General features: G+C 64.8%; 115 protein-coding genes, 4 tRNA genes, 1 pseudogene and 1 riboswitch (2 of these 121 running past the window's edge). Of the genes and pseudogenes, 56 read left to right on the top strand and 64 right to left on the bottom strand.

The window, feature by feature from the left end; genetic code table 11:
• The 5 genes from R3P95_RS09635 to R3P95_RS09655 form a co-directional block, all read right to left on the bottom strand.
• A protein-coding gene (locus tag R3P95_RS09635; protein WP_094686797.1) for a thiamine pyrophosphate-binding protein crosses the window boundary here: on the bottom strand, positions 1-124 show its 5' end (the start). The gene continues 1,637 nt to the left of window position 1, outside the view; the window shows 124 of its 1,761 coding nt (coding positions 1-124); it begins with the start codon at positions 122-124; the stop codon falls past the left edge of the window.
• A 62-nt stretch (positions 125-186) separates the two neighbouring features.
• Positions 187-1,587 (bottom strand): iron-containing alcohol dehydrogenase, encoded by a 1,401-nt coding sequence (locus tag R3P95_RS09640; RefSeq protein WP_317548204.1) that lies wholly within the window; start codon positions 1,585-1,587, stop codon positions 187-189.
• Positions 1,584-2,441, bottom strand: a complete 858-nt coding sequence (locus R3P95_RS09645) for an HAD-IIA family hydrolase (protein ID WP_317548205.1) — start codon at positions 2,439-2,441, stop codon at positions 1,584-1,586. Before R3P95_RS09645 ends, R3P95_RS09640 begins: the two co-directional genes overlap by 4 nt.
• Positions 2,438-3,937: a glycerol kinase GlpK gene (gene glpK / locus R3P95_RS09650; protein ID WP_094645726.1), complete on the bottom strand. Its 1,500-nt coding sequence runs from the start codon at positions 3,935-3,937 to the stop codon at positions 2,438-2,440. The genes R3P95_RS09645 and glpK overlap by 4 nt, the downstream gene beginning before the upstream one ends.
• 88 nt (positions 3,938-4,025) lie before the next feature.
• The gene (locus tag R3P95_RS09655) at positions 4,026-4,985 is read right to left on the bottom strand and encodes a hypothetical protein (protein WP_317548206.1); all 960 of its coding nucleotides are present in this window, start codon (positions 4,983-4,985) and stop codon (positions 4,026-4,028) included.
• A gap of 406 nt (positions 4,986-5,391) precedes the next feature.
• Here R3P95_RS09655 and R3P95_RS09660 point away from each other — a divergent pair, with 406 nt between their 5' ends.
• On the top strand, positions 5,392-6,960 hold the full coding sequence (locus tag R3P95_RS09660; protein WP_317548207.1) for an FGGY-family carbohydrate kinase: 1,569 nt from the start codon (positions 5,392-5,394) through the stop codon (positions 6,958-6,960).
• On the opposite strand, the gene R3P95_RS09665 is transcribed toward R3P95_RS09660, so the two are convergent.
• Positions 6,924-7,742, bottom strand: a complete 819-nt coding sequence (locus R3P95_RS09665) for a DeoR/GlpR family DNA-binding transcription regulator (protein WP_317548208.1) — start codon at positions 7,740-7,742, stop codon at positions 6,924-6,926. The genes R3P95_RS09660 and R3P95_RS09665 overlap by 37 nt on opposite strands.
• A 42-nt stretch (positions 7,743-7,784) precedes the next feature.
• On the opposite strand from R3P95_RS09665, the gene thiM reads away from it, so the two are divergent.
• Positions 7,785-8,603: a hydroxyethylthiazole kinase gene (gene thiM, locus R3P95_RS09670; RefSeq protein ID WP_317548209.1), complete on the top strand. Its 819-nt coding sequence runs from the start codon at positions 7,785-7,787 to the stop codon at positions 8,601-8,603.
• A gap of 192 nt (positions 8,604-8,795) precedes the next feature.
• Positions 8,796-9,422, top strand: a complete 627-nt coding sequence (locus R3P95_RS09675; protein WP_317548211.1) for an LppP/LprE family lipoprotein — start codon at positions 8,796-8,798, stop codon at positions 9,420-9,422.
• Here the strand turns inward: R3P95_RS09675 and R3P95_RS09680 are convergent.
• Positions 9,419-10,057 carry an MBL fold metallo-hydrolase gene (locus R3P95_RS09680; protein WP_068049930.1) on the bottom strand — a complete coding sequence of 213 codons (639 nt, stop codon included), beginning with the start codon at positions 10,055-10,057 and terminating at the stop codon, positions 9,419-9,421. The genes R3P95_RS09675 and R3P95_RS09680 overlap by 4 nt on opposite strands.
• 96 nt (positions 10,058-10,153) lie before the next feature.
• Between R3P95_RS09680 and purS the strand changes: the two genes are divergently transcribed.
• Genes purS through R3P95_RS09695 form a run of 3 tightly spaced genes read left to right on the top strand, consistent with a single transcriptional unit; the run spans position 10,154 to position 11,466 of the window.
• A complete protein-coding gene (gene purS, locus R3P95_RS09685) occupies positions 10,154-10,405 on the top strand; it encodes a phosphoribosylformylglycinamidine synthase subunit PurS (protein WP_032395924.1) in 252 nt (83 codons plus the stop codon).
• Complete coding sequence (gene purQ, locus R3P95_RS09690; RefSeq protein ID WP_068283306.1) at positions 10,402-11,079, top strand: phosphoribosylformylglycinamidine synthase subunit PurQ; 678 nt, start codon at positions 10,402-10,404, stop codon at positions 11,077-11,079. Before purS ends, purQ begins: the two co-directional genes overlap by 4 nt.
• A 36-nt stretch (positions 11,080-11,115) precedes the next feature.
• The gene (locus tag R3P95_RS09695) at positions 11,116-11,466 is read left to right on the top strand and encodes a VOC family protein (protein ID WP_149404994.1); all 351 of its coding nucleotides are present in this window, start codon (positions 11,116-11,118) and stop codon (positions 11,464-11,466) included.
• Between the two features lie 124 nt (positions 11,467-11,590).
• Here R3P95_RS09695 and R3P95_RS09700 read toward each other — a convergent pair whose 3' ends face one another.
• Entirely contained in the window at positions 11,591-12,487 is an 897-nt protein-coding gene (locus R3P95_RS09700; protein ID WP_317548212.1) for a hypothetical protein, read from the bottom strand.
• Positions 12,488-12,545: 58 nt separating this feature from the next.
• Here R3P95_RS09700 and R3P95_RS09705 point away from each other — a divergent pair, with 58 nt between their 5' ends.
• The gene (locus R3P95_RS09705) at positions 12,546-13,820 is read left to right on the top strand and encodes a M18 family aminopeptidase (RefSeq protein ID WP_317548301.1); all 1,275 of its coding nucleotides are present in this window, start codon (positions 12,546-12,548) and stop codon (positions 13,818-13,820) included.
• Between the two features lie 385 nt (positions 13,821-14,205).
• Here R3P95_RS09705 and R3P95_RS09710 read toward each other — a convergent pair whose 3' ends face one another.
• Entirely contained in the window at positions 14,206-14,970 is a 765-nt protein-coding gene (locus R3P95_RS09710) for a nucleoside phosphorylase (protein WP_262498243.1), read from the bottom strand.
• A gap of 113 nt (positions 14,971-15,083) precedes the next feature.
• Between R3P95_RS09710 and purL the strand changes: the two genes are divergently transcribed.
• The 10 genes from purL (at position 15,084) to purM (ending at position 28,610) form a co-directional block, all read left to right on the top strand.
• Positions 15,084-17,375: a phosphoribosylformylglycinamidine synthase subunit PurL gene (gene purL, locus R3P95_RS09715; protein WP_068049919.1), complete on the top strand. Its 2,292-nt coding sequence runs from the start codon at positions 15,084-15,086 to the stop codon at positions 17,373-17,375.
• Between the two features lie 83 nt (positions 17,376-17,458).
• On the top strand, positions 17,459-19,186 hold the full coding sequence (locus tag R3P95_RS09720; protein WP_317548302.1) for an alpha/beta hydrolase: 1,728 nt from the start codon (positions 17,459-17,461) through the stop codon (positions 19,184-19,186).
• Positions 19,183-19,836 carry a CPBP family intramembrane glutamic endopeptidase gene (locus tag R3P95_RS09725; protein WP_317548213.1) on the top strand — a complete coding sequence of 218 codons (654 nt, stop codon included), beginning with the start codon at positions 19,183-19,185 and terminating at the stop codon, positions 19,834-19,836. The genes R3P95_RS09720 and R3P95_RS09725 overlap by 4 nt, the downstream gene beginning before the upstream one ends.
• Positions 19,837-19,841: 5 nt before the next feature.
• A complete protein-coding gene (locus R3P95_RS09730) occupies positions 19,842-20,228 on the top strand; it encodes a sterol carrier family protein (protein ID WP_094668891.1) in 387 nt (128 codons plus the stop codon).
• 125 nt (positions 20,229-20,353) lie between these two features.
• Positions 20,354-21,916 (top strand): amidophosphoribosyltransferase, encoded by a 1,563-nt coding sequence (gene purF / locus R3P95_RS09735; RefSeq protein ID WP_149404998.1) that lies wholly within the window; start codon positions 20,354-20,356, stop codon positions 21,914-21,916.
• 116 nt (positions 21,917-22,032) lie between these two features.
• On the top strand, positions 22,033-23,718 hold the full coding sequence (locus R3P95_RS09740) for an ABC transporter substrate-binding protein (RefSeq protein WP_317548214.1): 1,686 nt from the start codon (positions 22,033-22,035) through the stop codon (positions 23,716-23,718).
• 56 nt (positions 23,719-23,774) lie between these two features.
• Positions 23,775-24,815 (top strand): ABC transporter permease, encoded by a 1,041-nt coding sequence (locus R3P95_RS09745; protein WP_176460326.1) that lies wholly within the window; start codon positions 23,775-23,777, stop codon positions 24,813-24,815.
• Positions 24,815-25,783, top strand: a complete 969-nt coding sequence (locus tag R3P95_RS09750; protein ID WP_094639295.1) for an ABC transporter permease — start codon at positions 24,815-24,817, stop codon at positions 25,781-25,783. The genes R3P95_RS09745 and R3P95_RS09750 overlap by 1 nt, the downstream gene beginning before the upstream one ends.
• Positions 25,780-27,417 carry an ABC transporter ATP-binding protein gene (locus tag R3P95_RS09755; RefSeq protein WP_317548216.1) on the top strand — a complete coding sequence of 546 codons (1,638 nt, stop codon included), beginning with the start codon at positions 25,780-25,782 and terminating at the stop codon, positions 27,415-27,417. Before R3P95_RS09750 ends, R3P95_RS09755 begins: the two co-directional genes overlap by 4 nt.
• A 92-nt stretch (positions 27,418-27,509) precedes the next feature.
• A complete protein-coding gene (purM, locus tag R3P95_RS09760) occupies positions 27,510-28,610 on the top strand; it encodes a phosphoribosylformylglycinamidine cyclo-ligase (RefSeq protein ID WP_032376541.1) in 1,101 nt (366 codons plus the stop codon).
• A gap of 72 nt (positions 28,611-28,682) precedes the next feature.
• Here the strand turns inward: purM and R3P95_RS09765 are convergent, their stop codons facing one another.
• The 3 genes from R3P95_RS09765 to ygfZ all read right to left on the bottom strand — a co-directional run bounded on the left by R3P95_RS09765 (position 28,683) and on the right by ygfZ (position 30,900).
• Positions 28,683-28,874 (bottom strand): DUF3073 domain-containing protein, encoded by a 192-nt coding sequence (locus tag R3P95_RS09765; protein ID WP_082898823.1) that lies wholly within the window; start codon positions 28,872-28,874, stop codon positions 28,683-28,685.
• A 272-nt stretch (positions 28,875-29,146) separates the two neighbouring features.
• Complete coding sequence (locus R3P95_RS09770) at positions 29,147-29,782, bottom strand: MOSC domain-containing protein (RefSeq protein WP_317548217.1); 636 nt, start codon at positions 29,780-29,782, stop codon at positions 29,147-29,149.
• The gene (ygfZ, locus tag R3P95_RS09775) at positions 29,779-30,900 is read right to left on the bottom strand and encodes a CAF17-like 4Fe-4S cluster assembly/insertion protein YgfZ (protein WP_317548218.1); all 1,122 of its coding nucleotides are present in this window, start codon (positions 30,898-30,900) and stop codon (positions 29,779-29,781) included. Before ygfZ ends, R3P95_RS09770 begins: the two co-directional genes overlap by 4 nt.
• 110 nt (positions 30,901-31,010) lie before the next feature.
• Here ygfZ and R3P95_RS09780 point away from each other — a divergent pair, with 110 nt between their 5' ends.
• From R3P95_RS09780 to R3P95_RS09805, 6 genes are all read left to right on the top strand, one after another.
• Positions 31,011-32,309 carry a dicarboxylate/amino acid:cation symporter gene (locus tag R3P95_RS09780; protein ID WP_068049893.1) on the top strand — a complete coding sequence of 433 codons (1,299 nt, stop codon included), beginning with the start codon at positions 31,011-31,013 and terminating at the stop codon, positions 32,307-32,309.
• A gap of 34 nt (positions 32,310-32,343) precedes the next feature.
• Entirely contained in the window at positions 32,344-33,210 is an 867-nt protein-coding gene (locus tag R3P95_RS09785; RefSeq protein ID WP_317548219.1) for an aminodeoxychorismate lyase, read from the top strand.
• 131 nt (positions 33,211-33,341) lie between these two features.
• A complete protein-coding gene (locus R3P95_RS09790; protein WP_317548220.1) occupies positions 33,342-34,886 on the top strand; it encodes a cytochrome ubiquinol oxidase subunit I in 1,545 nt (514 codons plus the stop codon).
• A gap of 9 nt (positions 34,887-34,895) precedes the next feature.
• Positions 34,896-35,933, top strand: coding sequence for a cytochrome d ubiquinol oxidase subunit II (gene cydB / locus R3P95_RS09795; RefSeq protein ID WP_317548222.1), 1,038 nt, complete (start codon positions 34,896-34,898; stop codon positions 35,931-35,933).
• Complete coding sequence (gene cydD, locus R3P95_RS09800) at positions 35,930-37,630, top strand: thiol reductant ABC exporter subunit CydD (protein WP_317548223.1); 1,701 nt, start codon at positions 35,930-35,932, stop codon at positions 37,628-37,630. Before cydB ends, cydD begins: the two co-directional genes overlap by 4 nt.
• On the top strand, positions 37,623-39,209 hold the full coding sequence (locus R3P95_RS09805; RefSeq protein WP_317548224.1) for an amino acid ABC transporter ATP-binding/permease protein: 1,587 nt from the start codon (positions 37,623-37,625) through the stop codon (positions 39,207-39,209). The genes cydD and R3P95_RS09805 overlap by 8 nt, the downstream gene beginning before the upstream one ends.
• A gap of 196 nt (positions 39,210-39,405) precedes the next feature.
• On the opposite strand, the gene R3P95_RS09810 is transcribed toward R3P95_RS09805, so the two are convergent.
• On the bottom strand, positions 39,406-40,026 hold the full coding sequence (locus tag R3P95_RS09810; protein WP_149405585.1) for an FABP family protein: 621 nt from the start codon (positions 40,024-40,026) through the stop codon (positions 39,406-39,408).
• A gap of 405 nt (positions 40,027-40,431) precedes the next feature.
• Between R3P95_RS09810 and R3P95_RS09815 the strand changes: the two genes are divergently transcribed.
• Entirely contained in the window at positions 40,432-41,952 is a 1,521-nt protein-coding gene (locus R3P95_RS09815; RefSeq protein ID WP_317548225.1) for a cutinase family protein, read from the top strand.
• A 79-nt stretch (positions 41,953-42,031) separates the two neighbouring features.
• Here R3P95_RS09815 and R3P95_RS09820 read toward each other — a convergent pair whose 3' ends face one another.
• From R3P95_RS09820 to R3P95_RS09840, 5 genes are all read right to left on the bottom strand, one after another.
• Entirely contained in the window at positions 42,032-42,337 is a 306-nt protein-coding gene (locus tag R3P95_RS09820; RefSeq protein ID WP_037194601.1) for a DUF1416 domain-containing protein, read from the bottom strand.
• A 1-nt stretch (position 42,338) separates the two neighbouring features.
• Positions 42,339-43,175: a sulfurtransferase gene (locus R3P95_RS09825; RefSeq protein WP_317548227.1), complete on the bottom strand. Its 837-nt coding sequence runs from the start codon at positions 43,173-43,175 to the stop codon at positions 42,339-42,341.
• 74 nt (positions 43,176-43,249) lie between these two features.
• A complete protein-coding gene (locus R3P95_RS09830; protein ID WP_317548228.1) occupies positions 43,250-43,738 on the bottom strand; it encodes a DUF4395 domain-containing protein in 489 nt (162 codons plus the stop codon).
• A 252-nt stretch (positions 43,739-43,990) separates the two neighbouring features.
• Entirely contained in the window at positions 43,991-44,410 is a 420-nt protein-coding gene (locus R3P95_RS09835; protein WP_317548229.1) for a thioredoxin family protein, read from the bottom strand.
• Positions 44,407-45,186, bottom strand: coding sequence for an LmeA family phospholipid-binding protein (locus tag R3P95_RS09840; protein ID WP_317548230.1), 780 nt, complete (start codon positions 45,184-45,186; stop codon positions 44,407-44,409). Before R3P95_RS09840 ends, R3P95_RS09835 begins: the two co-directional genes overlap by 4 nt.
• Positions 45,187-45,316: 130 nt before the next feature.
• Here R3P95_RS09840 and R3P95_RS09845 point away from each other — a divergent pair, with 130 nt between their 5' ends.
• From R3P95_RS09845 to pstB, 6 genes are all read left to right on the top strand, one after another.
• Complete coding sequence (locus R3P95_RS09845; protein ID WP_068049874.1) at positions 45,317-46,078, top strand: winged helix-turn-helix transcriptional regulator; 762 nt, start codon at positions 45,317-45,319, stop codon at positions 46,076-46,078.
• Positions 46,079-46,984, top strand: a complete 906-nt coding sequence (gene mshD, locus R3P95_RS09850; RefSeq protein ID WP_317548231.1) for a mycothiol synthase — start codon at positions 46,079-46,081, stop codon at positions 46,982-46,984. It abuts the gene before it with no gap.
• Between the two features lie 201 nt (positions 46,985-47,185).
• The gene (gene pstS / locus R3P95_RS09855) at positions 47,186-48,283 is read left to right on the top strand and encodes a phosphate ABC transporter substrate-binding protein PstS (RefSeq protein ID WP_317548232.1); all 1,098 of its coding nucleotides are present in this window, start codon (positions 47,186-47,188) and stop codon (positions 48,281-48,283) included.
• A gap of 87 nt (positions 48,284-48,370) precedes the next feature.
• On the top strand, positions 48,371-49,408 hold the full coding sequence (gene pstC / locus R3P95_RS09860) for a phosphate ABC transporter permease subunit PstC (protein WP_149405013.1): 1,038 nt from the start codon (positions 48,371-48,373) through the stop codon (positions 49,406-49,408).
• A 3-nt stretch (positions 49,409-49,411) separates the two neighbouring features.
• Positions 49,412-50,320 (top strand): phosphate ABC transporter permease PstA, encoded by a 909-nt coding sequence (gene pstA / locus R3P95_RS09865; RefSeq protein WP_149405014.1) that lies wholly within the window; start codon positions 49,412-49,414, stop codon positions 50,318-50,320.
• A 37-nt stretch (positions 50,321-50,357) separates the two neighbouring features.
• Positions 50,358-51,134, top strand: a complete 777-nt coding sequence (gene pstB, locus R3P95_RS09870; RefSeq protein WP_032395896.1) for a phosphate ABC transporter ATP-binding protein PstB — start codon at positions 50,358-50,360, stop codon at positions 51,132-51,134.
• 155 nt (positions 51,135-51,289) lie between these two features.
• Here the strand turns inward: pstB and phoU are convergent, their stop codons facing one another.
• From phoU to R3P95_RS09890, 4 genes are all read right to left on the bottom strand, one after another.
• Positions 51,290-51,964, bottom strand: a complete 675-nt coding sequence (gene phoU / locus R3P95_RS09875; RefSeq protein WP_094639310.1) for a phosphate signaling complex protein PhoU — start codon at positions 51,962-51,964, stop codon at positions 51,290-51,292.
• Between the two features lie 66 nt (positions 51,965-52,030).
• Positions 52,031-53,971 carry an LCP family protein gene (locus tag R3P95_RS09880; protein WP_149405015.1) on the bottom strand — a complete coding sequence of 647 codons (1,941 nt, stop codon included), beginning with the start codon at positions 53,969-53,971 and terminating at the stop codon, positions 52,031-52,033.
• Positions 53,972-54,089: 118 nt separating this feature from the next.
• Positions 54,090-55,229, bottom strand: coding sequence for a tRNA dihydrouridine synthase DusB (dusB, locus tag R3P95_RS09885; protein ID WP_068049864.1), 1,140 nt, complete (start codon positions 55,227-55,229; stop codon positions 54,090-54,092).
• A 136-nt stretch (positions 55,230-55,365) separates the two neighbouring features.
• A complete protein-coding gene (locus R3P95_RS09890) occupies positions 55,366-56,322 on the bottom strand; it encodes an acyl-ACP desaturase (RefSeq protein WP_068283329.1) in 957 nt (318 codons plus the stop codon).
• A 510-nt stretch (positions 56,323-56,832) separates the two neighbouring features.
• On the opposite strand from R3P95_RS09890, the gene R3P95_RS26130 reads away from it, so the two are divergent.
• The 6 genes from R3P95_RS26130 to R3P95_RS09910 all read left to right on the top strand — a co-directional run bounded on the left by R3P95_RS26130 (position 56,833) and on the right by R3P95_RS09910 (position 58,882).
• Positions 56,833-57,009 (top strand): DUF6941 family protein, encoded by a 177-nt coding sequence (locus R3P95_RS26130; RefSeq protein WP_394855399.1) that lies wholly within the window; start codon positions 56,833-56,835, stop codon positions 57,007-57,009.
• Positions 57,010-57,233: 224 nt separating this feature from the next.
• On the top strand, positions 57,234-57,455 hold the full coding sequence (locus R3P95_RS26135; RefSeq protein WP_394855400.1) for a DUF4258 domain-containing protein: 222 nt from the start codon (positions 57,234-57,236) through the stop codon (positions 57,453-57,455).
• A gap of 9 nt (positions 57,456-57,464) precedes the next feature.
• Positions 57,465-57,797, top strand: coding sequence for a DUF2283 domain-containing protein (locus R3P95_RS09895; protein ID WP_317548233.1), 333 nt, complete (start codon positions 57,465-57,467; stop codon positions 57,795-57,797).
• Between the two features lie 90 nt (positions 57,798-57,887).
• Entirely contained in the window at positions 57,888-58,178 is a 291-nt protein-coding gene (locus R3P95_RS09900) for a MerR family transcriptional regulator (RefSeq protein ID WP_317548234.1), read from the top strand.
• A gap of 91 nt (positions 58,179-58,269) precedes the next feature.
• Positions 58,270-58,578, top strand: a complete 309-nt coding sequence (locus R3P95_RS09905) for a hypothetical protein (protein WP_317548235.1) — start codon at positions 58,270-58,272, stop codon at positions 58,576-58,578.
• Positions 58,579-58,672: 94 nt separating this feature from the next.
• A complete protein-coding gene (locus tag R3P95_RS09910) occupies positions 58,673-58,882 on the top strand; it encodes a hypothetical protein (RefSeq protein WP_317548236.1) in 210 nt (69 codons plus the stop codon).
• A gap of 573 nt (positions 58,883-59,455) precedes the next feature.
• Here R3P95_RS09910 and R3P95_RS09915 read toward each other — a convergent pair.
• From R3P95_RS09915 to R3P95_RS09980, 14 genes are all read right to left on the bottom strand, one after another.
• Entirely contained in the window at positions 59,456-59,719 is a 264-nt protein-coding gene (locus R3P95_RS09915) for a hypothetical protein (RefSeq protein ID WP_317548237.1), read from the bottom strand.
• Positions 59,716-61,905, bottom strand: coding sequence for a phage minor capsid protein (locus R3P95_RS09920; protein WP_317548238.1), 2,190 nt, complete (start codon positions 61,903-61,905; stop codon positions 59,716-59,718). The genes R3P95_RS09915 and R3P95_RS09920 overlap by 4 nt, the downstream gene beginning before the upstream one ends.
• Positions 61,830-62,696 (bottom strand): hypothetical protein, encoded by an 867-nt coding sequence (locus R3P95_RS09925; protein ID WP_317548239.1) that lies wholly within the window; start codon positions 62,694-62,696, stop codon positions 61,830-61,832. The genes R3P95_RS09920 and R3P95_RS09925 overlap by 76 nt, the downstream gene beginning before the upstream one ends.
• 8 nt (positions 62,697-62,704) lie before the next feature.
• Positions 62,705-63,256, bottom strand: a complete 552-nt coding sequence (locus tag R3P95_RS09930; RefSeq protein WP_317548240.1) for a hypothetical protein — start codon at positions 63,254-63,256, stop codon at positions 62,705-62,707.
• Positions 63,257-63,288: 32 nt separating this feature from the next.
• Positions 63,289-67,011: a phage tail tape measure protein gene (locus R3P95_RS09935; protein ID WP_317548241.1), complete on the bottom strand. Its 3,723-nt coding sequence runs from the start codon at positions 67,009-67,011 to the stop codon at positions 63,289-63,291.
• Complete coding sequence (locus R3P95_RS09940) at positions 67,001-67,342, bottom strand: hypothetical protein (protein WP_317548242.1); 342 nt, start codon at positions 67,340-67,342, stop codon at positions 67,001-67,003. The genes R3P95_RS09935 and R3P95_RS09940 overlap by 11 nt, the downstream gene beginning before the upstream one ends.
• Positions 67,335-67,949 (bottom strand): hypothetical protein, encoded by a 615-nt coding sequence (locus R3P95_RS09945; protein WP_317548243.1) that lies wholly within the window; start codon positions 67,947-67,949, stop codon positions 67,335-67,337. The genes R3P95_RS09940 and R3P95_RS09945 overlap by 8 nt, the downstream gene beginning before the upstream one ends.
• Positions 67,946-68,383 carry a helix-turn-helix domain-containing protein gene (locus tag R3P95_RS09950; RefSeq protein ID WP_317548244.1) on the bottom strand — a complete coding sequence of 146 codons (438 nt, stop codon included), beginning with the start codon at positions 68,381-68,383 and terminating at the stop codon, positions 67,946-67,948. The genes R3P95_RS09945 and R3P95_RS09950 overlap by 4 nt, the downstream gene beginning before the upstream one ends.
• Positions 68,380-68,862: a WhiB family transcriptional regulator gene (locus tag R3P95_RS09955; protein WP_317548245.1), complete on the bottom strand. Its 483-nt coding sequence runs from the start codon at positions 68,860-68,862 to the stop codon at positions 68,380-68,382. The genes R3P95_RS09950 and R3P95_RS09955 overlap by 4 nt, the downstream gene beginning before the upstream one ends.
• Before the next feature lie 264 nt (positions 68,863-69,126).
• On the bottom strand, positions 69,127-69,321 hold the full coding sequence (locus R3P95_RS09960; RefSeq protein ID WP_317548246.1) for a hypothetical protein: 195 nt from the start codon (positions 69,319-69,321) through the stop codon (positions 69,127-69,129).
• Positions 69,318-70,190, bottom strand: a complete 873-nt coding sequence (locus tag R3P95_RS09965; RefSeq protein WP_317548247.1) for a helix-turn-helix domain-containing protein — start codon at positions 70,188-70,190, stop codon at positions 69,318-69,320. The genes R3P95_RS09960 and R3P95_RS09965 overlap by 4 nt, the downstream gene beginning before the upstream one ends.
• Before the next feature lie 202 nt (positions 70,191-70,392).
• Positions 70,393-70,668 (bottom strand): hypothetical protein, encoded by a 276-nt coding sequence (locus tag R3P95_RS09970; protein WP_317548248.1) that lies wholly within the window; start codon positions 70,666-70,668, stop codon positions 70,393-70,395.
• A 104-nt stretch (positions 70,669-70,772) separates the two neighbouring features.
• A complete protein-coding gene (locus R3P95_RS09975; protein WP_317548303.1) occupies positions 70,773-70,988 on the bottom strand; it encodes a DNA-binding protein in 216 nt (71 codons plus the stop codon).
• Positions 70,989-70,990: 2 nt separating this feature from the next.
• Positions 70,991-71,218: a helix-turn-helix transcriptional regulator gene (locus R3P95_RS09980; protein WP_317548249.1), complete on the bottom strand. Its 228-nt coding sequence runs from the start codon at positions 71,216-71,218 to the stop codon at positions 70,991-70,993.
• A gap of 130 nt (positions 71,219-71,348) precedes the next feature.
• Between R3P95_RS09980 and R3P95_RS09985 the strand changes: the two genes are divergently transcribed.
• Both R3P95_RS09985 and R3P95_RS09990 read left to right on the top strand, forming a co-directional pair.
• Positions 71,349-72,020, top strand: a complete 672-nt coding sequence (locus R3P95_RS09985) for a helix-turn-helix transcriptional regulator (protein ID WP_317548304.1) — start codon at positions 71,349-71,351, stop codon at positions 72,018-72,020.
• Between the two features lie 205 nt (positions 72,021-72,225).
• Positions 72,226-73,278: pseudogene (locus tag R3P95_RS09990) on the top strand (site-specific integrase); the annotation flags it as partial.
• A gap of 221 nt (positions 73,279-73,499) precedes the next feature.
• Here R3P95_RS09990 and R3P95_RS09995 read toward each other — a convergent pair.
• A tRNA-Lys gene (locus R3P95_RS09995) sits at positions 73,500-73,575 on the bottom strand.
• A gap of 69 nt (positions 73,576-73,644) precedes the next feature.
• The gene (locus R3P95_RS10000) at positions 73,645-74,898 is read right to left on the bottom strand and encodes a lipase family protein (RefSeq protein ID WP_317548250.1); all 1,254 of its coding nucleotides are present in this window, start codon (positions 74,896-74,898) and stop codon (positions 73,645-73,647) included.
• Between the two features lie 631 nt (positions 74,899-75,529).
• On the opposite strand from R3P95_RS10000, the gene R3P95_RS10005 reads away from it, so the two are divergent.
• From R3P95_RS10005 to R3P95_RS10030, 6 genes are all read left to right on the top strand, one after another.
• Positions 75,530-76,198 carry a TetR/AcrR family transcriptional regulator gene (locus tag R3P95_RS10005; protein WP_068047934.1) on the top strand — a complete coding sequence of 223 codons (669 nt, stop codon included), beginning with the start codon at positions 75,530-75,532 and terminating at the stop codon, positions 76,196-76,198.
• A 79-nt stretch (positions 76,199-76,277) separates the two neighbouring features.
• A tRNA-Glu gene (locus R3P95_RS10010) sits at positions 76,278-76,350 on the top strand.
• A 124-nt stretch (positions 76,351-76,474) separates the two neighbouring features.
• Positions 76,475-76,548, top strand: a tRNA-Asp gene (locus R3P95_RS10015).
• 56 nt (positions 76,549-76,604) lie between these two features.
• Positions 76,605-76,681, top strand: a tRNA-Phe gene (locus R3P95_RS10020).
• A 99-nt stretch (positions 76,682-76,780) separates the two neighbouring features.
• The gene (locus R3P95_RS10025; protein WP_317548251.1) at positions 76,781-77,356 is read left to right on the top strand and encodes a DUF6584 family protein; all 576 of its coding nucleotides are present in this window, start codon (positions 76,781-76,783) and stop codon (positions 77,354-77,356) included.
• An 82-nt stretch (positions 77,357-77,438) separates the two neighbouring features.
• Complete coding sequence (locus R3P95_RS10030) at positions 77,439-77,741, top strand: hypothetical protein (RefSeq protein WP_149405017.1); 303 nt, start codon at positions 77,439-77,441, stop codon at positions 77,739-77,741.
• Between the two features lie 13 nt (positions 77,742-77,754).
• Here R3P95_RS10030 and R3P95_RS10035 read toward each other — a convergent pair whose 3' ends face one another.
• Positions 77,755-78,054, bottom strand: a complete 300-nt coding sequence (locus tag R3P95_RS10035; protein WP_143536687.1) for an ANTAR domain-containing protein — start codon at positions 78,052-78,054, stop codon at positions 77,755-77,757.
• A 90-nt stretch (positions 78,055-78,144) separates the two neighbouring features.
• Complete coding sequence (locus R3P95_RS10040; RefSeq protein ID WP_149405019.1) at positions 78,145-78,729, bottom strand: helix-turn-helix domain-containing protein; 585 nt, start codon at positions 78,727-78,729, stop codon at positions 78,145-78,147.
• Between the two features lie 97 nt (positions 78,730-78,826).
• On the opposite strand from R3P95_RS10040, the gene R3P95_RS10045 reads away from it, so the two are divergent.
• Positions 78,827-79,954, top strand: a complete 1,128-nt coding sequence (locus R3P95_RS10045; protein ID WP_317548252.1) for a hypothetical protein — start codon at positions 78,827-78,829, stop codon at positions 79,952-79,954.
• Here R3P95_RS10045 and R3P95_RS10050 read toward each other — a convergent pair.
• The 5 genes from R3P95_RS10050 to R3P95_RS10070 all read right to left on the bottom strand — a co-directional run bounded on the left by R3P95_RS10050 (position 79,881) and on the right by R3P95_RS10070 (position 83,918).
• A complete protein-coding gene (locus R3P95_RS10050; protein WP_317548253.1) occupies positions 79,881-80,798 on the bottom strand; it encodes a pseudouridine synthase in 918 nt (305 codons plus the stop codon). The genes R3P95_RS10045 and R3P95_RS10050 overlap by 74 nt on opposite strands.
• A gap of 89 nt (positions 80,799-80,887) precedes the next feature.
• Complete coding sequence (locus R3P95_RS10055) at positions 80,888-81,883, bottom strand: NADP-dependent oxidoreductase (RefSeq protein ID WP_317548254.1); 996 nt, start codon at positions 81,881-81,883, stop codon at positions 80,888-80,890.
• A 12-nt stretch (positions 81,884-81,895) separates the two neighbouring features.
• On the bottom strand, positions 81,896-82,321 hold the full coding sequence (locus R3P95_RS10060; RefSeq protein ID WP_027495882.1) for an organic hydroperoxide resistance protein: 426 nt from the start codon (positions 82,319-82,321) through the stop codon (positions 81,896-81,898).
• A complete protein-coding gene (locus R3P95_RS10065) occupies positions 82,318-82,776 on the bottom strand; it encodes a MarR family winged helix-turn-helix transcriptional regulator (RefSeq protein WP_317548255.1) in 459 nt (152 codons plus the stop codon). The genes R3P95_RS10060 and R3P95_RS10065 overlap by 4 nt, the downstream gene beginning before the upstream one ends.
• 98 nt (positions 82,777-82,874) lie before the next feature.
• Positions 82,875-83,918 (bottom strand): iron-siderophore ABC transporter substrate-binding protein, encoded by a 1,044-nt coding sequence (locus tag R3P95_RS10070; protein ID WP_317548256.1) that lies wholly within the window; start codon positions 83,916-83,918, stop codon positions 82,875-82,877.
• Between the two features lie 250 nt (positions 83,919-84,168).
• Between R3P95_RS10070 and R3P95_RS10075 the strand changes: the two genes are divergently transcribed.
• A complete protein-coding gene (locus tag R3P95_RS10075; protein WP_317548257.1) occupies positions 84,169-85,251 on the top strand; it encodes a 3-deoxy-7-phosphoheptulonate synthase in 1,083 nt (360 codons plus the stop codon).
• On the opposite strand, the gene R3P95_RS10080 is transcribed toward R3P95_RS10075, so the two are convergent.
• A complete protein-coding gene (locus tag R3P95_RS10080) occupies positions 85,248-85,868 on the bottom strand; it encodes an alpha-ketoglutarate-dependent dioxygenase AlkB (RefSeq protein ID WP_317548258.1) in 621 nt (206 codons plus the stop codon). The genes R3P95_RS10075 and R3P95_RS10080 overlap by 4 nt on opposite strands.
• A gap of 59 nt (positions 85,869-85,927) precedes the next feature.
• Between R3P95_RS10080 and R3P95_RS10085 the strand changes: the two genes are divergently transcribed.
• A complete protein-coding gene (locus tag R3P95_RS10085) occupies positions 85,928-86,353 on the top strand; it encodes a VOC family protein (protein WP_317548259.1) in 426 nt (141 codons plus the stop codon).
• Here R3P95_RS10085 and R3P95_RS10090 read toward each other — a convergent pair.
• Both R3P95_RS10090 and R3P95_RS10095 read right to left on the bottom strand, forming a co-directional pair.
• Positions 86,346-87,371: an AraC family transcriptional regulator gene (locus R3P95_RS10090; RefSeq protein WP_094639371.1), complete on the bottom strand. Its 1,026-nt coding sequence runs from the start codon at positions 87,369-87,371 to the stop codon at positions 86,346-86,348. The genes R3P95_RS10085 and R3P95_RS10090 overlap by 8 nt on opposite strands.
• Positions 87,368-88,540, bottom strand: coding sequence for a pyridoxal phosphate-dependent aminotransferase (locus tag R3P95_RS10095; RefSeq protein ID WP_269594811.1), 1,173 nt, complete (start codon positions 88,538-88,540; stop codon positions 87,368-87,370). The genes R3P95_RS10090 and R3P95_RS10095 overlap by 4 nt, the downstream gene beginning before the upstream one ends.
• A gap of 62 nt (positions 88,541-88,602) precedes the next feature.
• On the opposite strand from R3P95_RS10095, the gene R3P95_RS10100 reads away from it, so the two are divergent.
• Complete coding sequence (locus R3P95_RS10100; protein ID WP_317548260.1) at positions 88,603-89,589, top strand: LLM class F420-dependent oxidoreductase; 987 nt, start codon at positions 88,603-88,605, stop codon at positions 89,587-89,589.
• 16 nt (positions 89,590-89,605) lie between these two features.
• Here the strand turns inward: R3P95_RS10100 and R3P95_RS10105 are convergent, their stop codons facing one another.
• From R3P95_RS10105 to R3P95_RS10115, 3 genes are all read right to left on the bottom strand, one after another.
• Positions 89,606-90,274, bottom strand: coding sequence for a DUF3239 domain-containing protein (locus R3P95_RS10105; protein ID WP_317548261.1), 669 nt, complete (start codon positions 90,272-90,274; stop codon positions 89,606-89,608).
• 39 nt (positions 90,275-90,313) lie between these two features.
• Positions 90,314-91,969: a DNA repair helicase XPB gene (locus R3P95_RS10110; RefSeq protein ID WP_094639782.1), complete on the bottom strand. Its 1,656-nt coding sequence runs from the start codon at positions 91,967-91,969 to the stop codon at positions 90,314-90,316.
• Positions 91,970-92,057: 88 nt separating this feature from the next.
• Complete coding sequence (locus R3P95_RS10115) at positions 92,058-94,349, bottom strand: helicase-associated domain-containing protein (protein WP_317548262.1); 2,292 nt, start codon at positions 94,347-94,349, stop codon at positions 92,058-92,060.
• Between the two features lie 61 nt (positions 94,350-94,410).
• On the opposite strand from R3P95_RS10115, the gene R3P95_RS10120 reads away from it, so the two are divergent.
• The gene (locus tag R3P95_RS10120; protein WP_008719333.1) at positions 94,411-94,599 is read left to right on the top strand and encodes a hypothetical protein; all 189 of its coding nucleotides are present in this window, start codon (positions 94,411-94,413) and stop codon (positions 94,597-94,599) included.
• A gap of 79 nt (positions 94,600-94,678) precedes the next feature.
• On the opposite strand, the gene R3P95_RS10125 is transcribed toward R3P95_RS10120, so the two are convergent.
• From R3P95_RS10125 to R3P95_RS10135, 3 genes are all read right to left on the bottom strand, one after another.
• Complete coding sequence (locus R3P95_RS10125; RefSeq protein WP_149405030.1) at positions 94,679-95,290, bottom strand: resuscitation-promoting factor Rpf1 domain-containing protein; 612 nt, start codon at positions 95,288-95,290, stop codon at positions 94,679-94,681.
• A gap of 8 nt (positions 95,291-95,298) precedes the next feature.
• A riboswitch (cyclic di-AMP (ydaO/yuaA leader) is annotated at positions 95,299-95,499 on the bottom strand.
• Positions 95,500-95,775: 276 nt separating this feature from the next.
• Positions 95,776-96,150, bottom strand: coding sequence for a YccF domain-containing protein (locus tag R3P95_RS10130; RefSeq protein ID WP_037187421.1), 375 nt, complete (start codon positions 96,148-96,150; stop codon positions 95,776-95,778).
• Between the two features lie 2 nt (positions 96,151-96,152).
• Positions 96,153-96,371 (bottom strand): hypothetical protein, encoded by a 219-nt coding sequence (locus R3P95_RS10135; protein WP_082898830.1) that lies wholly within the window; start codon positions 96,369-96,371, stop codon positions 96,153-96,155.
• A 197-nt stretch (positions 96,372-96,568) separates the two neighbouring features.
• On the opposite strand from R3P95_RS10135, the gene R3P95_RS10140 reads away from it, so the two are divergent.
• The gene (locus tag R3P95_RS10140; protein WP_008719325.1) at positions 96,569-96,985 is read left to right on the top strand and encodes a cold-shock protein; all 417 of its coding nucleotides are present in this window, start codon (positions 96,569-96,571) and stop codon (positions 96,983-96,985) included.
• Positions 96,986-96,998: 13 nt separating this feature from the next.
• Here the strand turns inward: R3P95_RS10140 and R3P95_RS10145 are convergent, their stop codons facing one another.
• The 3 genes from R3P95_RS10145 to R3P95_RS10155 are packed head-to-tail and all read right to left on the bottom strand — an operon-like array spanning position 96,999 to position 100,133.
• A complete protein-coding gene (locus R3P95_RS10145) occupies positions 96,999-97,511 on the bottom strand; it encodes a DUF2771 domain-containing protein (protein WP_317548263.1) in 513 nt (170 codons plus the stop codon).
• The gene (locus tag R3P95_RS10150; protein ID WP_317548264.1) at positions 97,508-99,298 is read right to left on the bottom strand and encodes an MFS transporter; all 1,791 of its coding nucleotides are present in this window, start codon (positions 99,296-99,298) and stop codon (positions 97,508-97,510) included. The genes R3P95_RS10145 and R3P95_RS10150 overlap by 4 nt, the downstream gene beginning before the upstream one ends.
• Before the next feature lie 4 nt (positions 99,299-99,302).
• Positions 99,303-100,133 (bottom strand): glutaminyl-peptide cyclotransferase, encoded by an 831-nt coding sequence (locus R3P95_RS10155; RefSeq protein WP_394855401.1) that lies wholly within the window; start codon positions 100,131-100,133, stop codon positions 99,303-99,305.
• A 41-nt stretch (positions 100,134-100,174) separates the two neighbouring features.
• On the opposite strand from R3P95_RS10155, the gene R3P95_RS10160 reads away from it, so the two are divergent.
• From R3P95_RS10160 to R3P95_RS10170, 3 genes are all read left to right on the top strand, one after another.
• Positions 100,175-101,167: a DUF3027 domain-containing protein gene (locus tag R3P95_RS10160; protein ID WP_317532573.1), complete on the top strand. Its 993-nt coding sequence runs from the start codon at positions 100,175-100,177 to the stop codon at positions 101,165-101,167.
• A 101-nt stretch (positions 101,168-101,268) separates the two neighbouring features.
• Entirely contained in the window at positions 101,269-103,893 is a 2,625-nt protein-coding gene (locus tag R3P95_RS10165; RefSeq protein WP_394855402.1) for a sacsin N-terminal ATP-binding-like domain-containing protein, read from the top strand.
• Positions 103,883-104,434 carry a phosphatase PAP2 family protein gene (locus R3P95_RS10170; protein ID WP_317532574.1) on the top strand — a complete coding sequence of 184 codons (552 nt, stop codon included), beginning with the start codon at positions 103,883-103,885 and terminating at the stop codon, positions 104,432-104,434. The genes R3P95_RS10165 and R3P95_RS10170 overlap by 11 nt, the downstream gene beginning before the upstream one ends.
• Here R3P95_RS10170 and R3P95_RS10175 read toward each other — a convergent pair.
• Both R3P95_RS10175 and R3P95_RS10180 read right to left on the bottom strand, forming a co-directional pair.
• Positions 104,403-104,546, bottom strand: coding sequence for a hypothetical protein (locus R3P95_RS10175; protein WP_156516107.1), 144 nt, complete (start codon positions 104,544-104,546; stop codon positions 104,403-104,405). The genes R3P95_RS10170 and R3P95_RS10175 overlap by 32 nt on opposite strands.
• 140 nt (positions 104,547-104,686) lie before the next feature.
• Positions 104,687-104,926 carry a DUF2530 domain-containing protein gene (locus tag R3P95_RS10180; RefSeq protein ID WP_082898832.1) on the bottom strand — a complete coding sequence of 80 codons (240 nt, stop codon included), beginning with the start codon at positions 104,924-104,926 and terminating at the stop codon, positions 104,687-104,689.
• Between the two features lie 84 nt (positions 104,927-105,010).
• Here R3P95_RS10180 and R3P95_RS10185 point away from each other — a divergent pair, with 84 nt between their 5' ends.
• Genes R3P95_RS10185 through R3P95_RS10195 form a run of 3 tightly spaced genes read left to right on the top strand, consistent with a single transcriptional unit; the run spans position 105,011 to position 108,272 of the window.
• Positions 105,011-106,462 (top strand): NCS2 family permease, encoded by a 1,452-nt coding sequence (locus R3P95_RS10185; protein ID WP_317548266.1) that lies wholly within the window; start codon positions 105,011-105,013, stop codon positions 106,460-106,462.
• Between the two features lie 52 nt (positions 106,463-106,514).
• On the top strand, positions 106,515-106,943 hold the full coding sequence (locus R3P95_RS10190; RefSeq protein ID WP_037188786.1) for an Rv0880 family HTH-type transcriptional regulator: 429 nt from the start codon (positions 106,515-106,517) through the stop codon (positions 106,941-106,943).
• A 57-nt stretch (positions 106,944-107,000) separates the two neighbouring features.
• Positions 107,001-108,272, top strand: a complete 1,272-nt coding sequence (locus R3P95_RS10195) for an MFS transporter (protein ID WP_317532685.1) — start codon at positions 107,001-107,003, stop codon at positions 108,270-108,272.
• Positions 108,273-108,279: 7 nt separating this feature from the next.
• On the opposite strand, the gene R3P95_RS10200 is transcribed toward R3P95_RS10195, so the two are convergent.
• The 5 genes in view from R3P95_RS10200 to R3P95_RS10220 are tightly spaced (at most 38 nt apart) and all read right to left on the bottom strand, a layout consistent with a single transcriptional unit that may run on beyond the window.
• Positions 108,280-108,885 (bottom strand): response regulator transcription factor, encoded by a 606-nt coding sequence (locus R3P95_RS10200; RefSeq protein WP_269594822.1) that lies wholly within the window; start codon positions 108,883-108,885, stop codon positions 108,280-108,282.
• A complete protein-coding gene (locus tag R3P95_RS10205) occupies positions 108,882-110,018 on the bottom strand; it encodes a sensor histidine kinase (protein WP_317548267.1) in 1,137 nt (378 codons plus the stop codon). The genes R3P95_RS10200 and R3P95_RS10205 overlap by 4 nt, the downstream gene beginning before the upstream one ends.
• A gap of 38 nt (positions 110,019-110,056) precedes the next feature.
• A complete protein-coding gene (locus tag R3P95_RS10210) occupies positions 110,057-110,830 on the bottom strand; it encodes an ABC transporter permease (protein ID WP_149405040.1) in 774 nt (257 codons plus the stop codon).
• Positions 110,827-111,762 (bottom strand): ABC transporter ATP-binding protein, encoded by a 936-nt coding sequence (locus tag R3P95_RS10215; protein ID WP_300516953.1) that lies wholly within the window; start codon positions 111,760-111,762, stop codon positions 110,827-110,829. The genes R3P95_RS10210 and R3P95_RS10215 overlap by 4 nt, the downstream gene beginning before the upstream one ends.
• Positions 111,759-111,882, bottom strand: the 3' portion of a protein-coding gene (locus R3P95_RS10220; protein WP_176460371.1) for a hypothetical protein. Its footprint extends 104 nt past the window's final position; only the last 124 of its 228 coding nucleotides appear in the window; the start codon falls outside the window, past its right edge; the stop codon is at positions 111,759-111,761. Before R3P95_RS10220 ends, R3P95_RS10215 begins: the two co-directional genes overlap by 4 nt.

A 111,882-nucleotide genomic window follows, 5' to 3' on the forward strand; every position in this document is an offset into this window, starting at 1 on the left:
ACATGTCTTTCCTGTTGGACAGACCCTGGTAGAACGCAGCCGTCTGGCCGCCGGGCTGTCCGAACACCTGTGTCACTCCGTGCTTGCGCAGAATTTCTGCGACGAGATCGCCACCGTGTGGCATGAGACACGCTCCTTGTTGTCGGGTCGAGAGTTGTTGGTGCGTCGAGGGAATGGTCTTCGGGTTCAGAGTCCGCCACCGGACTCGGCGGCCCGGTGGAGTACGCGGTCGATGAATTCGTCTGTCCAGCGGCCGGATACGAGCAGCGCGTCGCACAGCGTGAATCGATCTCGCATGAGCGGAAGTGTGCGCATGATCCACCGAACAGTCTCGCGGTCGACAGGAGGTGTCAGCTGCGAAAACCTGGTCGGTGCGCCGATGGCTGCCAGATCGGCAGCGATGTCGGCTGCGGGTCGGAGAAGGGCAACCAACGCGCGGCGGTGATCGGGCCAGTTCGCCACGAAATCGTCGAGTTCACTGCTCGCGCTCGACCATCTGTCCATCTTGGTCGCCACATTGCGGGCACAGGCGGCTCCGACCCTGCCCGAGGGGTCGATCGATTCCCATGCCCCGATGACCGAGGACTCAAGGTCCGGAATCGGTGTGACCGCGTCGTCGACGTCGATGGCGAGAGCATCGAAGGATTCGATTGCACTCTCCCACAACGCCGCTGATATCACCGCGGCGACACCCACCTGAGCGCCGTGCAGGTCGTGGTCGGTACCTCGGGCCACTGCCGCCATGTCGATCAGGTGGCTGATCAGGTGCTCGCAGCCCGACACCACGGCCGTCGTTCCGGTGACACCGATGCCGAGACCCCCGTAGGTGAGGGTATCGAGTAGTGCTTCGAGATCCAGCTCCGTCAGCGACGGTGCATCTCGAAGTCGCTCCGCCGCTGCACCGATCACGGCCAGAACGTCGGAGTCGAACTCGGTGTCCATGCCCAGAGTGCACGCCAGATACCAGTCGGCAGGTGCGCACCAGATCGCGGCCGCATCTCCGAATCCTGCTCTGGTCAGCGCGGCCGGTGCGTGGGCGACCACGTCGTGATCGATGAGCAAGGCGACGGGCCAGGCGGTGGGAACTGTGCTCTTGGTGCCGCTGCGGACCAGCACCGACAGTGGATCGGAGAAGCCGTTGACCGATGCACATGTCTGGATCACCACGAGGGGAACGCCATGCCGATGGGAGAGCACCTTGCCGAGGTCCACGATGGTGCCACCGCCGACGGCCACGATGGCCGCACACCCCGCGCTGGCGGCGGTGGAACCGTCCACCGTTGTTTCGTCGAGAACCACCGTCCCGTGCCGGTGGTTCGGGACCGACACCTTGGCCGTGAAGTGGCGGGCAACAGTGCTCTCGATCTCGGCGAGGACGTCGCGTGAACCCACCGAGATCGGTGTGCCGTCGTGCAGGATCACCGCCGTACCCGACGCGTCGAGTTCTGCCAGAACGGAGTTCAACTCCGCCAACGCCCCCGGAGCACTGACGAGCGTGCGGAGTGTCGACGCGGCGTGGTCGATGCCGATCTGCGCGAGATAATGCGCTGTGTCCGTCGTCGCGCCGACGGTCTGCGGCCGGCTCATCCTGCGCTCCGAGTCGATCGAACAGGCAGCAGATCATCGACCGATTCGACGATGTACGTGGGCCGACCCTCTGGCTCTGCCCGGTCGACATCGTCGAGAGTCGATTCGCCGGTAAGCACGAGAGCCGTCGAGGTGCCGGCGTTCACCCCCATGGCGATGTCGGTGGTGAGTCGGTCGCCGATGACGAGTGTGGTGGCCGGATCGATCCCGGTGAGCGCGCTGATGGTCTCGAACATGAACGTGCTGGGTTTGCCCATCTGCGCAACGGCGACGACTCCTGCGCTCGCCTCGATGGCCGCCGTCACGGCCGCCGCGTCCGGGTCGCCGAATCCTCCTGGGAGAGGGCAGAACCGGTCGGGGTTGGTGGAGACGAGAATTGCGCGACGGTAGACGGAGAGTGCCTCGAAGGCGATCTTGAGTTTGCGGTAGTCGAATCCGCGGTCGTAGCTCGCGACCACGACGTCGATCTCCCGTGGATCCTCGCTCAGTTCGAGGCCGGCAGCCGAGATCGAGTCCTTCAGCGGCTGTTCACCGATGACGAAGATCTTGCTTTCCGAGGCATGCTCGGCCAACCACCGCACCGTCGTCATCGACGTGGTTATCACGTCGGACACCTGCGCCGGTATGCCGAGCGAGGTGAGCTTGTCGGCGTACTGCTGCGGCGCACGGGTGGGGTTGTTGCTGCAGAACACAACTCGACGACCAAGGTCGCGGAGCGCTGCGATCAGGTGCGCTGCACCGGGCAGCAGTTCGTCGCCGAGATAGAGCGTGCCGTCGAGGTCGAAGACGTAGGACTCGAACAGGTGTGTCGGCCTGTGCAGAATCGACTGTGTGAGTGTCGACGTCGGCGTCATCGGGTCGTCACCTTGCGGGCCCAACCCTTGGAGAGTTCGACGGCCTCGATCCAGCCCGCGTACATTTCCTCGGCCTTGGTGCGGTCCATCTTGGGCTCGAAGGTGCGGTCCACCGACCACAGTGCCTCGATCTCGTCGAGGGATTCCCATACCCCGGTGCTCAATCCGGCCATCAGCGTCGCCCCCAGCGCAGTGGCTTCGGTGATGGCGGGCCGGATCACGGGGATGCCGAGGATATCGGCCTGGAGTTGGCAGAGCATGTTGTTGTTCACCGCGCCGCCGTCGACCCGCAGCTCGGGCAACGTGACCTGACCGTTCGCGGTGATCGCGTCCACGACATCGCGGGTTTGGAAGACCATGGATTCGACGGCTGCGCGGATGATGTGCAATCTGTTGGTGGAGCTGCTCATTCCGACGATGCAGGCACGGGCGTAGGGATCCCAGGTCGGTGCGGCGAGTCCGGTGAAGGCGGGAACCAGGTAGACACCGTCGGTGCTGGCCACCTGGCCTCCGTACCATTCGCAATCCGCAGCTCCGTGAATGAGTTTCATGTCGTCGCGCAGCCACTGCATGGTCTTGCCCATGCTGAACAGCACGCCCTCGTTCTCGTAGCGGACATCGTCGCCGACACCCCAGGCCACGGATGTCGTTGCGCCCTCGACCATCTGCGGGGTGTCGCCGCAGTTGATCGTCAGAACTCCTGCTGTTCCGTACGTCATCTTGGCCTGACCGGCTCGGAAGCAGACCTGCCCGAAGAGTCCGGCTTGCTGATCGCCCATGTTGGACGCGATGGGAATCGGGGCCCCGAACGTGGCACCGGCGTCGCCGACGATCGTGTCCGAGGAGACGACCTTCGCGAGCATGCAGCGCGGAATGCCGTAGGCGTCGAGCAGATCCTGATCCCATTCACGGGTGTGGATGTTGAACATCATGGTTCGCGAGGCGTTGGAGTAGTCGGTGACATGGGCGCACCGTCCGGTGAGGTTCCAGATCAGCCAGGTGTCGATGGTGCCCGCCAACAGTTCCCCCTTCTCGGCCCGCTCGTGCGCTCCCGGCACGGTCTCGAGAATCCAGGCGATCTTGGACGCGGAGTAGTAGGCGTCCGAGTTCAGGCCGGTGCGCTCGCGAATGACGGAGTCGAGTCCGCGTTCCCGCCACCGCTCGATCACGCCGTTGCTCTGGCGCGACGCCCAGACCACCGCGTTGTGGATCGGTCGCCCGGTCTCCTTGTCCCACACCACGGCCGTTTCCCGTTGGTTCGTCAGTGCGATCGCGGTGATGTCGGTCGGTTCGAGATCGGCGCTCCGCAGTGCCTCGCGCATCGTTTCCAGCTGTGCGGTGAGGATTTCGAGGGGATCGTGTTCGATCCATCCCGAGTTCGGATAGATCTGAGTGATTTCGCGTTGCGCTACCGCGCGGACCTCGCACTTCTCGTCGAAGATGAGAGTTCTTGCGCTGGTGGTGCCTTCGTCGATTCCGAGAATGTACTGAGTCATGGCTGACGCTCTTTCCGTCGTGTCGTGGCGAGATGGGGTTGGTGTTTCGGGTGAGATCGAGTTACCGCTGTGGGGCCGACGGGCCGGTTCAGATTTGTCCGAATATCAGTTGGGTGCCGACGATCAGCGATGTCGTGACGGCGATGGCGCACGCCGGAGGGTCGAAGTGGCTGTCTCCGAGCGTGTGGAAGATGCGGGAGCTGAGCTCTGCGAGAAAAGCGCTGAACAATCCCACTCCGACGGCCGCCACCAGTGCGATCGTGCTGGGCGCACCTGCGGAGAGAACGGCGACGGCGGCCAAGCCGGCGGGCAACGTGATGTGATGCGATACCGGACCGGACAGGCCGATCTGCAGCAGCAGGAGTGTCGTGGCACTGAATCCGAAGAGCAGGATGGGGCCCAGTGCTCGGGCCGACTCCGGAAGGCTGACGATCAGCCAGCCCGCGGCCAGTCCGAAGCCGACAGCGACGGTGGCAACCTGCAGCCGGTGCGATTGGAACGGTAGCCAGGCCTGCGTCGCGGTCGGGTGCCACCGGGTGGCGATCTGTGCGCCCGGGCCACCTCGGTTCGATGCCACCAGTCCGGTGCGTCCGAACGAAAGGCGCGTTGCCGCAGCAAGAATCACGACCGTGAGGGCGACAGTATCGGTGAGCACCACCGCCGAGGTAATCGTCGAGTCGATGCTCACGGCGGATTTGAGCGCCTTTTCGACTGCGAATCCGAGAACTCCGAATGCGCCGCCGACGAGCAGCACGCTGCTGCTACCCAGGCCGACCAGCGGCGAGAGAATGTTCTTGCCGTCGTCCAGCTTGCCGGTGCGTTTGGCGTATGCCGCCGCCGCAACCGCCCCGACGAACGCCACCTGGGGGCCGAGAAAGGGCCCGAATGCCAACTGCCCCAGGAAGTCGTAGTCGGAACCGGCCAGCGCAGCCACCACGCCGACGATGCAGAAGATGCCGCAGAGACTGAAGACGAACAGTCCGCCGAGGGCAGCGCCGACCAACCCACCGCCGAATGCGGCGATGTACGCGACCAGTTGAAGATCCACGGCAAGAGTCCTTTGTTCGAGACGGTGAGGTGCCCGTTCACGGGTCCTCGTGGTGGAGCCCGTCCACTCCTGGCCCGAGGTGACGGGTGGGAATGCGGGGCGAAACCTCTTCGAAAGCCATCGGCCGCACCAGGCGGGGACGGTGACCGAGGGAGCTCGTGTTCGAGCGGCGCCGGGTTGAGAGGAAACGACTTCGTGTTTATGCCGGTTTGTGCGGCTTAGTGACGAAGTTAACTCACGGTGGAGTGGCAGTCAACATCTACCGAGCGGTAATATTTACGACTTCAAACCCCATTTCACTAGGCAGCTTGGTGAAACTATGTGATCCTTGTCATCTAGTCCTGAGGCGGTAGCCCTCCGCACGGGATCGCAAGAGCTGCATTAATCCGCAGCCGGGATGGTGGTCATGGAGCAATACATCGTCGGCATCGACGCCGGCGGAACCTTCGTCAAAGCGGGGCTGTTCGACGCGAACGGGCACGAATTGGCCGCATCGAAGGAGCGAAGCCCGCACTCGACGTCCAGCGGCGGCAGGCGTGAACAAGATCCCGATGCACTGTTCGGTGCCGTGTGCTCCGCGGCGCAGGCCCTGCTTCGCTCGTCGGGCATCGGTCCGCGCGACATAGCCGCGATATCGGTCACCGGCTACGGCAGCGGGTTGTGGCTGGTCGACGAGCACGGCGCGGCGCTCGGGAACGGCATCCTCTCGACAGATGTCAGGACCGAACTCGAACCAGCATCAGCACTGGACGAGGTCACGGCGGCACGGGTTGCGCACATGGTGTCGCAACGAGGGTGGAGCGGACAGACCGCGGCGTTGTTGAGATGGTTCGACGAGCACGAGCCGTCGATGCTGCCCAGGGTGCATCGCGTCCTTGCCTGCAAGGACTACATCAGGTCTCGATTGTGCGGGGACATGTCCACCGATCACACCGATGCCGGGCTGACCGGCTTGTGCGACATCGAGCGAAGTTCATGGTCGGAGGACGCACTCGACTTGCTTGGACTCTCGCAGTGGCGCGCCGTGTTGCCGAGTATCGGGCCGGGCGCAGAGAAGGTCGGCGTAGTCACCGCCGTGGCCGCCGAACTGACCGGATTCGCGGTGGGCACCCCAGTGGTTCGGGGAGTGGTCGACGTTGCCGCGTGCGCGGTCGCCTCACGAGTGCTCGACAGAAGTCACATGTCCGTTGTCGCAGGAACATTCGGAATCGATCAAACGCTGCATCGACGCCCCAGAACCAGCAGGCCCCCGTTGCTCCAGTGCCGGTACGTCACGGGGGAGATGTATCTCGCGAGCGAAGGCGGGATCACGTCGGCGAGCAACCTCGAATGGTGTTGTCGCTCGCTGTTCGGCGGACCGGCCGACGACGCCAGGAACCGAGGGGGAGACCTCTATCGGATGTGCGACGAGGCCGTGACTCGCGCGTATGCCCGAGATCGATTGGGCGACATGATGTTCTTTCCGTATCTGTTCGGTGGACCCGGGGGTGCGCCGGCCGGCCTGCTCGGGGCTGTCGCCGAGGACGGGTTCGACGAGGCGGCGCTGGCTGTGTACGAGGGAATCGCCTACGCGCACAGAGCGGATATCGAGTCGCTCCTGGGCGGCGAGGACGCAGCTCGGCCGGGCGTCGTCCGGATGTCGGGGGGTGCCTCGCTCAGCCCGATCTGGCCGCAGATATTCGCCGACGTTCTCGGACTGCGCGTGGACGTCGCCGACCGAGGGGAAATCGGGGTCCGTGGTGCTGCGATCACAGCTGCGATGGGAATCGGGATGTTTCCGGAATTCGCCTCCGCTGCATCGGCATTCACGCCTACGCTGCGATCCTACGAACCCGATCCGCAGCAGGTGGCGGTGATGGCTGTTCGATACGCGCGCCATCGCGCAACGACCACGGCACTGGCTGCGGTCTGGAGCAGAGCAGATTCGGTCGACGATCGCTACTGCGCCCGGTCCGTCGTAGCAGCGGATGCCTGACCGCCCTGTTCGATGTCGTCGACGGAGATGCACTCGACGCCGCTGTCGCGATACTGCCGCAGAAGTGCGGGATCGAGGCCGGGCTCGACCGCAAGCGTGGTGATCGCCGAGAGCGGAGCGACCTGGAATGCGCCGGAATAGCCCAGCTTGTCGCTGGTGCACAGGACGATCGAGCGGTGGGCCCCCTCGATCATCGCCCGTTTGATCTGCGCTTCCTCGTACTCGAAATGAGTGATACCGGAGTCGACGTTGATGCCCAGAATGCCGAGGATCGCGACATCGGCATTGATCGACTCGTACGTCTTGAGAGTCTGCGCGCCCACCGTCACCATGGCGTTCTTCAGGAGGCGACCCCCGACCACGACGACCTCGCAGTGGGGATGCTCCGCGAGGTTCACCGCGGTCGACGGGCTGTGCGTGACGAACGTCGCGCGAAGTTGGGGGTCGAGCTGTTTCGTCACCTCGATTGCCGTCGTACCGCCGTCGATGAGAATCACCTGGCTGTCCTGCAGCAGGCTTGCGGCAGCACGGGCGACGAGCGACTTGGCCGACGCCTCCTGGCCCCGCCGATCCCGGTAGTCCTGGTGCAACGTGGACACCACCAGCGCTCCGCCGTGCACTCGCTTCAATTTTCCTTCCGCTCCGAGCTCGTCCAGATCCCGGCGAATGGTGTCCTCGGAGACGTCGAACGTGACGGCGAGTTCGGAAGACAGAATCTTGCCCGTCGTGCGCAGTAGCTCGAGGATTCGGAAGTGCCGCTCGGGCTTGAGGAGTGTGGCCACCAGGGCATCGTATCCGTCGACCGCGGTCGTAGACTCGGATCGATGAGTGCTTCTAGCGTGACCCTGGACGACGTCGCCCACGCACATCGACTTCTACGCGAACGTAATCCGCTGGTCCAGTGTCTGACCAACACCGTGTCGGTGCAATTCGTCGCCAACGCGCTGTTGGCTGCGGGTGCCGCTCCGGCGATGGTGGACAACCCCGAGGAAGCGGCCGGTTTCGCCGAGATCGCCGACGCGGTCCTGATCAACCTCGGAACTCCGACGGCTGCCCAGGTGGAGAGTGCTCACCTGGCGTCGGCCGCAGCGAGGGCAGCGGGGAAGCCGTGGGTACTCGATCCGGTGGGAGCCGGCGGTCTGCCGTGGCGAACCCAGGTGGCCGTCGAGCTACTTGTCAACCGGCCCAGCGTCATTCGCGCCAATGCGTCGGAGATCATGGGGCTGGCAGGTGCGGACGGCGGATCGCGCGGAGTGGATTCGTCTGCGCAGGTGGCGGATTCGGTCGATGCGGCGAGTTCATTGTTGGATCGAGCCGACGTGGTGGCGGCATCGGGGGAGACCGATCACATTCTCGGCCCGGATGTCATGGTGAAGGTCGGCGGCGGAAGTGCACTGCTGCAGCGGGTTACCGCGACCGGATGTGCCCTCGGTGCGCTGACGGCTGCCTACTGCGCGGTGTCACCGAGTGCTTTGATCGGTGCCGTCGCGGCGCACGCGCATGTCGCGGTGGCGTCGGAGATCGCTGCCCGTTCGAATACGCGGCCGGGGTCCTTCGCCGCCGCGTTCCTCGACGGACTCGACACGGTCGACGAGTCGGCACTACGTGAATTGGTTCGGCTCGACATCGGCTGGCCTGAATGACGCGCGCTCCAGTGTGCAGCTGGTGCTCCACTGTGCTGCCATATTCGCGGGAATGTCGCGAATTGTGCGCGTAGTGGCGCGAAAATTGCAGACCGCCTGGATGTAACGGCACCTTGATCGAAACGTGATGTAACGGAACATGTTTGCGAGCGGACATACCTGGCATCGGGCAAATCGAACCAGGTGGTCTTCATGAAACGACTTCTACTCCTCGTAGTCAGTGCAACAGCCCTCGTCGCCTGCGGCGGAGCGGAGCAAGGAACCCCCGCGGCAGCACCGTCCCCGGCCGTTCCGGCAACCACCCAGGCAAGTCCGGCACCGGTGACACCCGACCCGGCCACCGTGACCGAGGGAGCACAGCCGCAGCGGACGCCACCCGAGGAGGCCAGCGACCTGGTTCCGATGGGTACGTCGGAAGCCGAGCCACTGTGCCTGGATCTGACGTGGGGGCAGGTACCGCAGGCCGTGGACTCGCTGCCGCTCGTGTTCGCAGATTCACCGTGGGTCGCTACCGACATGGGCGATCCCTGTGCGTCGTTCACCTGGGTCGAAGCCATGCCGTACGGCGCGACGGTGAGCACGCCGACGCATCTGCTCTTCTTCCACGACGCCGAATATCTGGGTACGGCCACGCTCGAGCCTTACGGATTCACCTCTGTTGCTGCGCAATCCGCCGACACCGTCACAGTGAACTACCGCTGGCCGCTCGCGAACGATGCCAATGCCAATCCCACCGGCGGACCGGTGACGATCGACTATCAGTGGGACGGGACGCAGGTGACCATGATCGGCACCCTCCCGCCCGAGGTCACCGGCTAGATCGAGACGGACGATTCCTCGGGAAGCTCGCGGATTTCGGCGTCGGACATCTCCTTGAAGCGGCCGTAGTAGACGCCCCTGGCCTGCTCCGCGACGATGGCCTGGTGGATGGGGAATGCCATCCTGGGGTTCACTGCTCGCAGGAATTCGACGGTCTCGGAGAGCTTCGACCACGGTGCGGCAGCGGGGAGCGCGAGAACCTCGACCTGTTGCTCGGGGACGAACAGCGAGTCACCCGGGTGGAACAGCTGGCCCGGATTCTCCGGAGTGCCGAGCAGGTAACCGGTGTTGTCGATCTCCGGCAGTTCGGGATGGATGACGGCATGGGTGCCGCCGACGCCGGTGACCGTGATCCCGCCGACCGTGAAGGCCTGACCCGCGGGAGCCGGAGTCCACTGGCCGCCGAGTTGGCCCGCGGTCATCGGATCGGCGTGCAGTGCCGCACGCGGATTCGCCTCCACCAGAGCGGGAAGTCGCTGCAGATCGACGTGATCCGGGTGCTGATGGGTGACGAGGATCGCGTCGAGTCCGGTGATGCCCTCGAAACCGTGAGAGAACGTGCCGGGATCGAACAGCACGGTGGTGCCGTTGAGTTCGACGAGAACGCAGGAATGTCCGAAGTGTGTCAGCCGCATGGTCCCCACAGTAAGCGCGGTTTCGCGCCTCCCGCCAGGGCTGCGTAGACTCCCACCTGCCGGTAACCAGCCGTACGTATTTCAAGGAGCGCTTTCGTGGCCCGAGTCGTTGTCGATGTCATGCCCAAGGCCGAGATTCTCGATCCGCAGGGTCAGGCGATCGCCGGTGCACTGGGCCGTCTTGGCATCTCCGGTGTGTCCGACGTCCGCCAGGGCAAGCGTTTCGAACTCGAGGTCGACGACACGGTCGACGACGCCGAGCTCGAGAAGATCGCGGAATCGCTGCTGGCCAACACCGTCATCGAGGACTGGACGGTCACCCGCGTATCGGTAGAGCCCGCCGCATGAGCGCCCGCGTAGGAGTCATCACTTTCCCCGGGACTCTCGACGACGTCGACGCCTCTCGCGCGGTCACCCTCGCCGGCGGCGAAGCCGTCAGCCTCTGGCATGCCGACGCCGATCTGAAGAACGTCGACGCCATCGTGGTCCCCGGCGGATTCTCGTACGGCGACTACCTCCGCGCCGGAGCGATCGCTCGCTTCGCCCCCGTGATGGAGTCCGTCGTCAAGGCCGCCGAGGGCGGTATGCCGATCCTCGGTATCTGCAACGGCTTTCAGGTGCTCTGCGAAGTAGGCCTGCTTCCCGGCGCTCTGACCCGCAACGAAGGGCTGCACTTCGTCTGCCGCGATCAGTGGCTGGCAGTGGAGAACACCGACACCGCGTGGTCTTCGCGATACGAGCCCGGTGCCGAAATTCTGATCCCGGTCAAGAATGCCGAGGGTCGATTCCAGGCACCGCAGAACGTGCTCGACGAGCTCGAGGGCGAGGGCCGGGTGGTCTTCCGTTACAGCGGCAGCAACCCGAACGGATCGCAGCGTGGGATCGCCGGGATCTCCTCGGCCAACGGTCGAGTCGTCGGTTTGATGCCGCACCCCGAACACGCCACCGAGCCGCTCACCGGACCGAGCGACGACGGCCTCGGCATCTTCTATTCGGCACTGGACACGATCGTCAACGCCTGACTCGAACGTGTCGGTGGTCGCGGTTACTGTGCCGCCATGACACTGAACTTGGCGATGATCACGTTCGACACGACCGACCCGGGACCGCTCGCCCGCTGGTGGGCCGCGCAGGCGGACGGAACGATCGTGGAAGAGAACGACGGGTGGTTCTACGTCGTCGAACTCGCGTCGGCACCGTATCGAATGGCCTTCCAGAAGATCGACGACCCGACGCCCGGCAAGAATCGCGTCCACCTCGACATGACCACCGGTGACCTCGACGCTGAGGTCACGCGGCTCGTCGAGGCGGGTGCACGCGAAATTGCGCAGCACACGATGGGCGACTTTCGCTGGGTGACACTGATCGATCCCGACGGCAACTCGTTCTGCGTGTCCGGTTCGCACTGAGTAGCGGATGCCCGTCCAAGCGTGGGTGACGCTCGTGGTCGGCTGGGACGTCTTTGCGTCGCTGCTGCGGGACGGCCCACCACCCCGCCGCCAGAACAGCGGGTCTACCGGCACGTGACCGCGGTCAGGCCGCGGCCGCCGGCAGCTCAGCCAAGGTAGAGGCGAAAACTCCCGTGGGCCCGCCCGATACGTCGCAGTACTCGCCGTCTCGCCAGAAGAACACCGAGCGTGACAGTGGGCTCGGCGTGTCACGAGTGAACATATCTGCCAGCTCGGCGAGCTCGGCTGCTGCCGCGAGCGCCACGTCGGCGTTGCGCGGCCGGTGGAAAATGAACTCGTAGGCATTGGGAACGACGAACAATACGCCGTACAGACATTCGCCGAGGTGTGCGAAGATCAGCGTGGTCATATCGGCGACCTTCGACGCGAGGTAGATCGAATCACCGCTGAGGACCTCGATGTCGACGCTGTTCCTGCTGAGAATTCGGCCGTCCTCGAATTTCAGCGCTGCGGTGTTCCTTCGGCCGGCGGCCCAGGCGGCGCTGAGGTCTCGGCCGACGAGATGCCGATCTGCCAGTGTCACAGCGCGATTCGGAGAAGACAGGTTCAGCACCCGTCGCGGTGCGCCCGGCACGTCGAGTAGCGGGACGGAATACTCGTACTCGCACTCACCCATAGCCGCCAGGGCGGACGGAGCGATGACGCGCTCGCGCAGCCTCGAGTAGAACTCGTCGTCCGACAATCCGGTGAAGAACGTGGGATCCGCCTCGCGCATCGTCTCGATCATGAGGTCGACATAGCCGGCGATGATGCCGTCCCACGCCGATCGACTCACCCCGGAGCACCGGGCGAACACATTGTTCAGTGACATGCGAACGCCCGAGCCCACCGCCAACGTCGTCGCATCCTCGCGGTGAACCACCACCCCACGCTTGCGAAATGCTTCGATCGTCTTCATCCGCACGATGGCGAATGTGGTCGCATGAACTGCGCCGTAATCAGGCAGAGAATGAAATTTCATGAAGTTGTCCCCCCGGTCGGTGTGTGCTCTCGAGGTGTTCGACGCGGCGGCTGCCACAATGGTTCCCATGTCGACTCACGCCTCCGCAACCGGTCTCTGCAACTTCGTCGACGTCTCTCCGTCACCGTTCCACGTGTGCCGGACAGTCTCCGTCCAACTCGACGACGCAGGATTCGTGCGGCTCGACGAGACCGATACCTGGCCTACGGAAGCAGGCCGCTACTACCTGATCCGCGGCGGATCGCTGGTTGCTTGGAGTACCGAGAGTGATGGTCCGTTCCGTATCGTCGGCGGACACACCGACAGTCCCAACCTTCGCGTGAAGCAACATCCCGATCTGCAATCCGCGGGCTGGCAGATGGTGGGCCTCGAACCGTACGGCGGTGCGTGGCTCAACTCGTGGCTCGATCGCGATCTTGGCATTTCCGGCCGGCTGAGTGTGCGCGACGGAAACACGGTGCGCGAGGTTCTGGTGAAGGTCGACGAGCCCATCCTGCGAGTCCCGCAGCTCGCGATTCACCTCTCCGAGGATCGCAAGGGCGTCACCCTCGATCCGCAGCGACACGTCAATGCCATTTGGGGCGTGGGCAATTCGCCACAATCATTCATTGCATACGTCGCCGAGCGAGAAGGCGTCGACCCGCATTCGGTACTGGGTTGGGAGTTGATGACGCACGATCTGGCGCCCAGTGCCGTCGTGGGTGTCGAGTCCGAACTCGTCAGCGCGCCGCGTCTGGACAATCAGGGCACCTGCTATGCCGGGACCCAGGCTTTGCTTGCCGCAGTGGACAATCCGACCGCCGTCACGCCGGTGCTGGCCCTGTTCGACCACGAGGAAGTCGGCAGTATGTCCGACCGCGGTGCGTTCTCGGATCTGCTGAACACCGTGCTCGAGCGCATCGTGCTCGGACGCGGCGGTGGCCGTGAGGAATTCCTCCGCACGATGGCCGGATCCATCTGTGCCTCGGGCGATATGGCGCACGCGACGCATCCCAACTACCCGGACCGGCACGAGCCCGCGCATCGCATCGAACTCGGTGGGGGACCGGTGCTCAAGGTCAACCAGAACCTGCGCTACGCAACGGATTCCGCGGGTGCCGGTGCCTTCGCGCTCGCCTGCGATCAGGCTGGAGTTCCCTTGCAGCGCTACGTACATCGAGCCGATCTGCCCTGCGGCTCGACCATCGGACCCATCACTGCGTCACGCACCGGCCTGTCCACGGTGGACGTCGGAGCAGCGCAGCTGGCCATGCACTCGTCGCGAGAGTTGATGGGAGCCAGTGATGTGAAGTCCTACGCCGACGCGTTGGCGGCATTCCTGGCCCCGGCCTGAGCCCGAACGGGGGTCGCAAATGCGCGCGCATTCGTCAGGTGCTCGCGGATTCGTGACCTGTGCGGGGGCGATTTCGCGTGCGTGTGGCAAACGCGCGCGCATTTGCGGGGGGACCGGGGGCGGAGGGTGTGGGCGGAGTCTGAATGCCGCGGCGCAACACCGTTTCCCGTTCCCCGTTCCCCGTTCGGCGGTCGCAAACGCGCGCGCATTCGTCAGGTGCTCGCGGATTCGTGACCTGTGCGGGGGCGATTTCGCGCGCGTATGGCAAACGCGCGCGCATTTGCGGGGGACCGGGGACCGGGGGTGCGGGGCGGAGGGGGCGGGGCGGAGGCGAGTCAGAGACCCGGTGAACCCGAACCAGCAACCCAGTGAACCCGCGTCTCGGCTAGATCGGGCTCAGTTGCAGGCAAGCATCGGCCGCCAGCCAGAACAATTGTTCGCGCACTGTCGTGGCCTTGGTCCAGCCGCGGTGGTCCCAGTCGGCGGCGAGGGAGTCACCCGCGTACAGCAGTTGCGCGAATCGCACTCCGCGGAATCGGGCGACGGCGCAGAAGGCCGAGGCTTCCATGTCGACGGTTCGGCAGCCTTCGTCGACGCGGCGGGAAACGCGGGCTCGAGTCTCGCGATACAGCGCGTCCGTCGTCCAGGAGCGGCCGGTCACGAAATCGACTCCGGCGTCGGTCAGCACGGATTGCAGCACAGCCACGCCTGCCGGATCGGCGTCGACCACTCGTCCCGGCGGCAGGTAGTGGAACGAGGTGCCCTCGTCGCGGACGGCGCTGTCGACCACCATCACGTGTCCCATGCCCAGGTCGTCGGACAGTGCGCCCGCGCCGCCGACGGCCACGAACTGGGTGCAGCCCATCGCGATGGCCTCTTCGAGGAACAGTGCGGCCAGCGGAGCGCCGACGCCGGGGTGGAAGACGGCAAGTTTCTCCCCGTTCCGTTCGATCTCGTAGACGGGGTGTTCGCCGTGCTCGGAGCGCATGATCGAGACGACTCTGGCGTCGCCTTTCGCGCAGATGCTCTCGATCACCTCGGAGAAGAAACAGACGACGGCCTTGGGTGGTACGTCGACTCCCTTGGCCACCATCGACGGGTCGATGACGCCCGTTTCGTCCAGATCGTTCTCGGTCAGCGCGATGTCCATCAGGTGATGTTCGCACGACCGATTACAGACCCTGCACGACCGATGCCGTACATGTCGCACGGTCCCGATAGACTCTCCCTGGCATTTCGCTCCATCGAAGGGACCTATTCCTCGTGTCCGCTAGCTCTGTACCCACAGACACTGTCTCCAACGCCGTCGCAACCCCCGACGTAGCGCAGCCGTACAAGGAACTCGGACTCAAGGACGACGAATACGTCCGCATCAAGGAAATCCTCGGCCGTCGGCCCACCGACGCCGAGTTGGCGATGTATTCCGTCATGTGGAGCGAGCACTGCTCGTACAAGTCCTCGAAGGTGCACCTGAAGTACTTCGGTGAGACCACCACCGACGAGATGCGCAAGCCCATGCTCGCCGGTATCGGTGAGAACGCGGGCGTCGTCGACGTCGGCGACGGCTGGGCCGTCACGTTCAAGGTCGAGAGCCACAATCACCCGTCCTACGTCGAGCCCTACCAGGGTGCGGCGACGGGCGTCGGCGGCATCGTCCGCGACATCATGGCCATGGGCGCGCGCCCGATCGCCGTCATGGACCAGCTGCGATTCGGTGCCGCCGATGCACCCGATACGCGCCGCGTCCTGAGCGGCATCGTCGCAGGCGTCGGTGGCTACGGAAACTCCCTCGGCCTGCCGAACATCGGCGGCGAGACGGTGTTCGACGCCTCCTACGCCGGTAACCCTCTGCTGAACGCTCTGTGTGCCGGTGTCATGCGCGTCGAGGACATGCATCTCGCGTTCGCGTCGGGCCTGGGAAACAAGATCATTCTGTTCGGCGCACGCACCGGTCTCGACGGCATCGGCGGCGTGTCCGTGCTCGCGTCGGAGACCTTCGACGGCGACGAAACCGGCGGGGGCCGCAAGAAGCTTCCGGCAGTCCAGGTCGGCGATCCGTTCACCGAGAAGGTGCTCATCGAGGCCTGCCTCGAGCTGTACTCCAACAAGCTCGTCGTCGGTATCCAGGACCTCGGTGGTGCCGGGTTGTCTTGTGCCACTTCGGAACTCGCGTCAGCGGGCAGCGGTGGTATGCACATCGAGCTGGAGAAGGTGCCGATGCGCGCCACCGGCATGACGCCCGCCGAGGTGCTGTCGAGCGAATCCCAGGAACGCATGTGCGCGGTGGTGACTCCCGACAACGTCGACGCATTCATGGCCGTCTGCAAGAAGTGGGACGTTCTGGCCACGGTGATCGGTGAGGTCACCGACGGTGAACATCTCCAGATCACCTGGCACGGCGAGACGGTCGTCGACGTTCCGCCGAAGACCGTCGCGCACGAGGGACCGGTGTACAACCGTCCCGTGCAGCGTCCCGCTACCCAGGACGATCTGGTCGCGAACACCACGGCGTCGCTGCAGCGTCCGGAAACCGGGGACGAACTGAAGGCGACGTTGCTGAAGATGATCGGCTCGCCGCAGCTGTGCAGCCGACGCTTCATCACCGAGCAGTACGACCGCTACGTGCGCGGCAACACCGTCCTCGCCGAGCACGCCGACGCAGGCGTCATCCGCATCGACGAGAAGACCGGTCGCGGAATCGCTTTGGCCACCGACGCGTCGGGTCGCTACACCGCACTCGATCCGTATCGGGGTGCGCAGCTGGCGTTGGCCGAGGCGTTCCGCAACGTCGCCGTCACCGGTGCGACCCCGAAGGCCGTCACCAACTGCCTGAACTTCGGCTCACCCGAGGACCCGGGCGTCATGTGGCAGTTCCAGCAGGCCGTGCGCGGATTGGCGGACGGCTGCGTCACCCTCGGCATTCCCGTGACCGGCGGCAACGTCAGCTTCTACAACCAGACCGGTGCCGAGCCGATCCTGCCGACGCCCGTCGTCGGTGTACTCGGCGTCATCGACGACGTGCATCGCCGCATCCCCACCGGCCTCGGTCTCGAGCCCGGCGAGACGCTGATCCTGCTCGGCGAGACCTACGACGAGTTCGACGGGTCCATCTGGGCTCAGGTCGAGCACGATCACCTCGGCGGCGTGCCGCCCAAGGTCGATCTCGCCCGCGAGCAACTGCTGGCAGACATTCTGCTCTCGTCCTCGCGCGACGGATTGGTCTCGGCGGCACACGATCTGTCCGAGGGCGGCCTCGCGCAGGCCGTCGTCGAAGCCGCTCTGGCCGGTGAAACCGGTTGCCGCATCATCCTTCCCGAGGGTGCCGATCCGTTCGTGACACTGTTCTCCGAGTCCTCGGGTCGCGTACTCGTCGCGGTGCCGCGCACGGAAGAGACTCGCTTCACCGGCATGTGCACCGCCCGCGGTCTGCCGTGGGCGCGCATCGGCGTCGTCGACGAGGGCTCGGATTCGATCGAGGTGCAAGGGCAGTTCTCCGTCCCGATGACGGAGCTGCGCGAGACGTTCGAGAGCACTCTTCCCAGACTCTTCGGCTGACCGAGGTGGGGGGACGCACATCGGAGCAGCGCCACGACGAGGTCGACGCGACACTCGAGCAGGACCAGCATCATCGGTACCACCTGCCCTCGGTCGAGTTCGCCGTCCCCTCACCCGCCAAGCATCCGTTCGTCATGTGGGCCTGGGGCCTGCTGCGCCTGGACTTCACCGGAATTGCGTTCAGCGCGTTGTTCTTCTGCTGGTCGTTGACTCCGTCTCTGCTCCCTCGCGGATGGCTGTTCCAGGGCATCATCGGCGGTATCAACGCGGCCATCGGCTACGCATTCGGCGTCGCGGTGGGTTGGGCCGTCACCCGTTGGTGGCTCTCGTCGCGATCGTGGTGGCCGTTGCCGCGCAAGGCCGAGCTGGCCGTCAAGGTCGCCGTTCCCGTCCTCGCGATTGCGGCTTCGATGATCATGCTGGCGATCTCGGCGGAATGGCAGCGTGAGCTGGCCGCTCTGATGGACGCGGAAGGAACCACCACAACGGGGTATTTCCGCACCGGCGCGCTCAGTATCGCCATGGCAGCGCTGTTGATCTCGGTGTGGCGGGTGTTGCGTGACTTCGTTCGTCTGCTCGCCCGTCAGATCAACCGCATCGTGAAGATGCCGCGCGAAGTGGCCAATGCGCTCGGGGTCGTCGTCCTCGTCGTGCTGTCCGTCGCCCTGGTTCAGGGTGTCCTGCTGCGCGCGGTATCCGAGGTCACCAATTCCGTGTTCAGTCTGCAGAACGACGAAACCCGTGACGGCGCAGAACAACCCGTCGCCGACGAACGCTCCGGCAGCCCGAACTCGTTGGCGCCGTGGGACACCCTCGGCTTCGAGGGTCGCAACTTCGTCTCCAGCGGACTTCGCGCCGACGAGATGGAGCGAGCCACGGGCCGCCCCAGCCTCGAACCGATCCGGGCATATGCAGGGCTGGAAACCGCAGAGACCCAGGACGAGCGACTGAACATCGTGGTCGCCGAACTCGAACGCACCGGGGCATTCCAGCGCGCGGCTCTCGTCGTCGTCCCGACCACCGGAACCGGATGGGTCAATCCCACCGCCATCGAAGCCGAAGAGCTCATGTTCGACGGCGATGTCGCCACCGTCGCATCCCAGTACTCGTACCTGCCGAGTTGGATCTCCTTCGTCGCGGAGGGAGACAAGGCCGCGCAGGCAGGCAGAGCTCTGATCGACAAGGTGCACGACCGCTGGCTGCAGGAACCGGAGGCCACGCGCCCCAAGTTCTACGTCTACGGCGAGAGCCTCGGTACCCAGGCGGGTGAAGGCGCGTTCGACGGTCTGGCCGACATCCGGGCCACCACCGACGGCGTCCTGTGGGTGGGACCGCCGAACAACAACCGCATCTGGAGTCAGTTCGTCAGCCGACGCGACCCGGGAAGCCCGGAGGTGCGGCCGGTCTACTCCGAGGGCCTGACGGTCCGGTTCGCCGACAACTCGTCGGGCATCCCGCCGGAGGATCAGCCCTGGTACGAGCCGCGGATCCTCTACGTTCAGCACGCGTCGGATCCGGTGGTCTGGTGGTCACCCGACCTGTTGTTCGAGCGTCCCGACTGGCTGTCCGAGCCACCGGGGCCGGACCGGCTGCCGAGCATGCGATGGTTCCCGGTCGTGACCTTCTGGCAGGTGGCCGCCGATCTGACGAACGCCGCAGGCGTTCCCGACGGACACGGCCACAATTACGGAACCCTCGTGCTCGACGGCTGGGTGGCCGTTGCCGCGCCCGAGGGGTGGACCGACCGCGACACCGAACGAGTCCGCGGGGTCATGGAGCAGTTCGCCGGCCGGGACGGTCCGGAGAAGTGAGAACCGCAGTGACGGCCGGAGTGGAGCCTGCGGAACGACCCATTCTGGCCGGAGTGGAGCCTGCGGAACGACCCATTCTGACCGGACTCGCGACGACGGCGTGGAGTACCTATCTCCTTCCCGCTCTCGGTTTCGATGCCCGTGGACGGGCAGTGGCCAACGCGTCGTTCGCCGTCGGTGTGGCTGTACTGTCTCGAACGAGCGCAGCAGAGCTCGGCCTGCGCAATTTCGCTGCCGGGCTGAAGTGGGGCGCTGCGGCGTCGGCGGTGCCCGTTCTCGGATCTGCCGTCGTCGCTGCGATTCCTGCGTTGCGTCGGCGCGTCCGGCCGTCCGAGGACGAACTGGTCGAGTGGGTCCTGTTTCGCATCCCGGTGGGAACGGTACTGACCGAGGAACTGCTCTTCCGCGGTGTGCTCGACGCCGCGTCGCCTGCTCTGTCGCCGATCTTCTTCGGGCTCTGGCACATTCACCCGGCCCGCGCGGCGGGTGACACCGTGGTCGGAACGGTGGTGGCAACGGCAGCGGCCGGTGTGGTGTTCTCGTGGCTTCGAGCCCGCAGCGGCAGTGTGCTCGCCCCGGCGCTGCTGCACTACTTTCTCAACGCCAGTGGCGCTGTGCTGGCGCATCTCGCAGCGGACGACAGGAGTTAGGCGCAGTGCCACCGCACAAGGAAGTCGGCCCCGCCGAGGTACGCGAGGCCGTTCTGGCCGTCGAGCAATGGATCAAGGGTGAGGCGGACAAGCCTGCGCGGGCGCAGATAGCCGCAGCGGTACGCACCACTGCCAGAACTCTCGGCCAGAATGCGCCGGGATCCTCGGTGGAGGTGCGGGTACCGCCGTTCGTCGCGGTGCAGTGCATCGTGGGGCCGCGTCACACCCGGGGGACACCGCCGAACGTCGTCGAAACCGACGCGCTGACGTGGCTGCAGGTGGTCACCGGAATCCGCGATTTCGCCGAGGCTCTCGCCGACGGTTCGATCGATGCGTCGGGCAGTAGAGCGGCGGAAGTGGGTCGCTGGCTGCCGCTGTTGTCCATCAGGTGATCGGTGTGAATCGGACACACGTTCACCTACTGGGAATCTCCCGTCCACACGATGCGTTGACTCCGGCCGTGTGCCCGTAGACTCAGGCACGGCCCCCCGCCCCGTCCCCCAAGGGAGCAATGCCCGTGACCAACGCCGATTTGTCGGTCGACAGTCCGAATCTTCTGGTAAGCAAACCCCTCGACGAACCGGAGAACGAGCCGCGCGAGGAGTGCGGAGTGTTCGGAGTATGGGCACCGGGCGAGGATGTGGCCAAGCTCTCGTATTACGGCCTCTATGCGCTGCAGCACCGTGGCCAGGAGGCTGCCGGCATCGCAGTGTCCGACGGCTCTCAGGTGTTGGTGTTCAAGGATCTCGGTCTCGTCAGCCAGGTGTTCGACGAGCAGACGCTCGGCGCTATGCCCGGGCACGTCGCCATCGGTCACTGCCGCTACTCCACCAGTGGTTCGGTCACGTGGGAGAACGCGCAGCCCATCTTCCGTACCACCACCGCCGGGACGGGGATTGCGCTCGGCCACAACGGGAATCTGGTGAACTTCGCCGAGCTCGCCACGAAGGCGCGCGACGCAGGCCTGATCAACGACCGGCTGCAGGGCAACGGCACGTCGGATTCCGACGTGGTGACCGCGCTGCTGGCGCACAAGGCGGCCGACTGCACCATCGAGCAGGCGGCGATGGAACTGCTGCCATTGCTCGAGGGTGCCTTCTGTCTGACGTTCATGGACGAGCACACCCTCTACGCCGCGCGTGACCCGCACGGCGTTCGACCGTTGTGCCTCGGCCGCCTCGATCGCGGCTGGGTGGTTGCCAGCGAGACGGCGGCACTCGACATCGTCGGTGCCGCGTTCGTCCGCGACATCGAGCCCGGTGAACTGCTCGCGATCGACGCCGACGGTGTTCGGTCCTCGCGCTTCGCAGCTCCCGAGCCCAAGGGTTGCGTGTTCGAGTACGTGTACCTCGCTCGTCCCGACAGCGTCATCGGTGGTCGTTCGGTGCACTCGACGCGAGTCGAGATCGGACGTCGTCTCGCGAAGGAACATCCGGCCGAGGGGGACCTGGTCATCCCGGTGCCCGAGAGCGGAACTCCTGCTGCGGTCGGTTTCGCGCAGGGCTCCGGCATCCCCTACGGCCAGGGGTTGATGAAGAACGCCTACGTGGGCCGCACGTTCATTCAGCCGTCGCAGACCATTCGTCAACTCGGCATCCGGCTCAAGCTGAATCCTCTCAAAGAGGTCATACGGGGCAAAAGGCTGGTGGTGGTGGACGATTCGATCGTTCGCGGCAATACCCAGCGCGCGCTGATCAGGATGCTGCGCGAGGCCGGTGCGCTGGAGATTCACGTGCGTATCGCGTCGCCGCCGGTGCGGTGGCCCTGCTTCTACGGCATCGACTTCGCTTCTCCCGCAGAGCTGATCGCCAACGGTGTCGATTCCGAGGACGGAATTCTCGAGGGTGTCCGGCAGGCGATCGGTGCCGATTCGTTGGGGTACATCTCCATCGACGGCATGATCGCGGCCTCCGAGCAGCCCGAATCCCGGTTGTGTGCAGCATGTTTCACCGGCAAGTATCCGATCGATCTGCCGGCCGACAACGCACTCGGCAAGCACGTTCTCGAGGGTCTGCTGGCCTCGGCCGCCGGGCAGCCGGTGGACAACGACGCGAACGTGAGTGCTCTGAGTCGTCCCTGAGCAGGGCGTTCCCACGAGGGAACAGCAGGGTTTTCTCAATGCCACATATTGGAAACAGTCCGTCGGTACTGTCCTTTCAGTTACATAGGACACACCGATTGGATAGAGGCTTTCAGATGACCCTGTCGCCCGACGACGGACGCATGCAGCGCTACAGCGCGGCATCGAAGACCGCTGCACCCAGCACAGCGGGACGCAAGCACGGCAAGAAAGTTGCTGCAGTGGCAGCACTGTCGGTACTCGCATTGACTGCGGCAGCCTGCGGCTCGGGCCGCACCGACGACGCCGGTGGCTCCGGTGAGGGCGGTGGTGACACCATCACCGTCGGTACCACCGACCAGGTGACGTCACTCGACCCGGCGGGCTCGTACGACAACGGCTCGTTCATGGTCATGAACCAGACGTATCCCTTCCTGATGAATTTCGCGCCCGGTAGCTCCGAGCTCGAGCCCGATGTCGCCGAGAGCTGCGATTTCACCGAGCCGACCGTGTACACGTGCACGCTGAAGGACGACCTGACGTTCGCGAACGGCAACCCGCTGACGAGCGAGAGCGTGAAGTTCTCCTTCGATCGCATCGTCGCCATCAACGATCCCAACGGACCCGCGTCGCTGCTGACGAACCTCGACAGCATCGCGACTCCGGACGAGAAGACCGTCGAGTTCACGCTGAAGGCCGCGAACGATCAGACGTTCCCGCAGATTCTGGCGACACCGGCGGGCCCGATCGTCGACCAGACCGTGTTCCCGGCAGATTCGATTCTCGACGACGACGCCATCGTGGCGGGCACCCCGTTCGCAGGCCCGTACTCCATCTCGAGCTACGCCAAGAACTCCCTCGTCAGCTTCACCGCGAACGGCGACTACAAGGGCATCCTCGGAACCCCGAAGACCTCGTCGATCAACGCGAAGTACTACACCAGCTCCGACAACCTCAAGCTCGACGTGCAGAACAAGGCCATCGACGTCGCGTGGCGATCGCTGACCCCGACGGACGTCGAATCGCTCGGCAGCGTCGACGGTCTGACGGTGCACGAGGGACCCGGCGGCGAATCGCGCTACATGGTCTTCAACATGAACACGATGCCCGGTGACACCCCTGATCAGAAGCTGGCCGTGCGCAAGGCAATTGCGGCCTCGGTGGATCGCCAGGCGCTGTCCGACGGCGTCTACAAGGGCACCTACACCCCGCTGTACTCCGTCGTACCCACCGGCCTGGCCGGTGCGAACACCGCGTACGGCGACGTCTACGGCACCACCCCGAACCGCGACGAAGCAGCCGGATTCCTCTCTGCCGCAGGCGTTGCCACCCCGGTGCAGCTCAACCTGCAGTACAACCCGGACCACTACGGTTCGAGCTCGAGCGAGGAATACGCCGCGATCAAGAGCCAGCTCGACGCGACGGGCCTGTTCAACGTGAACCTGCAGTCCACCGAGTGGAGCACGTACACCAAGGAACGCGTCGCCGACGCCTACCCGGTGTACCAGCTGGGCTGGTTCCCGGACTACCCCGATGCGGACAACTACCTGACGCCGTTCTTCGGCCCGGACAACTTCCTGCAGTCGCACTTCGAGAGCCCGGCCATCACGTCACTGCTCGATCTCGAGCGCACGACCGCCGACGAGAATGCTCGGATGCAGATCATCGGTCAGATTCAGACCGAGCTCGCGACGAACTACCTGCCGACGCTTCCGTTGTTGGAGGGCAAGCAGATCGCCGTCGCCACCGACGAGATCAGCGGCGTGGACGAGACTCTCGACGCCTCGTTCAAGTTCCGATTCGTCACTCTCGCCAGGGGCTGACCGGCGTGCCCACTACCGACAGCACGACGGTAGAGGGCGAGAAGCAAGCACAGCAGGTGAGCGCGCCGTCACGGTACGGCGCGCTCGCCCGTTATCTCGGGGTCAGATTTCTGCTGATCATTCCGACTGCCTGGATTCTCGTCACCGTCGTGTTCTTTCTGATGCGGGTGATCGGTGATCCGATCACCGCGGCCCTCGGTGGTCGCCTACCTGCCGAACAGATCGCCCAGCGCAAGGCCGAGGCCGGCTACGACCGACCCATTCTGACGCAGTACTGGGAGTACCTGACCGGACTGTTGCGCGGCGATTTCGGCCGCTCCGCCACCGACAACCGCGCGATCAGCGACGTCCTGCTCGTCAACGGCGCTGCCACACTGGAATTGGCGTTCTGGGCACTGCTGGTCGCCTTCGCGGTCGGCATCCCGCTGGGGTTCTTCGCCGCCACCCATCGGGACCGATTCGGTGACGCCTCGCTGCGGATCTTCGCGATCCTGGCGTACGCGGCTCCGGTGTTCTTCGTCGGTATGCTGCTCAAACTGCTGTTCGCAGTCAAGCTCGGTTGGCTCCCGGTGGCCGGTCGTGCCAGCACCAATGTGGAACTGGCACTGCAGAACGTCTCGCCCAAGACCAACATTCTGATCGTCGATTCGTTCCTGTACGGCGAGCCGAGCTACATCGTGGACGTGCTCGAGCATGCCGTGCTACCTGCACTCGCCCTGGGTCTGCTGACGGCCGGAGTGTTCCTGAGGCTGGTGCGCGTCAACCTGATTCAGACGTTGCAGGCACCGTTCGTCGACGCCGCGCGCGCTCGCGGTTTGAGCGAGGGCACGGTGACGCGACGACATGCGTTCCGCAACGCCATGATTCCCATCGTCACCGTCATCGGCCTGCAGATCGCCGTGCTGCTCGGCGGTGCGGTACTGACCGAGACGACCTTCGAGTGGCAGGGCCTGGGTTACGAACTCGCCCGATACCTCCAGCAACGCGATTTCGTTGCGGTACAGGGCATCGTGACGTTCCTGGCCGTCGTGGTCGCCGTCGTCAGCTTCGTCACCGACGCGATCGTCGCACTCATCGACCCGAGAGTGAGGTTCTGATGAGCACCGAAGTCGTGCTGTCCGACGTCCCTCCCACCCGTCCGCACCGTCGAGGATTTCCCGGCGTCGCATTCGTCAAGTCCACGTCGGGGTTGCAACGTGTCACCTTGATCGTCGGGTTGGCCCTGATGGTGGCGTTCGTGATCGCCGCAGTGTTCGCCCCGCTTCTCGCGCCGTACGGGTTCTCGCAGACCAGCGACGCCGGGCAGGATTTCGCCCGACAAGCAGCCCCGTCCGCGCAGCACTGGTTCGGCACCTCGGTTCGCGGTGAGGACGTGTTCTCGCGCGTGATCTACGGTGCCCGAACGGCATTGATGGTGATCGCGTCGTCGTTGATTCTCTCGCTCATCATCGGTGTTCCGCTCGGCCTCGCCTCGGGCTACATCGGCCGTTGGTTCGACCGCGTGCTCGTGCTGTTCATGGACGCGATGTACGCATTCCCCTCTCTGCTTCTCGCGGTGGTCATCTCGATCGTCGTCGCAGGCGGCCAGTCGTCGAGCTTCGGTGGCATCGCATCCGCAGCCATCGCCATCACGGCCATCTTCGTCCCGCAGTACTTCCGCGTCGTGCGCAACGCCACGGTGGCGGTCAAGACCGAACCGTACGTCGACGCCGCCCGGGTCACCGGTGCCGGTACTCCGCGAATCCTGTTCCGCCACATCCTCGCCAACGTGGTGCAGACGCTGCCGGTCATCATCACCCTCAACGGTGCCGAGGCCATCCTGACCCTCGCCGGACTCGGATTCCTCGGATTCGGCATCGAGCCCACCTCCGCCTCGGAGTGGGGATACGACATCAACAAGGCGCTGCCCGATATCTCCAACGGCATCTGGTGGACGTCGGTGTTCCCCGGCCTGGGCATCGTGTTGGTGGTGCTCGGCCTGACCATGGTGGGCGAAAGCGCAAGTGAGACACTCAATCCGCTGCTGCGCACCCGCAAGAAGTTCAAGAAGGCGGTGAAGGTATGACATCGAGTGTTGCAACTCCACGCGAGTCCGCATTGTCGGTGAAGTCGTTGTCCGTCACGTTCCTCACCGATGCCGGCGAAGTCGATGCCGTCACCGAGGTCTCGTTCGAGGTGTTCCCCGGCGAAGTACTGGCGGTGGTGGGGGAGTCCGGATCGGGCAAGTCCGTCAGCGTCCGATCCGCCATCGGCCTGCTCCCCGACACCGCCCGCGTCGAAGGACACGTGGTACTCGGTGGCCAGGACGTGACGAGGCTGAGCAACAAGGCGTGGGCGCAGTTGCGCGGCAACAAGATTTCGATGGTGTTCCAGGAACCGGGCAGCGCCCTCGATCCGCTGTTCACCATCGGCTATCAAATCGTCGAGGCGTTGCGGGCGCACACGCGCGACGACGGTAAGCGAATGTCGGCGAAGGATGCCAAGATTCGGGCCGTCGAGCTGTTGACGATGGTGGGTCTGCCCAACCCCGAGCAGCGCTTCTCGTACTACCCGCACGAGCTGTCGGGTGGCCAGAAACAACGCGTCATGATCGCGATCGCCATCTCGTGCGAGGCGAAGGTCATCATCGCCGACGAGCCGACCACCGCCCTCGACGTCACGGTGCAGGCCGAAATCCTGGACCTGCTCCGTGATCTCAAGGATCGGCTCGGCTGCGCCATCGTGCTCATCACCCACAGCATGGGCGTCGTGTCCGACCTGGCCGACCGCGTCGTCGTCATGCAGAACGGCCGCGTCGTCGAGGAAGCTCCGGTGGCGCAACTCTTCGACGCACCCGCCGACGACTACACCAAGAAGCTGCTGGCCGCGGTGCCGACCCTCGCCGCCGTGGAGTCCGACAAGACGGTCGACACCTCGGGAGAACCGGTACTCGACGTCTCGCGTTTGGTGGTGCAGTTCTCCGGCGGCGTCGGCTCACCTGCGTTCCGGGCGGTCGACGACGTCTCGCTCACCATCCACCGCGGCGAAACCCTCGGGCTGGTGGGCGAATCCGGCTCGGGCAAGTCCACGATCGGCAGATGTGTTGCAGCACTGCAGAAGCCGACCAGCGGCAGCGTGACGGTGATGGGGCAGAACATCGCAGGCGTGAGCGAACGCAAGCTCAAGCCGCTACGCAAGCGATTCGGCTTCGTCTTCCAGGACCCGTCCGCATCACTGAACCCCCGACTGACCGTCGGGCAATGCATCGCCGAACCGATGATCGTGCACAAGTACGGCTCCAAGGACGCGATCTCGGCGAGGACGACCGAGCTGCTCGAGGCCGTGCAACTGCCGTCGGGCACCGACAAGCGCTACCCCCACGAGCTCTCCGGTGGGCAGCGGCAACGCGTCAGCCTGGCGCGGGCTCTGGTGCTGGGACCTGATCTGGTGGTCGCGGACGAGCCGACCAGCGCTCTGGACGTGTCGGTGCAGGCAGCCGTGCTCGATCTGTTCGAGGCACTGCAGCAGGAATTCGGCTTCGCCTGCCTGTTCATCAGTCACGACCTCGCGGTGGTCGACCGCGTTGCGCACCGCGTGGTGGTACTGCGCAACGGGGCAATCGTGGAAGAGGGGACACCGTGGAAGATCCTGCGATCGCCGGAGGCGGAGTACACCAAGAAGCTGTTGGCGGCGATCCCGGGTAAGCGCCTGCACACGTGAATTCTTCTCGCCACCGGGCACTCCGGTACCGTTAGGGCGCTATCTGTGCCGTCACGGGCGCTGACATGATCGAGTACACAGGCTGGAGCCGAATGACCGAGGAATCCCAACCCACGAGCGCAACTCACTCGGGCGGTGCCTCCTACGCGGCGGCCGGGGTCGACATCGCCGCAGGAGATCGAGCAGTGCAACTGTTCGCGCCGCTCGCCAAGAAGGCCAGCAGGCCCGAGGTCATGGGCGGTCTCGGCGGTTTCGCCGGCCTCTTCGCGCTCAAGGGCGACTACCGCGAGCCCGTCCTGGCCGCCTCGACCGACGGCGTCGGCACCAAGGTGGCCGTGGCGCAGGCGCTCGGCAAGCACGACACCCTGGGCCTCGACCTGGTCGCAATGGTCGTCGACGACCTCGTCGTCTGCGGTGCCGAGCCACTGTTCCTGCAGGACTACATCGCCGTGGGCCGAGTGGTTCCCGAGCAGGTCGCCGAACTGGTCAAGGGCATCGCAGAAGGCTGCATCATCGCCGGCTGCGCACTGCTCGGCGGCGAGACGGCCGAGCATCCGGGACTGATGGCCGACGGCGATTACGACCTCTCGGCCACCGGCATCGGCGTCGTCGAGGCGGATTCGATCCTCGGACCCGAGCGGGTGCGTCCCGGTGACGTCGTCATCGGCATGGGATCGTCGGGTCTGCACTCCAACGGCTACTCCCTCGCGCGCAAGGTGCTGCTGGAGATCAACCACATGGATCTCGGCGGACACGTCGAGGAGTTCGGCCGCACCCTCGGTGAGGAGCTGCTCGAACCGACCAAGATCTACGCCAAGGACTGCCTCGCGCTCGCGGCCGAAACCGACGTGCGCACGTTCTGCCACGTCACCGGCGGCGGATTGGCGAACAACCTCTCACGGGTGATGCCCGAGGGCCTGGTCGCCGAACTCGACCGCACCACGTGGAGCCCTGCCCCGATCTTCTCGCTGATCGCTCAGCGCGGACGCGTCGAGCGGGCCGAGATGGAGCAGACGTTCAACATGGGTGTCGGCATGGTCGCCATCGTGGCACCCGAGGACGTCGATCGAGCACTCGCCGTGCTGACCGCACGCCACATCGACTGCTGGACGTTGGGCACGGTGAAGAAGGCGACCGGTAAGGACGTCGCCGACGAGCGTGCGCTTCTGCTGGGTAACCACCCGAGGTTCTGATCGCCCGAGGACGGGCAAACAAGTGAGGGGGAGCCGCACCGCGGCTCCCCCTCAGTCGTTCAGTGCTCAGTACTAGCGTCGCCAGTCCTCGTACTCGTCTTCTTCGACTCGGGAAGGCGCGTCCGAGTCGACGCCGCCACGATGCGAGTTCGACGAACCACCGGAGAGCTCTTGCTGCAGTCTCTCCAAGTCCGTAATAGGCGAGCTGTACTTGAGCTCACGAGCGACCTTTGTCTGCTTTGCCTTAGCCCTGCCTCGGCCCATGGCGGTGCCCCCTCGCGGACTTTCGGGGCGGCCTGGGGAAATTTGGCGGCCCCGTTAGAGTTGGTATTTCTTCCTGGGACACACTCTAGCGCGCGAATCGCCGCGATGCGCAGACGGCACCACGTGTCGATGCCGGGCGAACGGGCGCGACACGCCCGGGAAAAGGGTCGACGCAGCCTGTACCTGCAGAAATCCGTGCACAGGCAAACTATCTTCATGTTGCGACACGAGAACTACGTGCTGCGCGTCATGGGGAGCGACGCACTCAGGGGTCAGTTCCGCAACGATTTCAATGCCGCGGCCGCATCGCGGTAGACCTTCGGTGCCAAATCGGGCTGATCGAGCAAAGTGGACATCGCGGTCGCGTCGGTTCCTCGGAACAGGTCGCGAACCGTCACCCCGTGTTGCGGTACCGACTCCACGGTCACCGTGTCACCGCCGCCGAAGACCCCGGGTTCGAGAACTCGAAAGTACGCACCCACATCGCCTCGGTCCGCGAAGCGACGGATCCATCTCGGCTGGTCCATCCACCGTGCGAACGTCGCGCAGGGCTTGCGGGCGATCGTCACCTCCAACGTCACCGTGCCGATGCGCCACCGCGACCCGATCACCGCGTCGGTCACCGGTACACCCTCGGTGCGGAGGTTCTCCCCGAATCGACCCGGTGGAACCGGCACCCCCAGCTCGTCGGCCCAGTGCTGCGCCTCGACCTCGTCGTAGGCGTACACGGCCTGATCGAGTCCGCCGTGGAATTTCGTGTCCCGACAGTGATCACCGCCGATGCCGAGCTCGTGCACGTCCACCTGCCCGTCGACGGGCCGCTTGTCGATACCACTGTCGACTACCGCTCGGCGTCCGAACGGAACATCGGCGTGCACGACGCAGACCGCGAGGACCCTCCCGGTCACCGGCCGCGCAGGCGGTCGACCGCAGCGCGGCCGGCCTGGACGTCGTCGTACGACGGGATCGAATCCGGATCGATCGACGCGGCACACGGCCCCGCCTCGAGGGCAGTGTCGACCGGAATCGTCCGTTTGAGAAGAGCCAACGCGATCGGCCCCAGCTCGAAGTGATCGATGACGGTGCCCAGACGGCCCACCGAGCGTCCGCCTGCGGTCACCGGATCGCCCGTGCCGGGCCGACCGTCCGCGGAACCGTCGAGATGCAGCAGCACCAGGTGCCGGGGCGGTCGACCGAGATTGTGCACGCGCGAGACCGTCTCCTGCCCGCGGTAGCAGCCCTTCTCCAGATGCACCGCACCGAACTCGGCGGCGCTGCCGATCCAGCGAACCTCGTGCGGAATGGTCTTCTCGTCGGTGTCCACTCCCACGCGCGGACGCAACGATTCCACCCGCAACGCGTCGAACGCCCAGGTTCCGGCCGGGGCGGCCCCGGCGTCGCGCAGTCGGAGGAACCACTCGCTCAGGCTCGCGCGGGGGATCACCACGTCGTAGGAATTCTCGCCCGGCCAGGGCATCCGCCGCACGAAACCGCCGCCGTCGATCGGCGACGCACCGTAGACCGCGCTCGGAGCCGGCAGGCCGGCCTTCTCGAGCACCGACGCCGCGTCGGATCCGAGGACGGTGAGAACGGCGAGTTCGTCGGCCTCACGGGGTTCGGCCTTGGCCCAGAACACCATCTTCTTCAGGAACGACAGCAGATCCGGTCCGGCCGAGCGCTCGGTGTCGATGTACGTGACGCCGGCCAGGTCGGTCTGGACGAAGTGATGCTCGATGCGGCCGTTGACATCCAGGCTCAGATTCTCGGCCGAGCTGCCGTCGGGCAGGTTGGAGACGAGTTGGCTCGAGATCGTGTTCAACCAACTCAGGCGTTCGTCTCCGCTGATGGCCAGCACGAAACGGTGGGATCGGTCGATGACGGCAGCGCCGCTGACCGCGTCGCGTTGCTCGCCGAACGGATTGCCGTAGTGCCAGGCCACCCCGGCATCGACGCTGTCGTCGGGGGAGGGCACTGCGCCGGGGAGTGTCAGAAGTGGACTCGGGCTGATCGTGACTGTGTCGGACACATCTCCATAGTAGGAGCCCGTCGGCGCAGCAACTCGGTGACCGGTCCCTTTACACCCTCGAAACGGCGACGACACGGCACCGCGACGACACGGACCTAGCGTGTCGATCCATGAAGAAACTGGCGCATCCGGCCGCGCAGATCGGCCTCGCCGCGATCGGCGGCATCGTGTTCGGGTTGGTGGTCGGAGAGTGGGCCGCGAACCTGAAGTTCATCGGTGATCTGTTCATCCGACTGATCCAGATGTCGATCGTCCCGCTGGTGATGGCTTCGGTCATCGTGGCCACCGGGTCGATGGCGGGGGCGGGAACCGGCAAGATCGCGTTTCGCACCTTCAAGTGGATGATCGGGTTCTCGGTCGTCGCTGCTGTGCTGGCCTGGGTGCTGAGCACCATCATTCGGCCGGGCGCGGGCATGGTGTTCACCCAGCAGCTCGATCCGGCGCTCGAGGAGTCGGCGAGCGAGGCGCTCGGCTGGCAGGACACACTGCTGAACTTCGTCAGCACCAACGTGTTCGACGCCATGTCGACGGCGACGATGGTGCCCATCATCGTCTTCTCGCTGCTCTTCGGTATCGCGCTGCGCAGTCACATCACCAAGACCGGCAACACCCAGGTGCTCTCGTTCATGGACCAGATCCAGCAGATCGTCCTGACGATGATCCGGCTCGTCATGGTCATCGCCCCGGTCGGTGTGTTCTGCCTGCTCGCCGCGCTCGCCGGAGACGTCGGATTCTCCGTGGTGTCCACCGCGCTGAGCTACCTCGGTACGACGCTGCTCGGGGTGTTGATTCTGTTCGCACTCTTCGTCGTGGTCGTGACGATGCGGACCCGATTGAACCCGTGGAAGCTGCCCAGCAAGCTCACCGAACAGACGGCCGTTGCAGTGACGACGACGAGCTCGGCCGTCACGTTCCCGACGGTGCTGCGCAACACCGTCGAGAAGGTCGGCGTCAGTCAGAAGGTCGCCAACTTCACGCTGTCGATCGGGTTGACGATGGGCTCCTACGGTGCCGTGCTCAACTACATGATCGTGGTGATGTTCCTCGCGCAGGCAGGCAACATCGACCTGAGCCTCGGGCAGATCGTGCTGGGCATGGGCCTGGCGGTTCTGCTGAACATGGGCACCATCACCGTGCCCGGCGGATTCCCCGTCGTCGCGATGTTCCTCGCGACCTCGCTCGACCTTCCCTTCGAGGCCGTCGGACTGCTGATCGCCGTTGACTGGTTCGCCGGGATCTTCCGTACCTTCCTCAACGTGAACGGAGACACGTTCGTCGCGATGCTCGTCGCCAACGCCGACGACGAGATCGACCGCGAGGTCTACAACGGCACCAAGGTCGTCGTCGCCGAGGATCTCGACCTCGACGAGTACGCCGACGCGCTGGCAACGGCCGACCGAGCGGATTGATCGAACGCGTCCGCTCCCCTCTAGGGTGGCGGGCATGTCGGAGTCGGTAGTGGTGACGTTGGACGGCCGAGTGCACGACGCGAATCGGCCGTTGCTGTTCGCCGACGACCTGGCCGCGGTACGCGGCGACGGGGTCTTCGAGACGCTGCTCGTGCGCGGCGGCGCGGCCTGTGCGGTCGAGTTGCATCTGGCCCGGCTGGTGGCGTCGGCGAAGGCGCTGGACCTACCCGTCCCCGATCTCGAACAGTGGCGCGCCGTCGTCGAACAGTCCGTGGGTCTGTGGGCGCAGGAGTCGGAGGACGAGGCGGTTCTTCGCGTGGTCCTCAGCCGCGGACGCGAGGGCGGTGGTGACCCCACCGCGTACGTGACGGTGGGGCCGCTGCCCGAGCGAGTGCGGGCAGCGCGCACCGACGGGGTGTCGGTGATCACGCTCGATCGCGGCTACTCGGTGGACTTCTCGTCGGGAGCGCCGTGGCAGCTCGCGGGGGCCAAGACGTTGTCGTATGCGACCAACATGGCCGCGCTGCGGCATGCCGCAGCGCAGGGTGTCGACGACGTGATCTACCTCAGCAGCGAGGGCCGGGTGCTCGAAGGCCCGCGCTCGACGGTGGTGCTCGCGCGCGGTAAGACTCTCGTCACACCGTCCGTCGAACAGGGCATCCTGGCCGGAACCACGGTCGCCGGGTTGTTCGCCGTGGCCGAGTCCGCTGGTTGGACATGCGAACACGGGCACCTGTATCCCGCGGATCTCATTGCCGCAGATGGCGTTTGGCTTGTCTCGAGCGTCACCCTCGCGGCTCGGGTCACGGCGATGAACGGCGTTCCTCTGGGCACTCGGAGGCGTGCCGGTGACGTTTCGACGATGGTCGATACGGCCGTGGAGGCGGTCGAAACTCGATAGGAGTCCAACGACCCTGCCGAAAGACTCTTCCCTACTACTAATCGTAGTAGTACATTCGAGTTTGTCGCGGGCCAACGCCCTGACCTGCGGTGTTGCCCGTCACAGCTCGGGTGTGAGAGTTCGGAGTATCGATGGACGCGTTGGATGTCTCGCGGTGGCAGTTCGGTATCACCACCGTTTACCACTTCATTCTCGTACCTCTCACGATCGGCCTCGCGCCGATGGTGGCCGCCATGCAGACCATGTGGGTGATCACCGGGAAGGACTCCTGGTATCGGCTGACCAAGTTCTTCGGCAAACTGTTCCTCATCAACTTCGCCCTCGGCGTCGCGACCGGAATCGTCCAGGAATTCCAATTCGGCATGAACTGGAGCGAATACTCACGGTTCGTCGGTGACGTGTTCGGTGCACCCCTCGCGCTCGAGGGATTGGTCGCGTTCTTCCTCGAGTCCACGTTCCTCGGCCTGTGGATATTCGGCTGGAGCCGACTCCCGAAACTCGTTCACCTGGCGACCATTTGGCTCGTCGCCATCGGCGTCAACGCCTCCGCCTTCTTCATCATCGCAGCCAACTCATGGATGCAGCATCCCGTCGGCGCGATCTACAACGAAGAGACCGGCCGCGCCGAACTCACGGACATCTGGGCACTGCTCACCAACAACACTGCGCTGGCGGCCTTTCCGCACGCCGTCGCAGGAGCGTTCCTCACCGCCGCGACCTTCGTCGCCGGCATCTCCGGCTGGTGGATGGTGCGTGAGGCTCGCAGGAAGCAGGCTGCGCTCACTCCGCTGTCCGAAAACGGACTCGCTCCGCAGGCTCCGCTCCCGGCCACTGGGGTCGCTACGCAGGCTCCGCTCCCGGCCACGGACTCGCGTTCGATGTTCAGATCCGCAGCACGAATGTCCTTCATCGTCATGATCGTTGCGGGCGGTGCGCTCGCCATCACCGGAGACATTCAGGGCAAGCTCATGTTCGAGCAGCAGCCCATGAAGATGGCCTCCGCAGAATCGTTGTGCGACACGGAGACCGGGGCCAGCTTCTCGCTCCTGACCGTGGGCACCCACAACAACTGCGAATCCGTGATTCACCTCATCGCGATTCCCGGACTCACCTCGTTCCTGGCGGAGAACGACTTCGGTGCCACCGTGCAGGGCGTCAACCAACTGCAGGAGCAGTACGAGCAGCAGTTCGGCCCCGGAAACTACAAGCCGAACCTGTTCGTCACCTACTGGGCGTTCCGAATGATGATCGGACTGGCCGCCGGCTCGGCCCTGCTCGCCATCGCGGGTCTGTGGGTCACCCGGGGTGGCCGGATTCCCGACCAGAAGTGGTTCTCGTGGTTGTCGCTGCTGGCGATTCCGACGCCGTTCCTCGCCAACAGTGCGGGCTGGATCTTCACCGAAATGGGCCGTCAGCCATGGGTTGTCGCGCCGAACCTCTCGGGAGTCGATCAGATACGGCTGACCGTGGACCAGGGCGTGTCCGACCATCCCGTCGGCCTCGTTCTCGCCTCGCTGGTCACGTTCACACTGCTGTACGCCGCCCTCGGTGGTGTCTGGTTCTTCCTTCTTCGTCGCTATGTCATCGAAGGGCCTCTCGACCACGACGCGCATCCGCACGTCGATCCACCGGAATCGGAAGACGAAGAGCCCAAACAGCTCTCGTTCGCGTACTAGGGGAAAACCATGTCACTGCCCGAATTCTGGTTCTTCGTCATCGCCTTCTTCTTCGTCGGCTACTTCGTGCTGGAAGGTTTCGACTTCGGCGTCGGCATGCTCATGCCGATCCTGGGCAGGCATCCCGACGCCGCCACGGGGGAGAAGCGCAGGCGTGCGGTTCTGAACACGATCGGCCCGGTCTGGGACGGCAACGAGGTGTGGCTCATCACCGCAGGTGGCGCACTGTTCGCGGCCTTCCCGGAGTGGTACGCCACGTTGTTCTCGGGCTTCTACCTGCCGCTGCTGCTCATCCTGGTGGCGCTGATCCTGCGTATCTGCGCCATCGAATGGCGAGGCAAGATCGACGACCCGGTGTGGCGTCGACGCTGCGACATCGGCATCGGCATCGGCTCGTGGGTTCCAGCGGTGCTGTGGGGCGTCGCGTTCGCCAACATCGTGCGCGGCGTCGCGATCGACGAGAACAAGAAGGTCACCGCAGGCTTCTTCGATTTGCTCAACCCCTACGCTCTGCTCGGCGGTGCCACCATGGCGTTGGTGTTCGCCCTGCACGGCGCGGTGTTCATCGCGCTCAAGACTTCCGGGGACGTGCACGAGGATTCCGTGAAAATTGCGGCGCGCCTGTCGGTTCCGGCAGTTATCGTCGGCGGCGCCTTCGCCCTGTGGACCCAACTCGCGCACGGCAAGACGTGGACGTGGCTACTCGTCGCGGTGGCCGCCGTCGCACTGCTTCTCGTCGTCGCGCTGACGGCGAAAGTGCGCGAAGGCTGGGCATTCGTCTTCACCAGCGTTGCCATCGTTGCCGTCGTGGTGCTGTTGTTCGCCTCGCTGTTCCCCAATGTCATGCCGTCAAGTACGGATGCCGCGTTCGATCTCACCATCGCGAACGCGTCGTCGAGCCCGTACACGTTGAAGGTCATGACGTGGGCTGCGGCCTTCGCCGCTCCTGTCGTCCTCGGATATCAGGCCTGGACGTACTGGGTCTTCCGCCAGCGCATTTCGAGTGCCCAGATCCCGGACTCGATCGGACTGACGGTGAAATCGTGACCGCGCCCGCTGTGCCGCGGGGACGGGCGAAGGGGCCCGTCGACCCGCGACTGTGGAAGTACTCCCGATCGGCGCGGGGCTACCTGATCGTCACTGTCGCTCTGTCGACCGTCGTCACCGTCTGCATCATCGTCGGCGCGCTTGCGATCGGCCGCGTACTGGCCGGCGTCATCACCGACCCGACGGCACGGTCGTTGTCCGCCTGGACGACGGAACTCGCCGTGCTGGCGGGCGCAATGGCCGTCCGTGTGCTCGCCACCGGAGCCCAGTCCCGCTACGCGCACCGGTCGGCGTCGCGTGTGGTGGCCGAGCTCGAAGTCGAGGTACTCACGGCTTCAACATATTTCGAGCCCCGAGAGCTCGACCGCGAACGGGAAGAGCTGACCGTCGTCGTCACCCGAGCCATCGGGGGTCTGCGCGCGTACCTGACCGGATACCTGCCGGCGCTGGTGTCCGCGGTCATCGTCACTCCGCTCGTTCTGGTCGTCATCGTCACTCAGGACGTGACCTCGGCTGTGGTCATCGCGGTGACCCTGCCGCTCATCCCGATCTTCATGATTCTGATCGGGTTGCTGACCAAGGGCCGAGCCGCGGCGACGCTCACGACGATGACCCGGTTGTCTGCGCAGTTGCTCGATCTACTGGCCGGTCTGCCGACCTTGCGCGCGCTGCGCCGCGAACACGGCCCGGCCGCTCGCATCCGTGCACTGGGCGATGCCCATCGACGAACCACGATGCGCGCGTTGAAGGTTGCCTTCCTCTCGTCGATGGTGCTGGAGTTGCTGGCGACCCTGTGTGTCGCGCTGGTGGCCGTCGGTATCGGATTGCGCTTGGTCTTCGGGGAGATGACGCTCGAAGCAGGCATCATCGCGTTGATCCTCGCCCCCGAGGTGTACTTCCCGCTGCGCGCCGTGGGGACCCAGTTCCACGCAGCAGAGGACGGCGTCGAGGCCGCGGAGCGAGCCTTCCGGGTCCTGGACCGGCGTACGACACAGCCGACCGGTGGCCGGACCGTGAACGCGACGACCGCGGACATCGAACTCGTCGGACTCACCGTCGCGAGCCGGGACGGCGACGCTCCGGCCGGACTGAGTGCGCTGTGCCGAGCGGGCACCATCACGGTACTGACCGGCCCCAACGGCTCGGGTAAATCGACCGCGCTGCAGGCCGTTCTGGGGCTCACGTCGCCCACCAGCGGTGCGGTACTCGTCGGTGGCGTGCCCGTGGTCGATCTCGACCTCGACCGGTGGTGGGCTCAGGTCGCCTGGCTCCCGCAGCGGCCGGTGCTGCTTCCCGGCACTCTGTACGAGAACGTCACCCTCCACGGTGTGCCCGACGCCGATGCGCTGGACGCAGCCTGCCGCGCTTCGGGATTCGACGCCGTACTGCGAGAGCACCCGAACGGCTGGAACACTCGCGTCGGGCAGGGCGGAGTGGGTCTGTCCCTCGGCGAACTGCAACGCCTGGCCCTGACCCGAACCTTCGTCTCCGACGCGACGGTGATGGTACTGGACGAGCCGACGGCGCACCTGGACGCGGCGAGTGAACAGACTGTGCTGCACGCCATTCGAGATGCAGCCGACCGAGGCGTCACCGTGGTGATGGTCGGTCACCGGCGCGCGGTGCTGCACGCCGCCGATCGCGTCGTCGAGGTGCGAAGCAGTTCGCCGGTGGTACCGGAGTTCGATCATGTCTGACCTACGACGCGCACTGGCCCTGTTCGAGCTCTCCCCGCGCAGGGTGGCACTGGCGGTGGCGGCCGGCGTGGCAACACTCGGCAGCGCACTGGCTCTCGCCGCACTGTCGGCATGGTTGATCACCCGAGCCTGGCAGATGCCTCCGGTGATGGATCTGACCGTCGCAGTGGTAGCCGTTCGGGCGCTGGGCATCTCGCGCGGTGTGTTCCGCTACCTCGAACGATTGACCACGCACGACGCGGCCCTGCGCGGTACGACGGCAGCGCGCACGAGGATCTACGAGCAGCTGGCGAACGGACACGGCGCGCTCGCTCTGCGGCGCGGTGACGTACTGGCTCGTACCGGGGCGGACGTCGATGTGCTCGGCGATGTTGTCATACGCGCGATCGTCCCCATCTGTGTCAGCGTCGTGATGATGCTCGCAGCCGTGGGACTGCTCGCCGGTATCGCGCCTGCTGCCGCGTCGATCCTGGCGGTGTCGTTGCTGATCGCCGGGGTGGGTGCACCGATTCTGGCGGCGCGGTCGGCACGGATCGCCGAGGAGGCCGGAGCCGACGCCGACGCGCGGTTCGCCGAGACCGCCGTCCGAGCACTCGACCACGCCGCAGAACTGCGGGTCGCCGGGCGCCTCGACGCAACGCTCGCCGAAGCCCGCGGCGCAGCGCAGGATTCGGTCACTGCCCGCGACCGGGCGGCGCGACCGTCGGCGCTGGCCGATGCCGCCGTTCCGTTGTCGATCGGTGCATCGGTGATCGGGTCCTTTCTCGTCGGTATCGGGTTGTACGGACCGACCGGAGGCACCGCAGGCGGCATGACTCCGATGGCTCTGGCGATCATCGTGCTGGTTCCGCTCGCTGCCTTCGAGGCGACCGCGGCACTCCCCGGGGCGGCAATCGCCCTGATGCGTGGACGAATCGCGGCCACTCGAGTCATGGCGATGCTGGATGCGGCTCCGCCGCAGTGGCGTGGTTATGTGCCCTCTGGGGTACTCAACCGCACCACTGCGCGGAGCGCACTGATCGGGCCCAGCGGATCGGGCAAGTCCACGATGCTGCGGGAGTTCGCCGAGGAATGCGGTTCGGACGCAGCGCTGTTCGCCGAGGACGCGCATCTGTTCGACACCTCGATTCTGGAGAACCTGCGTGTGGTGCGCGGCGATGTCGACGAAGCACAGGCATCGGATGCGCTGCGACGTGTTGGCCTGGGCCCATGGCTCGACGCGCAGCCCCTCGGGGTCCACACCACCCTGGTCGGCGGTGCGCAGGCCGTGTCGGGCGGAGAACGGCGCAGACTGCTGTTGGCTCGCGCTGTGCTCAGTACAGCCCCGATCGTGCTGCTGGACGAGCCGACCGAGCATCTCGACCGAATCTCCGGCGAACAGCTACTGCGAGAGTTGCTCACCACCGACGACGGTCTGTTCGGAGCCGATCGAACCGTGGTGGTCGTCACTCATCAACTGCCGGAGAACACCGACGCCGACCAGGTGATCGACCTCGGCTCGAATCGTGGGAAAAAACTCTTTGCCGACTCGGAAACTCGGGCGTACGTTGTGAAGTACACGAGAGAGGAGGTGGTCTGAAGTTGATGAACTCTAGGACGCGTGAGGTGGCTGTCAGCTAGCCGCAATCGCTGACGGATTCACTGCGAAGACCGCGCGAGCGGCTAGCGAATCCCAGGCAGCTACCCGGCCCCCGAGCCCCCGACCTGTCCGGTCGGGACCTGAAATCAGGTATGGCTCGGGGGCCGTTCGCTGTGGATACCGAAGTGGTTGTGTCTCAGCCGATGTAGCGAGACAGGCGCGCGGACAACCGCGGTGCCAGTGGGCCGTCGGCGACGACGCGTTCCTCGACGTATGCGAGGTCCCCGCCTTCGACGATGCCGTAGAGCCGCTTGGCCCCGCCGACCAACGCACCCGAGGTGCTACGGATGACGACATCGGTGGCCAGTTCCCAGGACGACTTGGTCAGGGCGTGGCCGTAATACAGTTCGACGACTCCGGTGCTGTGGGTCAGCAGCAGTTCGACGAGCTCTTCGTCGTCGGAACCCTTGAGCCCGTGGCCTCCGCTCATCCGCCAGAATCCGGTTTCGCGGAGGTCGGGATGTGCGAAGTTGCCGTCGGAGTCGAGTCGCCACGAACGTGATTCCCAGCTCAGGTAGCTACCCCCGTCGTGCGTGACGACGATCTGCTGACCGAAGGGATAGTCGGTACCCGACTCGGGGTCGTGGCCCTCGCCCTCGCCACGCCACACGCCGACGAGCGGCAGCAGAGCGAGCATCGACGGGTGCAGATCGGGGCCGAGGCGAAGATTGGCCGTGTCGTCGGGGTGCGGGATGTCCGGCAGGACCGGAACGTTCCGCGTCGACGCGTCGGCGAACTTCTGTTCGGCAGCCGCTATTGCTTCGTCGCCACTGGTGACGGGGGTATCGAGCCCCTCGTCTGCTCTGCCGGGTTGCCCCTCAACCGGTTCTGTCACGACTCGTCGTTGACCAGTCGGTAGACGACGTAGAGCGAGAACGCGATGATGGCTACTGCCGCAAGAACGAGAAGTAGCTCGAAGAAGATGACCACGAGTGCGAGTTTAACCCGCAGCGATCGTCGTCGAGGACAGCGGCCCGAATACCGCCTGTGTCCTTGGTGACATCTAACCGAATTCGGGGCCTCGAGTGCGCTGGATCACTCATAGCTGTGGAGAAATCCTGTCGAGCAGGTACCTTCTTCGGGGGGCGTCGGGCGCTCGTGGGTGAGTTTCCGATGTTGTTCACTGTGTTCTGTCACGAAGGCTGGGGAGGTCTCCGCAACAATGCTGCGTCGTAAACGGGCTCTGACATCGTCGTTCGGTCCGTTGTTGATGAGGTCGGCGGTGGTGACCCTGGCGTTGGCGCTTGCTGCTCCCGCAGCCGCATTCGCCGCTCCGGACTCGGGATCGGCAGAGTCGGGCTCGGCAGAGTCGGGATCATCCGACTCCGGTTCCTCCGACTTCGGATCGTCGCAGGGGCCGAACATCGACCCCGACAACTACGCCCAGGACTGCCCAGATGTGCTGGTGCTGGCGGTGTCCGGTGCCACCGACTCGGCGTCGGACCGCAATCCTCTGGCCGAGCAGGCGTCCACGGTCGCGTCGAACTGGGTCGGGAACGTGACGGTCCCGGTCGGTGAGGCGAATGCCGACAGCCCGGGTACCGTCGGCTGGCTCTACGTCCCGTACTCCTCGACGTACGGCTTCGACGTTCTGGACGACGTGCCGACCTACCACGAGTCGATCGTGGAAGGTGTCGCAACGACCAATCGTCTGATGGACGAGTACAAGGTCAAGTGTGGAGATCGAACCAAGTTCGTACTCCTCGGATACAGCGTCGGCGGCGAAGTACTCGATCGTTTGTCCACCGAGATCGGCGCGCGTGACTCGAGTGCCCTGGTCAACGGCGACGACATCGCAGGCGTGATCATGGTCGGTTCGCCCTACCGCCCGGCCGGTGTGCCGAATTTCGGCGACGAGCCGGGTGAATCGCTCGGTGGCTTCATGGACCAGTCGCCGCGGGATTACGGAACGCTGACCGACAAGGTCACCTGGTCGTGCCGACCGTGGGATCTGGCGTGCGACGCTCCGGACGACATCGAACTTCTGCAGCTCGCGCTCGAGGTCATCTCGCAGATGCGGCTGACCGTCCTCAACCCGGTACAGACCGTGTCCGACTTCGCGCGCGCAGTGACGACCATTGCTTCGCGCGCGATCGTCGATATCGCCACCGACAAATCATGGTTCACCTCCGACGAGACTCTGCTGCAGGTCTTGGTGAGGGTGGCGGATGTGGATTACACCGTCGCCGATCAGCAGGCGGTGGACGCACTGACACCGGAGCAGCTCCTCGCCGATCTCAACTGGGCGATGGGGCCCGGTGCCGAGACCGTGGAAGCCAAGCTCCGCGCCGAGGCCACCGGGTTCGAGGAGAACAACAAGGGCATCGCCGATGTCGTGCTCGGGCCCTACCTGGCGCTCGGCTTCCTGCAGCACCTGTCGTACTGGTACAACGATCCCAACGACGGGTACGAGTGGGAGAGCGAGAAGATGGTCGCTTGGATCACCGACCTTGCGCGCACCGAACGCGAGAAGAAGAACGCACCGCAGACGGCGACACCGGAAGCCCCCGCCCCGGAGACCGCACCCGAACCCCGCCTGCTGCCGGAGCCCGGCACGGTCACGCAGGTGAGCGATCTCGGAGCGTTCCTCGAATCGCAGGGCATTCCGGTACCGGAAGGGATGTTCCCGCCGCAGTATTCGACGGTCCCCGATCCCGCCACCTCGGTGCCCGTCCCGAACTAGAAGCCTCCACCGAGCCGGAAGAACCCCGCACCTGCGAGCAGGTGCGGGGTTCTTTTTCGTTCGAAGCGAGCCGGTCGGATCAGACTCCGACGGTGACGTTCGCCGAGTGCACGCCTGCGCCCTCGGGAGCGATCACGGTGTCGCCGTTGCCCGATGCCGACAGCGCGCGAAGCGTCCACTGTCCGGGAGCGGCGAAGAACCGGAAGTCTCCGGTGCCCGACGCGACGACCTCTGCGGTGAATTCGCCGCTGCCGTCGAGCAGCCGCACGAATGCGCCTGCTACGGGCTCACCGTCGCCGGCGAGGACGCGGCCGGTGATGACCGTTTCCTTCTCGACGTCGACACCTGCGGGGATGGTCTGGCCCTGTACGGGTGCTCCACACATATCAGTGAACCTCCAGCTCGATGGGTGCTCCGACGAGAGAGCCGTACTCGACCCAGCTGCCGTCGTAGTTCTTGACGTCTTCCTTGCCGAGGAGCTCCTTGAGGACGAACCAGGTGTGGCTCGAACGCTCACCGATGCGGCAGTAGGCGATGGTGGCCTTGCTGTCGTCGTAGCCCTTGGTCTTGTACAGCTCTTCGAGCGCTTCGTCGGACTTGAACGTGCCGTCCTCGTTGGCGGTGGTGCTCCACGGGATGTTGATCGCGGACGGGACGTGGCCACGCTGCTGTGCCTGCTCCTGCGGAAGGTGAGCCGGGGCGAGGATCTTGCCCGAGAACTCGTCGGGCGAACGCACGTCGATCAGGTTCTTGTTGCCGATGGCGTCGATGACCTCGTCGCGGAACGCACGGATCGACAGGTCGGGTGCCTCGGCGCGGTACTGCGTGGTCTCACGGCTGACGACGTCCTTGGACAGCGCGCGGCCGTCGAGTTCCCACTTCTTGCGTCCACCGTCGATGAGCTTGACGTCCTTGTGGCCGTACAGCTTGAAGTACCAGTAGGCGTAGGCGGCGAACCAGTTGTTGTTTCCGCCGTACAGCACGATGGTGTCGTCGTTGCTGATGCCCTTGGCCGACAGCAGGTCCGAGAACTGTTCCTGATTGAGGAAGTCGCGGCGAACCGGGTCCTGCAGGTCCTTGCGCCAGTCGAGCTTGACCGCACCTTCGATGTGTCCGCCGTCGTAGGCGCTTGCGTCTTCGTCGACCTCGACGAAGATGGTCTTCGGTGCGTTCAGGTTCTGCTCGGCCCAGTCGGCAGAGACCAGGACGTCGGAGCGAGCCATGGTGTTCCTTTCGGTCTTTCTCTATGGATCGGTGAAGGTCGAGACAGGACTGCAGCCTGCTCAAGCGACCCTGTTCAGGATGCGGTGTGCGAGGTGGTGCGCAGCCGCGAGGCGAGGGGGTAGATCATGCAGCCGAGGCAGACCGCGAACGCGGCGTTGAGGAAGGCCGCGAACAACGCGAAGCCTGCCGCCACGGTTCCGACGACGGGAGCGCCGACCGCGAAGCCGAGGACTCCCACGGCGGCGAACACGAAGCCCACCAGTTGAGCGAACTTCAACGGTGCCACCGGCTCTCGTTCGCTGGTGGGGGAGAGCCGCGGTGCGACGAATGTCGCGTAGATCGTGCCGTACGGACTGCGCTTGGGTCCGCGGACGGCTCCGATTCCGAACACGATCGCCTGTAGCCCGAGCAGGATTGCCGCCGCGGGGACCGAGAACGTGGTCAGGAGGAGAACGACGACCAGAACAGCGGTGGTGATCCACGCCGCGAAGCGTGGACCACGAACGTCCACCTGGTCGATCGTGGCAGTGGGGGTGGTGGTCCGGGTGTCGGGTGTCGACATCGAGAGGTACTCCTGTGCGAGGTCGGGGCACGCCGCATCGGCAGTGCTCGGACATGGATTTCGATCATCGGGCCGTCATCACGCATGGGCGTGGCGGCAGAAGGAAATCAGCAGCAGCGACAGCAACAACCGCCCAGTCGGCACAGATCGACTGTGCGACGACTGGTGAGCATCAGCTCGCGGCAGGAGAACACGAAGAGCATCGTACCCGCTACCAGCGGCGCGTCCTACCGCCGGTCCGAAGAATCGAGGTCAGAGAGCGTCGAGTGCCGACCGCAGCGCCGCAGCGGACGGCACACCCGCGATTCTGGAGCGCCGTTGCAATCGGGTGTCGAGTACGAAAGTGGTGGGCAGTGACAGCACGCCCAGTTCGCGAGCGAGGATCGGATGGGCGTCGATGTCGAGTTCGAGTTCGCGGGCATCGCTCCGGTCGTCGAGTACCTGTTGGACGACACGTCGTACGGCTGCGCACGGTCCGCACCAGTCGGCCGAGAAGTGCAGGACGGTCGCAGAGTCGGTCGTGGCACCCGCGTCGAGCAGGAGCGGGTACAGGTCGTCGGTCTCGGTGTCGGGCTCACGCACCGCCCGCACAGCACCCGATCGGCTGCGCAGGACCAATCCGGTAGCGACGGCAAGGATCGCCACGACGACGAGAACTGTGATCCCTGTCACGGCTTTTCGATTTCGTTGAGGTCGATGGTCACGTTCTCGCCCGATCCCTCGACGACGATCTGCGAGCCCTCCGCATAGACGTCGGTCGGGACGAGCCCGAAGGGCAGGTTCTGACGCTCGATGGTCTTGGTGAACAGTCCGAGAACCGTGGGCTTGGCGAAATCGGGGATTGAGAAGTCCGCCTGACCCTCCGGGCCGAAATAGAAGTCCGACGCCACGATGGCGACGCCGTCACCTTCGAGCAACAGGTCGGCCTGCACGCTCACCGTCGTCTCGAGCGGGCCGACCGGAACCGTTCCGGTCAGCACGACGCCCCCGGTAGTGGTCATGCCCGATCCGCCGGAGCCGCCGGTGCCGTCCGACTTGTCGGCCGGCGGCGCGGAAACCTGCAGGTCGACGATGCCGAGGAACCGGCCGAGGTCCGTGGCCTCGATCCGTACGCGGCCGTCGAGCTCGTCCACGGGAATCGCCCGCACGTTGTTGTCGATCAAGTCGGACAACTCGATGTGCACGCCGCGGAGATTGGCCTCGATCGTCGTCGAGCCGACGTACTCGGTCGGCACGTCCTGCGCGCGGATCTCGATGTTCTGGTAGCGCCCGTCCGCGGCCTGGGTGAGGAACGGGAAACCGTGCACGATCACCTGAGGGTCCGAGGTGAGCTCACCGCCGGCGCGGATCGCGCGGGAGACTCGATACTCCGAGTAGGCCGCAGCGCCGAAATCCACCACGAGGGTGAGGGCCAGCAGGCTGGCGAGTCCGATGAGAAGTGTGCGCACGGGTCCATTGTGACCGACGAATCGCGCACTGCCCTCTTCGGCCGGTTGTACGGACAAGCTAGTCTGTGTCCTTGACGATCACTCAAGTCCAGCCTGGACTGGACCGGCCAGCAGTAAGAATGGAGACGCAGTGGAGCTCCTACTACTGACCTCCGATCCCAATCCGGAGGGCGTTCTGCCGTCCCTCGCTCTCCTGGCGCATCACGTACGCCCGGTACCCACCGAGGTGTCCTCGCTTCTCGAAGCCGGCTCGGCGGACATCGCGCTGGTCGACGCTCGTACGGACCTGGCCGCCGCTCGTGGTCTGTGTCGCCTGTTGGGAAGTACCGGATCGGCCATCCCCGTCGTCGCGGTGCTCACCGAGGGTGGGCTCGTCGCGGTGAATTCCGACTGGGGTCTCGACGACATCCTGCTCCCCGGTACCGGCCCCGCAGAGCTCGACGCCCGGCTGCGGTTGCTGGTCGGGCGTAGTGGAGGAGTTGCCAGCCCGGAGACCTCCGGCAAGATCACGCTCGGCGAACTGGTCATCGACGAAGGTACCTACACCGCTCGGCTGCGAGGTCGTCCGCTCGACCTCACGTACAAGGAATTCGAGCTGCTGAAGTACCTGGCTCAGCACGCGGGGCGGGTCTTCACTCGCGCCCAGCTCCTGCAGGAGGTGTGGGGCTACGACTTCTTCGGTGGCACGCGCACCGTCGACGTCCATGTTCGACGCCTGCGCGCCAAGCTGGGCACCGAGTACGAGTCGCTCATCGGAACGGTACGCAACGTGGGATACAAGGCCGTTCGACCCGCACGCAATGCCAAGGGCGGACCGGTGGTCTCGGACGCTGCCGGCGGAGATTCCGACGATGCGGATTTCGAGTTCGAGCAAGAGAGTACTCTCTCGTAGATGAATTCGGATCCTGCGTTCGACGTCCACCCCATCGACGGCGACGCACCGTCTTCGCGCGTTTCCTACGAGATTCATCAGATCCTCTCCCGTGCAACGGAAGTCGATGGCACTGCGCCCTTGTCGGAGCAGGCCGTGAAGGCTGTCGACCGAGGTGACGACGTCGTTCGTCTGGTCTCCACCGAGGGTGATCGTGTCGTCGGCTACGTCGGAATCGCCGACGGGATGGCCGAGGCCGTCGTCGATCCGCCGTTCCGCGGTCACGGAGTGGGACGCGAATTGGTTTCTCGCGCACTCGAAATCGGCTCCGGTACCCGTATCTGGGCGCACGGCAACCTGCCGGCGGCGCAGTCGGTCGCGGCGCGGCTCGGGTTGCAGGTGGTTCGCGAGCTGCTGCAGATGCGTCGCGCGTCCGCGCATCCCGATCTTCCGGATGTGGTTGTGCCGGAAGGTATTTCGCTTCGAACGTATCGTGGGCATCAGGACGATGCCGAGCTGCTGCGGGTCAACAATGCGGCCTTCTCCTGGCACCCCGAACAGGGTGGCTGGACCGATCGCGACATCGCCTCACGACGAGACGAATCGTGGTTCGACCCGGCAGGACTGTTCCTGGCTTTCGAGGAGGGCAGCGACCGCCTCCTCGGCTTCCACTGGACGAAGGTTCATCCGGCCGAAGGCTCGGAACCCGCCATCGGTGAGGTGTACGTCGTCGGAATCGACCCCCAGTCGCAGGGGCGCGGCCTCGGCCGAGTGCTCACGCTGGCCGGCCTGCACTATCTACGTAGCAGAGAACTCGGCCAGATCATGCTGTACGTCGAGGCCGACAACACCGCTGCCGTGCACACCTACAGCAAGCTGGGCTTCGAGAACTACCACGTGGATGCCGCATACGCTCGCAGCGTCTGAACGGACATTTCAGACTGCGGTGTTCATCTTCCGTTCACCCACGCGGGGGTAAACGTCTACCACCTGCCCCTACCTTTCTCCATGGGCGGCAACCTACGCCGCCTGGTGCGAGGTTTCTTTCGAGCCGGCACCCACACAGTCACAGCGCGGCCGATCAGGTCCGAGCCGTGGACACGGCCCAAGATTCCTCGGAGGAAACAGGTGAACCTCAAGCGCAACGGTGCTCTCATGAGTGCAGTGGCCATCAGCGCCATGTTGCTGACCGCATGCGGTAGCGACGCGAACGTCGAAACCGTCGGCGCGGACGATTCTTCCGCCTCGTGCGAGGGCAAGTCTCCGCTCACGGGCGAAGGATCGTCTGCTCAGCAGAACGCGATGTCCAACTTCACCTCGGTCTACTCGAGCGTCTGCTCCGGCAAGTCCGTCGAGTACACCACCAGCGGCTCGGGCAACGGTCGTACGCAGTTCGTCGCCGGTCTGGTCGACTTCGCCGGCTCCGACTCCGCGATCAAGGACGAGCAGGCAGCCGAGGCGGCCACCCGCTGCGACAGCAACCCGGCATGGAACCTGCCGCTGGTCTTCGGGCCCGTCGCAGTGGCCTACAACCTCGACGGCGTCGACAGCCTGGTGCTCACGCCCGATGTCACCGCACGGATGTTCACCGGCCAGATCACCACCTGGAACGATCCCGCGATCGCCGCCCTCAACGAAGGCGTCGACCTGCCGTCCACCCCGGTCACCCCGGTCTACCGCTCCGATTCCTCGGGCACCAGCGACAACTTCCAGCGCTTCCTGTCCGACGCTGCTCCGGAGGCCTGGACCCTCGATCACAGCTCCGACTGGGCCGGCGGCGTCGGCGAAGGTGCCAACGGCTCCTCGGGCGTCGCCCAGGCCGTGTCCGGGACTCCCGGCTCGATCACGTACGTCGAGTTCGGCTTCGTCGAGCAGGAAGGCCTCAGCGCCGCGAACATCGACTTCGGCAGTGGCCCGGTCGAGCTGAGCACCGAGAGTGCTGCCGCTGCCATCGACGCCGTGACCTTCTCCGGTGAGGGCAACGACCTGGTGCTCGACCTCGACACGCTGTACGCCAGCAACGAGGCCGACACCTACCCGTTGGTGCTCGCCACCTACGAGATCGTCTGCTCGGCGGGCTACGACGCCGACACCTCGGCAGCAGTCAAGTCGTTCCTGCTCAGCGCCGCGAACGAGGGCCAGCAGGGCCTCGAGGAAGCCGGCTACGTGCCGCTGCCGGACCGCTTCAAGGAGCGTCTGATCACCGCTATCGAAGCAATCGCCTGATTAAATGAGACGTAGTCCTGCTTCGGCTCGCGGCATCGCGAGCCGAAGCAGGACCGTCCTCGACCTCCACACGAGACAGTGAGCGGTATGAGCGACACCCACTCGATGACCGGCGTCCCCTCCGCGGCTTCTGTGCCCTCCGCGGGTGCCGCGCACAAACCGGAAGAACCACAATTGTCAGACAAGAAAAAATCGGGGACCGTCACACGTCCCGGTGACAGGATCTTTTCCGGCCTCGCCACGGGCTCGGGCATCTTCATCATCGCGCTGATCGCCGCCGTGGGTATCTTCCTGGTCTGGCGTGCGATCCCCTCACTGTCGAACAACACGGTCAACTTTCTGACCTACAACGGTGCCTGGGACACGTCCAACACCTCGGCCATGGTGTTCGGTGTTCTCGATCTGTTCCTGGTCACCGTCACGGTGTCCCTGTTCGCGCTGGTCCTCGCGATGCCTGTCGCCCTCGGCATCGCCATCTATCTGACGAACTACGCGCCCAAGCGAGTGGCGGGACCGCTCGGTTACGTCATCGATCTGCTGGCCGCAGTCCCGTCGATCGTCTTCGGACTGTGGGGCCTGTACGTCCTCGCGCCGGTGATCAGCCCGTTCGCCGAGTGGCTCAACACCAACCTGGGTTGGTTCCCACTCTTCGGTACCGGGTCGGTCTCCATCGCCGGCGGCGGCACCATCTTCACCGGCGGCATCGTGCTCGCCGTCATGATCCTGCCGATCATCGCTGCCGTGACCCGCGAGGTGTTCATGCAGACGCCGAAGGGTCAGATCGAAGCCGCTCTCGCACTCGGGGCCACCCGCTGGGAGGTCGTGCGAACCACGGTCATTCCGTTCGGAAAGTCCGGTTACGTCAGCGGCTCCATGCTCGGCCTCGGCCGCGCACTCGGTGAGACCATCGCGCTCTACATCATCATTCGCAGCACCCAGTCGACGTTCGGCGGAACCTTGTTCGACGGCGGTTCAACATTCGCGACCAAGATCGCGCTGGCCGCGGGCGAGTTCAACAACCCGCTCCAAGCCGGTGCCTACATCGCCGCAGGTCTGGTGCTCTTCATCCTGACGTTCGTCGTCAACGCCGGTGCTCGCGCCGCCATCGCCGGAAAGAAGGACTGACCCATGACCGCAACCATGGACAAGCCCGTCAAGGAACCCACGTTCCAGGGCGTCAGCGCTCGCCGGAAGGCGTCCAACCTCTCGGCGACGATCCTCGTCAGCCTCTCGGTGCTGGTGGCACTCGTCCCACTGATCTGGGTGCTCTACACGGTGATCTCTCGTGGACTGTCCGCGGTGGTCTCACCCACGTGGTGGCAGAACTCGCAGGCCGGCGTCACCCAGTTCATCGCAGGCGGCGGTGCGTACCACGCCATCGTCGGAACGCTCCTGCAAGGACTGTTCTGCGCCGCCATCTCCATCCCGATCGGCATCTTCGTCGCCATCTACCTCGTCGAATACGGCGTGGGCACGCGACTGGCCCGAGTCACCACCTTCATGGTCGACATCCTCACCGGTGTGCCGTCCATCGTCGCGGCCCTGTTCATCTACGCGCTGTGGATCGCCACCTTCGGGTTCCAGCGTTCGGGCCTGGCCGTTGCCTTCGCCCTCGTGCTGCTGATGATCCCTGTGATCGTGCGCTCGGCCGAGGAAATGCTGCGCATCGTCCCTCAGGATCTGCGCGAGGCGTCCTACGCGCTCGGCGTGCCGAAGTGGAAGACCATCGCCAAGATCGTCATCCCCACGGCGCTGTCCGGCATCGTCACCGGCATCATGCTCGCCCTGGCCCGCGTGATGGGTGAGACGGCACCCGTGCTGATCCTGGTGGGATCTGCCACCGCCATCAACTTCAACATTTTCGAGGGGCCGCAGACGTCTCTGCCGCTCATGATGGTCGACCTGCAGAAAGCAGGAACCGGCGTGCTCACCGCTGAGCGCATGTGGGGAGCAGCCCTGACGCTGATCCTGATCGTCGCAATACTCAACATCGGCGCGAAGTTGGTCTCGAAGTTCTTCTCGCCCAAGAACTTCTGACCCACCCGACTCCAGCGAATCCTAAGGAACGAAGAACATGGCAAAGCGTCTCGATCTCAAGGACGTCAACATCTACTACGGCAAGTTCCATGCCGTCTCCGACGTCACTCTGGCCGTACCGCCGCGCAGCGTCACCGCGTTCATCGGACCGTCCGGCTGCGGTAAGTCGACCGTCCTGCGTTCGCTCAACCGCATGCACGAGGTGACTCCCGGTGCCCGCGTCGAAGGTTCGGTGCTGCTCGACGGCGAGGACATCTACGGCAGTGGCGTCGACCCGGTGGGTGTGCGCCGCACCATCGGCATGGTCTTCCAGCGCCCCAACCCCTTCCCGACGATGTCGATCCGCGACAACGTCGTCGCCGGCCTGAAGTTGCAGGGCGGCCGCGGCAAGAAGGAACTCGACGAGATCGCCGAGCGCTCGCTCAAGGGTGCCAACCTCTGGAACGAGGTCAAGGATCGCCTCGACAAGCCCGGTGGCGGCCTCTCCGGCGGACAGCAGCAGCGTCTGTGCATCGCTCGTGCTATCGCCGTCTCGCCCGACGTTCTGCTGATGGACGAGCCGTGCTCGGCTCTCGACCCCATCTCCACTCTCGCCATCGAGGACCTGATCCAGGAACTCAAGCAGGACTTCACGATCGTGATCGTCACGCACAACATGCAGCAGGCTGCACGGGTGAGCGATCAGACCGGCTTCTTCAACCTCGAGGCGACCGGCAAGCCCGGCAAGCTCATCGAGATCGACGACACCGAGAAGATCTTCTCCAATCCGACACAGAAGGCCACCGAGGACTACATCTCCGGCCGCTTCGGATAACCACACACGAACGCGAGAACCCCCGTCGAGCGAAAGCTCGGCGGGGGTTCTTTCGTCCGTGTCTGCGCTCGGTGATTCGATGCGGCTGGCGACTCCTCAACGAAAGCCGAGTAGCGCTGCAGCGCAGCGCCACTCGGTCTTGGCGAGGGTGGGTACTACGAAGTGGGGATGTTGTTGTGGCTCAGGTCGACGGGTAGCTCACCGGTCACCAGGAAGATCACTCGACGGCCGACCTCGACAGCGTGATCGGCGAAGCGCTCGTAGAAGCGGCCGAGCAGAGTCACGTCCACCGCAGCAGCGACGCCGTGGCTCCACTCGCGGTCCATCAGCACCGTGAAGAGGTGACGGTGCAGATCGTCCATCGCCTCGTCCTCCTCCTGCAGCTTCGCAGCGCGCTCGGGATCGCGGGTCTCGAGGACCTCACGGGCCGAAGCGCCGATCTGAACCGCGAGGCGACCCATCTCGGCGAAGTACCCGTTGACGACCTCGGGGAGAGCATGGTTCGGGTGCCTGCGACGAGTGATCTTGGCGACGTGCAATGCGAGTGCGCCCATGCGATCGATGTCGGCGACGATCTGAATGCCGGCCACCACCGAACGGAGATCGCCTGCGACCGGAGCCTGCAGGGCGAGAAGGGTGAAGGCCTTCTCCTCGCACACCGCACTGAGCTCGGTGATCCTGTCGTGTTCGGAAATGACCTGCTCGGCGAGCACCAGGTCTGCTTGAAGGAGGGACTGCGTGGCCTTTTCCATGGCCGCACCAGCCAGGCTCGCCATCTCTCCGAGGAGATCGGCAAGCTCGTTCATCTGTTCGTTGTAGGCGACGCGCATGAGCGAAGTTTAGTGGGTCACACCGACCAGTTCCCTGTCCCGAGGGTTAACGGAGCATGAATGAACTCAGGCGCACGTGTCGTCGGCGGCGTTGGTGTACGAGAGATCCTCCGGAAGGGGCGCACTCTGGGTGGTGCCCTCGACCTGAGTGGGATCGATTTGGGTGCCGAATGCCGTCGGAAACTGGGTGTATCCGGGATAGTTCGAGCCGAGTACCACCTCGACGACGTTGTTCAGGCTCGGTGCCAGCTCGATGGCCGCGCCGGGTATCGCCGACGCGACGGTCGCCGCAGCCGCCTCCTGATCCTGGGAGTAGCGCACCACGGTCTGGGCCGCGGTGCCCGAGAAGTTGCCGACCGTCAGGATCTGGAAGCCGTAGACCGCGAGTTCGTCGGATGCCGTCTGAGCCATCCCGGCGATGTCGGATGCGTTGGACACCTGCAGGGAGACAGTTGCTGGATCGACGGCCAACAGCGGCGCGTCGGGTACGGCGGCAGGTGCGGGCTCTTCGGGTGTCACCGGCTCCGCGCGTTCCTCACCGGGCAACGGAGCGTCGTCGATGATGGCCTGGAAGATCGCACCGATCGCGTCGTCGTTGGGGATCTCGTTGCCGTAGTCGTTGGTGCCGGTGGTGGGAATGGTCAGGAAGGTCACCGCACCGGCGTCCACGTTCTGCAGCGAGCGCCCCAGCGTCACCAGGTCCTGAGTCTTGACGTTCTCCACGAAGGTGTCCGAGGTGAACGCGTTGACGAATCCGTTGAGCTTGCCGGGATCGAGCAGCACGTTGTTCGAGAGCGCGGACCTCAGAAGCGACGACAGGAAACGCTGCTGTCGCTTGATGCGGCCGTAGTCGCCGTTGCCCTCGGACTCGACGTTGCGCGCTCGAACGTAGTTCAGTGCGGTGCGGCCGTCGATGCGCTGTGTTCCGACGTTGGGGAGGACGTCACCCAATTCGTAGTCGATCAGCGGCTGTGCGGTGCAGACCTCGACGCCACCGACCTCGTCGACCATGGACTCGAATCCGGCGAAGTCCATCCCGACGAAGTGTCCGATACGCAGGCCGGAGATCTTCTGGATGGTCTTGACCAGACATTTGGGGCCGCCGAGAGCATAGGTGGCGTTGAGCTTGTCGCCGTATGCCTCGGGGAACATCTCTCCGGTGTAGGTATTGGTGTCGTTGTCGAACTGCTCGCACTCGGGGCGCGTCACATCGAGATCACGGGGAAACGAGACGGCGACGACGCGGCTGCGGTCGGCCGGGATGTTGACGAGCATGACCGTGTCCGAACGGGCTCCCTCGGCGTCGGCGACGGTGCCGGCACCCACCTCGCCGCTGGCCCCGGTGCGGGTGTCGGTGCCCACGATCAGATACGTCTCGTCGCCGTATTGGCCTTCGGCGTCGACGACGTCGGTCGAATCGGGATCGAGGGCGGCGACCTGGAGAAATCCCTGATCGGTGTTGCGGAGGTATCCCCACACCACTCCGGTCAAGGCCACCGCCAGAATCGCGACGAGGGAGACCAGGCTTCGGCCGATCATCCGCACTCGACGGCGTCGGCGCACCCGGCTCATGGCCAACCGTGTCAGGGCCGGGCGATCCGTTGCGGGCGCACCCACCGGTTCCGGTGCCGCGTGCGGAGGCGGAGTCGGCGGCACTGCTCGGGCAGGCGGGGGAGTGGAATCGGTGATGGGGGTGATGACCTCGGTCGGCTCTTCGACCTCGGGACGGTCGTCCGGTGCCCGCCGAGTCGATCCCGAGCGCGACATCTTGTCCACCAACTCGGCGACCGAGACGGTGTCGGCGTTACGCGGCGATCGTTTGCCGAGCCTGCCGCTGTCCTCGGGCTGAGGCGGTTGCTCCTCGTCCGGTGTTGCGGGGCCTTCGGAGTGAGGTGGGCGCTGCCCCGACCGTCCGCTTGCGCCGGTTTGTCTGATTGAGGACAGCGGGCGCTCCCATGGGGCGCGACCCTCGGGCACCGACGGGCCCGACTCTCGATCGTCTCCCACGAATTCGAACCTGGCCTTCCATCACACGCACGCGCCGCCTGCTCGGCAATCCCAGCCATAGTACTGACTCGAGCGGCATGGTCCACTCGAGCGAGGTGGGCGGCTGGTCAGGTGCGAATCAGCCGCCGGAATGCATCAGGTCGGCACCGGCGGGGACGCAGACGTCCTCGGGATCGTCGAGCCAACCGTCGGGCAGCGACACCGCGCCCGGTGAGCCCTGTCGACCACGGGGGCCTTCGGCGTCCTTGGGAAACGGAACGGTCGGATCGAGTTGCGCCAGTAGGTCGTCCAGCTCGGTCAGGGTCGAGACCAATGCCATCGAGACCCGGAGGTCGGATCCGGCCGGGAATCCGCGCAGGTACCAGGAGACGTGCTTGCGTAGTTCTCGCAGGCCCTTCTTCTCGCCGTGATGCTCGGCGAGCAACTCGGCATGCCGAGCGATGATGGTGGCCACCTCGCCGAGGGTGGGTGGAGTGGGTTCGGGCCGACCGTTGAGGCGGGCGCTGAGTTCGGCGAACAGCCAGGGCCGACCGAGGCAACCCCGCCCGACGACGACGCCGTCGCACCCGGTCTCCGCCATCATGCGGACCGCGTCGGACGCGGAGAAGATGTCTCCGTTGCCCAGGACCGGGATGCCGGAGACATGTTCCTTGAGTCGAGCGATCTCGTTCCAGTCGGCGGTTCCGGAGTAACGCTGCGAGGCGGTTCGGGCGTGCAGAGCCACCGCCGCTGCGCCCTCGCCTGCGGCGATTCGTCCTGCATCGAGATGAGTGTGGTGGTTCTCGTCGATGCCGACGCGGAACTTGACGGTGACGGGAATGTCGGTGCCCTCGGTCGCCTTGACGGCAGCAGCGACTATGCGGCCGAACAGGTTTCGCTTGTAGGGCAGTGCGGCACCGCCGCCTTTTCGGGTGACCTTCGGAACCGGGCAGCCGAAGTTCATGTCTATGTGGTCGGCCAGATCGTCGTCGACGATCATCTTCGCGGCGGCGTACGTGGTGTCCGGATCGACGGTGTAGAGCTGCAGCGACCGTGGAGTTTCGGTGGGGCCGAACGTCGTCATGTGCATCGTGGCCGGCTGCCGTTCGACGAGCGCTCGCGCTGTGACCATCTCGCAGACGTACAGACCCGAGGTACTACCGGCCCGCTCCAACTCCTGCTCCCGGCACAGGGTGCGGAACGCCACGTTGGTGACGCCGGCCATCGGTGCGAGGACGACGGGGCTGCGCAACTCGAGCGAGCCGATCTGCAGTGTCATGAGGGAAGCCTTTGGAACGGAGGGAACGTGATCATGGTGACATCGGTGGGCCGGGGACAGCGGTCGGACGACAGAAGCCGGAAAACAGTGGTGCCCGGCACCGAAGTCGGTACCGGGCACACCAGTCGATCTGAGCTTACGACGCGCGTGCTTCGGCCTTCGCGCGTTCGCGGGCGAGGGACCGATCGCGCATCTCCTCGAACTTGGTGGCCTGCCGCTCGAGGTCTTCGAGGAACGCGGCGAGTTCTTCGCGCTTGTTCTCCCCGCGTGCGGTGAAGTCGTTGCGCTCGAAGACGCTCCACTTGCGCAGCACCGGCCAGACGACGTCCTCGAGGTGCTGACGCAGGTCGTAGATGCCGTGCTTGGCCATGAGCACACCGTTACGGCGGAAGTTCGGCATCCCGGCACCGGGCATGACGAAGTTCGTCACGATGTCGGAGACCGCGTCGAGGGTCTGGTCGGGAGCGATGTCCATCGCTGCGCCGGTGATGTTGCGGTAGAAGATCATGTGCAGGTTCTCGTCGGCGGCGATGCGCTGGAGCATCCGGTCGGCGATCGGATCGTCGCAGACCTTGCCGGTGTTGCGGTGCGAGACGCGGGTGGCGAGTTCCTGGAAGGTCACGTAGGCGACCGAGTGCAGCAGACCCGTCTGCGATCCTGCCGGTGAGGCGAAGCCGTTGGTCATGTGGATCATGCGGGCTTCTTCGAGGGCGACGGGATCGACGCCGCGGGTGACGACGAGGTAGTCGCGCATGACGATGCCGTGGCGGTTCTCCTCGGCGGTCCAGCGACCGACCCAGGTTCCCCAGGCACCGTCCTGGGAGAAGTTCTCGGCGATCTCACGGTGGTAGGACGGCAGGTTGTCCTCGGTGAGCAGGTTGGTGATCATCGCGGCCTGTGCGACGTCGGAGAGTTTGGACTGCTCCGGGTCGTAGTCCTGGCCGCCGAGTGCGGCGAAGTTGCGACCTTCGTCCCACGGGACGTAGTCGTGAGGGTGCCACTCCCGCGCCATCGAGATGTGACGGTTCACATTGTCCTCGGCAGTGGGCACCAGCTCTTGCAGAAGCTCGAGCTGTGTCAGATCCCTCGCCATTAGATCGCCTCCATAGATTGCGTACGACCGGTCCAGCTTACGGCACCGTAGGTTCGGTGTGAACCGTGTCGAGCCTGTTCACTTGCTGTTCCGGCGGTCGTGATGTTCGGTGTCGATCGACTCGATGTGCCCCCGGAGCGTCGATCCTCCGACCGGCTTCCGCGAGTTCACGACCGCTGCAGTTCCCCCTGCACGTCGCTCGGCCTCGGCCGATCGTTACGTCCGAGTGTACGTTCCGGACAGGTGTGATCACTGTTACCCGGACGGTGTGTGGTGCCCCCAGTAGGACTCGAACCTACGACCTGCGGATTAAAAGTCAGAACGAGTCCGTGACACCTGATGGCGGCGAAACCCAGTGAGTGACAGTTGGTCCTGGTCGGCGCAGCTCTTCATGTCAGTTGGTGACGGCTGGTTACGTGGTCACACGGTTCCTCTGTGACCACTCTGAAGCCACACCGGAGTGGGTCGAAATTCGGACTTACATTCGTCGCGGCGGCTAGTGTGAGCTGCGTGGCCGAACTTGATTACGCGTTCATTGCGGAGTTTGCGAAGGTAGAGTCAGGGAAGCTCACCGTCGTCGGCGCAAGCTACACGGAGATCTCAGCCAGAAGCTTTCCAACGCAGCACTTTTTCTCATGTGCGGGACGCGTTCGTATGGCCCTGGGTGAACCACCGGCTGACCTCTGAGTCACGATCGTTGCACCCAACGATGGCTACCGGCTGAGCGCTCAGGGCGTCGTCGGGAGCGAAGACGCAACGGTTTACGACGGCAAGATCGCAGGCGTGTTCGCTTTTTCGAACTCGATTCCTCTGCCAGGGCCAGGTCTGTACCAGGTTTTTGTTGAACTGAACGGGGATCAGGTCCGACGCCTAGCGTTCGACGTCGGAACCACCCCGGAATGAAGATAATCATGACCGGCCATGCGGAGGCCCGGATGAGGTCCCGTTCGATCACTCGCGAGGACATCGAGTCCGCTCTCGGCAACGTGTCAGGTACTCGCCCCGGGCGCAACGGCTCGGTCGTGCACCTAGGCACAACCGGAAGCGGGAAGATGCTGGAGGTGGCATCTGTTATAACAACGGATGCAAATGGTAACCATGCCCACGTCATCAAGACTGCATTTTGGAAGTAGGGTAGATAGATGAGGATCGAAAGCGCGCAGCTCACCGTCGATACACAGGCGCAGGCCGCTTACGTGACGTTCTCCGATGCCCCGGCCACCGTTTGCAGAACTCGGGAAATCTCGGACGTTGTTCTTGTGGATCTGGATGAGTACGACGTCGTGACCGGTATCGAAATCCTGGACCTCGATGCCGCACTGTCCATCTCGGATCTCCTGACGCAGTGCCACTTCGCGCCTGGGTCTGAGGAGGCCCTTCGGATCCTGTTGCCTTATGTGTCAACCTGGCGTCAGCAGATCGACTCAACGAGCAGCAAGTCAGTGGTGCGAGCAGGAGACAACACCTTCTGCTGACGTCTCGTTTTGTAGTAGCGGGTCCTTGTTGACGCTCTTCTGCGTTCCAGTTGCGTGGCAGCAACCGGCATTGGCCCCTACGGTCGCGTCATGACAGAGGAAGAATCGACTGCATCCGAGGCTGGGCCCACGCCCCCTGCCGCTCTGACGTTCGATGTGGAGGTTGGTGCGCAGCGGCTCGGTGTCTCCACCGACTGGTACCTCCGACAACTCCGTGCCCGGAAACTCCCCGGCCACAAACTCGGCAACCGGTGGCGACTCACCGACGACGACCTCGCAAAAGCGTTGGAACTCACTGCTGTCGCCGCCAACCCCACAGCCGCAGACCCAGCCGGCCTCACACCCGGCTCCCGCCGCCGACTCAACCGAGGAACACGATGACCGGAACACGTGCTGTGGCCTTTTTGATGCGCTGAGGACGGTGGGACGCATAGTGTGCTGTTCTACGTTCATAGGGCAGGAGGGGATTGCAGTGGGCGACGAGATCGAGCACACGGAGATAGTGAACAGTCCGGGCGTCAACGAGGGCCTGGTTAGCCGTAGGACGATGACTGCGCGCGAGCTATCTACAGATCACATCGGTCGGTTCGTCGGTTGCAATCGTGACGGGGTCAACTACCAAGCAAAGATACTTGACCTGGTGATTTACGAGGGCGGTAAAGCTCCGGGCGTTTCGATGGTCTTGCAACACCCTGTACTTCCTTCGCAGGACGCTTGGCAGCAACGCACCCACATCCCGTTCGAAACCCAGATCGAACTGATCGAGTTGGTCTCCTTCTGAGCAGGCTGTTTCCCGCGTCTCAAACAGCCCCCACGTGTATTGTCGGTGTCCACTGATAGACAGTCCGTAACAGCACTGAAGGGGTGGTGAACCGATGTCAGCTTTGACTGAGGCCATCGAGGGTGCCGTCGAACTGTCCAATGAGGAGTACGACGGACTGTTCGATCGGATTGCTCGCAAGAACATGGGGATTAGCGGCCCGGAATTCCTTGACCGCTGGGACTCAGGTGACTACGAGGGCCGGGATTGGGACTCCGTGAGTGGTCTTCGCGCCGTGGCGATGTCCCTGCCGCTGGTGCGGTAGCCGAACATCTATGCCCGGGAGAACGCCTTACGCCGCGGTCGAGAACTACCTAGACCCTCTGCGGAAAGCCCTCGGGGTGTTGGCGACCCATCCGACACTCATACTTGGTAAAAAGCAGGAATACGCTCTCAACGCTACGGGCTATTGGCGACTTGGCGCTGAGGATGGCTTACAGCTGAGGTTTGATGGGGGTTCGGCGGCATACTTCCAAGCGGAGCAGCAATTCCGGATCGTGGAAGTCGACCCTGACGGGGACAACAATCGGGATGATAAGTACCGAGTAACGACATTGATGTATGCGTATGAATTGCGCGTAGATGGCCTCGTTCAGTGGCAGATGCATTGGCATCCACAGGGCAACAGTCCGGAGACAAGGCCACACTTCCACCTGGCGAGTAAGCCTGGAGCACATCTCCCTTCCGGAAGACACACCTTGGAGGACGCAGTCGAATGGTGTGTTGAGGAAGGTGCGACGCCAACACGGACTGATTGGCGACAGCGTCTCTTCGAGACCAAGGAGAAACACGAGGAACATCGCACGTGGAGCGATTCTCCGGCGCTTCCCAAGGCTACTCAGTAGACGCAGTCGGGGACGCTGGGGAACGCTGGGTACGGAGGTAGGTCGCCGAAGGTTTCTGCGCCAGGGATGAGCTTGCGGGCTGCGGCCATAAGCGTGGACTCGTCCGTGATGGTGACGACGGGCCCGGTGGGGGTAAGCGGGAACGCATAGCCGGGTTGGGTGAGGTAGGCCGTGGTTTCGGGATCTGCTTCCCACGTATCCCCGGTGTGGGTCAGCCATCGATCGGAGTCTGTCGGTGACGTGATCTTCCAGTTCATAACAGCGCCAACACTCCTAGCACGAATGCCTGTAGTTGCCCGGTCTCATCGAACTCACCGCGTGCGTCACTCCGTCCGAGCGCATCTTGCAAACCGACCTGGAACACCTCGGCAGGTTCTCGCGCTGGGTCAGCCTGAGAGTCATTAGCGTAGGTCTTGCCTGCGTACTTGTTTCGCCATTGGTCCTCGTAGCCGATCTCGTGTGCGAGACCATCGACGCCCTGGTAGATCGTGGTCGGTTCTTCGAGTACTCCGTTGGTGATGGATCGTGATCGAACGAGAGCGTATTCGAGCTGAGTGAGTCCGGGGACGGCTTGTTCCATGCGGTGGCCCAGTTCGTGAACCATGACCTCTTCGGGATAGTTGCTGAATGCGCCGCGGTAGTCAGGGAGTTCATCGAAAGACGCGGCCGCGAGAGTGTCGCCGTCTGTTCCACGTCGGAAGAATGCGCGTTCAGCAACTCCGACGCGGAGTGTTCCACGGCCCGCGGCAGCGACGAGCCAGTCGGTCGGGAAGTACTGTTCCGCGGCTCGCAGTTGAGCCAGCGCGGCCGCCGTACCGCCCCCCTTGGTTGCAGTGATGAGAGCCGCGCTTTGCGGTGCACTGCCGAAGTCTCGAACCTCGGCGAGTGCGGACTGAATGATCGCCTGTTCACGTCGAGCGATGTCACGCTGAATCCCGTTGCGGCGCGGTGAAAGCCATTGCGCGGCATCAGTCAGTTGCTTGTCTTCGGCGTGAAGCTTGCGGATGGTCGTGTCTCCGTCTATGAGCGCGCGGGTGTCTCGTTGAATGGCGGTGCCGACGTCGAGGGTGGTGTCGAGATGGCGCTGTAGCTTCTCTGGGACGAGCTTCGCGCCGTTGCCGTCCTTCGGGTACCGGAGGGTGGTGTCGAGCCAGCCAGCGCGGTCCTTCGGGATGGATGATCGGGCGTCAGCTACGAGGTCACGCGTCGACTGCGAGAGGGACGCTGCGGTCTTCTGGACGGCAGGCGGATCCTGGACAGTGGGTTTCGGAACGTTCGTCTTCGATGCGTTCGCGCGGGTTGCGTTGCCTGGACCGTAGACGCCCGTGATCTGTTCGCGGTCACGGCGACGTCCGACGCCAGATTGCTCGGTGTGGTCGCGGATCTGCTTCTGCCACTCCTTCACCTTCGCGTTGGCGCGCTTCTTCGCTTCTGGTGTGAGGGCGGTCGCGGATCGGCGCTTCCAGTCACGGGTCTGACGTTCGAGGTAGCGGAGTTTCTGTGTGTCCTCGTAGCCCTCATCGTTTGGTTTCGTGGGCGTCGTATCAGTGACACCGGGTAGCCAGATATTGCTCGTGTGCCTACAGTTTGGGTGGAAAAGTCCACGGCTCGTGGCGGTTTCGAGTGACGCCTTCACTCTGATACGGGTCATCTTCCCGGTGAGAGCGTTCTCGACTTCCACGACTCCCGTGTTCCCACCGGACAACGACAGAACTTGCCGTTCGTACGGTTGGCACTGCGGTGCCGGCCGGGGATGCGAAGAGACGACCACGAGGTCGTAGCCACGCTCTAACAGCCGATCCTGGTGGGATTGGGTCAGTGCGCGGGTAGCTGCTGTCCGCATTGCCATCTCGGCGTAAGCGGTCATCGACCATGTCCGGCCGCCCTTGTCGGTGAAGCCCTTGATGCCGTGTTTCGCGAACTCGTCGAGTGCACGCTGCGTGGATTTCACCCGCGTCTCAACGCCGGAGATGACTGTTGGGACGGTTCGGTAGACGACTTGGCGGTACAGGTCTTCGGTGGCGCGAAGGATGCCGGTGTTGAGCGTGTTCAGCGCGAAGGCGGCCTCGTGGTGAAGGAGCGCGATGGCGCGGGAATCAGTCGCGAGCGCAACGCCGGCGGTGTTGAACCGCATGTTTCCCTGTCCTCGCCCACCCGCGGCCGCAATGTCCGAATCCGCCACTGCCACACCCTTACGCGCGGCTTCACTGATGGCGTTGTCGAGGGTCCGGGGGTGGCCCTTCAACATCGACGCGACGTGTGCGGCCGCGGCCTTCTTTAGTGCCCAGATCTCGCTGAGCCGTTGGTTGACCCAGTCGGGGGCGCTCTCATTCTTACGGAGCCGTGTCGCGACCTCCTCCAGCAAGATCAGTTCGAGGCGTTCGTACTCGGCGACGAGCAGGCGGGTGTGCTCGTTGTCCGCCTGCTGCGCCTGTAGCGGCATCTGAGATCAGACCTCCACGCGTGGGTTGCGCCCATTGTTGCTGCGCGCTCCTGCGCGGTCTGGGCGGCCTTCTCGCGTGCTTCGGGAGTGCCTTGGTCGGCGTAATGCCTGACAAGTGCTGCGTCGAGGCCACCGCCAGACCGGTCGTGTGTCACGACGTAGTGGTTGAACGAATCGAGATCCGCGTCTGCTCGTGCCGCCATCGTCAGGGAGTCGGCGTTGGCGGGGTCCATCTCGGCGAAACGCTCCAGAATGTGTCGCGTGATCGATGACCCGTCGTCAGCGCGCACGTTCTCCAGTGTCATACGGCGATCGTCACCGAATTTTGCCTGCATTCCAGCTACACCAGAATCCGTGTTGTAGTTCTTCGCGCCGAAGTAGCCGGGGGCGAATCGTTCTGCGCCGAGGACTGCGTCGACGTCCGCGTTTCGGAGTGCTTCGCGGAGTGGCACCCCTTTGTCGAGCAGCGGGAGCACCGTGTTTCGCCATGCCTGTTCGGTTCGCATCAGTGCTGCCGGCGAGTCACCGTCGAGCTTGGGGCGATTGCGGTCGCCCTCCGCCTTGATGCGGGCGGCGACGTCGCGTCCTTCTTCTCGGAGTTCCTGCAACTGGGGCTCGTACTTGTCTGTGTAGAACTTCCTCCAGCGCTCCTCGTGCTCTCGTTGAAGAACCCGATTCGCGTTCATGTCGAGGTACTGGTTCGGGGTGTACTGACTGTGCTCCTTGATCAGTGCATCGCGCTCCTTCTTCAGGTCGGCGTACTCGGTCATCAAGTGCTGCAACGTTTTCATGGGATCTCCTACCGGTTTTCGATGGGGGTGAGTGGGTTGTAGGGGGAGCCTGAGTCGGTGTACGGCGAGGTTCCCTGGTGGCGTTCGGGGTGGGTACGCCGGCTTTCTTCGATCGCCGCGGTTCGTTCGGGTGAACCGACCTCGTACGCCCGCACCGCCTGGCTGTGCGGGTCCGCACCGAGCCCGCCACTCATCGGGAGAATCGGATCGAAGTCGACGGGATCGACGACCGGAGCTCCGCCGATCTCGCCGAAGGTGGCGAGGTCGTAGGCGTCCTGGCGTTCGGTGTCGACACAGTGCAGTCGTTGCAGCGCCGAGTCGACGGGGTCGGCGGCGTCCGGTGTCGGGATCGTCGATGGCGACCCGTCTTCGCGGACAACCAGTGTCATGGCTCCGAGTTGATGGCTGCCGTCCGGTGATGTCATACCTCCGGTGGCGGGCAGGATGCTGCCGTTCGGGAAGTGGTAGACGCCGTCTTTGTCGACGTAGCCGAGGCCGGTGTAGCTGCGGTCGTCGGGGTTGTGGCTGCCGTTGATTCGGCGGACGTTCGGTGGATTCATGTGATACTCTTAATGTGTTGTGCTGCTTGGGTTTAAGCGAGTCCGGTGGACATCAATTGCAGACCGATGTTCCCGTTGCTGGTGTCGACGTTGACGTCGGCGGTGAGTAGTCCGCCCTTGGAGAGAAGTTCGACCAATTGGTCGAGTCGGCCGATGACGGCTTCGGACAGGCCGGGGATGTCGTTACTGCCGGTGTCGAACTGCGGCATCAACTGCGACAGATCCACTTGCCCGGACTGGGCCATCGACAGGAACCCGCCGATACCCGACGCCGCGGTGAAGCCGAGACCGGACGCCAAGGCGGCGGCCTCCATCAGGTTGGTGGGGCGCATGTAGTCGCGGGCCTTCGGTTCGTTATAGCCACCGAAACCACCATCAGCGAACTCCGTGATATTCAACCGCTTACCGGTCTCACGCCAAATATCCACTGCGCGTGCACGTTTCGCCGGATCACCGGGAATGTAGGCTTCCCACGGTCCTGCTTGCGGTTCCGCCCACACGCGCACGTTGCCGCCTGTGTTTGCGATCTCGGGGTTCTGGGATTCGATGCCGCCATTCGCGAACACCTTGAGATTCCCGACCGCCTTCGGAGTGCGGCCATCCGGGGCCGCGCCACCGAGATCGGAGAAGTTCACGACCCGCACATCCACCGGACCGGAGCTGGTGGGCAGGGTGCCGACTTTCCTCCCGAGCGACGTACCACCGACGTTGGCACCGTTCATGTTCGGTACAGTTCCGACGCTTCCGGGTTCTCCCAGATCGCCGGCGGTCGCGAAGTAGGCGTGGTTGGTGAACGACGGATCATCCGCGCCGGTCCTACCGCCGACGACGACACCTTCGGAACCGTTGGACTCGAAGTTCGTGCCGTCGGGGTAGGTCAGTGCAGTGTGTCCGTTCGCGCCACCGCCCTGATCCCACCAGCCGATACGTAAGGTGCCAGGGCCGCCACGCCCGAGGGTCGCGCCCTTGGCCTGCAACCACGGACCCTCGGTGACTGTCGACATGCGGGAGTCGAAAGCAGGCACGCCGACTGCTTCATTCACCGCACCCGAGACGGCACCCGAGCAGTCGATGGCGTCGGTCGAGAAGCCACCCATCAGGTACTTGGCGGGGTCCATCGACTGCGCCCACGCCATCGACGACGCAAGATCTCTCGCGTTGACGATGCCGCCGTCGGCCATCTGGACGAGTCCGTACCCGAAGCGGTCAGCGACATCGCGGAGGATGCCGACGGCGCGGGGACGCTTCGACTCAGCGCCAGGAATGAATGCTTCCCACGGGCCAGCGCCTTCCTCCGCCCACTGCACCAGACCCTTGCCGCCGGCGGACTTGATGAGTGCTTCGTCGGGGAGCTTGCCGTCAGCGTTCGAGGTAATCGGCACCGGGCCTTGCATCAACGGGGCGTCGGCTTCCGACACACCCTGCGACTCCCAGTATCCGATCTGCCGTTGACGCAGATCAACGAACATGTCGATGTTCTTATCGTTGTTCGCGCGGACGAACGCATCGATCGCCTTCTGGCCCTCATCGGTGTTCGAGGTGACGCGGAACTTCCCGTCCGGCATTTGAGTTACCTTCAACCCCAACGCCTCCAGCGCTGCCGTCTGCTCCGGGGTGTTCGATTCGATGACGATGTCCTTGCCATCCGGCACCGCGTTCAATTCGTCGGTAAGTGCCCGCGCCATCTCAGCGTTGAGCTGCGCGGCTTCGCCTGCGTTCGCGAAATCCTCACGCATTCCTTGGATGCCGGGGCGTGCATTGTCGATCATGTCCGCCAGACCGTTCAGCTTCTCCGAGGAGGACTGAACTTGGTCGGCGTACCACTGCGTCTTCTCGCCCGCACCCTCGATCGCCTCACCCACATCCTGCATACCGGGGAGGTGCTTGACGATGCCGCCCGCGAACTCAGCGAACCCGCCAATAGCCTGCAACGCAGTACCCATTGTCGCGCCCACCACTTCACCCCAGTTGGCGAGACCGCGGAGGCTGCCCGATGTGAACGCGAGGATTGCATCGAGGGTGACGAAACCTGCGTCGGCCAGTCGAGTGAAAAAGCCGATGATCTCCGGTTGGTGGGTGTTCACCCAATCGACGGCCTTGTCGAGGCTCGGCATGAACCCATCCGCGATCGCCATTTTCACGCCCGACATCGACAGCTCAACGGCCCGCTGTGCCTGCTCGAACTTCGCTTTCGTGTTGCCGGCCATCGTGTCAGCGGCCCGCTCGGCCGCACCCGCTACTTCACCGAGTTGCCCAGCAGCGCTCGACACATCGAACTTGTCGAACGCCCCTGCGAGGTCTTCCCACTGAGTGCCGAACAGAGCAGCAGCGACCTGGTTTCGTTCGACTCCCGGCTCCATCTCCCGGAGCGAATCCAGGATGCTGTCGAGCGCCCCGGTGCCGGCCTCGCCGCCTTCCGTCAGCTTCGCCATCGTGTCTTCGACGTTTAGACCCAGCTTTCCGTACGCCTCGGCTGTCGACTCGGTACCGTCGACGGCCCGGATCGCGAACTCCTTCACCGCATCAGCAGCGACGTCGGTATCGCGGGCACCACCCTGCATCGCCTGCGATATCAGACCGAGCGCGGTCGGCCCGTCGAGACCGACCTTCGCGAACTGAACGCTGTACTCGCCCATCGTGTCCAACAGGTCACCGGTGATCGCGAGGTTGTTCTGCTCGGCGGCCGCCAACAGATCCAGGGCGTCGACTGCGGTGTCGACGAACCCGGAGCGGACCATCTTTCCTGCGGCCACGGCGACCTCGGGGATATCGGATTCGAGCAAGCTTGCAACGGTGTCGAGTTGCTCGATGACGGGTTGCATGTCGTTCGCGGAATCGGATGGATCGAGCAATCCGTTCTGGATGGCCCGCCGCGCGGTGTCCATGTTCTCGGCCACCGACTCACCGAAGACGTTGCCGTAGGCGGCACCGGACGCCTTCGCGATAGTCCGCATCGTCTCCTCGTCGACACCGAGCTTCGCCTGCAATTGATCCGACATCGCGTCGAACTCCATGCCCTGCGTGATCGCATCGGCCAGCGCGGCACCAACGGCGACGCCAAGGACTGCGACACCCGCGAGGGCGACACCGATAGGCCCGGACTTCGATCCGAGCCCAGCGACCCGCGGTGCGAACCCCGCGATGAACGAACCACCTGTCGACGACCCGGCATTGCCTGCGGCACCCGACAGACCCTCCAACCCACCTGAAAAGCGACCTGCGAAGCCAGAACCCGCGTCCTCACCGGCAGACTCGGCCGCCTGCGCCGTCTGGCGGAGTTCGCGTTGGGTCCGTTCGAGGGCATCGACAGCATCCCGGCCACCCTGCTCGGCGGCGCGCGCGGCACGACGATGCGCAGCCTCCATCCGGTCGGTGGCGGTGACGGCGTCACGCATGGAGCGTTCAGCGAGATCCGTTGCCGACGCGACGTCGCGTTGCGCGGCCTCCAACTGAGACGCGCTGGTACGGGAGTCGCGCTGTGCTGCATCCAATCGTTCCTGCGCTTGGCGGGCCTGGTCGGTGGCGGTCTCGGCGCGGGAGTTCGCGCGCTCCGATGCGGTCGCGTAGGTCTGTGCTTCGCGTTGCAACTGCTGGTAGCCCTGTGCCATCCGCTGCGTAGCCGACGTGATACCCGTGGCGGCCTGTGATGTGACCTGCTCCGTGCGGCGAGCCGACTGCTGCGCACCATTGAGGGCGTTCGTCAGTTGGTCCTCAGCCGTGAGACGGACGGACAGTTCACCGAGATCAAGAGCCATCAGGGGCCTTCTTTCCGAATACGTCCTGCATTCGCACCCGAGCGGTATCGAACTGGTCCGCGGCCGCCGAGATATCCGGCCGCAGAACGCCGAGTTCACGCATCTGAGTCACGAGGGGTATGAGTAGGTTTCCGGCCGCGACGAAATGTTCCATCGCAGCCTCCTGCGCTGCGTTGAGCGCGTCGAGCAGAGCCAGGGTGACCAACAGCCGGCTCTCCTCATCCATCGACGCGAGGAGGAATACTGCGGTGGTGTAGTCGCCGTCGAACAGAAGCTCTCGGAGTTTGCGGATCTCTGCCGACACATCGGCGTCGGGGACGGTGCTACTCATGGTCGATCACCTGTGACCTGTGGATTGGGAGTCCGCTGTCGGGCGTATCGCCGCTGGTCAAAGCTGGCGTGGTCACAGGTTGGTCACCGGCAGGTTCGTCCTCGAAGTCGGCTGCGAACCGCGCAAGGGCCACCTGCATCTGAACGAGCATCGACTTGGCATGGTCGACGCCAGCGGATGCCCCGAGGCGACTGAGGTTGTCGTGGGCCTTCACCAAACGCTCGATGGCACTGGCGATGTCGGCCACCGCCTTGGCGTCGGGGATGTCCAGGTAGACGCGCTGGGGACCAGTGGGAGTACCAACCACCATTGTGTACTCGGACCAGAACCGCTCCCGGAGAGAAAGCACGTCGGCAATCAACTGCTCAGCAAGTAGGAGGCGATTGGCCGCAATGCGCTCCCTGGCAGCCTGATTGGCCTCGGCTGTACGTCCTGTATTCCAGACCAACCCCATGCGCTTCGACCAGCGGGAAATGTTGGGTTGGGGGACACCGACACGCTTCGCAATCTGCAACTGGCTCAGGCCCTCTGCGTGTGCGGTGCGGATGGCCGACTGCATGACGTCGGTCAGCTCTGTCGGCGTTGTGTCAGTGTCCCCGCTCGTCATGCAAGTTCCGTATCGGGCAGGGGGGAGCCGAGCGCCGGCACGGTGACCGGGTGTCCGGAGGGTGTGAAGGCGTGTTCGATGATTGCCTGCATGTCGAGGAGCCAACGACCGGCGATCTTCTTTCCGCCGAGCTTCGACGCGAGGCGACGGATCTGCCGATCTGAGAGTCCGAGCATCGTCGCTGCCTCCTCGATCGGGATAGTGGGTCGTTCCTCCAATGATGTTGCCGGATCGGCGTTATCGCGGACGTCCGAATGTCCGCGCACGGACATGCATGCCTGGACTAGTGCATTCAGATCCCCGGAAACCGGGAGACCGTTGGTTCGCCGAGCACGTTGAGTGTTGATCGCGGCGCGGAGTGCGACTTCCACTCCTGAGCCGGTCAGGATGACGGCGGTTCCGATGACCGTGATGGGTGGCTGCGGATTCGTCATGCACTGACTCCTATCGCGTGCTCGACCACCGGCTTGCCGCTGTACACGCCAATCTCGACCCTGTGAATGAGTCCGGCGCGTGCAGCGCGAGAAAGCGCCATTGCCGCTGTCCCACGGGTGATGTCGAGAGCTTGAGCCACGTCGGTGACTACGGTCCGTGAGCGTCCCTGCACGAAGTCGACGACGGCGTTCGCTGCCTGATGGGTGTCGAGTCTGCCGATCGTGTTCTCAGGCTCGTACAGTTCGCCCGCGACTACACCGGATAGTTTGCCGAGCTGCTGGTGTGCCCAGTCTCGGCATTCGACGAGGGCGGGGCATCCGCCGCATAGTGCCTGTGCGACGGAGATTCGTTCAGTGCGTTTTTCTGAGGTCTCCAAGGCATCGTGTGTGGCATCGAAGAGTGGAGCCCGAGAGCGGCACACTGCGCCGGACAGCGCCGGCACACTGGCCAGTGCTGAGACGAGTTCGTTCCAGTCCATCAACTGAGTCCTCCTGGTGTACCTGCGGATTAGATATCCGATGACAAGTGAATTGCTGCTGGTGAACAGTGCTGTGGTCACGCGATGGTCACCGGGCTCGCACGCAGACGCGGATACACGCGTTGAGAGATCAGCGACGCGCGCGTGGGAGCGTTGCCGAACGTTCGCCTCCCGCGCGCGCGGTGAGGCTGCCAAACGTTTGATCTGTCAGAGGAGGCCGGGTCACGCGTGCGCACACGCGGATTGATACAAGGGCCGCGGCGGTCATGGTTGTGTGTCGTGGATTCGGTTGGCGAATTCGGTTGCGATGGGGTGTTCGTTGGCGACGAGGGTGGTGCAGGTTGGACAGAGGTGTTGGTGGGTGAGTGGTTCTGCTGTGAGTCCGCAGATGGGGCAGGGGGTGTTGCGGGGGATGAGGATTGCGTTGAGGCCGTGTGGGAGTGGGATGGTTTCGGTCATGTGAGTTCCTTGGGGGTGGTGATGGTCTGGCCGGTGAGTTTCTGGCCGACTGCGAGCCATCCGAGTGCTTTCTCGGATGCCGCCCCGACACTGTTGGTGGGCGTTCGGTGTTGCGGTGTTGCGGTTTTGATGACTTCGGAGACGAGGCTTGGGAGTGTTGCCGGTCCTAGGTTGGGTTTCGTGAGCCAGAGGCGTAGGGCGGCTTCTACGGTTTCGGCTGGGGTGCCTGTGTCGAGAAGTGCGCCGGCTCGCATCGCGAGGTCTGTGCGGACGGCTTGGGGGTGTGCGTCTGGGATCACGGAGCGGACGAGCTTCCATCCCTTGGGCGGCACTGGTTTCGATCGGGGTCCTGACCGATCTGGATTCGAGAAAGTTCGTTCGCCGCTTTTATCTGGTGTAGTGATCTGGTGTAAGGAACTGGTGGGTGGACATTCAGGTGTCCGGTGGTCGGGGGTGAAATGTCCACTGGTCGTGCTGAAATGTCCACTGGTCGAGAGGGATCGGTGGACATCTGAATGTCCGGTGGTTGAGCCTTCACCAGTGGACATCTGAATGTCCGGTGGTAGGGACTCGAATGAGAGCCTGTAGACGTCCGCGACGTTTCGTCCTCGACCCGTGTGTCCCTTCTCGACGCATTCGATCAGGCCACGTTCAACTCCGACGGCAAGCGCTCGGCGCACCGTCTTTTCGTTCACGTAGCCGTCCCCAGACGCGAGATTCTCCGCGATACGCCTGACACCGGGGCGTGCGTTGGTGCCGTCAGGGTTCGCATAGGACTCGAGTTCGAGGAGGACGCGGCGCGTGGCGTCGGTCAGGTAGCCATCGCGGACCACCTGCCGACGCCACGCGTACCGCATCGATTCACTCACTGAGCGTCCCCACCGCCTAGGGCTCGCCGCTTCGAGCAGACAGGGCCGCGGTGCTTCCGAACAGAGTCGGGGTCTACCAACCACGCGCCGCAGATGTCGCACTGAACTGCGAGGCGAAATGAGCGTCCTCGCAGGGCTGCTCTGAGGAGACGATCGGCCGCGTCGATCAAGCTCTCGTCGTAGGAATCTGTCGGATTGGCCTTCACCGCTCGACCGCCGTCTGCCGCTTTTCCCAGGCGTCGAATTCTGCTCTGCGGGCTGCCTTGGCTGCGGGACTGAGGGCCCGGTATGCGTCGACGGACATCGCAGGTCCGGGCCCGTCGTCGTCCTCCTCAGGAGGCAACGCGGCAATAGCCGCTCTGCGAGCAGCTTTGGCCTCTGGACTGAGGGCCCGGTATGCGTCGACGGAGATTGCGTCTGGTCGTTCGGATGCACCGCAGCTAGTGGCTGCGGAGGTACTGATGTGCGAAGATGTCATCAGGTTCAATCCTTCTGGTGATGGTGGTTGTTCGGACCTAGCCCTCGGTGCTCACGCGGTTGCCGCCGTGTGAACTGCGCCGGGGGCAGTTTTCTGTTCGGCGTTCACGCCGCCGATTGGGTCGAGATGCCGAGAATTGCGAGCAGCCCCGCGACGGGTACGACGTACTTCCTTCCGAGTTTCAAGACTGGGACGGGGAACTCGCCGCGGCGAGCCAGCTCATACGCCGCACAACTGCCCATGCCCAGAACGCTGCCGGCGGTCGGCACGTCGGTTCGGACCCCCAGGGCTCGTACGTCTTCGGCGCTCCAGACCGGCATGCTCACGCTGCATCGCCGCCTCTGCGAGTAGCTGCCTCTTGCTGTGCGAACCAGTGGTCCACTTCGCTCTGCCGGTAGAACACACGTCGCCCGATGTTGAATGAGGGTGGTCCTGCGTTGATCTGCCGCCACCAACGGAGCGTCTCTTTCGAGGTCCGGTAACGGTCGGAGACCTCAGTAGTTGTCAGGTAGTCGATCTGTGGTTCGCGGGTCTCTCGCATGGAAGACATCTGCTATTGCTCCAATCTGGAATTTATTCGACGGCTGTTGATGTCCAGATCAGAGTATCAGCGGTTTAAGCCAATGCGGAGCATTTTCGGGCCATGTTTGACGGTGTTTTGGATTAGTGTGTGTCCTGTGATGGTGAGAGATGGCGAACAGGGACGATCCGATGTCGAGCGGACAGCGGAGGAGTGGTTTGCGCAGAACGTCAAGAACGCTCGCGCTTCGCAGGGAATTACCCAGGGCGCGCTCGCGGCCAAGATGGCAGAGAAGGGCTTCGCTTGGCATCAGGCCACGGTCTACAAGATCGAGAACGGAACCCGGCAGGTCCAGTTAGGCGAGGCCAAGGCGGTCGCGGAGATTCTTGCGGTACCGCTGGAACAACTGACAGCTAAAGGCACTGAGATCGACCGAGTGTTCGGGGAGGTAGAGGCCGAATACCAGTGGCTCGAAGAAGACCGCCAACGGCTCACCGTTCGAGTCAGCAACACTCGCGAAGAGCTGTTCAAACTCCAGCCGCTCCGGGACTACACCAACGGCAAGAAGGTCATCCTGCACACCGTCTGGGGCTCGCTGCATGCACTCGCTCAGCGGTTGCGCGACGGATCACCCCGCCGCATCGACTTCTCAAAGATTCTGTTGGACATGGGATTTGATCAAGATTCTTTGAGGGAGGCGGAAAGCTCAGCAGGCTCGGGCAGCGACGAGACCGATTTTCACATAGACCCCGTCAAGATCGTGGAATACCTCCAGAAGCACTACAAGCTCGACACCCTGCGCAGCCAAAACCACCCCCAGGACCAGCAATGACCACACAACTGAAATTCGACAGTAGAGCGAGTAGGAAAATTCGGGCATTCAGCATCGAGGATGTCCACAAGTGGACTCCTGCCGAGATGAGGTTGTCGTGAAGGGGTCGGTGTCGAAGCGTTGTAAGTGCCCGGTCGAGTACGACGCCCGCGGGCGTCGTAAGTCCTGCCGCAAGCCGCACGGCTCATGGACGTTCCTCGTCGACATGGGTGCGGACCCGCAGACGGGGAAGCGCAGGCAGGTAAGGAAGTCAGGATTCAGGACCAGCGACGAAGCGGAAGCCGAACTCGCGAAGTTCCTCGTCGACGTCGGCAATGGCCAGGTCGCTCACGATCGGCAGCAGACCGTCGAGCAGTACCTGCGCGCCTGGCTCAAATCGAAACGCAACGGCGACACCCGCCCAACGACACTGCGCAGTTACGAACAACACGTCAACGCCTACCTCGTGCCACACCTTGGCCGTATTCGGCTCGGTGACCTCCGGGCCCAGCACATCGAGAACATGCTGGCGACGATCGCGCAGCCGAAGATTGCGCCGGCAGATGGGGAGCGGATCGGGAAGGGTAAGCGGCGACACCCACGCACGCTGTCGAGCGCGACCGTGCGTCGTGTCCACGCGACCATCCGGAGCGCATTGACGTCGGCACGCAGGAAGCGCCTTGTCGCGTTCAACGCTGCCGAGAATCTCGAACTGCCGCGGGCATCACGCCCAAAGGTCCGGCCGTGGGAAGCGGAGGAACTCGGGACGTTCCTGGACGCCGTCGGTACAGAGCGACTGGGTGCGCTGTTCGAGGTGTCTGCGATGACAGGGCTGCGCCGAGGAGAGGTGTGTGGGCTGCGGTGGGATGACGTCGACATGACGAATCGCTCGATCACCGTCCGGCAACAGATTGTCGAGATCAGCGGCGACGGCATCGAGTGTGATTATTGCCACAGCGAGCACCGGCAGTTTCAGTTCGGAAAGCCGAAGACAGCGTCGGGGGAGGACCGCGAGGTCGACCTAGATCAGCAAACGGTCGGTGTCCTGTTGGCGCAGCGGTTCGCCCAGGACGCCGAGCGCGCGCAGTGGGGCGATGCCTATCAGGACCACGGTTTGGTGTTCGCCCGCGAGGACGGATTACCGATACCGCCTCAGAGCGTCACAGAGCGATTCAAGAAGGTCTGTGCAGAGTTGGGGCTACGTCCGATCCGGTTGCACGACCTGCGGCACGGACAGGCCAGTCTTCTACTGGCAGCGGATGTGCCGCTGGCGATCGTGTCGAAGCGTCTCGGTCATTCGTCGATCACGATCACCGCGGACACGTACTCGCACCTGCTCAAGGGAGTCGGGTCGAAAGCGGCGGAAGCGGCCGCCGGCTTGGTGCCTCGCGCGGGCCGTGACCAGGGGTTGCGCCGGGGCGTTCGTGACCATTCGGTGACCACTTCGACTGGTTCGGATGCCGCCGAAACCGCGTCTGACCAGGAATTACCTGGTCAAGATGGTGCCCCCAGTAGGACTCGAACCTACGACCTGCGGATTAAAAGTCCGTAGCTCTACCAACTGAGCTATAGGGGCGCGGCTCGAAAGTGTAATGGGCCGCGCGGTGCCGACGGGCAGTACCCCCGGCAGTGGTGTCGACCGGGGTCAGCGTCCGAAGCTGCTGCATCCGCTCGGCACCGGAATGCCGGCCAGTCGGTCGTCGATCCAGGCGTACGCGCCCGGGATGCCGCTGAAAGCGACGATCAGGTGCTCGCCGAGATACTCCTCGAGTCTGACGCTCGCACCCTGCGCGCACCATTCGTCGTGGAGGGTCTCGGCTCCCTGTCGTGGAATCCAGAACTCCTGTTGTCCCTGGTAGATCATCGTGGGGATGGTGGGGGCGAGGTCGCCGCCGAGGCGGGTCGCGGCGATGACGCTCTCGGCGATCTCGGTGCGGTCGACGTCGGGGATGTCCGAGAGCGCCTGCGCGGGGATCGGGGCCACCAGTCCACCGGGGGCGAGCAAGCTGACGCACATATCCTTGGCGACGGTGGCCAGGCGCAGTCCGTTGGCGTTCATCAGCGAGAACAGTTCGGGGTACTCGCGGGCCACTCCGAGTGCTGCGGACAGGAAGAGCGTCGACGCCGCAGTTCCGTTCATCGACGTCAGCAGAATCCGGTAATCGGTCGGCGGACCACCGAACGCCGCGCCGACCAGATTGACGTCGGGCGCGTACGAGGGGGCCAATTGCGCCGCCCATCCTGTGGCGATCGCCCCACCCGAATACCCCGTGACAGCGATGGGAGACGACGCGGGCAAACCGAGCTCGGGTAGCCGGACCATCGCTCGGAGGGCATCGAGTACCGCGTGCGCGGCCATGCGTCCGGCGGCGTACGCCTGCCGTGGCCCCTCGTGATCGGTGACGACGACGGCGTAGTTCTTGGCCAGGAAGGCCTGCACTGCCGGGATCTCCCGGGCCAACCCGCGCGGGAGCAGCCAGGACGGTGCGCACGTGTTGCCGAGTGAGTTGATGGCCATGTTGTACGCCACGACGGGCCGGCTTCCGGGTCCGGTCCACGGTGCGGTCGGCACGATCACGGTGGTGGCCGCAGCAACGGGCCGGTCCTTGGAGTCATTGGTACGAAACAGGATCTGCGTCGACGTGACCGGCGTGAACAGCGGCCCGACGGTCACCTGTCGGGTTGCCAGCACCGACCCGGGAGGTCGTTGTTCGTAGCCTGCGGGCGGATCGAACCAGGGCTCGCCCAGTGGGGTGGGTAGGTAGAGCGCTGGATCGGCGACGGGTGCCACGAAGTTGCCCAGAGGGTCGGCGGGCGCCGTTCCGGTCGTCGAGAGCGTGAGCATGGCCACCGCGATCACCGTCGTGATGGAACGAAATGCGCAGATCGATACCTTCATGGCATTCACTCGTCTCGAATCGGCCGATCTCCCCCTGTGGTGTATTTCACAGTAAGTCAGCGCGGGCGCCAGCTCGGTCGAAGACGGTGAACGTGTCGGAAACGTTACCGAGCGGTCTTTCTCATATCGATTACCGTGCAATCGATTTGACCGAATGCGCTCGGCACCGACGACGTATTCGCTTGGTGGGCAGTAGATTTGAAATGCTAACGAGCAAGGCGAAGCAGTTGGCGCTCGAGATCCGTTACCGTGAAATGTAATTCGGTTTTCAACCGAAAGTTGTCCGCTCTCCCGGAGCGGCGTGGGCGACGCGTCGACCGTTCGGTTCGTGGGGAACGGACGGTGTCTCGGGCACCGCCGAAAGCGACTGGGTCGGTGTGTGGTTCGGCGTGTGGTTCGGCGCGGGGAGGGGCGCAGAAGTGCGGCTCGAGTGCGCACCCCCTGCAGCGCACTCGAGCCGCGCAGATCATACCATTCGGCTTGTTTCGGTTGCCTAACCGATTTTTCTGTCGGGTGTATGTGTCGAAGCGAACCGTAGGTGAGTCGACTCGCATGTCGTTCGGGTGAAGTACTCTCTATCTATACTACCTGCGGATACGCAGGGCGCTTGGGGCTCGGAGGCACGGAATACATGGCACAACAAGAGCGCGCACGGCGTACCCGGGCGGCCATCGTGGAGGCGGCGGCGGCGGAATTCGCCAAACGCGGATACGCAGCTGCATCCGTCAACACCATCTTGGAGGGCTCCAATGCCACCAAGGGCGCGATGTATTTCCATTTCCAGTCCAAGGAAGATCTGGCCCGGGCTGTGCTCGCTGCGGGACTGGATCGGTACGTCGCCATCACGGAGAAGTGGGCCGACACCACTGCGCATCCGTTCTACGTCATCCGCGGGATCGTGGACGACATCGCACAGAACTTCCAGAACGACGTGATCGTGCGCGCGGAGTTCCGGCTGATAGTCGAGCCGGAGTTCTACGCGGAGGTCCATTCGGGCGGCGGTCGAGTCTGGGGCGCTCAGGGGCTCGCGCAGGCCGAGCGTGCTCTGGCGATGGGTGACCTGAAGCCGGAGTTCGACGCGACCAAGTTCGTGCGAGTGCTCGCAGCGTCGATGGCGGGTCAGCGCTACATGTCGGATCTGGTGGCCGACAACGCAGATCTGCGCGAGCGGTTCGAAGAATCCGTCGAGGTCGTGCTGCTAGCGATGGCGTCGGAGCGTTGGCTCGCCGAGTTCAAACTGCACGGGTGGGATCACTACAGTGAAAACTGCGCAAAAACCGCCTCTGACCTGCCGGTTTGAGATTTACAGCGAAAGTGTCCTAAGCTATCCCAGCTCCCAACGGAACGCCGTTGAGGGTAACGTCGAAGCAGTTCGGCGGGCCCCCTTCGTCTAGCGGCCTAGGACGCCGCCCTTTCAAGGCGGTAGCGCGGGTTCGAATCCCGTAGGGGGTACGTAGGAAGAGATCGGTTTGACAACCCGGTCGGCAGTACAGCATTCTTCGTCTCGCTCTCCGCGAGGTGCGGATTTGCAGTTCGGAGAGTTTCTACGCTAGAAATAGCGCGGCAACAACAGCAAGGCCCTGTGGCGCAGTTGGTTAGCGCGCCGCCCTGTCACGGCGGAGGTCGCGGGTTCGAGTCCCGTCAGGGTCGCAACATCGATACGAGAGTATCGGCATTGCGATGGCATTGTAGTACCGGTGCCGCCCGGCCAGGTAGCTCAGTTGGTACGAGCGTCCGCCTGAAAAGCGGAAGGTCGCCGGTTCGATCCCGGCCCTGGCCACCACGGTGTGGATCGACGAGCACATGTATCGACAAGTACGATGAAAGCCCCTTCCGGTACTCCGGCAGGGGCTTTTTCGCGTCCACGAGTTATTGTCGACGCGTGGACGTGATCGATCGAGCGCAGGAGGATCTGGCGCGCGGAGACAGCATCGCTGCCAGGGATCGACTGGTCGGCGCATTGGTCCGAAACCCGACATCGCCCGGCATTCTCGAATTGCTCGCGTACACGTATCTGGTACTCGGCGATCGTGCGGCGGCCGGAGCGGCATGGTTTCTCACCGACAAGTCCGACGACGATCCGACGGCGTCCGCTGCGTTCGCCGCACTGGAGAAGCAGTACAGATCGCCTCTGATGATGGCGCGGGCCCTGCCCATCCACGCGCCGTCCGATTGGTACCCCACCCGTGCGCGGATTCGGCTCGAACGGCTCGGGGCCGCGATCGAAGCCAACGGACAACAGTGGGTGCCGCCGCGAGACGTCGTCTATTTCGACGAGGACGGGCTGAACTCGGACGACTTCTACGACTCCGATCTCGATGCCGACGATGACGACTTCGCCGGTGCTCGTGCGGGGGCGTGCTACCGCACGGTGCGACAGCGAGCCATAGCGGCGACCATCGTGATCGCTATCGCCGCCACCTCGGCGTCCGTGGTCCTGGCGCTCGTCTTCGGCTGACCCGGTTCACGAACGAAGCGTTCGACGCCGAGCGTAGAGTCGCGAAAGAATTTCCGGCCGACGATCGAGGGTGACGAGTTCCATGGGCACAGCGAACGGCGCGGCGTCACCGGCTCCGCGAGACGACAACTATGCCGTCAACCTCGAGCAGGCGAAGGTGTTCGCGAGAGGACTGGCCGAACACATCGAGACGTGTTCGGCCTCCATCGAACTGGCGCAGTCCAAGGCATTTCGAGCTCGCGCGGATCGCGCCGAATCCAAGGCCCGAGCATTCGAGTCCGAGGCGTCGGCGCTCCGCACCGAGCTGTACGAAATGTACCGACACATCGATGCGATGACGGCGCGCTTTCCTGAGCTACGCAGCGATCCATCCGTTCGCGGCTGACTCCCGGGTTCGATCAGACAGCTGCGGAATCGGTGACCATACCGAAGGTCGTCTCCGCGCCTCGACGGCCGAGTGCCGAGCCCCACACCTCGTACACCGCATCGGTTGCGGAGGATCGCTCGATGTCGCGGCCCTCCGCGACGGTGATGAGTGTGCGAGAGAGCTCGAACAGACTGACCCGGTGATTTCTCGCGGTCGTGAACAGCTCGTCGATGGCGTCGGCGACGGAGCCGCCGTGGATCCCGATGAGCACGCCGGTTGCGATGTCCACGTGAGTACGAGATGCAGGCGATTCGGGCAGTCTGTCGGTCATCTTTTTCCTCGAGATGGTGTGGTCGGTGCGGATGACCGAAGCGGTTCCTGGGGTCGAGCGGGCTTCACTGTCTCACACGGACATGACATTTCATACCGTCGGTTTCGCCCGCACGTGCATCCGCTCTCCCTGGGGTCCGAACAAGCTCAGAAGCTCGACCGGCCTGTCTCCGACGGCACCGAACCAGTGCGGCACACGAGTGTCGAATTCGGCTGCCTCACCGGCCTTCATCGTCAGATCGTGCTCGCCGAGAATCAGCCGCAGGGTGCCGTCGAGGACGTAGAACCACTCGTACCCCTCGTGGGTTCGGGGACGCGGCTCCGAGCTCTCCGGGCGAATCAGAAGCTTGTACGCCTGCAGGCCGCCGGGACGCAGCGTCAGAGGAAGGATCGTCACATGTTCGCGAACGGTGGCCGTGGTGCGCACCCGAGGGTCCGCCACGGGAGGTGCAGTCACCAGATCGTCGAGTTTCATCTGATGGGCCCGAGCGATGGGCCACAGCAACTCGAGGCTGGGCTTGCGGTCACCGGACTCGAGCCGTGACAGTGTGCTGATCGAAATTCCCGTGGTGTCCGACAGCGACGCCAGGGTGGTGTTCTTCTCCATCCTGATGCGCTTGAGGCGGGGGCCGAGGCCTGCGATGACCTCGTCCAGTCCCTTGTTCGTGTCGTCCATGACTCCATTGCAGTTTCGGCAACCCAATTTGTCAACCTGGGAAACAGAGGCGACCGAAAACCGCCCGTGGGCGCGGCGGGCGGCACATAATCGATCGATGACGGGTCGTTCGGGGACCACATACCGCAGTGGCATGATTCGCGATGCCTACGGCAGCCCCGCATCCGAGGCATTCATGGTCGTGGCCATCGCGACCATTCTGATCACCAGGGCATATCTGGAGTTGACCCACTATCCCCAGGTAGGCGGAAAGTCGCTGCACATCGCTCATGCCCTGTACGGCGGAGCGGCGATGATGCTCGCGCTGCTGATCGGGTGGATGTTCATCGGGTTCGGCGTTCGGGTGTTCACCGTGCTGCTCGGTGGGATCGGATTCGGGTTGTTCCTCGACGAAGTCGGCAAATTCGTCACCAAGGACAACGACTATTTCTACGGACCCTCGTCGGAGATCATGTACGTCCTGGTGGTTCTGCTGTTGGTGTTCAGCAGGATCGTCCGGGAGTTCCGCCGGCCCTCGGTCGACGAATCGCTGGCCAATGCGGCTGCGATCGCCGCCGATGGCGTCGCGCACGGACTGCCCGAGCATCGGCGCGACTGGGCGCTACGAATGCTCGCGCGCGCCGAGGCCGAGGGGGCCGACGCGGACACCGTGGCCGGGATCGGACTGTTGCTCGGTCGCTGTCGTTCGTCGACGTCGCGGACCCACTCGCTGTGGAACTTCGTTCCCCGGCTGATCCCCGCCTTCTTCACCAGCCCCCGGTGGATTCCCGTCGTCGGCTGGGGACTGGTTCTGCTCTCCGGGGCCGGAGTGGTGTTCGGAATCGTCGAACTCGTGATCGGGGACCTGGACATCGATCGGCGCGACCTGACGATCGACATCGACGGCATGGGAATTGCCAGCGGGATCCTGTTCGTCAGTGCCTGTCTCACCTTCGCCACGGCGCTGCCGGCGATGCTGCGGTTACGCCCGGAAGGCCCGCTCTGGCCTCTGCGCATCCTCCGCGTGTCCGCGTTGATATTCACTCTGCTCAACGCCCTTGTGGACTTCGCTCAGGAAGGATTTGCCGCGCTGTTCAACGTTGCGATCGGATTGTTCGCGCTCGCAGTCATCTCGCATCGCATCACGGTCCGTACCGCCGAGATCGCCGACGTCACGGCCGAATCTGCTGCATCGCAGGTGGTTCGAGACTCCGATCGCTCTCGAACCGTCGAACCAGGCCGCTGAGCGGATCGACGAACTCGATCGAACGCGCCAACAAGCGGAGAGGGTCGGAGTAATCGTCGTCGGCGACATCGCGGAACGTGGGGTAGAAATTGTCGCCGACGATCGGAATTCCCAACGAGCACATGTGAACTCGAAGTTGGTGGGTCTTTCCGGTTCGCGGATGCAATCGGTACAGGCCGTGGGTTCCGAGCGTGTCGACGAGTTCCACGAAAGTGTCCGCGTTGGGCTCGCCGGGTACCTCGCGGGCCTGGAGAACGCCGCGCTCCTTGATGATTCGGCTGCGTACGGTCAGCGGAAAGTTCAGGTCCTGGGCGAGTGGGGCGATGGCGTCGTACTGCTTGGTGATCGCGCGTTGAGCGAACAACTCCTGGTACGGCCGCCGAGCCTGCTGCCTGACGGTGAACACCAGAACGCCGGCGGTGAGTCGGTCCAGGCGATGCGCCGGACTCAGTTCGGGCAGGTCGAACCGGCGTCGGAGCAGGACGAGGGCAGATCGCGCGACGTAGGCGCCGCGTGGGGTGGTGGCCAGGAAGTGCGGCTTGTCGACGACGAGCAGGTTCTCGTCCTGATGGACAACGTCGAGGGAGAACGGCACCGTGGGCTCCACCGGCGGATCGCGGTAGAGATAGATGTCCGATCGCGGTTTCGCGACCGTCGTCGAATCGATGGGTACGCCTGCCGCGTCGACGATCTCGCCGCCGGCGACCTTCTCGGTCAGCCTGGCTGCGTCCTGGGGGAACCGGGCGCGCAGATGCTCGAGCACGGTCACCCCGGTTGCATTGTCCGGCATCCGCACCCGGGTGGGGTCGAGACCGTCGCGCAACGGCAGGGGAGCGGCGGGCATGCATCGACTCTAACCGCTCGAGCATGGAAACACCCCGGTCGGAAATTCCGACCGGGGTGTGGACTGCGGTAGAACCTTTCGGGTCCGACTCAGATGGTGACGACCATCTTGCCGGTGTTCTCACCCTTCATCAGTCCGATGAACGCAGAGGGAGCGTTCTCCAGACCGTCGACGACTGTCTCGTCGAATTCGATTGCGCCACTGTCCAACCACTGGGTCATCTTCGTGCGGAATTCCTCGGTGAGGTGCGCGTAAGAACCGACGATGAATCCCTTGAGCGTCAGCTCCTTGCCGATGGCCAGAGCGAGATTGCGTGGTGCGGGAGTGGGCTCGGTGGAGTTGTACTGAGCGATGGCTCCGCACATGGCAATTCGGCCGTACTTGTTCATCGAACCGATGGCACCTTCGAGATGCTCGCCGCCGACGTTGTCGAAGTACACATCGATGCCGTCGGGTGCCGCCTTGCGGAGCTGCTCGGCGACCGGGCCGTCGTGGTAATCGAATGCCGCGTCGAAACCGAGCTCGAGCAAGCGAGCCACCTTGGCGGGGGAGCCCGCACTGCCGATGACCCGAGATGCGCCGAGCGCCTTGGCGATCTGGCCGACGAGCGATCCGACGGCACCGGCTGCGCCGGACACGAACACGACATCGCCTTCCTTGAACGACGCGACGTCGGTCAGGCCTGCGTACGCCGTCGTGCCGGTCATTCCGAGTGCGCTGAGGTATGCCGAGGCCTTCGCGGCGTCGAGGTCGACCTTGCTTGCGCCCTTCGCCGGGACGACGGCGAGATCGCGCCACCCCTTGCCGTGCAGAACGGCGTCGCCGACAGCGAAGCCCTCGGCCTTGGACTCGACGACCTCGCCGACTGCACCGCCGTCGAGCGGAGCGTCGAGCTGGAACGGCGGGACGTACGACTTGACGTCGTTCATCCGGCCGCGCATGTACGGATCGACCGACATCACGATGTTGCGGACGAGGATCTGCCCGTCGGCGAGCTCGGGGAGATCGACGACCTCCGCGCGAAAGTTGTCCTCCGTCGGCCAGCCTTGTGGGCGGGACGCGAGGTGAATTTCGTGTGCCTTCATGGTGATGAGTCCTTACTCGTCTTCGGTGACGGTGACGGTGACGTCGATGTTGCCGCGGGTGGCGTTGGAGTACGGGCACACCTGGTGGGCCTTGTCGGCCAATGCCTGTGCGTTCTCGCGGCTCAGGTTCGGCAGCGTCACCTCGAGGGTGACGGCGAGCTGGAAGCCGCCAGCGTCGTTGGGGCCGATGTCGACACGAGCGCCGACGGCCGAATCGGTGACGTCGGCCTTGTCCTGACGTGCCACCATCTGCAGTGCGGAGTGGAAGCATGCGGCGTAGCCGGCGGCGAAGAGCTGCTCGGGGTTGGTGCCGTTGCCGCTGCCGCCCATGGCCTCGGGGATGGCGAGATCGAGATCGAGGCGTCCGTCGGAAGTGCGGGCGTGGCCGTTTCGGCCTTCACCGGTGGCCAGTGCCTCGGCGGTGTAGATCGTCTTCATGATGCTCCTTCTGTCTTGCCGGAATCGGTGTGATGCAGAGCGCTCGTCAATGCGTCGAGCGACTCCTTGAGCTTGACGAGATCGTCGACGTTCATGCCGGTCTTCTCGGCGAGCTTGCGTGGAATGTCGAGTGCCTTGGTGCGCATGGCACTTCCGGCCTCGGTCAGGTGGATCTCGACGCGACGTTCGTCGGTGCTCAGGCGTCGGCGCTCGATGAATCCGAGGCCTTCGAGCCGCTTGAGCATGGGCGACAGAGTGCCGGTGTCGAGATCGAGTTCGGCGCAGATGTCCTTGACGCCGCGCCCGTCCTGTTCCCACAGCACCAGCAGCACGAGGTACTGCGGGTACGTGACGCCGAGCTCGTCGAGCATCGGGCGATACACCGCGGTGGTAGCCCGCGAAGCGGAATACAACGCGAAGCACACCTGACGGTCGAGTGCGAGTTCGTTGGCCACTTCACGAACAGTAGTGCACGGTTTAGTTGTGCGCAACCTATCTGTCCGACGTGAGCGGAACTTCGTAGCCTGCTACGAGGTTCCGCTCACATGGGGGGTCAGCCCTGCAGGGCGTCCTCGAGGCCGTCGAGCACGATGGTTGCCGCCGTCGGACCTGCGTTGAGGTACCACGGGTCGTCGTCGACTCGGACGATGTGGTTCTCGGTGGCCGCGCTCATGCCGGTCCACAGCGGGTTGGTGGTGTACGACGCGGCGCTCGAATCGGCTTCGGCGTCCTGGCTGGAGACGAACACCCAGTCCGCGTTCGCCAGTTGAATTTCTTCCTCGCTGAAGTCCTGCGAGGTGTTGTCGAACTGCTGGCTTTCCGGTCGGGCCAGTCCGGCGTCCCAGGCGATGTATCCGGCGAACGACGGGACGCCGAACACGCGTGCCCGGTCGGCGGTGAAGCGGACGAACGAGACCGTGGGTGCGTCACCGCTCGCGAACGAATCACCCAGTGCCGCAGCATCGGAGGTGAAGGTGTCGACGAAGCTCTGTGCCTGCTCGGTACGGCCCAACGCGTCGGCGAGAAGCAGGAAGTCCTGTTTCCAGTTCACTCCGGTGCCCTCGGTGAGTACGGTCGGCGCGATGGTCGACAGCGTCGAGTAGATGTCCTCGGAACCGGCCTCGTTCGCCAGGATGAGGTCGGGTTCGATGGCGGCGATGGCCTCGATGTCGACCTCTTGCCGGTTGCCGACGTCGACGAACCGGTCCATCCGGTCCGCGTACTGCGGGAACGAGAAGCTGATGTAGTCCGGGACCAGAGCGGCACCGTCTCCGTAGGCGACTCCGGTGGGTACGACGCCCAGAGTGAGGGCTGCGTCGAGCTGGCCGGTGGCGATGACGACGATCTTCTTCGGTTCGGCGGGGATTTCGGTGGAGCCGCCGAAGTGGCCGACCGTGCGGGGGAACGCTCCGTCCGCGGCACCCGAACCCATGCCGTCGGGGATGCCGGTGGGGCCGGGAGCGTCCGAGGTGGCGTTGTCGGTTCCGGACGCGGCGCTGGTGGAGGGAGTGGCCGTCTGCTCGGCGGTGCCGCCGCAGGCGACGGTGGTCAGTGCGGTGACCGCGACGATCGTGGTGGCCAGGAGTAGACGTTTCACTTCGTTCTCTTTCACGGTCGGACGTAGGCAGGTAACGCTAGCCTAATCCTGATCGGGCTGAGGTCCGCGATTCGTTCATCTGCTACGGTGCTTTTCATGCAGCGCACGTATTTCTGGTTTAGCAGGCCGGCCCCGGGTGGGTCAGCCAGCGACGCCATGCGCTGACCCTCCACCCCACGAGCCGGATACAGACCGGCTCGAAGTGCGTGTGGAGCATGAGGAGCCGGCCTGGGAACAGGAACGACCCGTCATGACACTCTCTCTCGACACCCCACCTCTCGATGATCAGCGGACCATCAGCATCAGTCCGCTGGTTGCTCCGTCGGTGCTGCGCCGCGACCATGCAGTGGACGACGCCATCTCTGCCACCGTCAGAAGCGGCCGCGCCGGCGTGGTCGACGTGCTGGACGGCCGTGACGATCGACTGATCGTCGTCGTCGGCCCGTGCTCGGTGCACGACACCGATGCTGCCCTCGACTACGCCCGACGCCTCGCGGCCAAGGCGGCCGAACTGGGCGATCGCCTGCACATCGTCATGCGGGTCTACTTCGAGAAGCCGAGGACGACGCTCGGGTGGAAAGGATTGATCAACGATCCGCACCTCGACGGCAGCTTCGACATCAATGCCGGCCTGCGCGTGGGACGTCAACTGCTGCTGGATATTTCCGCGCTCGGTCTGCCGGTCGGGTGCGAGTTCCTCGACCCGATCACCCCGCAGTACATCGCAGACCTGGTCAGCTACGGCGCAATCGGTGCGCGGACTGCGGCCAGTCAGGTGCATCGCCAGCTGTGCAGTGCGTTGTCGATGCCGGTGGGGATCAAGAACTCCACCGAGGGCGACATCCAGGTCGCGGTCGACGGCACCCGTGCTGCCGCCGCGAGCCACGTCTTCCCCGGCACCGACCTCGACGGCCAGGCGGCTTTGATCCGCACCGTCGGAAACCCGGACTGTCACGTCATTCTGCGCGGCGGCGACGACGGGCCGAACTACGATGTCGAATCGGTCGCCGATACCGTTGCACGCCTGCGTAAGTCGGGCCTACCGGAGCGAGTCGTCATCGACGCCAGTCACGGCAACAGTCGCAAGGACCACAACAAGCAGGTCGACGTGGTCACCGACGTGGCAGCACGGGTCGCGGCAGGCGAACACGGCATCGTCGGTCTGATGCTCGAGAGCTTCCTGGTCGCGGGGCGTCAGGATCTCGAGCTGGGCCACCGTGACGATCTGGTGTACGGGCAGTCGATTACCGACGCCTGCCTCGACTGGACCACCACGGCAACGCAATTGGACACACTCGCGGCCGCGGTGGAGAAGCGCCGGGCCTCGCGCTAGCGGACCCCGCGCGGTCGGAACTGCACGCTGATGCGTGGGCCGGTCGCGCGGGTGGACTTGGGTACGGCATGTTCCCAGGTTCGTTGACACGAGCCACCCATCACCACCAGGTCGCCGTGACCGAGCGTGAACTTCAACGACGTTCCACCGCCGCGCGGTCGGAGCATGAGTTGCCGTGAGGCACCGAGGGATACGATCGCAACCATGGTGTCCTCGGTGGCGCTGCGACCGATGTTGTCACCGTGCCAGGCGACGCTGTCGGATCCGTCGCGGTAGTAGCACAGTCCGGCGGTGGCGAACGATTCTCCGAGTTCGGCGCGGTAGTGCTCGTCGAGGGCATCGCGTGCGTCGTACAGTGCGGCGTCGGGCCACCGCTCGCGCTCGGCGTAGAACCGAACCAGGCGCGGCACATCGACCACGCGGTCGTACATCTGCCTGCGCTCGGCCCGCCAATCGACGGAGTCCACCAGCGAATCGAACAGGCGGGTATCGGACAACCAACCCGGCCGAACGTCCACCCACGCCCCGAGTGTGAGTTCGCGACGGGTGACGGACTCGAGCGACCCGACGCCACCGTCGGCGTCACCGAACAACGAGCCCTGCATGGCGAGCGACATAGCCGTCACTGTATCGAACGTGTGTTCCCATTTCCAGTGCGCGGCGGTACCGTGCCGTCATGGGATATCGATTTCAGGTGGTCGTCGACAGTGCGAACCCGCACGCACTGGCGAAGTGGTGGGCGCAGACGCTGGGTTGGCAGTCCGAACCCAGCAACGAGGACTTCATTCGCGAGATGGTCGCCGCGGGGCATGCGCGCGAGGAGGACACGACCACTTTCGAGGGTGTTCTCGTGTGGCAGGCGGGCGCGGGAATCACCGATCCCGAGTCGCCCGACAGCCCGCGGGTGCTGTTCCAATCGGTGGCCGAGCCGAAATCGGTGAAGAATCGGCTGCACCTCGACATCCGCGTCGGCGACGAGCGTGAATCGATGGTCACACAACTGGAAGCACGGGGCGCGTCGGTACTGTATCGAGGACATGAGGGCCCCAGTGTCTGGATCACCATGACCGATCCCGAGGGCAACGAGTTCTGCGTCAGCTGAGACGGTACGAGCCGGGGGTCTGGCCGGTCCATCGCTTGAAGGCTCGGCGGAAGGCGCTGGGCTCGGAGAACCCCAACCTGGTCGAGATGTCGTCGACGCTGTCTCCGCGGCTCAGTCCGGAGATGGCTGCATCGCGCAGCACCTCTTCGCGCAGTTGGTTGATGGAGGTGCCCTCCTGCCGAAGAATTCGGCGCAGGTGTGGCGGGCTGATGTTCAACATCGCCGCGATTTCGTCGGTTCCCGGTGCGCCACCTTTGAATCCGGTTTCCAGGGCGCGGCGAACCTGGCTCGACGCAGTGCTGTCGTAATCTCGGGACGAGAACAGCAGATTGGGCGACTCCGCGAGGTACTCCGCCAAAGTCGCCTCGGTCTGCACGATCGGTGCCCGCATCACCGCGCTGTCGAATTCCAGTGTGGCGAGCTCGGTTCCGAACTCCACGTGGGTTCCGAAGATGGCGTCGTACATCTTTCCCGCCTCGGGGCCCGGCAGCGCGTAGGGCAGTTGCACCGACAGAAGCTTGACCCGGTTGCCGATGAGCCACGCCGCGAATCGGTGCAGCAGAATCAGCAGGAAGTCGGTCAGCAGTCGCTCGGCGAGTTCGTTGCCTTCCGGGCTCAGGTGGGTGGTGGGAGTGACGTGCACCGTCAGGACCGTGGATTCTTCGGTTCGATCGATCGTCATGGGGCGTACCGGTATCAGTACCCGCATGGTCTCGGACATTCGAATCAGTGCAGCCTGCAGGTTCTCGGTGTGTATCAGGGTCTGGCACACCACGCGAAAGCTCCCGCGCCGCACCGGTACTGCAGCGAGACCGAACAGTTCGTCGCCGGTCATCGTCCAGACCGCCTGGGTGAATGCGGTGACCTGCCTGGTGGTCAGACGCTCGGCCGGATTGTCGAGGATGGTGGATCCGATGCCGGCCATCGACAGCGGGTAGGTCAGGTCGACCCCGCTCCTCGTAGCGAGGTCGACGGCCTGCCTGACGAAGTAGGCCGGGATCGTCGGTTGCGCAGTCACAACTTTCGTAGCCTCTCGGCCGCGTCGGCGAGAACCTCGTCCTGCTTGCAGAAAGCGAAGCGCACCAACGACTTCCATGGAGCCGGCTCGTCGACGAACGCCGTGACCGGAACCGCCGCGACGCCCACCAGATCCGGCAGGGAGCGGCAGAACTCGTAGGCGTCACCGCGTCCGATCGGTGCGATGTCGGCACAGACGAAATACGTTCCTGCGCTGTACTTCACATCGGCACCTGTCGCTGCGAGAGCGGCCGAGAGTGTGTCTCGCTTGCGTTGCAGGCCGTCGCGCATCTGCGCTATCCACGCCTGCTCGTGCTCGAGCGCGTAGGCGACGGCCGGTTGGAAGGGAGTGCCGCCGACGAAGGTCATGAACTGTTTGGCCGCGCGGACGGCGTCGATCAATTCGGCAGGCCCCAGCGCCCAGCCCGTCTTCCATCCGGTGGCGTTGAAGGTTTTGGCGGCACTCGACACCGTGACGGTGCGCTCGAACATCCCGGGCAGTGTCGCGATCGGCGTGTGCACCGTGCCGTCGAAGGTGAGGTGCTCGTAGACCTCGTCGGTGAGGACCAGCAGATCGTGGGTGACGGCGATGTCGGCGATGCGGATCATGGTGTCCCGGTCGAAGACCGTGCCGGTCGGGTTGTGCGGGGAGTTGACGATCAGCATGCGCGTGCGGGGCCCGATAGCGCGTTCGAGGGCGTCGGTGTCGACGGTCCATCCGTTGCCGTCGGACACCAGTGGCACCGCGGTTCGAGTGGCACCGGCGAGTGCGATGGCGGCCGCGTAGGAGTCGTAGAACGGTTCGATCAGCAGGACGTCGTCACCTGACTCGATCAGGCCGAGAAGTGTCGCCGAGATCGCCTCGGTGGCACCGACGGTGACGAGTATCTGCGAATCGGGGTCGTAGCGCAGACCGAATCGGGCCGCCCTGTCGTCGGCGATGGCTGCCCGCAGCACCGGCATGCCAGGGCCGGGGGAGTACTGGTTGAGGCCGCTCGCGATGGCCTCACGCGCGGTCTCGAGCATGGCTGGTGGGCCGTCGGTGTCGGGGAAGCCCTGCCCGAGGTTGACGGCCTTCTTCTCGACGGCGAGTGCGGTCATCTCGGCGAAGATCGTCGACGCGAACGGGCGCAACCGTGCCACTGTGCGCGAGGGGAACAACTCGGACATTCCTGCAGCGTAGTTCACAGACGGGAACCGGTCTTTCGCCCTGCGTCTGTACTGTGCCTGTCATGCGATTCGGATTGTTCGTGCCACAGGGGTGGCGTCTCGATCTCGTCGGCATCGACCCTGCCCAGCACTGGAGTGCGATGCGCGATCACGCGCTCGCTGCCGAGGCCGGTCCGTGGGAATCCCTGTGGGTCTACGACCACTTCCACACCGTTCCCACCGCGACCGACGAGGCGACGCACGAGGCCTGGTCGCTGATGTCCGCTCTGGCCGCGACCACCTCTCGAATCCGGCTCGGCCAGATGTGCACCGCGATGTCGTACCGCAACCCGGCATACCTCGCCAAAGTTGCTGCCACAGTCGACATCATCTCCGGAGGCCGCGTCGAGATGGGCATCGGAGGCGGCTGGCACGAGCACGAGTTCCGCGCGTACGGATACGGGTTCCCCTCTGCCGGAGAGCGATTGGGCAGGCTCGACGAGGGTGTGCAGATCTTCAAACAAGCATGGACGGCCGGAGAAGTATTCCTGGACGGTAAGTACTACGAGATCGACGGTGCCGTGGTGCGGCCCCTGCCGTTGCAGGAGGGAGGCATCCCGCTGTGGATCGCGGGCGGCGGGGAGAGGGTGACTCTGAAGATCGCCGCGAAGTACGCGAACTACACCAACTTCGACGGAACCCCCACCGGTTTCGCCGCCAAATCCGCTCTGCTGCGCGAGCATTGCGCAGCAGTGGGTACCGACTTCGATGCCATCGTCCGCTCGGCGAACTACAACGTCGTCGTCGCGGAGACCGAGGCCGAGGTGGAAGACAAGCTGCGCGCCCTCGAGGCTCGTCTGGCCGAGTACGTGGGTGCGGACAAGGCCCACGGCGCACTCGACGCGTACCGCGGCATGCCCGCAGTGGGAACCCCGGAGCAGATCGTGGAGAACCTGACGGCGCTGCAGGAACAAGGGATGACGTACGGCATCTTCTATTTCCCCGAAGCGGCCTACGAACGCTCCGGTATCGAACTCTTCGAGCGGGAAGTGATCGCTGCACTGGCCTAGTGGGTTGCTGCAGGCTCTAGCGCAGGTCGTCGGGAAGATCCGCCGGGTCGATGAGCAGCTGCTGGTTCTTGGCCGTGCGGACCTTCTCCGACAGGCCGATGTTGGCGTGCAGCAACGCCCATTCGCCCTCGGTGATCTTCTCGACGGCGCGCGTGATGACCGCCGGATCGGTGGTTCCCCAGGCGATGGGCATCACCGAGGCCAACTGCCACGCTCGCCCTCCGGTGTTTCGGCCACGGTCCGCGAGAACCGACACGGCAGGGACCTGTGCGCCCCGCTCGACGGCGTGTCCGGGCAGGGCCCGGACGACGCGGGTGATCAGCACGTAATGCGGCTCGTCCACCTCGGGCTTCGCGATGTCGACCAGGGCCAGCAGTATCGCTCCACCCGGTAACTTCTCGGCCACCACCGCCGGCACCAGATCGCCTGCGGCATATTGCGATTCGATGGAACCCATCTTTCGGGGTGCCCACAGCATCACCCAGAGCGAGGTGGCCGCGCCGATCAGGAACACCGCGCCGAGGATGTACGACCACGGGGCGGCGATCCAGATGAACCACGCTCCCAGTGCGATGAGGAACACGGCGGTGAGCGCTGCGGAGGCCCGCAACCGGCGAAGCTCGGTGAACGTCTCGTTGACCGACTTCGCGTGGGCTACGTCTACAGGGAACTCGAACTTGCGCACACAGGTATTCCTAGCACGGCACCGAGCCGACCCGAAGTCTCAGATCGCCGGACCGAGCAGATCGTCCGCGTCGGTGATGCGGTACGCGTAGCCCTGTTCGGCGAGGAAGCGCTGACGGTGGGCTGCGTACTCGGCGTCGAGGGTGTCGCGGGAGACCACCGAGTAGAAGTGGGCCTGTCCACCGTCGTGCTTCGGCCGGAGCAGTCGGCCCAGGCGCTGAGCTTCTTCCTGCCTGGAGCCGAATGTTCCCGAAACCTGGACTGCCACAGAGGCTTCCGGAAGGTCGATCGAGAAGTTCGCCACCTTGCTCACTACGAGCGTCTGGATCTCGCCCTTGCGGAACGCGTCGAACAGCACTTCACGTTCCTTGTTCTTGGTCGAGCCCTGAATGACCGGAGCATTCAGCGCTTCACCGAGCTCGTTCAACTGGTCGAGGTAGGCGCCGATGACCAGCGTCGGAGCATCCTGGTGTTTGGCGAGGATCGATTTCACGACGGCGATCTTCGTGTGCGCCGTCGAGCACAGCTTGTAGCGCTCCTCGGGCTCGGCCACGGCGTACGACATGCGCTCGGCATCGGTGAGGGTGACGCGAACCTCGATGCACTCGGCCGGCGCGATCCAGCCCTGTGCCTCGATGTCCTTCCACGGTGCGTCGTAGCGCTTGGGCCCGATCAACGAGAAGACGTCGCCCTCGCGGCCGTCCTCACGGACGAGCGTCGCGGTGAGGCCGAGGCGTCGACGCGACTGCAGATCGGCTGTCATGCGGAACACCGGCGCGGGGAGCAGATGCACCTCGTCGTAGATCACCAATCCCCAGTCGCGGGAATCGAAGAGCTCGAGGTGCTTGTACTCACCCTTGGTACGACGCGTGATCACCTGGTACGTGGCGATTGTCACAGGGCGAATCTCCTTGCGCTCGCCCGAATACTCGCCGATCTCCTCCTCGGTGAGCGAGGTGCGTGCAATGAGTTCGCGCTTCCACTGCCGACCGGCGACGGTGTTGGTGACCAGAATCAGCGTGGTGGCCTTGGCTCTGGCCATAGCGGCCGCGCCTACCATCGTCTTGCCTGCGCCACAGGGCAGTACGACGACTCCCGAGCCGCCGGCCCAGAACGAATCTGCCGCCATCTCCTGGTAGTCGCGCAGCGTCCAGTTGCCGCCCTCGGTGTCGAGCTCGATGGGGTGAGCTTCGCCGTCGACGTAGCCGGCGAGGTCCTCGGCAGGCCAGCCGATCTTGAGCAACATCTGCTTCACGTGGCCGCGCTCGCTCGGATGCACGATCACCGTGTCCTCGTCGACCATCGCGCCCAGCATGGGCGCAATCTTCTTGTGGCGCATCACCTCTGTGAGCACCGCGCGGTCCAGGCTGATCAGCACCAGGCCGTGCACCGGGCTCTTGACCAACTGCAACCGGCCGTAGCGCGCCATCGTGTCGACGATGTCGACCAGCAACGGCTGCGGCACCGCGTAACGCGAGAAATTCACCAGCGCGTCGACCACCTGTTCGGCGTCGTGGCCCGCGGCGCGTGCGTTCCACAGTGCCAGCGGGGTGATGCGATAGGTGTGCACGTGCTCGGGGGCACGTTCGAGCTCCGCGAACGGTGCGATGGCCGCCCGCGCTGCACCCGCGAGTTCGTGATCGACCTCGAGCAACAGAGTTTTGTCGGACTGGACGATCAGCGGGCCGTCGGTCACGGTTCCTCCTAGAGACATCTGCTGCGCCCGAAAGAGCGCAACTTCTCCATTGTCCACAGGTAGGGGCGTGCGTGCACGTGAGCCCGGTCTACTCGACCAATGCGACCGAGGTGATCCGATGCAGGGTGAAGCGCCGAACCCCACCGGTGGCGGGGTCGAACGCGTCGAGTTGGCCACCGCCGATGCTGATCGGATCGACGATGCGATGGGTCGCCACGCCCTGGGCGTCGACGTAGCCGATGCTCACGCTCCGTTTGACCTTCGCCGCGGTCTGCAGCAGCGTCATCGTCGCGGTGCTGCTGGCCCGAGACCCGTCGGCGCGCACCACGGCCCCGCCGTTGCCTGCTGCTCTGTCGGCAGCGCGCATCCCGCGCACCAACGAACCCAGCTGTTCCTCGGTGGGGACGGCCGGAGTGCGGAACGCCTGGCGTGGCCGCCGCGCCGACACCCTCGACCCGCGGGCACGCAGATCGACGATGGTGCCGGACGAGTCCTCGCCCGCAGGCGCGAATCCTGCTCCGCTCAGCACCGTCAGTACTTCGGCGAGCGGGGCCTGTGAGATCGCGACGGTCGGAGCCAGCGCTCGCAGGGCCAGCGATTCGGCTGCCGGGGACGCCAGCACCTCGGCCAGCAGTGCCGGGTCCTCGCACCTGACGAACGACGCGGCGACGCCTGCGCGTAGGCGGCCGTGCCGACGAGCCACGTCGTCGATCAGATAGGTCAAGGCCTGGGGCACGGGTGTGCGCGAGTGGGTGGCGAACAACGTGTGCAGCTCGGAGGCGGTCAGTCCCACATCGAGAGCGCGGCGCAGGCTGGTGTCGCTGATCCGGTACATCGTGGCCGCGCCCGCGGATTCCACGTCGGCGACCAGTTCGATTCGATCCTGCAGGTCCGGCTCGAGCGGGCCGGGTGCCACCAGCGTGAGGTCGGCTTGCACCAGGACGTAGTCGATGGGCTCGGGCAGGGCAGCACGCATGTCTGCCTCGGCATTGCCGTCGTGCAGCAGGGAGCGGCCCGGGGTCGAGATCGCCCCGCGGGCGACGATGCCGAGAGCGGTGGCTTCGGCGAGAACATGTCCGACGGGTGTGACGCCGAAGCGTCCGGACCACCGGGGTCGACGCCAGGCCAGGGTGCGGGCGAGGTCGGCGGGCTGCGCTGCGTGTCCGCTGCCGAGTTCTGCGAGCAACTCCAGGATCATGCGTCGATCCCGCGGTGCGGCCGGAGAGCGGACTTCCTCGGACAGGGCGGCGATGGGTTTGTCGTTGGGGTCACGCATTCCGATGACCCAGGGTGCCCGCGGCACTTCGAGCCAGGCCGAGGCCAGGGTGTGCCAGCGCGCTGCCGGGGCGGCGGTGAGCCAGGCCTCGACCGCCGGTGTCGGGGCCCAGTAGTCGTCGCCGTTGTCGGACGCAGGAACCGGGTCCGGTGTTCCGCTCGAGATGAGGTGAGCGGCGGCCAGCAACTCGACGAGAACGCTCACTCGATCGTCGTCGAGGCCGGTGGCCTTGGTGATCTTGCGGAGCTCGCGTACTCCCAGTCCGCCCGCCTTCAGAGCGGGTGCAGGCGAAGCGGACAGTGCCTCGATCACCGCGACGCAGTGCCGACCCAGCTCCAGCGCCTCTCCTGCGGCAGCGGCGTCGACGTCGGCGAGCGAATACGTGTTGGTGTCGAGTTTGGGTTCGGCGAGCGAGCGCGGGTCCGACATCGGTTCGCCGCGCAGGATCTGGCCCACTTGGACGGGCAGCTCGACGGTTTGTTCGTCCAACCAGATCAGCAGGCCTGCGGCGAGCAGCTTCTGGACGGGTCGGTCCGGCGGCGTGCCCGGTGCGGCGTCGCGGGTGCGGCCGGTGGGGGACGATCTGGCGAGGGTGTCGAGAAGGCCGCGTTCGCCGTCACCGAGTTCGGCCAGGGCCGCGGTGATGTGGGCCTCGGTGAGGTTGTCCACCGGGTCGAGTGCGCGACCGATGCGCCACGGCACCGCGTCCGCCGCTGCGGCGCTGATGCGGAAGCCTGCTGCATCGCCCCACACCAGCAGGCGTTCGCGCAGCTGGGACAGTGCCTTGTCCACGCTCTTGGCCGGTGCGCGTTTGGCGACCACGGCCAGCAGCGCGGCGCGGGTGACGGGGCGCTCGTACGCCTCTTCTATGGCGAGGATCTCGAGGACCGTCAGAGCGAGGGTGTCGAGGGTGTCCGCGGTGTGCAGGATCGATCGGCGCTGCTCGGCCCGTCCGGCCAGTACGGCAAGGGATGCGGGCGGCGGCGCGGTCAGATCCGGACGCAGCGACATGGCCCTGATCAGCTCGGCGTCGCTGCGAGCTGCGATCCATCGAGGCAGATCCGGGGGCGTATCGGTGTGTCGGTGCGCAGTCGTGTCGGTCATCGTCTATCAGATTAGAGACCTGGGCTGGTGCTTGCCGCAGGGCAGGTGTCAAAATAGGCGCATGGTGAACAAGTCGAAGAAGCCCTATGTCGATCCAGGCTGGCCGGAAACCGCTCGCGGTGACCACGCGGTGACCGAACTCTCGTCCGCTCGCTCGGGTGGCTTGTCGCCCTTCGGCGAGGACACCGAGTTCCCGCTGCCCGTCGAAGACCTTCCCTACGCCCATCCGGTGACCGTGGTCAATCGCTAGCTGCGGCCCTCGAGCACGAAGAAGCCCCCGACAATCCGTCGGGGGCTTCTTTCGTACGAGCTGAACCGTCTCCGGGCGCTTACTGGGGCAGGAATGCCTTGTTGGCCTGGTAGAAGTTCACGATCTGAGGATCGAGCTGGATGCCCTGAGCCGCGTTCTGCACGAACGAGGCGATCTGCGGATCGTTGGTGAGGTTCTGGACGGCGGTGACGATGCCCTCGACGACCTCGGCCGAGTTGTCGACTGCCGGGATGGACGTCAGGTCGGGCAACGCGGGAACTTCCGGTGCCTTGGGGGTGACCGGAACACTGCGCTCGGTGGGCGCGCTGTTCAGGCCGAGGCTCGAGGAGCAGGACGGCCATGCGCCCCAGCCCTGCGAGTCGAGGACCTTCTCTGCGACTGCGATCTGCTCTTCACGGCTGGCCTGGTTGGCCGTGGCCGCGTACTGCTGGCCGCCGTGCGCGTTCCAGGTGCTGGGGGAGAACTGCAACCCACCCTGGTAGCCGTTGCCGGTGTTGATGCCCCAGTTGCCGCCGGCTTCACACTGTGCCAGGCGGTCCCAGTCGGAATCCGGTGCCGCGTTCGCGGTGCCGGTGAAGGCGATGCTCGCGGTGCCCATGATGGCTCCGGTGACTGCGACCTTTGCGACGGTCTTGCCAGTGGTGCTCGGCTTGCGATGACGTCCGCTCATACGAGTTGAAATCCTCTCCACACGCGCCTGCGAGGTCAGCTGTCGGGTTCGGGCTGAGAGGTAGCCCGGCCGTCTCACACACTCCTGCGAGTGGGCAATTGGGCTTCACCCCAAGGGAAGTCGGTGCGGCTTCGTGAGTCGCTACAACTTCCCGGTTGTCCGTGGAGGACGTGGGTCCCCCGTCCTCGTCCCCTGGGTGATCGTCGAGGGTGTTCCGGTTCCCGCGGGACGAGGTTTGGCGCTGCGGGCCGGAATTCGGCCGAACTTTCCGGCCGCTGCTGACCGTACTGAAATTCCCGCCTTACGTCACTATTTGGTAACTGTCGATTTCGGGGCGTCGCCGAGAGCACATTTTGTACCTCTTTCGGGTCGCTCGAGTCGGCCCAGCTAGTGGACGTGCCGGGCATTGAACCCCTGTCCGTTGCCTGCCCGTTACCGGAGCGTGATGTGATGGAAGTCACATCGACGGGAACCGGTTCCGGAGGTCACCGAACGGCAACGATGTCCTTGCCGAGGGGCATCAGGGACACGGGGATCATCTTCAGGTTCGCGATCGCCAACGGGATGCCGATGATGGTGATCGCCATCGCGACGGCGGTGACCACGTGGGTCAGGGCCAGCCACCAACCGGCCAGAATCAGCCACAGCACGTTTCCGACGAGCGCACCGGATCCGGACCCCGGCTTGTCGACGATCGTCGACCCGAACGGCCACAGCGCGTAGACGCCGATGCGGAACGACGCGATGCCGAACGGAATGGTCACGATCAGGATGCACAGCAGCAGCCCAGCGAGGAAGTAGCCCAGTGCCAGCCACAGGCCGCCGAAGACCAGCCAGATGACGTTCAGTATCAACCGCATGGTCAGCGCGCCCGTCGTCCGGATGCCAGCGCGTACCCCAGCGCCAGCACGAAGCCGGTCGGCGCGGAGAACATGGCCGTCAGGTAGAGCCCGAGTGGGGGCTTCGCGTCGGAGAAGATCGGAAACATCAGGATCGCGACGATGGCGACGAGGCCGATCGCGAACAGGGCCAGCGCGATGCGCAGCAGAGCGGTGCTGCTCTTACGGGTCGTTGTGTCCACATCGACCACGGTAGTGCGAATCGCGACGCTGTGAAGAGCGCGGTGCGGTGAACAACTCGAATGCTCTATCCGGGCTCACCGCGCTAGACTGGTGTATTCGCGTCCTACGTCCTCGTGGGGCGCGAAACTTGTGCGGGCCGAACATCGGTCCCACGGACAACGCAACTGTCACAGCAACAGATGAACGGGTGAGCTCAGTGCCGACCGGCAAGGTGAAGTGGTACGACGTCGACAAGGGATTCGGATTCCTCTCGCAGGAGGAAGGCGAGGACGTCTACGTGCGTTCCTCGGCGCTGCCCGAGGGCGTCGAGGGCCTCAAAGCCGGTCAGCGAGTCGAGTTCGGGATGGCCGCAGGCCGTCGCGGACCGCAGGCGTTGAGCCTGAAGGTGCTCGAGCCGGCGCCGTCGGTGCGTCAGAACACCGGCAGCACCCGCCGCGAACCCGTCGAGCGCAAGCACACTCCCGACGAGCTGCACGGGATGGTCGAGGACATGATCACGCTGCTCGAAGCGACGGTGCAGCCCGAGCTCCGCAAGGGCAAGTACCCGGACCGCAAGATCGCGCAACGCATCTCCGAGGTGGTCCGGGCCGTCGCCCGCGAGCTCGACAGCTGATCTCGGGAACGACCTACGGCAGCGTGCCGATCGACCAGATGGCGTGGCTGACGAAGCCCTCCTGATTGGTGTCGGTGTCGATGATGCCGGTGGGCAGACGCACTTCGATCCCGAGCAGGGTTCGGCCGCTGTCGTCCTTGGTGGGCACCGTGACGCTGAGCCTGGTTCCCGGTTCGTTGAACGCGCTGTCCTCCACGACGTTTCCGCCGTCGTCGCCGTAGACCAGGGCGAGCACCCACGGTGCCGAGTAGACGGCCTCGGGAAGCGAGAGCTGCACCGTCGGGGCCTTGCCGACCTGGATCTCGGTGGTTTCTCCGACGTTGGTGCACAGCGGGTCGCTGACGGCGCAGTACAGGTACGGCTCCACGTCGACGGCTCGGCCGTTGGCGTAGGCGGAGACGGTCGGTTCCTTGTCCGGCGCGTTCCCGATCAGCAGCGCGAGTACCGCGACGAAGGCAACGGCGACGACGAGCAGACCTGCGGCGACCAGGGCCGCGATCTTCTTGGTGCGGGGAGCGAGATTCACTTGGTCACGTTTTCGCCGAAGGAACCGTCGGACACTTCTTGTTCGACGTGGTCGGGGCGGTTGCCGCCGAAGCCGGGCAGAAGTGATCTGCCGCGGTAGGTGAGGAATGTCTGCACGAGCCCGATCGTAAGCAACACCGAGACCACGGTGAAACCGAGCCAGTACTCGGTGGGGAGCAGCACGCCGAGCGTGCCGCCCAGGACCCAGCACAGCTGCATGACGGTTTCCGATCGGCCGAATCCCGACGCGATCGATTCCGGCGGCAGATCGGCCTGCAGGGACGCGTCGAGGGAGACCTTGGCGAGTGCACTGGCGCTCGACGCGACGAGCGCTGCCACCGCTGCGGTGAGCAGGCTGTCGGTGACCGCGGCGACGACGGCCACGACCGTGACTGCGAGGGTGCAGCGAAGAACCACCAGGGACGGCCGGCCGAGCTTGATCCTGGCTCCGAGCGCGTTGCCGGAGAAGTTGCCGAGACCGGCGGCGGCTCCGACGAGTCCGAGCATCGCGGCCTGCTGAAGCGGTTCGTGTTCGGTACGGGATTTGGCGACGAACGCGATGTAGAGCGTCAGGAAGCCGGTGAGAATCCGGATGGTGCCGTTGCCCCAGAGCCCGACGATGACCGCCCGGCCCAAGGGCTGTCTGCGGTTCTTGGCGCTGCTCGACGCCGGGGGCGACGGGGGCGTGCGGCGGAGGTTCTCGGTGGGAGCCCCGCTTCCGGCGTAATCGCGATCACCGTGCTGATCGGCGTGGTAACTCAAGGTTGCGGGCACTTCACCCTCGGTGATCTCCACCCAGGACGGAATGCGCATGCTCAGGTAGGCGCCGAGCACGGTGATCGCGGCGACGAACCACAGAGCCCCCGGCGAACCCGCGACGAACGCGATGCCGCCGGCGACCGCCCCGGCCGCGATGGTGCCGCCGAGCAGACCGAACACCGTCAGACGTGAGTTGACGCGGACCAGGTCGATCTCCGGTGGCAGTACCCGTGGAGTCACCGCGCTCTTGAGCACCGCAAAAGACTTGCTCAGGACGAGCATGCCGAGCGCGGCCGGATACAACACCCAGCTGTCGAAGTTGAACACCAGCACCACCGCCAACACGGTGCGCAACCCGAAGGACGTGGCGAGCGCGATGCGTCGGCCCTGCTGCAATCGGTCCAGCAGCGGACCGATGAGCGGCGCGATCAATGCGAACGGCGCGATGGTGATGACGAGATACAGCGCGACCTTGGTCTTGTCCTCACCGGTGGCGGCGGAGAAGAAGAGCGTGTTGGCCAATGCGATCGCCAGCGCGGCATCCGATGCGAAGTTCGCCATGGTCGCGTACGTGAGTGCCGTCAAACCGGACTTGTCGGCACCGTCGGCCTTCGCGGCTCGCTGAAACGATGCGATTCCCTTGCCGGTCAGCTCGCGTCCACGCATGGCGGCGACGCGGGTGACGGTCAGCTTCTTGGGCATCGGCGGCGGCTTGCGTGCGCCGGCCTTGCCGCGTGCCGCAGTGATCTGCTCGGTACGCGGCGGGTGCAACGGCGGCAACGGCTCGCGGCGGCTCGGAACATGGGCGGTCACAGGAGTTGCGGCCGGGTAGTTGGCCAGACCGGGGTGCTCGAGTGGGTCAGGAGCGGAGCCTGCGTAGTGACCGTTCGAGTCAGGAGCGGAGCCTGCGGAGTGACCGGGTCGGTCAGGAGCATCGTTCTGCTCGGGGTCGTGAGCGGAGCCCGCGGAGTGATCCTGGTGTGGGTCGTCCGCACCCGGTGGGGTGTGGGGGAGACGGGGATCGGTCACGGTGTCAATTCTGTCCTACCGACGCGGTATCGGTGAATTGCACCTCGAAGATCGTGGGCCAGTATTTGCCGGTCACGAGAAACCGGTCGGTGCCGGGGATCTGTGCGATGCCGTTGAACACGTCGGCACCCCCTCGTTGGGAGTCCGACATCGAATCCCACAGTGGGGTGCCGTCGATGACGCCCGTCACCGCGCCGGTCTCGGGGTCGATGCGCATGATGTCGAACGTCTGCCACACGTTGGCGTACACCGATCCGTCGTCGGCGCATTCGAGTTCGTTGAGGCGCTCCACCGGATTGCCGTCGAGTGTGACGTTCACGGTGCCCTCGGCCTCGAACGACGTGGGGTCGCGGAAGGTGAGAGTGGACGAGCCGTCGCTCATGACGAGGCGGTTGTCCGGCGTCTGCGTGCACAGCCCCCAGCCTTCGCCCTCGTAGTTCACTCGGCGTCGTTCTGTCAGAGTGTCCCGGTCTCGGGCGATCGCGACACCGTCCTGCCAGGTGATCTGCCACAGCGTGTCGCCGTCGACGGTGATGCCTTCGCCGAACAGGTCGGACGGCAGATCCACGCGATCGAGTTCGGTCATGGTCTCGAGCGACGTCCGCCTGACGAACGAGGAACCTTCCAATCCGGTGCCCTCGTAGAGCACGTCGCCGTCGATCTCGAAGCCCTGAGTGAAGGCGTCGTCACCGCGGTCGTATTCGCGCAGGATCTCGGTGGTCAGTGTCGGAACCGAGTCGGACGTCACCGGGGTCGGCTGCGTCGTCGACGAACAGGCGGACACGGCCAGCAGCGAGGCCACGAGGGCAGCGTAGGTGCGAGCACGGACGGTCATTGCACCCATGATGGCAGCCCGAACTGGGCGTCACCGAGTCGATGCGGCAAACTGAATGTGTGAGTTTCGTATCTTCTCCAGAGCTCGATTCCATCCGCCCCGTCTTGGCCGATGCCGTGGACCTCGCGCGGCAGGCTCTGCTCGACCTGGGAGAGGGCGGTATCGGCGAGTACCTCGGGGTCACCGCCGAAGACGCCAGTGCGGCCACGCACCGGTTCGCCAGCGATCTCGAGGGGTACCGCGGATGGCAGTGGGCCGTCGTGGTCGCCGCCCCGGAGGACGCGGATCACGCCACGGTCAGTGAGCTGGTTCTGCTGCCGGGCCCCGACGCTCTCGTGGCACCGACCTGGGTGCCCTGGGACGAGCGCATCCGTCCCGGCGACCTGGGACCCGGCGATCTGTTGTCTCCGCGCCAGGACGATCCCCGGCTCGTGCCCGGGTACGTCGAATCCGGTGACCCCGCCATCGACGAGGTGGCGGGCGAGATCGGCCTCGGCCGAAGCAAGGTCATCAGCCTCGAAGGACGCCTCGACGCCGCCCAGCGTTGGCACGACGGCGATTTCGGGCCCGATACCGAGATGGCCAAGGCTGCGCCGTCGACCTGCGGGCTGTGTGGCTTCTACCTCCCCATCGCCGGGTCCATGTCCGCCGCATTCGGGGTGTGCGGCAACGAATTCGCGGCCGATGGACACGTGGTGCACGCCGAGTACGGCTGCGGAGCGCATTCGGACACCGAACTCCCCACCGGAGCCGGATCGCCGCAATTCGAGCCGTACGACGACGCGGCACTCGACGTCATCGCGTCGCCGGTCGCTCCGGTCGAGCCTGCTGCTGTTGCCGAGACAACCGACGGCGTCGAGACGGCCGACACGGACGAGGCTGCCCCGGAGGCGTCGGTGACTCCACAAGAGACTGCCTCCGAAGAGCCGGCTGACGAGGTCGTTGCGGTCGACGAGGCCGAACCCGTCGCCGATGATGCGTCGAGCACGACCGATCGTGCTGCGCAGGAAGAAGCTTCGGCATCTCCGAGCTGATCGATCCGTTCGACACCGGGTCGCTGCGGGAGTCGATTCTCGCGGCGTGGGGTTCTTCTCCCACCCGGCTTCGGGAGGACTCGGCGTCCGAGTCCGATCTGGTGCGCGGGGGTTACCGCGATCGTCTGTTGACCGAGCTGGCGCAGAATGCGGCGGACGCCGCGCAGCGCGCCGGCGTCCCGGGTCGGCTGGCCGTGTGGACCGATGAGTTCGGTGCTCTGCATGTCGCCAATACCGGTGCAGCGCTCGATGTCTCGGGCGTGCACGCCCTCACGGCGCTGCGGGCCTCGGCCAAGGGCTCGACGGACCCGGGCGTCGGGCAGTTCGGGGTCGGGTTCACCGCAGTGCGTTCGGTGTCCGACGAGATCGAGCTGCGTTCCCGTGGCGGCGGCGTGGCGTTCAGCGCACGGCGCACGCTCGAGGCGATGACCGAGCGAGGCATGCCCTTGCCTGACACCGGCGCGCCGGTGCTGCGGCTCGCATGGCCGGTCGTGGATTCGCCGGCCGACGGCTTCGACACCGAGATCGTGTTGACATTGCGAGCCGATGTGGCGGCGGATTCGTTCGCGGCAGGATTTGTGGACGAGGCCGTCGACCTGCTGCTCGAACTGGAGGCGTTGAACTCCATCGAGATCGACGGCGTCGTGATCGACTGCAGCAGAACCGAATTGGACGACCATTCGTCCGAGATCACGATCGGTGCGCGAACCTGGCGGCAGTTCACCACCCCGGCCGCCCGTTGGCTCGCTCCGGTCGTCGACGGTCTGCCCGTTCCCGCGGCGCCCGATGTGTTGCGCGCTCCGACTCGTTCGGACGAGCTACTGTCGTTGCCCGCGTTGGTCATTGCCGATGTGCCGATGCAGCCCGATCGGCGACGCGTGTTGCCAGGTGTCTCGTTCGACGCGGTAGCGCACGGGTACGTGGACTTCGTGGCCTCGCTGCCTGCCGCATCCAGGGTGTCGTTCGTGCCCGAGGTCGGATTCGCCCGCAGTGAGGTCGACGGCGCACTGCGTGAACTCGTGTTTCGTCGACTGTCCTGCGCACCATGGCTTCCCGGTGTCGACGCCCGCGATCTGGTGCCCGAGCGGGCGAACGTCGTCGCCGACGCCACCGAGGAACTCACCGAGGTGCTGACAGGTGTCGTACCCGATCTGGTCGACGCATCACTGTCGGGTGCACGACATGCGTCGGCGCTCGCGGCAGTGGGTGTGCACCGAATCGGGTTGGCGAGGCTGGCGGAGATGGTCGGTGGGCTCGATCGCGAGCCGAGTTGGTGGCGGCGACTGTTCGACGCGTTGGCCCCACTCGTGGTCGACGGTGTGGCTGCGGAAGAGCTTGCTGCGCTGCCTGTTCCACTCGCGGACGGTCGCACGGTGACCGGTCCGCGGACGACGGCGATCGGCTCCGACGCCTCGGCTGCGGTCACCTGGGTCAGGTTGGTGCACCCGGAGTCGGTGAGTCCGCTGCTGTCGCGTCTGGGTGCCCGCGACGCGACTGCGACCGAGCTGCTCACCGACCCGGCGCTCGAGGCTGCGCTGGACGATCTCGACTGGGACGAGAGCGAAGAGGTCGACGGTCTGGTCTCCGCCGTGCTCGCGCTGGCGGCAGAGGCGGGCGAACTACCCGGTTGGCTCGGCGGTCTGCCCCTCGAAGACGACGAGGGTGAATTGCGCAGCGCCGACGAATTGTTGCTTCCCGGAGCGCCGTTGGCGGACCTGCTGATACAGGATTCACCGTTCGGTGTGCTCGCGCCTGCGGTGGTGGCCAGGTTCGGTGAGCGGGCGCTGCGAGCAGTGGGCGTCGGGTGGGGGTTCTCGGTGGTGCGTGACGAGCTACCGACCGGGCCGGATCACGATCTCGACGACGAGTCCGCATGGTGGTCGAGTCTGTCCGAGGAGCCGGAAACACTCCTCGCGGTTCGCGATCTCGACCTCGTTCGATCGGACGGCTGGTTCGATGCGCTGACCGTACTGTTGGACGACCCGAGCACCCGTGCGGCACTGGCCGATCGGGACGGCTACACCGCGTGGTGGATCGGACGCCATGCGCGAGTGCATGGTTCGCGTCCGATGAGCTTTCGGGCACCGTCGGACGAGACGTTCGCCGGGTTGCTCGATCCACTGGATCATCCGCGTGCCGACGAACTACAGGCGGTGCTCAGCGCGTCGATCTGCGACAGCGCCGATACTGCTCGCGTGCTGCTGGCAGCGCTGTCGGATCCACAGCGGAGTCCGACCCCTGCGGTGATCGCGCGAACCCACACGCTCATCGCCACCGCTGTGGTGGAGCGGCGCATCGAGGTCTCGGACATCGATCCCCCGGATCGTGTCCGCACGCTCGGCGGCGCAGTCGTGGACGCATCGGATGCGCTGGTGATCGACGCCCCGTGGCTGGCGAGCGTTGTACCACCGGAGGTCGCCGTGCTCTCGGACATGGACACCGCTGCGGCCCTGGCCGACGTTCTCGACATCAGGTCTGCGTCGGAGGCGATCAGCGGAGAAGTGCTGGGAGTGGGACGGGTCAGCTCCTGGGATCGTGAACCCGGAGCCGTATCGGCCTGTGCGGTCATGGGATTACCGCTGCCGTCCGGCGGGGTGGTGGTGCATCGCGAACTCGTGGTGCGGCTGTCCGGTGACGTGAGCGGCGAGCGGACAGTCCCGTGGTGGGTGACCGCTGATGGAACGGTCCATTGCACGGAAAGTTGGGAGCGACCTCGTGGGGTTTGACGGTGTGATCCTGGACTGGATGGTCGAGCATCGAGTCGGGTGGGTCACGACGATGTTCTGGATCATCACCACGCTCGGCAACACGGTGTCGATGTTTCTGCTGTCCGCGGTGGGCGTCGTTGCGTTGCTTCGCGTCGGACGCAGATCGGATGCCGTCGTGATCGCAGGCGCGATGCTGACCGGATGGGGTCTGATGAATGCGCTGAAGTTCGCGTTCGCGCGGGAGCGTCCACCGCTTCCGGAGCGGCTGGTGGACATTGCGAGCCATTCGTTTCCGTCGGGCCACGCGACGATGTCGATGGTGCTTGCCACGGTGGCGATCGCGGTGATGCTGCGATCGTCCACTCCGTGGCTGCATCGGCCGGTACTGCTCGTGTTACCTGTGGTCGCGTCCCTGCTGATCGGATTCTCTCGGATCTACCTGGGTGCGCACTGGACCACGGATGTGTTGGCCGGCTGGGTGTTCGGTGCCCTGTGGGGGCTGGGGTGGATCTATGCCGTCAGGCTGATCAGCGCGAGAAATCCGAGCGCTGTGCGATGACGAGCAGCTCGTCGCGCATGGCCGGGCTGGAGACAGCGTTGGCGCGTGCGTAGAGGGCGCGGAGCGAGCGGACGTGGTTGCGGCGAGTGCGGTACTGAGAGACGAGCTTCATGGCCTGGCTTTCGTGGATCAAAAGGTTGTTTTATCTGACATAACCCATGGTCCACGTTAACTTTGTGTTACTCAACCGGTTGAGGGGTTAGTTTGCCCACGTCAGAGGCCTGTGGTGACCGGGCTAACGTGATTCTGATCTCAATCGAGGCCGCGTTGGGCCGTTTTGCTCCCGCGACGTGACGCCGCTCTCTGCATCAGGAAGATTCCGAACCCCACGGCACCGACTGCGATGCCGCACCAACACGTGGCCAGTGCGTCGCCGCCCCCACCTCCGGTGGCGGTGAACACCACCAGCGCGAGGATCCAGCCGAGGATGCCGATCGCCAACACAGGCACCGGATCGGTGAGGCTGCGCGGAATCTGGGGGAGGTCGGCCACGAAACTCAAGTTACGCCACTGCCCCGTGTCTCGGCTGCGCCGTTGCGGTTACCCAAGTGCTTCGGTGTGCTTTATCGTTCGCTCATGCAATTGTCGTCGCGGCTACTCGACAACTACTTCAAGATCACCGAACGAGGCTCGACGGTCGGATCCGAGGTCCGAGGAGGAGTGGTCACCTTCGTGGCCATGGCCTACATCGTCGTCCTCAATCCGCTGATCCTGGGCAGCTTCTCCGCCGACGACGCGGCCGCCAAGACCGACGTGCTCGGCAACATCCTGCCGGTCGCCCAGGTCGCCGCCGTGACAGCGCTGGTGGCCGGATTCATGAGCATCGCGTTCGGCATCATCGCCAACTATCCCTTCGGCATCGCAGCAGGCCTGGGTATCAACACACTGCTCGCCGTGACGATCGCACCGCAGGTGACGTGGCCCGAGGCGATGGGGCTGGTCGTGATCGACGGCATCATCATCGTTCTTCTGGCGGTGACCGGATTCCGCACCGCGGTGTTCAACGCGATCCCGGCCGAGCTCAAGGCTGCGATCGCCGCAGGCATCGGCGCGTTCATCGCCTTCATCGGACTGGTCGACTCCGGGTTCGTTCGCCGCATCCCCGACGCCGCGGGCACGACGGTTCCCGTCGGGCTCGGCATCGACGGGTCCATCGCGTCGTGGCCGACGGTGATCTTCGTGTTCGGGTTGTTGCTGATGGGTGTGCTGGTGGTGCGCAAGGTGCGCGGAGGTCTGCTGATCGGCATCGTGGTGACGACGGTGCTGGCGGCGATCGTCGAGGCCGTCACCGACGTGGGTCCGTCGAACGGCGTCGACCCCAAGGGCTGGAACCTGTCGGTTCCGCAGCTGCCCACCGAGTTGATTCAGTCTCCCGATCTGTCGTTGGTGGGCAACGTCGATCTGTTCGGAGCGTTCACGCGCATCGGCGTGCTCGCTGCCAGCCTGCTGGTGTTCACGCTCGTGCTCGCGAACTTCTTCGACGCGATGGGCACGATGACCGGTCTGGGCAAGGAAGCGAAACTGGACAAGGACGGGAAACTGCCGAACATCGGCAAGGCCCTGGTCGTCGAGGGGGCCGGAGCCATCGTGGGTGGTGGTGCGTCGGCGTCGTCGAACACCGTGTTCGTCGAATCGGCTTCCGGAATCGCCGAGGGTGCGCGTACCGGACTGGCCAACGTCGTCACCGGATTGCTCTTCCTGTTGGCCATGTTCTTCACCCCTCTCACGGCCGTCGTTCCGATCGAAGCGGCCGCTCCGGCACTGGTCGTGGTGGGTGCGCTGATGATCGGGCAGGTTCTCGACATCGACTTCCGGCGCTTCGATTACGCGTTGCCTGCCTTCCTGACCATCGTGGTGATGCCCTTCACCTACTCCATCGCCAACGGGATCGGCGTCGGTTTCATCACCTGGGTGATACTCGCGGTCGGCTCCGGTCGGGCGAAGTCGGTCCATCCCCTGTTGTGGATCGTGGCGTTGCTGTTCGTCGCATATTTCGCCGTCGGACCCATCACCGACGCGGTTACATGATGCAGGGTCGGTTCCAGGGCGTATTCTCTGCGCTGTGACGTCGGGAAATGTAATGAAGGACAATCGGGAATTGGCAAGCGACCTGTCGCTTGCGGTGGTGAGGCTGACTCGCCACCTTCGGGGTAGGCGAGTGGACTCGCAAGTCTCGCTCACTCAGCTGTCGGCTCTGGCCACGCTGAGTCGGGAGGGCGACATGACGCCGGGTGCTTTGGCCGCGCGAGAGAAGGTACAACCGCCGTCGATGACGCGGGTGATCGCATCGTTGGCCGAACTCGGCCTGGTGGCGCGCACCCCACATCCCACCGACGGGCGGCAGGTGATCGTCTCGCTGTCACCGGCCGGTCGAGAACTGATCGCCGACGAGGCCAGCGCCCGTGAAGCGTGGATGACCGCGCAGCTCGCAGGCCTCGGACCCGAGCAGCTCGACACACTCCGTGACGCGGTGACGATCATCGGGGCCCTCGTGAGCGACTCCGAGTAGTTACCTAGGTTTATTATCTGAACGGTGGCCCCTGTTTCCCGTACCTCCGGCTCGACGATGTTCGCCGCCCTGAAGACTCACAACTACCGATTGTGGGCGTCGGGGCAGATCGTCTCGCTGGTCGGCACGTGGATGCAGCGGGTTGCTCAGGACTGGCTCGTTCTGACGCTGTCCGGCGGCAACGGCTTCGCCGTCGGTATCGTCATGGCCCTGCAGTTCGGGCCGACACTGTTCCTCTCGGTCTGGGGTGGGGTCCTGGCAGACCGATACGACAAGCGCAAGCTGCTCATGATCACCCAGGTCTTCGCCGCGGTATGCGGTCTGGTGCTCGGCGTGCTCGACGTCGGGGGGATGGTCGAGCTGTGGCACGTCTACGTCATCGCGTTCATCCTCGGCTGCTCGTCCGCGATCGACGCTCCGGTGCGGCAGTCGTTCACCATCGAGATGGTCGGCAAAGAGACCCTCGCCAATGCGATCGCGTTGAACTCGATGACCTTCAACATGGCGCGGATCGTGGGCCCTGCCGTGTCCGGAGTGCTCATCACCCTCGTCGGCACCGGCTGGGTGTTCCTCATCAATGCCGTGTCGTTCGCGGCGGTGTTCGGTGCCCTCGTGGCGATGAACGTCGGTCAGCTCTTCCGCGTCGAACCGACCCCACGCGCCAAAGGGCAGGTGCGCGAGGGGTTTCGGTACGTCTGGGGGCGCGGTGATCTACGAGTACTGCTGGCCACGGTCTTCATGGTCTCGACGTTCGGCCTCAACTTTCCGCTGAGCCTGTCGGTGTTGGCGCGCAACACGTTCGGTAGCGGAGCGGACGCCTACGGACTGCTCTCGACGACGCTGGCGGTCGGTACCTTGGCCGGAGCGACTCTGGCTGCCCGGCGGGCGAGCGCGCCGCGACTGCGGCTCTTCATCGGTGCCGTCATCGCATTCGGTGCCTTCGAGTTGATCGTCGGGTTGATGCCCAACTACCTGCTCGTCGCGCTTCTGCTGATACCCACCGGCGCCCTGACTTTGACGTTCACGACGTCGGCGATGAACATTCTGCAGATGTCGGTGCCATCCGACATGCGCGGACGCGTGATGGGCATCTACATGCTGTGCTTCCTCGGCGGCACTCCGCTGGGCAGTCCGGTTCTCGGTTGGCTCGCCGACGCCTTGGATCCGCGGGCACCGTTGCTGTTCGGCGGGGCCATCTCTCTGGCGACCGGCCTCTTCGCGGCCGTGTATCTACTACGGCACAACAATTTGCGGATCACCGTGGTTCGGCCCGCGGACGGTCATCGGCTCCCCACCCTCGATACTGTCGCCGTGAGCACGAAGGTATGAGGGTGAGTCAGATCCAGCCGTGGCGTCGAGCGAGAGCGCAGGCCTCGTGCCGGTTCGCTGCACCCAGTTTCGCAGCGGCGGCTGACAGGTAGTTGCGGGTGGTGCCGGGTGAAAGATGGGCCCGCCGTGCGATCTCCGCGATCGACGCGCCGTCCGCGGCGAACTCGAGCACATCGGCCTCGCGTGGTGTGAGCGGAGAGTCTCCGGCTCCGATGGCTTCCGCGGCCAGCGTGGGGTCGACGTAGCGACCGCCACCGTGGACGGTGCGCACCACCTCGGCCAGGGTGGCAGCCGACGTGGTCTTGGGGAGGAACCCGCGCACGCCCGCTTCGAGCGCCTTCTTCAGGTAGCCCGGCCGACCGTGGCTGGTGACGATGATCGACGCGCACGCGGGCAGCGTCTCGGCGATCTTCTGGGCTGTCTCGATGCCGTCGATTCCGCCCATCTGCAGGTCCAGCACGGCCACATCGGGGGCGAGAGAGGCCGCGACGGTCAACGCCTTCTCGCCGGAGTCGGCCTGCCCGACGATCTCGATGTCGTCCTCCAGATCGAGCATGGTCGCAAGCGCCGAACGAATGAGATTCTCGTCGTCGGCCAGCAGAACTCGAATCATGATGTCGTCCTTGGGTTCTGGGGCGATGTCGGTAACGTCGCAGTGAGGGTGAATTCCTCGGAGGTCTTCTCCGTGTTCAGCGCTCCTCCGACTGCGACCAATCGTTCGCGCAACCCGCTCAGGCCGGTGCCGTCGTCGCGGCCGGATGATGGACTGGGGTGGTCATTGGTCAGCCGAATGCTGTTGTCGGTCAGCTCGATTCGGCAATAAGTGGCGGTGGAGTGGCGCAGGATGTTCGTCACTCCCTCACGGACCACCCAGGCGGCCGCCTCGGCCGCGCGCTCGGACAGAACCGAGGTCTCACCGACCAGTTCGGTGGAAATACCTGCAGCCGACAGCAGGGATCGAGCCCCGTCGAGTTCCGACGCCACATCGACCGATCGGTAGCCGCGAACCAGCTTTCGCGCGTCGGCCATGGATTCCTGGGCCAGAACTCGAACCTCGTCCATCTGGCCCGCCGCTCGATCGTCACCCCGGCGAGCCAGCGTTGCGGCGAGTTCGCTCTTGACCGCTATCGCGGAGAGTGCGCGTCCGACGACGTCGTGCAGATCTCGCGAGAATCGCAGACGCTCCTCGGCAACCGAGAGTGCGGCAGCGGCGTCGCGAGTGGCATCGAGTTCGGTGACGATGCGCAGCAGCCATGCCGACAGTTGCACCGTGAAGGCCATGAAGGCGATGAAGATGCCGAGGATCACGGTGTCCACCGCCGGGGTTCCCAGAGCCGCCGCGAGCAGAGCAGCGGCCACAGCCGCCGCCAGGGACCAACGCAACGGAATCAGGGTCGCGACCGCTGTGGTGACGAGTACGCCGGCCCAGATCGCGTTGCTCGTGGTCCCTCCGGCTACCAGCACCACGGCGGCGACCGCCACGATTGCCAACGGGATTCGTGGGTCGGCCGTCGACTCGCCGCCGAGTGCGGGGGTGCGCTGCACAACCACGAAAGTGGCGGCGGCACACACTGCTGCTGCCGCCATCGACCGATAGTCGTCGTACTGCAGAGATGTCAGCATCGCACCGACGGCGACACCGACGGAGATGAGCAGGAACGACTGGCGGGTGTAGACGCGCACCTTGTCCACTGCGCTGCTGTCGTTCCAGCCGTGCAGTGGATTGAGGTACTGGTGCAACTTCATGATCTCCAGCCTTGCAGACGGTCGACGAAAGATGCGATCTAGGACCGCGGTTCCCAGCGGAAGTGCGTGCGGGCGATCAGGAGGCTGCCGACGATCCAGGCGAGCATCACCAGCAGCGGCATGCCGGCTTCGGTGAACGTGGCGGCGAAGCCGATGGACGCGTCGCCCGGCGTGGTGGTGCCGAACCAGCCCAGGTTCAGCAGATCCGAGACCGCGGCCATCGGGGTCAGCTCTATCACCCTGCCGAACGAGTCGGGGAGGGCATCACGAAGCAGTGAGGAGCCGGCCATGGCGACCAGGATCACCGGCAAGCTGGTGATCTGCGCCGCCTCTGCATTGCGGGTGAACGCCGACGTGATCAACGCCAGTGCGGCGAACAGCGCAGCACCGCCGAACAGGGCGGCCGCGACCAGTAGCGCGTTGGTGGGAACGGGTCCGCCGAAGGCCAGCACCACTGCTCCGACGATCAGGCCGAGGACGACGGTGAGTATCAGCGAGGGGATGGCCGGTCCGAGCAGGATCTGCACATCCGAACTCTCTCCGGTGCGAAGTCGTTTGAGTACCAACTCGTCTCGGCGAGTGGCGTAGACCGAGAGCATGTTGTAGTAGACCATGAACACCAGCAGGAACAGCGCGAAGATCTCGAGTGCGGCTCCGACGCCTGCGTCGGTCAATCCGTCGTCGCTGCGGCTTCCCACGATCAGCAGGGCGATGGGGAAGATCAACGGCATGACGATCGCGTTGAACAGCAGTACGCGGTTGCGTCCGAGCAGGGTGAACTCTGCTCGTGACAGTGCGGTCATCGTGCTCATGCGCTCATCACCTTCTGGTCTGTGAAGTCTGGATTGTCGAATTCGTCTGCGATGGAGAGGAATACGGTCTCGAGTGATGCCGCTCGGGCGTCGAGTCCGTGCAGGGTCACCCCGTTGGTGCGGGCCCACACCAGCAAGTCGGTGAGCGTGTCCTGTACCGAGGACGTCCGGATCGAGACGGTGTCTCCCGAGACGTCCATGTCGGTACCCGGCAGTGACGGCAACGCCGTGCCCGGGGCCTTCAGTTCGATCTTCGCCGGATGGTCGGCGACCACCTCGTCGACCGTTCCGCTGCGAACGACTGCGCCGCGGTGCATGATCGCCAGCCGGTCACACAGCGACTCGGCCTCGTCCAGGTAGTGCGTCGTCAGCATGATCGTCACGCCGGAGTTCTTCAGCTCCTGGATCAGATGCCATGTGTTGCGGCGACTTTCGGGATCGAGTCCGGTGGTCGGTTCGTCCAGGAACAGCACTCGTGGGCGGCTGATGATGGCGCACGCCAGATCCAGCCTGCGCTGCTCGCCGCCGGAGAGAAACTTGACCCGGGTATCGGCGCGGTCGGCCAGGTCTACGCGCCCCAGCACCTCGTCCGTCGGCAGCGGATTGCTGCACGTGCCCGCCCACATGCGCAGGCTCTCCGCGGTGGTCAGATCCTGGGGCAGGCCGCCCTTCTGCAGCATGATGCCCAGAGACGGTCGGACCTTACGGCGGTCGGACACCGGATCCATTCCCAGAATCCGCACAGTGCCCTCGCTCGGCCGTGAAAGTCCCTGAATCACTTCGAGAGTGGACGTCTTGCCGGCACCGTTGGTACCCAGTAGGCCGAACAGTTCGCCCTCTGCGACCTTCAGATCGAGCGCCTTCACGGCCTCGAAAGCGTTCTTGCCCGAACCGTAGCGGCGAGTCATGCCATCGACTTCGATGATGGTCATGATTGCTTCTCCCAGTGGCGGAGTCCGATGACGAACCGCACGCCCATGAAGGCGACGATGACGCCGAGAGCGACGAACGCCGGGAGCGACGTACCGACGATTGCGAACAGCACCGCGACG

Origin of the sequence: Rhodococcus cercidiphylli, assembly GCF_033042225.1 — a bacterium.
GTDB lineage: Bacteria > Actinomycetota > Actinomycetes > Mycobacteriales > Mycobacteriaceae > Rhodococcoides.

Bases quoted from the DNA above. Each gene is read 5' to 3' on its own strand.
- R3P95_RS10100 (WP_317548260.1), top strand. From the start codon at position 88,603: ATGCGATTCGGATTGTTCGTGCCACAGGGGTGGCGTCTCGATCTCGTC.
- R3P95_RS10115 (WP_317548262.1), bottom strand. From the start codon at position 94,349: ATGACCGACACGACTGCGCACCGACACACCGATACGCCCCCGGATCTG.
- R3P95_RS10215 (WP_300516953.1), bottom strand. From the start codon at position 111,762: ATGACCATCATCGAAGTCGATGGCATGACTCGCCGCTACGGTTCGGGC.
- R3P95_RS09680 (WP_068049930.1), bottom strand. From the start codon at position 10,057: ATGCGGCTGACACACTTCGGACATTCCTGCGTTCTCGTCGAACTCAAC.
- R3P95_RS09975 (WP_317548303.1), bottom strand. From the start codon at position 70,988: ATGCCGGTCTGGAGCGCCGAAGACGTACGAGCCCTGGGGGTCCGAACC.
- R3P95_RS10045 (WP_317548252.1), top strand. From the start codon at position 78,827: ATGACGGGTCGTTCGGGGACCACATACCGCAGTGGCATGATTCGCGAT.
- R3P95_RS10055 (WP_317548254.1), bottom strand. From the start codon at position 81,883: ATGAAGGCACACGAAATTCACCTCGCGTCCCGCCCACAAGGCTGGCCG.
- R3P95_RS09695 (WP_149404994.1), top strand. From the start codon at position 11,116: ATGACACTGAACTTGGCGATGATCACGTTCGACACGACCGACCCGGGA.
- dusB (WP_068049864.1), bottom strand. From the start codon at position 55,229: ATGACACTGCAGATCGGCTCGCTCGAGTTGCGCAGCCCCGTCGTCCTC.
- R3P95_RS09930 (WP_317548240.1), bottom strand. From the start codon at position 63,256: ATGAATCCACCGAACGTCCGCCGAATCAACGGCAGCCACAACCCCGAC.
- R3P95_RS10085 (WP_317548259.1), top strand. From the start codon at position 85,928: ATGGGATATCGATTTCAGGTGGTCGTCGACAGTGCGAACCCGCACGCA.
- R3P95_RS10060 (WP_027495882.1), bottom strand. From the start codon at position 82,321: ATGAAGACGATCTACACCGCCGAGGCACTGGCCACCGGTGAAGGCCGA.
- R3P95_RS10185 (WP_317548266.1), top strand. From the start codon at position 105,011: ATGCAATTGTCGTCGCGGCTACTCGACAACTACTTCAAGATCACCGAA.
- R3P95_RS09935 (WP_317548241.1), bottom strand. From the start codon at position 67,011: ATGGCTCTTGATCTCGGTGAACTGTCCGTCCGTCTCACGGCTGAGGAC.
- R3P95_RS09950 (WP_317548244.1), bottom strand. From the start codon at position 68,383: ATGACGAATCCGCAGCCACCCATCACGGTCATCGGAACCGCCGTCATC.
- R3P95_RS09920 (WP_317548238.1), bottom strand. From the start codon at position 61,905: ATGCCGCTACAGGCGCAGCAGGCGGACAACGAGCACACCCGCCTGCTC.
- R3P95_RS10155 (WP_394855401.1), bottom strand. From the start codon at position 100,133: ATGACCGTCCGTGCTCGCACCTACGCTGCCCTCGTGGCCTCGCTGCTG.
- purM (WP_032376541.1), top strand. From the start codon at position 27,510: ATGACCGAGGAATCCCAACCCACGAGCGCAACTCACTCGGGCGGTGCC.
- R3P95_RS10120 (WP_008719333.1), top strand. From the start codon at position 94,411: ATGGTGAACAAGTCGAAGAAGCCCTATGTCGATCCAGGCTGGCCGGAA.
- R3P95_RS10190 (WP_037188786.1), top strand. From the start codon at position 106,515: ATGAAGGACAATCGGGAATTGGCAAGCGACCTGTCGCTTGCGGTGGTG.
- R3P95_RS10000 (WP_317548250.1), bottom strand. From the start codon at position 74,898: ATGAAGGTATCGATCTGCGCATTTCGTTCCATCACGACGGTGATCGCG.
- mshD (WP_317548231.1), top strand. From the start codon at position 46,079: ATGAATTCGGATCCTGCGTTCGACGTCCACCCCATCGACGGCGACGCA.
- R3P95_RS10125 (WP_149405030.1), bottom strand. From the start codon at position 95,290: ATGAGCGGACGTCATCGCAAGCCGAGCACCACTGGCAAGACCGTCGCA.
- R3P95_RS10075 (WP_317548257.1), top strand. From the start codon at position 84,169: ATGACACTCTCTCTCGACACCCCACCTCTCGATGATCAGCGGACCATC.
- R3P95_RS10195 (WP_317532685.1), top strand. From the start codon at position 107,001: ATGTTCGCCGCCCTGAAGACTCACAACTACCGATTGTGGGCGTCGGGG.
- R3P95_RS09925 (WP_317548239.1), bottom strand. From the start codon at position 62,696: ATGAAAACGTTGCAGCACTTGATGACCGAGTACGCCGACCTGAAGAAG.
- R3P95_RS09960 (WP_317548246.1), bottom strand. From the start codon at position 69,321: ATGACCGAAACCATCCCACTCCCACACGGCCTCAACGCAATCCTCATC.
- R3P95_RS10030 (WP_149405017.1), top strand. From the start codon at position 77,439: ATGGGCACAGCGAACGGCGCGGCGTCACCGGCTCCGCGAGACGACAAC.
- R3P95_RS09750 (WP_094639295.1), top strand. From the start codon at position 24,815: ATGAGCACCGAAGTCGTGCTGTCCGACGTCCCTCCCACCCGTCCGCAC.
- R3P95_RS10095 (WP_269594811.1), bottom strand. From the start codon at position 88,540: ATGTCCGAGTTGTTCCCCTCGCGCACAGTGGCACGGTTGCGCCCGTTC.
- R3P95_RS09940 (WP_317548242.1), bottom strand. From the start codon at position 67,342: ATGAGTAGCACCGTCCCCGACGCCGATGTGTCGGCAGAGATCCGCAAA.
- R3P95_RS09980 (WP_317548249.1), bottom strand. From the start codon at position 71,218: ATGTCTTCCATGCGAGAGACCCGCGAACCACAGATCGACTACCTGACA.
- R3P95_RS09825 (WP_317548227.1), bottom strand. From the start codon at position 43,175: ATGGCTCGCTCCGACGTCCTGGTCTCTGCCGACTGGGCCGAGCAGAAC.
- R3P95_RS09740 (WP_317548214.1), top strand. From the start codon at position 22,033: ATGACCCTGTCGCCCGACGACGGACGCATGCAGCGCTACAGCGCGGCA.
- pstC (WP_149405013.1), top strand. From the start codon at position 48,371: ATGAGCGACACCCACTCGATGACCGGCGTCCCCTCCGCGGCTTCTGTG.
- R3P95_RS09700 (WP_317548212.1), bottom strand. From the start codon at position 12,487: ATGAAATTTCATTCTCTGCCTGATTACGGCGCAGTTCATGCGACCACA.
- R3P95_RS10005 (WP_068047934.1), top strand. From the start codon at position 75,530: ATGGCACAACAAGAGCGCGCACGGCGTACCCGGGCGGCCATCGTGGAG.
- R3P95_RS09900 (WP_317548234.1), top strand. From the start codon at position 57,888: ATGACAGAGGAAGAATCGACTGCATCCGAGGCTGGGCCCACGCCCCCT.
- R3P95_RS09985 (WP_317548304.1), top strand. From the start codon at position 71,349: ATGGTGAGAGATGGCGAACAGGGACGATCCGATGTCGAGCGGACAGCG.
- glpK (WP_094645726.1), bottom strand. From the start codon at position 3,937: ATGACTCAGTACATTCTCGGAATCGACGAAGGCACCACCAGCGCAAGA.
- R3P95_RS09955 (WP_317548245.1), bottom strand. From the start codon at position 68,862: ATGGACTGGAACGAACTCGTCTCAGCACTGGCCAGTGTGCCGGCGCTG.
- R3P95_RS10080 (WP_317548258.1), bottom strand. From the start codon at position 85,868: ATGTCGCTCGCCATGCAGGGCTCGTTGTTCGGTGACGCCGACGGTGGC.
- R3P95_RS10160 (WP_317532573.1), top strand. From the start codon at position 100,175: ATGCGGCAAACTGAATGTGTGAGTTTCGTATCTTCTCCAGAGCTCGAT.
- R3P95_RS09755 (WP_317548216.1), top strand. From the start codon at position 25,780: ATGACATCGAGTGTTGCAACTCCACGCGAGTCCGCATTGTCGGTGAAG.
- R3P95_RS09910 (WP_317548236.1), top strand. From the start codon at position 58,673: ATGTCAGCTTTGACTGAGGCCATCGAGGGTGCCGTCGAACTGTCCAAT.
- R3P95_RS26135 (WP_394855400.1), top strand. From the start codon at position 57,234: ATGACCGGCCATGCGGAGGCCCGGATGAGGTCCCGTTCGATCACTCGC.
- thiM (WP_317548209.1), top strand. From the start codon at position 7,785: ATGAGTGCTTCTAGCGTGACCCTGGACGACGTCGCCCACGCACATCGA.
- R3P95_RS09790 (WP_317548220.1), top strand. From the start codon at position 33,342: ATGGACGCGTTGGATGTCTCGCGGTGGCAGTTCGGTATCACCACCGTT.
- R3P95_RS09705 (WP_317548301.1), top strand. From the start codon at position 12,546: ATGGTTCCCATGTCGACTCACGCCTCCGCAACCGGTCTCTGCAACTTC.
- R3P95_RS10040 (WP_149405019.1), bottom strand. From the start codon at position 78,729: ATGGACGACACGAACAAGGGACTGGACGAGGTCATCGCAGGCCTCGGC.
- R3P95_RS09710 (WP_262498243.1), bottom strand. From the start codon at position 14,970: ATGGACATCGCGCTGACCGAGAACGATCTGGACGAAACGGGCGTCATC.
- R3P95_RS09765 (WP_082898823.1), bottom strand. From the start codon at position 28,874: ATGGGCCGAGGCAGGGCTAAGGCAAAGCAGACAAAGGTCGCTCGTGAG.
- R3P95_RS10130 (WP_037187421.1), bottom strand. From the start codon at position 96,150: ATGCGGTTGATACTGAACGTCATCTGGCTGGTCTTCGGCGGCCTGTGG.
- R3P95_RS10210 (WP_149405040.1), bottom strand. From the start codon at position 110,830: ATGAGCACGATGACCGCACTGTCACGAGCAGAGTTCACCCTGCTCGGA.
- R3P95_RS09815 (WP_317548225.1), top strand. From the start codon at position 40,432: ATGCTGCGTCGTAAACGGGCTCTGACATCGTCGTTCGGTCCGTTGTTG.
- R3P95_RS09915 (WP_317548237.1), bottom strand. From the start codon at position 59,719: ATGAACTGGAAGATCACGTCACCGACAGACTCCGATCGATGGCTGACC.
- R3P95_RS09660 (WP_317548207.1), top strand. From the start codon at position 5,392: ATGGAGCAATACATCGTCGGCATCGACGCCGGCGGAACCTTCGTCAAA.
- R3P95_RS10200 (WP_269594822.1), bottom strand. From the start codon at position 108,885: ATGATTCGAGTTCTGCTGGCCGACGACGAGAATCTCATTCGTTCGGCG.
- pstA (WP_149405014.1), top strand. From the start codon at position 49,412: ATGACCGCAACCATGGACAAGCCCGTCAAGGAACCCACGTTCCAGGGC.
- R3P95_RS10050 (WP_317548253.1), bottom strand. From the start codon at position 80,798: ATGCCCGCCGCTCCCCTGCCGTTGCGCGACGGTCTCGACCCCACCCGG.
- R3P95_RS09830 (WP_317548228.1), bottom strand. From the start codon at position 43,738: ATGTCGACACCCGACACCCGGACCACCACCCCCACTGCCACGATCGAC.
- R3P95_RS09890 (WP_068283329.1), bottom strand. From the start codon at position 56,322: ATGGCGAGGGATCTGACACAGCTCGAGCTTCTGCAAGAGCTGGTGCCC.
- purQ (WP_068283306.1), top strand. From the start codon at position 10,402: ATGAGCGCCCGCGTAGGAGTCATCACTTTCCCCGGGACTCTCGACGAC.
- R3P95_RS09895 (WP_317548233.1), top strand. From the start codon at position 57,465: ATGAGGATCGAAAGCGCGCAGCTCACCGTCGATACACAGGCGCAGGCC.
- pstB (WP_032395896.1), top strand. From the start codon at position 50,358: ATGGCAAAGCGTCTCGATCTCAAGGACGTCAACATCTACTACGGCAAG.
- phoU (WP_094639310.1), bottom strand. From the start codon at position 51,964: ATGCGCGTCGCCTACAACGAACAGATGAACGAGCTTGCCGATCTCCTC.
- R3P95_RS10205 (WP_317548267.1), bottom strand. From the start codon at position 110,018: ATGAAGTTGCACCAGTACCTCAATCCACTGCACGGCTGGAACGACAGC.
- R3P95_RS10035 (WP_143536687.1), bottom strand. From the start codon at position 78,054: ATGACCGACAGACTGCCCGAATCGCCTGCATCTCGTACTCACGTGGAC.
- R3P95_RS09805 (WP_317548224.1), top strand. From the start codon at position 37,623: ATGTCTGACCTACGACGCGCACTGGCCCTGTTCGAGCTCTCCCCGCGC.
- R3P95_RS10175 (WP_156516107.1), bottom strand. From the start codon at position 104,546: ATGAAGCTCGTCTCTCAGTACCGCACTCGCCGCAACCACGTCCGCTCG.
- R3P95_RS09780 (WP_068049893.1), top strand. From the start codon at position 31,011: ATGAAGAAACTGGCGCATCCGGCCGCGCAGATCGGCCTCGCCGCGATC.
- R3P95_RS09945 (WP_317548243.1), bottom strand. From the start codon at position 67,949: ATGACGAGCGGGGACACTGACACAACGCCGACAGAGCTGACCGACGTC.
- R3P95_RS09785 (WP_317548219.1), top strand. From the start codon at position 32,344: ATGTCGGAGTCGGTAGTGGTGACGTTGGACGGCCGAGTGCACGACGCG.
- R3P95_RS09970 (WP_317548248.1), bottom strand. From the start codon at position 70,668: ATGACATCTTCGCACATCAGTACCTCCGCAGCCACTAGCTGCGGTGCA.
- R3P95_RS09645 (WP_317548205.1), bottom strand. From the start codon at position 2,441: ATGACGCCGACGTCGACACTCACACAGTCGATTCTGCACAGGCCGACA.
- R3P95_RS09820 (WP_037194601.1), bottom strand. From the start codon at position 42,337: ATGTGTGGAGCACCCGTACAGGGCCAGACCATCCCCGCAGGTGTCGAC.
- R3P95_RS09640 (WP_317548204.1), bottom strand. From the start codon at position 1,587: ATGAGCCGGCCGCAGACCGTCGGCGCGACGACGGACACAGCGCATTAT.
- cydB (WP_317548222.1), top strand. From the start codon at position 34,896: ATGTCACTGCCCGAATTCTGGTTCTTCGTCATCGCCTTCTTCTTCGTC.
- R3P95_RS09675 (WP_317548211.1), top strand. From the start codon at position 8,796: ATGAAACGACTTCTACTCCTCGTAGTCAGTGCAACAGCCCTCGTCGCC.